Genomic DNA, 115,343 nt, shown 5'->3' with positions numbered 1-115,343 from the left:
GAAAGGAAAATTAAATATGCCAGAAAAAGATAAGAATACGTTATTTAAACGTATTATTTTTAGAAAATATAAAGATGAAATTAATTGAGTAAAAATGATTAATTATTTGTTTAAAGAAAGAAAAATTTTTGAAGAAGATGTAGCAATTTTAACCAAGTTATTTAATGAAAAAAATAATGATTGATTAAAAAAGTTTAATATTTCTGAGGAAGATGCAGTAATTTTAACTAAATTATTTAATCAAAAAATTAATAATTGATTAGAAAAAGAACAAATTTCTGAAGACAATGTATTGGATTTAACTGATTTGTTTAATGAAAAAATGAATATAAATGATGAAACTACTAAAGTTATTGAAATTGCTAAGTTACTTAAAAAGGCAGAAGATTTAAATAGGATACATGAAATATTAGATGAACTTCCTCCACGTTATTTTTCTGTTGATAACTGAGAAGATACTGATGAAGAAGATATTGAAAATGAAAGTAAAATAATGATTGCAGAAAATAGCAGTTTAAATAAAGAAGAAACTGTATCTATTTCTAATAGTCAAAAAGCATTTTCTAAACAAGATATTATCGATAGTGGTATATGCTTAGATGATAGTTTATCTACTTCTGAATTAGTGAGATCATTTACTGTTATTTAATTGTAATAGTATTAATATAAATAAATTAAAAAAACTAATTATACTAAAATTAGTAATTAAATTAAATATTAAAGATATTGAAATAGTTTTTAATTGTATTTTTTTTAAAAATATGTATAATCCTAAATATTAAAAGTTAATTTCTTTTAATATTATTTAATTTTAAAAGGTTATAACATACCACCTTGATTTTCAAATCAAGTTGGTATTTTTTGTTTTAAATATTTGAAATAACAATAATGAAATTATTATATTAATATTAAATTTAATAAAAAACAAAAAATAGGGAGGAAAATAATGCCAAACACATTTAATTTTAACAACATAACAAAAGGTCAACAATTAAAAATTTTTTTTAATAATAATAAAACATTAATTTTTAAGACAGAGAATGCTTCGCAAGGTACAAGATTTGTCGTATTTGGTGAAACATTGGAAGGAGAAAAAGTATTAATTCCTGCTTTTACTGCCGCAGAATTGGATACTAAATATAGTTATGTTGATGATAAATCACAACGGACTAACAATTTTATCGATTGAAAAAGTGAAACTAGATTTGGAAGAGTCATTTCTCGTTTTCTAGATGTAGAAGAAATTTATTTATTAAATGCTAAAGGTCAGTTAAGAAAATATAATGATACTTTTCATGATACTGTTTGTTTTCAAAGAAGTAATTTTTATGTGTCTAATGAAACCACTTACAATTTTGAAGATTTAAATTTGTTTTCTTTAAAAAAGAAAGTTTCCAATATTTTATTAGAACATAATAGAGGAACATTACCAATGACCGAAAATGTTTCTCTTATTAAACAAGCAGCAGAAAAAATTGGCGTTTCTTCAACAGCGAGTTCTGTTAAATTATTAACAATGGTAGGAAAATTAAAGTTATTTATACAAAAAATTAATCAATTGCATGAAGTAATAAACGTTTCTGCTTATTCGCAAGAGACAAATATTAATGTTGATGATATCACCTCATTAATTTCCCAAACAGAATTATTAAATAATTTAAATAATAAAACTGGCTCAATTTTTACTAAAGAAGAGTTAGCAAAATTTAAAATTAAATTAGAAGATGTTAAAATTGGTGACCAAACAAATATTTTTGACATAAAATTAAATTTTATGTATAAAATTGATGATAATAATTGAAGTAAATCTTTTACTTCTGCTACATTCCAAATTGAAACGAAATGAATAACAAAGTTAGAATTATTAGTAAACATTTATGATGGTGTATTTTCAATGCATTTTATTTTAAAACTGTTAAATTTAGAATCAGAAAAAACAACAAATGGTTTTAAGATGTTAGATCAAGAAATTGCAAAATTAGATCAAGAAATTGTAAGTTTTGTTAATTTAATTGCTGAAGATAACAAAGCGGTTGCTGATCTAGTCAATTTACAAAAAAAATGTAGAAAAAAAAATGCTTTTTTAAAAACAGAAAATAAATTAAAAAATGCAATTGCAGAAATGCAAAAAATTTTACATAAAAATGAAAAGATTAAACAAGAACGATTAAATTATTTGCTAACAAGGATAAAATTGGTTAATAATGTTCAAATGCTAAGTTATTTACAGAAAAGGTTATTGACAAAAAGTAAAGAATATTTAATAATAAGTAATGTTTTTAATGAGGTGCATAATTTATCTTTATATAGTAGAGAAGCTGTTAAAGGATATATTATTAGAAGCACTAAAAATAATAATTTATTAGCTACTGATTTTGATTATAAAATTGATAATTTATTTAATGAAAATTTTCCTGGATTTGTTGAAATTCATAAAAATTTACCTCTTGAACTTCAACATAAACCAGAAGCTGTTATTGGAAGTTTATTACAATTTTTAGAAGAACTTAAAGAAATAGAAAAAAATAAACTTTTAGCAAAGACAAGTCCTATTTATACATCAAAAAGGATGGGAGAATCTTATTTTTCGTTATTATCATATGCAAATTATGAAGGAATTTTTTCTGAAACCATAAACAATATTAAAGATATCAAATTAAAAATATTAAACTCTAAAAACAATGAAGAAATTAGAAAATATCAACAACAGTTAGAAGAAATATCTATTAAATTTTGAGAATCACAAAAAGATTTTACTAAGTTAGTTAATGAGTTAATGAATGTTTATTTTCCTAATGAGAAGCAAGAAATTTGGCTTAAGTTTGCGTTAGAAGAACATTTTTTATCAGAAAATCAAATATTAAAAAATAATGTTATTAAAAATTATAAAGACAAAGCAGAAGAAAAATTTACTAAGATAAGTAGTGTATTAAAAATAAATCAGCAATTAGTACAAGGTTTTCAAGAAGAATTATCTGATACATTCAAAGTCTCAAGACAAAGAATTAAACAAAAATTAAATCAACAAAGATTGGCAACTGGTAATTGAAAAGTTGATGATATTATTTCAATTAATAGTATAATCGATATTACTGGTATTAATGAAAAACAAGCAGTTTCATTTAAAGTTTTAACAAAAAATAAAGATAATTTTACTGTTATTATTCAATATTTAAATTCAAAAAAACAATTAGAATATAAAATAAGAGACATTACAATTAATAATTGTGGGACATTCAATTTTACTTTAAATAAAGAAGAAGTTACATTTCCAAATTGACAAGAAATTTTGAAGTTACAATCGTTAATAAATGATTATATAATTTGAAAAGATAAAGAATTAGTAGAACATGTAGAATTGTTATCGAACAAACTTAAAAAAATTAGTAATTCAGTTTTAAGTTTTGTTAAAGTTAATAATCAAAATTTTTTCAATAATTGAGAATGAGAAATTAATTTGCAAAAAATTAAAGAAAAATTATTAGTAACTATTGAACAAGAAATAGAAGAATATAAACAATTAATTGAAAAAGGTCAAATGCAATATGAAAAAAATTTAAAAATTAGTCAAGAATTAAAAGAAAATCTTACTAATGGTAATTTAAATTTTGTCTTTAGTGAAAACAGTAAAGAAAATATTAAAAATTTAAATCAAAATAAAAACAACACCAATGTAACATTTGATATTTTTTATTATAATAAAAAATATTTTTTAGGTAGTTATAAAACTGAAACATCTGCCATTAATTTTAAAATTCTTAGAGATAGTTTAATTGCAAAAAACAGGCTACTAGAAATAAAAGAAAAAGTTGCCGCCATAAGAAAATCAGTTTTAATAGTTGATAGTAAAATAAGAACGGCAGTTAATGATTTAACTAAGTTACATGATAGCATTATTGAACTTTTACAAATTAAGAAACAGGAATGAGAAACGTTAACTAATCATACAATTGTAAATGTTCAACTACAAAATCAAAAGATATTAGCACAATTAAAGTTAGATATCGAACAACTTGTTAAAAAAATCAGTTTTATTAAAAATAAAATTTCTGAATTAAGTAACCAAAAAATAGCAAATTCATGATTTTATAATGACTATCTAACTTTTATCAGATATTATGAGAAAGCGAATGAAGTTGCACCTTGAAGTATTGAAAAATATTTATGTTGAGATAAAAACTATAATATTATTAAAAACAATTTAAAAATATATACTGGTTATGATGATTTTGATGATTATAAAACAATATTTTTAAGTAAACTTTACAATATTAAAACTATTGATATTGAACACTGTCAAAAATCTTTAGTAGAAATATCAAAAACAAAATTTAAAAAACTTAGTTGATGACAAAAAATAATAAATAAATTATCGTGAACATGAAAAAAAACAAAAAGAAATATCAAAGTGATTAAAGAAAATAATATAAAAAATTTTGGAACTTTAATTGCAAATTTAAATGAAAATAAAACATCAATAGATAAAATAAGCGTACCTTATCAAAGACAAAGTATACCAGAACTATTACCAACATCTGAGCCTTGAGATGAATGAATAATTGAAAAAAAACCTAAATTATCACGTTCAAATAGTACTGATAGTGCGATAAGTTCACTTTCTTCTGAATTTGAAGAAAATGATTATTCTATTATTGATATCGATAAAATATTAAGAGAACTTAATAGTTATAGTTTTCCACAGTATAGTGATTTAGAAAGCAGTATTGAATCATCTCGTCAAGAATTTAATCATTGTCTTACTAGAACAGCATCTAGTGATAGTGGCATTTGTTCTGGTCAGATTACTCCTAAACCAGTTAGTACAAATCCTTTTGATGATGAAAGCGATAATGAAGAACTTGCTGGTAATACTATTAATGAATCTAATAATTTAGTAAATACTGTACCATTACCATCCAAATCAACTCCAAAATTAAATTTTTCTTAATTGATAATTAATTTTATATTTTTCTTTATAATTTATATGATACGATGTAATCATATAAGTAAAAGAAACAGGTGTATATTATATGTTAACTGCTGGTATCGTTGGTTTACCTAATGTAGGTAAATCAACATTATTTAAAGCCATAACCAATTCACAAGTATTAATTGAAAATTATCCTTTCGCTACTATAAAACCAAATATTGGTAGCGTTCCAGTCAATGATTCAAGAATTTTAAATTTAATAAAAATTTTTAATCCACAAAAAGTTGTACCAACAATTTTAGAATTACATGATATTGCTGGACTTGTCAAAGGCGCTAGTAAAGGTGAAGGATTAGGTAATCAATTTCTTGCCAATATTAGAACGGTTGATGCAATATGCGAAGTTATTCGTTGTTTTGATGATATTAATGTTACTCATGTTGAAAATAAAATTGATCCAATTAATGATTTTGAAATTATTGAATTGGAATTAATGTTAGCTGATCAAGAAGTAATAAGTAAACGAAAAGAAAAAGTTCGTAAAAAATCGCAAATAACTAGAGATAAACAAGGTATTGCTGAGGTAGCTTTATTAGAAAAAATTAATAATGAATTAAACAATGGTATTGCTATTCGCAATCAAAAGTTAAGTTCAGAAGAATTACTAATGATTAAACCTTATAATTTTTTAACTGCTAAACCAATAATTGTTATTGCTAATATTAATGAAAAAGATTTAATAACTAAAACTAATAAATATGTTGAACAATTACAACAATATATGAGCAAAAAAAATATTACTGTAATTGTTGTTTGTGCTAAGACAGAATGTGAACTTTCTGAATTAGAAGCAGAAGAAAAAAAAGAAATGTTTAAAGAGTTAAATATTTTTGAATCAGGAATTGATCAAATTGTATTAGCAACTTATAAACTATTAAATTTAGGTACTTATTTTACTGTTGGACCCAAAGAAGTTCATGCTTGAACTTTTATTAAAGGAATGAAAGCACCAGAGTGTGCTGGTATCATTCATACAGATTTCATGAAAGGTTTTATTAGACTTAAAGTTTATAATTATCAAGATATAGAATTATTGGGTAGTGAAAAAAATGTTCAGGAAAAGGGAAAAATGAGAGTTGAAGGTAAAAATTATATAGTTGAAGATGGTGATATTTGTCATTTCCTTTTTAATGTTTAGTTTTAAGATAATATTAATTATAAAAAGGTTATAGTTTTGCTATAATTAATTTGAAAATATACTAGCAAGAAAGGAAAAAATTATTATGTTAAAAAGTAATTTACAAAATCCTGATTCTGACATTCAAGAAAACAATTATGTTCCAAATAAAAAAACTAAAAAGTTTGATGTTCTTAATAAAATAAAAGTTTCAAGAGCTTTACTTTTTTGATCACCAATTGTGCAAATTATTGGTAGTATTGCTTTTTTAATACTATTAATAGTTAATGCATTTGTTGGGCAAAAAATGGGGTTTGAATTTAGTAAACTACAATTAGCTTTATCATTATCATATGTTGGAATTGCAATTTTAGTCAGTATTATTTGTTTTATGATACCAGCAAAGAAACTTAAAAAGAAATCTTCATTTAGAATTACTGCTATTTCAACATTAATATTATCAACATTAATGTTAAGCGGTAGTCTAGTTTTTTGATCAATACCAGTATTATTATTTTTTTCATTAATCTCATTAATTGTATGAATATGTGAAGTAATAGCAGCGATTATTTTAATTTTAGTAGTTGAAGAATTACCTAATGAAAAATAAAGTAGGTGAAAATAATGAAAATTAAAGATTTAGATAATCTTAAAAACAAAGAAACATGTTTTATTCCATATGAACAAAAAAATAAAAATGCATATTTTGTTTATTTGACAATATCAATAGTTCTTTTTTTATCAGTTTTTATTTTTTCATTATTTGCTGCTATTAATGTATCAAAATATAAATTATATAATGTACTTACTGATTTTAATTATCCTATTTTGAATTTATTTTATGCACCAATTGTTTGTTTAATTGCAATTACTGTAAGTATGATTTTATTAATATTTGCTCCTAGAGTAAGTATTGTCTCTTCAAAGTATAGCAGTAGAATGTTTTATACTGCTTTTTGATTATTAATTCTTAGTGTAATGTTAAGTTCAAAAGTACAATTAACTTATATTTCACAATCTGGAATATTATATAATGAAAATTATCATTGAATTAATCCAATTATTGCAAGAATATTTATTATTTTTAGTCTTTTTTTAATTTTGATTACACAACTATTTTTTTGAATTATGCGTAGAAAGTTTACATTTATGAACTCAGATTATGAAATTTATACTACTAGAAGTATGGAAAAAAAACAAAGACGAATTAGAAAACAAGAATTAAAAAAAATTAAAAAACAAGAAAAGGGATTTAGTAAAAAAACTTTGAATATTAAATAAGGGGGACAGATTTATGAGAATTCGTAATTGGTGGTTTATTAGTTTTTATTTATTATTAAGCACATTTATTATTTATGAATTATTTTTTTTAATTGCTTTGTCAAAAAATACAGTTTTAAAAGATTTATATTATTATGGTTTTCAAATTGCAGAACCTTCACCAAGTTTTAATCCTTCAAGTTATACTGCAGTTTATTATTTACCAGTAATAGGTTTGATTATAAGTAGTTTTGGGTTGATAAGTTGTATTTTTACGGCAAGAGTTTTTCTCGAAAAATCTCCTCGTTTTAAATTTGTATTTTTAGTTGTAAACTTTATAATTTTTGTTGTTGGATTTTTAATAAGTTTTTCTGGTCAATTGCTTTATTGTGAATGAAGTAATGATAGTGCACAAATAATACCTAATAGGGGTAGAACAATTGAAACACCAAGTTTTTATTATCGAAATTGAGTTTCTTCAACAATTGTTTGATCAATTTTTGGTTTTTATTTTGCATTACTTGTTGCAGCAGTTATTTTATTACTTAAATTAAATTTAATTAATGTTCAAACATATCACTTTTATCGTCAACGTATTGAACAAGCAATTGAATTTGAACCAGAATTAAAACAACCATTACCAAGTTCTAATGAATTTGATCCAAATGATACACAGACTATTACAATTTTTCTTGATGAAGAAGTAAATGAAAAATTACAATCTGAAACTAATCGTAAAAAAATAATGAAATCCTCTAAAAATAATAAAAAAAATTAAATTCTAAAAAAAAGACTAATAAAGTAGAAAAAAAGTTAGTAAGATTAAAAAATCTTAAATTTAATAAAGATGGTGAAAATATGAAAATTCGTGTACGATATGCACCTAGTCCTACTGGGTATTTACATATTGGTGGTGCTAGAACAGCATTATTTAATTATTTATTTGCAAAAAATAACAAAGGAGATTTTATAGTTAGAATTGAAGATACTGATTTAGAACGCAATATTGAAGATGGAATTAGTTCACAATTAGATAATTTACGTTGAATGGGAATAATTCCTGATGAAACTATTGATTTACCAGGTAAATATGGTCCTTATAAACAAACTGAACGTTTAAATATATATATTCAACATGCATTAATACTAATAAAAGAAAAAAAAGCATATTATTGTTTTTGTACACCTCAATATCTAGAAGAAATGCGTAAGAAACAAGCAGATAAAAATATTTTAGCTTTCCAGTATGATGGAACATGTTCAAAATTAGAGCAGTCTGTAATTGAAGAAAATTTACAAAATAAAATTTCATATGCTATTAGAGTTAAAATTCCCACTAATAAAAGTTATAAAATTAAAGATTTAGTTCGTGGTAATGTTGAATTTAATTCAGTAGATTTAGGAGATTACATTATTATTAAATCAAATGGAGTGGCCACTTATAATTTCGCTGTTGTTATTGATGATCATTTAATGGAAATAAGTCATGTTTTTCGTGGTGAAGAACATTTGTCAAATACACCAAAACAATTAGTTATTTATGAGTATTTTAATTGGAAAATGCCAATTTTTGCCCACTTAACATTAATTGTTAATAATAAACGTAAAAAATTATCAAAACGTGATGGTAGCATTATCCAATTTATTCATCAATATCGTAAAGAAGGATATTTACCAGAAGCAATTTTTAATTTTATTGCTTTATTAGGATGAAGTTCGCATGAAGAAAAAGAAATTTATACTAAAGAACAATTAATTAAATTATTTACCCCAAAATATTTAAGTAAAGCACCAAGCATGTTTGATCCAGAAAAATTAGTGTGAATGAATAATTATTATATTAAAAGATTAAATGTTGAACAATACTTAGCTTTAGTAACACCTTTTATTAAAGAAAAATATAATTGAAATAGCAAAACTATTGAATGATGAAAAGAAGTATTATTAATTTATCAATCACAGTTAGAATATGGTAGTCAAATTAATGAATTGGTAAGTTTATTTTTTAAAAATAATTTTAAGGTAGATATAGAAGCAAAGACTTTTTTGAATGATAATGAATGTAACTTAGTTTGTACAACATTTATTAAAAAGATTATTGATTGTAAAAATTGAACTAGTGATAATATTAAAAACATTATTAATGAAGTTAAAAAAGAAACTAATGTTAACGGCAAATTATTATTTATGCCAATTAGAATTATTACGACAGGACAAATGCATGGACCTGATTTAGTTAGCACCATTAAACTATTAGGTTATGATACCATTATTAATAATGTGAAATTAAATTTTAAATATTAAAGAAAAATAATTATTATTACTTATATAGAAAATATAATATTTACTTTTGTTATAAATAAAAATTATAAAATTGTTCTTTTTACTCAAAATAATTATTAAAATAGAAGAAAAATTTTATATTATGTTACTATTAAAATAAAAAATTAATAATACCTAAAATTTATAAGATATTAATGAGAGGTTAAAATTTATGTCAAGCAATAATTATAAAGTAACTTTTATTCGTGACGCTATACACAAAAATATTAATATCAGCGAACCCGTTATTCAGGCGTTAATATCTTGTAAAGAATTTCAAAGATTAAGATGAATTAATCAACTTGGTGGTGTCCAAATTGCTTTTCCTAATGCAACTCATACTAGATATGTTCATAGTATAGGTGTTTATCATATATTAAATCGTGTTCTTAGTGAAGTTGAAGGTTCTTCTTTATTAACTAAAGAGGAAAAAATAAACATTAAAATTGCTGGTTTATTACATGATTTAGGACACGGTCCTTTTTCACACACTTTTGAAAAAATCATAAACCTTAATGTTAATAAAAAAGAAAATTTTACTCATGAAGATTATACTTGTGCTATTATTAATGATAATAATACTGAAATTAACATGATTTTAAAACAATTTAATATTAATATTAATGCTATTATTGGTATCCTTAAGAAGGATTATAAAAATTATCCTAAATATCAAATTCAATTGGTATCATCACAATTAGATTGTGATCGTATTGATTATTTAATGCGTGATGGATATTTTACAGGAGTTGGTTATGGAAGTATTGATATTGATTGAATTATTACAAATATGATAATTGATATTAAAGAGGGTTTAGTTTTTTCATACAAGGCAATTTCTGCTATTGAAAATTATTTAATCACAAGGTTCCATATGTATTCTCAAGTTTATTATCATAAAAGTGGAATTCTTTTTGATCTTAATTTACAAAAATTATTTTCAAGAATAACTGAATTATATTTTGATAAAACTTATTCATTTAAAGTCAATATTCATGATTTTATTGCTATTTTTGAGGGAAAAAGCGTTGAAATACAAACATATTTAAATTGAACAGATGCTACTTTAATTAAGTTAATGCAAGATATTATTAATTTTGAAAACGATAATGAGTTAGTAAAAATATCAAAAGTAATTTTATTTTGTTTTAACTGAGAAAATGAATTGTTGTTATTAACAAGTCAAAATAACACTAATGTTATTGGGGTTAAACAAGATTTAAAAAATGTACTTTATTATTTTAAAAAAGATCCAATTATTATTAAAACAAAAAACGAAGAGTATATTACTTTAGAAAAAATCTCACAAATTTTGCAAGATCCAATTAAAGCACCAAATACAATTTATTTTTTAAAAAAGAAATAGAAATTTAAAACTGTTATAAAATGAGGTAATTATGAAAATTTTAAAATCAATTAATAAAGTTTTTGAGTATCCAAATATTTTAGATTTAACGCCAGGAGATTTTTACTTAAATTCACATGAGTATCACTTAGCAACGCAAGAAGTAATAGTGATATTGGGCGTATTAATTAATAAAGAAAAAATTGAAAATGCTATTAAAACTTTAAATTTTACTTGAATAAATTTTAAAGAAAAAGTAATAGTTTATTTTTCTATTTTTGCCTACCTTATAATAGGTAATGAATATAATGATTTAAAATCAGTTAAAATAAATCAAATTAAATTTAAAGATAATACGTTAAAAATTAAATTTAAAGAAACATTACTTACAATGATTAATAAGTTTCCAAGAACTTTGCATTTAACTAATATTTTGGGTAATGATAATGATCGCGCTAATATGTATGCAGTTAACGCTATTTTAAATATTAAAAAAGGGATTGGATATGATAATTTTCATATTACTCTTTTTTCAGTATATCAATCGTTAGAATTAAAACTAAAGCATTGTTTAAGAAAATATATTCAAGTTGAACCTTCAGCTAGTAAGAAAAAATTTAATTTTCATAATTTAATACGATTGATTAAATTAATTAGTACTACAAGAGTTGAAAGTGAGGAAATGAGTAAAATATTATTAAATTTAAGAGAACGTTTGCGTTATTTTGAACAAATTAATCCTGGTGGTCAAGCAGCAAGATATGAAGCTGAGATAAATCATAATTATTTTCATAATTTAAATTCGTATATAATTAATGAACAAGAATTACTAAGTAATTTTGTCAAGGCTTTAAGTTTATTACAAGAATTATATTTAAAATTAATAGAATTATATAAAGATGATAATACTAAAGTTAAAATGCAAAAAAAAATTGATTTAGAATTAGTTAAAGTTTCAGGAATTAAGATCGAAGATGATCCAAAAAAAATTAATGATAAATTAAGAAATGTACTGGATAATCAAATTTTTGGTAACTATCAAGAATTAATTGATTTAAATTACAATGATGTTGCTATTTTGGAATTTTTAATCAGAATTGGATTTATACAGTATGTTAATGATACAATTGAGCAACTTTTATAAAAAAGTATTTATTTTTATTTTTTTATATGATATAAATTAAATTTATGAGTATAATATTTTAGATATTGAAAGGGGTCTGAACTGTGGACAGTTATGTTATTAATGAACTCACTACTATTATTCTTGATGCAGTAGCATTTGCAAATTATGAAATAGAATTGAATCAAGTTATTATTGAAATTAATAAAAATAATGACTTAGGTGATTATTCTACATCAATAGCAATGATATTAGCAAAAAAATATAAACAAAAACCATTAGACATTGCTGAAATTATAGTTAAAAATATTCATCAGAAACACCCATTAATTAAAAAAATTGATTATATTACCCCTGGTTTTATTAATATTAATATTAATGTTGAAGTATTTAGTTTGTTATTAATGAAAATTATTAATGAGAAATCATTATATGGTCAATCTAATAAAAAAAATATTACTTATAATATTGAATTTATTAGTGCCAATCCAACCGGACTTTTACATTTAGGACATGCAAGAAATGCGGCTATTGGTGATAGTTTAGCTAATATATTAGAACATAGAGGATATAATATAGTTAGAGAATACTATATTAATGATGCTGGTAATCAAATTAATGTTTTGGCCAATTCAATTTTCATAAATTATCAAAATCTTTGTGGCAATGCTGTTGAATTACCAAAAGAAAGTTATCGTGGTTCTGAAATTTTAACTGCTGCACAATCATTTTTGAAATTAAATGGTAATAAATTTGCAAATAAACCTTTTGATAAAACCTCTTCTTTAATTTTTAAAGAATTTGGTATTAATTATATGCTTTCAGAAATTAAAAAAGATTTAAAAAAATTTAAAGTTAAAATTAATATTTGATTTTCTGAATCATTTTTATATAAAGAAAATATTATTTCTAATTTAATCAAACAATTTGAAATGCAAGGCAATACTTATCAACTTGATGGTGCTATTTTTTTAAAAACTACTTTATTTGAAGATGATAAAGATCGTGTAATTGTTAAGAAAGACAAAACTTATACATATATGCTTCCTGACTTAGCTTATCATCATATTAAATTTCAACGTAGTGATGTGTTAATTAATATTTGAGGAGCAGATCATTATGGCTATATTCCACGAATTAAAGCAGGATTATATATCATTAATAATGATGCCACTAAACTTGATATTTTATGTATGCAAATGGTAAAGGTTATTGATAATGGCAAAGAACAAAAAATGTCAAAAAGAGCAGGAACATCAATAACTTTAAGACATATGATAGATTTAATTGGAAAGGATGCTTTACGTTATTTTTTAGTATCAAGATCAGTTGAATCACATCTTGATATTGATTTAGCACTTGCTAAACAACAATCTAACGAAAATCCTGTTTATTATGCACAATATGTTCATGCACGTATAAATCAAATTATAGAGAATTATCCAAAATTTGAAATTGCAAATAGTATTAATTTATTAACAGAACAAAAGGAAAAAGAATTATTGATTACATTAGATGAATATATAATTATTTTGCAAAAAATTGAAAAACAGCATCAACCGCATTTACTTACAAATTATATTCAGAAATTAGCTAAGTTATTTCATTCTTATTATAATAAACATAAAGTTATTAGTGAAGATCAACAATTAACAATTCAACGATTAACATTAGTTTTAGCAATAAAACAAATAATGGCCAATGCTTTAAATTTAATTGGTGTGGATGCGCCTAAAAAGATGTAAAAAATATATTTTTTATTATTTATAATATACAATTTAGAAGGTGATTAAGAAATGCAAAACAAACAAACATTAGTAGAAGTAGCATATAGTTTTTTATGCAAAAAGAAAAAAAGCAGTTTTAATGAAATTTGAACACATGTTAAAAAACAATGTAATATTTCTAAAGAAGATGAAGAAAAAATTGCTGGTGAACTTTATACTGGAATTATTTTAAATACCAATTTTTTCTTAAAAAATGATAAACTTTGATATCCACGTAATGAAGTCTCATTAGAGGAAATTAAAGAACATATGACAAGAGTAGAAATTCCAAGTAATACAAAAGACGAAATTGATAGTACTGAAACAGTTACAGATAATGATGAAACTATAGATTTAAGTGAAGACGTAGAAGATGAAGATGATGATTTAGATACCATTAGTATTAAACCATTAGAAGATAGTTATGATGATGAATAATAATGATATTATTAATTAATATTTAGGAGAAAACTAATGAATTCAAAGTATATATTTATTACTGGTGGTGTTGTATCATCTTTAGGTAAAGGAATTACAGCAGCATCGCTTGGGCGTATATTAAAGCAAAAAAATATTAAGATTTTTATGCAAAAATTTGACCCTTATATTAATGTTGACCCAGGTACTATGAGTCCTTATCAACACGGTGAAGTATATGTAACTAGTGATGGTGCTGAAACTGATTTAGATTTAGGTCATTATGAACGTTTTATTGATGAAAATCTGACTAGAGATTCCAATATTACTGCCGGAAAAGTATACCAAACTGTTTTAAAAAAGGAACGTGATGGTTTTTATGAAGGGAAAACTGTACAAGTTGTACCTCATGTTACTGATGAAATTAAAAAACATATTTTTAATTCCGCAATTAATAGTAAGGCTGATGTTATTATTACCGAAATTGGTGGAACAGTTGGTGATATTGAATCATTAGCTTTTATTGAAGCCATTAGACAAGTTAAAAACGAAAAAGGTCATGAAAATGTTATTGTTATTCACACTACATTAATTCCTTATTTACATTCGGTTGGTGAATTTAAAACGAAACCCAGTCAACATTCAGTAAAAGAAATATTATCATTAGGTATTCAACCTAATATTTTGGTTTGTCGTAGTGAAACTATGCCACCTGATCATATTTTTGATAAATTATCTTTATTTTGTAATATTAAACGCAGTCATGTTTTAGCAATTCCTGATTGTGATAATATTTATAAAGTGCCATTATCTTTAGAACAACAAAAAATTGATGAAGTAGTTTCAGAATTATTAAAGTTAAATAAAACTAAACCAGATATGTCAGAATGACATGCAATTGTTAAAAAGTTAGATAATATTAATCAAGAAGTTACTGTTGGTATTGTGGCAAAGTATTCGAATTTAAGTGATGCTTACTTATCAGTAATTGAATCATTGAAAATTGCAGGTTATAGTCTTAATACTAAAGTTAATTATAAAATTATTAACGCCGAAAGTTTAGATAGTAAAAACATTAATTCTATGCTTTCCCCTTTCCAAGCAATAATTGTTCCTGGTGGCTTTGGTAATCGTGGTGTTGAAGGCAAAATCAATGCAATTAATTATACTCGAGTTAATAAAGTTCCTTTCTTGGGATTATGTTTAGGTATGCAGTTAGCTTGTATTGAATATGCTCGTAATGTATGTAATTTACAAGATGCTAATTCTACTGAATTTAATGAAAAAACTAAAAATCCTATTTTTGATTTATTACGTGGTAAAAATAAAAATGATCAAATTGGGGGAACTTTAAGATTGGGTAATTATCCAACCACTTTAATTAATGATTCATTAGCAAAATCTCTTTATAAACAAACTATTATTATTGAACGTCATCGTCATCGTTATGAATTTAATAATAGTTATAAAACATTACTTGCAAAAAATGGATTAATTTTTAGTGGTATATATAATAAAGAAGATTTGGTAGAAGTGATTGAGTTGCCAAAAGAAGTACATCCATTCTTTATTGCAAGTCAGTTTCATCCTGAATTCACATCAAGAATTAATAAACCAAATCCTTTATTTTTAGGATTAATTAAAAGTATTATTAAAAAATAATGATTAAGTAAGAAAATTTAATTTTAAAATTGTTATAATTTTTATGAATTGTATATTCTCAAAATATATATGCAACTAGATTTTTTATGAAAATATATAATATAAGGTTATAATATTTTAAGAAAGAAGGAAAAGAAATGAATAAATTTGTTAGTGCAAAAAATATGATTGATAAAGCAAAAGCAGGTAAATATGCCGTTGCTCACTTTAATATTAATAATTTAGAATGAACAAGATCTATTCTTGAAGTTGCACAAGAAACTAAATCATCTGTTATTTTAGGTGTTTCAGAAGGTGCTATTAAATACATGGGTGGATTTAACACAGTTGTTAGTATGACTTTAGCGTTATTGAATGATTTAAATATTACTATTCCAGTGGCATTACATTTAGATCATGGTCAATCAATAGATTCTTGTAAGAAAGCATTAGATGCTGGTTTTAGTTCAGTTATGTTTGATGGTTCTCATTTAGATTTTAATGAAAATATAAAAGGTACCAAAGAAGTAGTTACTTATGCTAAGAAAAAAAATGCATCTGTTGAAGCAGAAGCAGGTACTATTGGTGGTGAAGAAGATGGAGTTATTGGTAGTGGTGAGATTGCTAGTGAGGAAGATTGTAAATCATTAGCAGCTTTAGGAATTGACTTTTTAGCAGCCGGAATAAATAATATTCATGGAAAGTATCCTAAAAATTGAGATGGTTTAAATTTTGATGTGTTAAAAAATTTATCAGTAGCTTCAAATAAGCCAATGGTATTACATGGTGGTTCTGGAATTCCAAAAGGTCAGGTTAAAAAAGCTATTAATTTAGGAATTAGTAAAATTAATGTTAATACTGAATTACAAGAAGTATTCGCCGCAGCTATTGAAAAATATGTTACGGAAGGAAAACTTAATGAAGATAAAGGGTTTGATCCTAGAAAAATTTTTAAGCCAGGAATGGAAGCAATTAAACTTAAAGCTAAAGAATTATTAACAGAATTTGGTTCATTAGGAAAATCTTAAAAAAATGGTCATATTAGTAATAATATGACCATTTTTAAATAATTTTCCTTAAATTAAGATAAATTTCAAATATGAAAATTACTTTTATTATCAATAACTTGTGATATTTTTTCATTACTTAAAATATCAATTATTACTTCGGCCTTAATAGCAACTTTCGCGTCTAACATATGACCACCAATTACGTTAAAATTATCATCACCAAAAGTAGTATGACAATGAATAATTGGTTTATTTCTATCTTTTTCATCTCAAATGATTGTTCCAATTGTTGATAACAATTCATATTGTTCAAGAAAAGTTTTTTTTACATAATCAGTACTTTTTTTAGGAATGTAGCCTAAAGTGACATTAGTAATAGCACCAATCATTTGGAATTGTGCCATTCCTATGTTTTCTTTAATAGCAAATTGCTCTAAAGTTTTAATAATCATTTCATCTTTTTCAATAATTAATGCATACTTATTTCCGATCATTTTTTTAATTTTCATAATAAGAATCTCACCTTTCTTTTAGCAGTATTTTAACATATTTATTAATAGCAATAATGATTAAAATTGATTATTATAGGAAAAAAATATTTTTCTTTTTGTAATAAAAATTATTTTAAAAAGAAAATATATTAATTTTAAAATTAATAGGTATAATAAAACTAATATTTAAACTAAGGAAGTGATAAAGTTGAAAACTAATGGTTTAGTAATTGCTATTGGTAATGATCATACCGCTTATGAATTTAAACAACCAATTATTAAATTTTTATATACAGAAGGCTATCAAATTTTAGATTTAGGAACAAATAGCAGTGAACCTGTTGATTATCCTAATTTTGGTTTTAATGTTGCAAATGCTATTGTTAGTAAAAAAGCAGATTTTGGTATTGTAATTTGTGGTACTGGTATTGGTATTAGCATTGCTACCAATCGTATTAATGGTGTTCGTTGTGCTCTTTGCTATGAGGAAGAAACAGTAAGATTGGCAAGACTTCATAATGACGCTAATGTTTTAGCACTAGGTGCTAGAATTATTTCTGATTATAAAGCAGTAGAACTTGTGAAATTATTTTTAAATACTAAAACAAGTGATGAAAAAAGACATCAATTAAGAGTTGCAAAACTAAAATAATTTTACTATTAAATTATTAAAGAGAGGATGTTTAAAAATGGATAAATCTTTTAATAAAGGTCTTGACCCAGAATTAAAAAAAATTGTGAAAGATGAATGACAACGTCAACAAAATCATATTGAATTAATAGCTTCAGAAAACTATGTATCACCAGCTGTACTTACACTCGCTGGAACAATATTAACTAATAAGTATGCAGAAGGTTATCCGGGCAGAAGATATTATAATGGTTGCGAAAATGTTGATAAAATTGAAAATTTGGCAATAGAGCGTTTTAAACAATTATTTAATTGTAGTCATAAACCAGGTCAATGTAAAAAAGGTAATTTTCATGCTAATGTACAACCTCATTCTGGTAGTCAAGCTAATGCTGAAGCATATGCTGCTATATTACGTCCAGGTGATACTATTCTTGGTATGGAACTTGATGCCGGTGGTCATTTAACTCATGGTTATAAAATTAATTTTTCTGGTAAAATTTATCACGGTGTTAATTATGGTGTAAGTAAAAAGGATGAATATTTAGATTATGATGAAATTTTAAAAATTGCTAAAGAATGTAAACCAAAAATTATTGTAGCAGGAGCTAGTGCTTATTCAAGACTTATTGATTGATCAAAGTTTCGTAAAATTGCTGATACTGTTGGAGCATATTTAATGGTTGATATGGCGCATATTGCTGGATTAATTGCTGCTGGATTACATCAAAATCCTATTTGTTATGCTGATATTACAACAACAACAACTCATAAAACATTAAGAGGACCACGTGGTGGTGCTATTCTTTGCACTGAAGAATTAAAAAAGAAAATTGATAGTGCGGTATTTCCTGGTAATCAAGGTGGACCATTGGAACATATTATTGCAGCAAAAGCACAAGCTTTTTATGAAGCATTAACACCAGAATTTAAAACTTATCAAATGCAAGTAATTAAAAATGCGCAAGCATTAGCAAAAACTTTTCTTGATGCAAAATTTCATGTAGTGGCGGGTGGAACTGATAATCATTTATTAACTGTTAATGTTACTAATATTAACGGTTTAAATGGTAAAGAAGCTGTTGATATTTTAGAAAAGATTAATATTGTTGCTAATAAGAATGGTGTTCCCTTTGATCCTTTACCAGCTGTTATTACTAGTGGTGTTCGTTTTGGTAGTCCAGCAATGACAACGAGAGGTTTTAAAGAAGAGCAGTTTATTGAATTAGGAAAGATTATTATTAGTGCTTGAAAATTACCTAAGGGTATTAATGATGATGGTTTACATGAATTAAGAAAAAAAGTTGATATACTTTTAAATAAATTTCCCATTTATGAAGATATAAAATTACCTCAATAATAAAATAATTATTTTACATTTGGAATATGAAAATAAGTTTTCTGTTAATTAACAGAAAACTTATTTTATTTTTTTGAATCTTTAATTTCTTTTATTTTTTCAATAAAATTATTATCATATTTAACCGAAGATTGTTCTTTAATAAACTTTATTAATTCCGAAACATCTTCATCACTAATTCATGGTGCTTGTAAGCGATTGATATTATTTTGTCCTGGAGCTAAAAATAACATATCGCCTTTACCTAATAATTTTTCTGCTCCAGCAGTATCAAGGATTGTTTTTGAATCAATTCAAGATGCAACTTTAAAAGCAATTCTTGCTGGAATATTATTTTTAATTACGCCAGTAATTACATCTACTGATGGTCTTTGTGTTGCTATTACTAAATGAATTCCTGCCGCTCGACCCATTTGTGTAATTCGCATGATTCCTTCTTCAACTTGCTTGCTTGCTTGTACCATTAAATCTGCTAATTCATCAATAACAATAATATAATAAGGTAATTTATCAATTTCTTGACTTATTTTTTTATTATAACTTTCAATATCACGATTTCCATTTTTTGCAAATAGTTGGTATCGACGCATCATTTCTAAAATTACTACTTGTAATGCTGCTGGTGTTTTGTTTGCTTCATTAATTACTGGAATAATTAAATGTGGGATATCATTATAAATTGCTAATTCTAGTCATTTAGGATCAATTAATATTAGTTTTATTTCATGAGGTTTGTATTGTAAGAGCAAAGAAATTAGTAAATCATTAATAAAAACGGATTTTCCTGAACCAGTATTACCAGCAATTAATAAGTGGGGCATTTCTTTTAATGAATGAAAGATGTAATCACCAGTAGTATTTCTACCAATACTAATTAATAATTTTTTATTTTTATATTTTTCGCTTATATTTTCAAATTGTTCTTGCATATTAATTGGAACAATATTTTTATTACTAACTTCAATTCCAATCATTGATTTACCAGCTATTGGTGCTTCGATTCTAATATTATTATTTGCTAAAACTAGTTTTAGTTCTTCTTCTAAGTTAGTAATTTTGTTAATTTTCATTCCTGAAGTGATTGAAACCTCGTATTTTGTTACTGTTGTACCAATAGTAAAATCATTTACTTTTCCTTGAACAGAAAATTCTTTAAATAACTGATTAATTTTTTCTTTATTTTCTAAAGCATATTTTTCATTTTCTTCTTGCTTTTTTATTAGATTATCTGATTTTTTAGTTAATTTTAATGTTGGTAAAATATATTTTTGATTAATTATAGTTTGTTCAGGAAGAAAAAATTTTGTTTTTACTTGATTATTATTTTGTTTTTCATTTTGATTAATAATTTTGTTTTGCTCTTTAATTTTTGTTTCATTATTTTCTAATTTTTGATTATTAATTTTGTTATTTTCTTGTAATAATTCCTTATTGGTTTCTATATCAAAGTTTATTTTTTCGTTTTTTACTTTATTGTTTGCTAAATTTTCTTTTGTAAATTGTTTAGTTTCTAATTTAGATTGCTTATTATTGTTTTTTGCTTGTTGTTTATTTATTTTTAGTTCTTTTTTTAGATTATTGATTTTGATAGTATTATTTTGTGCCAAAGTAAGTTTTTTTTGTTTTTCTTTTGCTTTTTCTAATTTATTAATTTTTTGCTCTTTTCGCTTAACTTTAAAATCTAAAATTGTTTCTTTGATATGATTTGAAATAGTGATAAATAAAATTAAGGGACGGTTAAAAAATAATCAACTAAAACAAATAATAATCATTAATATATTTAATATAAAATTAACAAAAAAAGTTGTGTAACCTAAAAATTCTAGTATAGTATTACCAATTAATCCACCAACAAGATAAGAAGGAAAGAAACTATCAATAGTTCAATTATTAAAGGAAATAGGTGATTTGAAAAATCCGTGATAGTTATTAAAAATAGTTGAATTTCATCAAGATTGATAATAATCATTAATTAAATTAATATGAAATTTATTATTAAATCAAATATTATCATAACGACTAATAATAGTAATAGTTTCAATTGTTCAAACGCAGCATATAATAGTAGTAATTATTGCTCAAACAAATGAAGCTTTAAATTTAAAATAATAATTAAAACAAAGTGGAATTAAAGATATATATAATAATATATAAATTAAATATTTACTTCATCCAAATAAAAAAGAAAATATAAAGTCGTCTAAAAATTTACCAATTGGTAGTAGTCGTAATAAACTAAAAGTTATTAATAACAATAAAATTAGAGTACCTAATAAGATACCAATTTTATTATTATTACTATTTTTAATTTGTTTAATTTTAATATTTTTAAAATCTTTCATAATTTTAAACTCCTAACTTTTCTATTTTAAATTTATTGGTTGAGTGATTGTATAAAAATAATATCATATATAGGGGTGTTTGTTACTACTTACTAACCATTTTAATAAATATTATTATGATGTGAACTATTAGTAATTTTTAATTATTTTTTTAAAAAATATACAATATATATAAATTAAAATATTATTAATATAAGGAATAAAAAATGATATTTGAGTAATTTTATTTTGTATGTGTTTAGTAGTGATAATTATATTGACAATTTTTTAAATATTATTAGTACTTTAATTGATTATATGGTTATATATAATAAACAATATCCATAGTTTAAATCTTGAAAAAGAATAAAAAATAAATTAAAAGAGAAAAGTAAAAATTAAAGATTGAAAGTGAATTAAAAAATGTATAATACTGAAATGAATAATAATGATTTAATGTTTATGATTATAGGTTTGCCTATAATAGTTATTATTATAGGAGTTATTATAGTTTGTGTAGTTACTTCAATTGATAGTAGTTTTAGAGTAGATGCAGTTAATAATGCAATTGAAAAAGAAATAAAATATTTTTTATTGAATAAAAATGATATAAATTATGTTTTTAAAAATGGTAATTTATATCAACAAATGAAAAATGAGGTAAAGACTGCAATAATAGATTTGAGATATAATAAATATACGTTTAATAAATCATATATTAATAGATCTGAAAATAAGATTAAACAAATACAACGTATTATTAATAAATATTATAAATTAGATAAAAAAAATATTATTGAAATTGATAATGAAGAAGTTACTAATAATATTATTTTAATAGAAAACAAAGAAATTGATAATGAATAAAATAAAGTTACCTAAATAACTTTATTAATAATATTATTGGATTAAATAATGACTTTGTTGTATTCTTATCTTATAACTGAGTAAATAATAAAATATTTTATTATTGAATTCATTTTAATTATTATTGTGCTTGGATTTTATATAGCATATTTTATTATATAAGACATTTTAATATGACTATTTAATGAAAAATTATCTATTTAAATTAGCAGTTATATTAATTTTTATTCAGTGTCGACTTTAATAATTTCAATTTTTGTTTTTTGTTTAAATAGTGTATTATTAATTTTTATAAAATAGATTTTAATATTATTTCAGAAAGTAAAAATTAAAGTAAATAATAAAACAGTAATAGCTCCTAGCGTCAAGCCAATAGTTAGAAATATAAAAGGATTACTAATTATATTACTAATTAATTGATATAAAGCAAAGACCAAGTTAATTAAAATAATTGTTGGAATAAGGATTAAACATAAATATTTGAAACCTTTATTTCATTTAACTCATGAATATTGATTATTAAATTCTTTTAAACTATCATAACATTTTCAAATAAGGATAACACCAATTAATTCACAAATACCAATAATCATTTGTCAAATACCAGTAACTCATATTGCGAGCCCATCAATTAAAGGACTACTATTATTAAAGCAGAATATTAAACCAAGCATAAAACTACTAATAATCATTATTAATAATGCTTGATAACGTTTAATACCATAACAACTAATTAGAGGATTAACAACGGCTTCAGCTATTGCTATTAATGAAGATATACCAGCAAAAAATACTGATAAAAAGAAAAGGAAAGCTAAAGTGTGACTTAAAAATGGAAGATGTGTTTGCTCAGTAATGATTGCAAAAACTTGTGGAAAAACTTGAAAAATTAAAGTTGGACCCGAAATAAATACTTCATCAATAGTTTTATGCTGATTATATGCAATTGCACCAATTCCTCCAAAAACAGTACATGTTGTTAATAAAGCAACAATAACAGTACCAACCATAATAATTAAACCTTTATTAGTATTACTAGTACCAATTGGCGCATGACTTGAAAAAATAATAATAACACCTGTACAAGTTGAAAGCATAAAGAAGGCTTGTCCAAAAGCATCAGTTCAAATGCTACTAGTTAATATTTTTTCACTATTAAAACTAAACATTGTTTTTAAACCATCTAGAGCACCAGGCAAAGTTAAAACGTAAATCATCATCATTAAAATCATGATAAATAGACTAGGAATAAAAATTTTATTTGCTAAATCAATTCCTTTAACAACGCCATCCAACAAAATAACACCAGTAATAATTCAAACCATAATTAAACTAATTAAAACTCAAATACTAATATTACCCAATTGACTAAAACTTTGTGGTACATCGTTGGAAGTTTGACCAATTAATTTATTTAAGAAAAATCCTTGTTGATTTAAACCAGGAAGAAAAGACATAACTATTGCCAATAATGATCAAGCGACAAGAACACTATAAAATACACCCATTATTCAAACAACTGCAGTTTATAAAAATCCAAAGAAAGTCCCGGGAGTTTTTGCTAAATCTTTAAAAATTTCAACATGATTTTTACGATATTTATTACCTAAATTGATTTCAATTAATAAAATTGGTAAAGCACAGACAATTAGTGCAATAAAGAATGGAATTAAAAAGATACCACCATGTTTATTCATTTGATTTGGAAATCCCCAAATACTTCCTAATCCTACAGCAGCACCTAGTACTGACATAATAAATCCTAATGTAGTTATGTTTTTTTTTCTTTTTGCCTTTCATATAATCAGTCCCTTTATTTTTAGATAGTATTATGAATTTTACACAATAGTTATCAAAGTTACAATATATATTAGTAATATATTTTTAATCTTTAGTTAAAAGTTATATTTTTTTAAAACCATTAAAATTCAAATTTAAAAATATCAATGTATAATATTCTTAGTTATGTATATTTGATTTTTGTTTATTAGGAGGAAAATAGATGATAAAGATATTACTTACGTGTTCAGCTGGTATGAGTACTTTAAGACTAGAAGCAAATATGAAAGAGTATATTAAAGAGTTAAATTTAGATTATGAAGTGAAAGCATTAGGTGCTACTGAAGCAAAAGCATCTTTTGCTAAAGGTGAAAAATGGGATGTTGTTTTATTAGGACCACAAGTAAGTTATATGAAAAATGATTTTACTAATATTATTGGAAATGCTGCTCTTAATGTTATTCCAGCAGCAGTTTATGCGATGGTTCAAGGTAAAGAAACGTTAGAATTAGCAATGAGTTTATTAGAAATTAAAAAATAATACTATGAGCATTAAAGAAAAAGAGAAAAGTAGTAATATTGATTTTGAAAAAATTTCACTTGAAATAATTTCTTCTGCTGGAAAAGCAAAATCTTTAGCAATAGAAGCAATTACTCTCGCTAAGGAAGCACAATTTGAAACAGCATTAAAAATGATTGATGAAGCAAATGATAATATTACTAAAGCTTTGCAATCACATATGAGCGTCATTGTTGAAGAAGGTAAAGGTTATCAATTACCTTTTTCAGTATTGTTTATGCATTCTGAAGATCATTTGTTAACAACACAAATGATGATTGAAATTAGTAAAGAATTTATTAATTTATATCAATTTATAAACAGAAAAAAATAAAAATAGGCATTTGCCTATTTTTATTTAAAGTATAAAATTAATCTTTTGGTTTTTTTTCAAAATCTTCTCCATCTTTTTCTAATCCTTTGATTGGACAAAGTAGAGGATAATTTTCTTTACAATAATCACAATGTCATTTTTTCTTTTTGAAAATTTCTTTAAATTTTTTAAACATTATATTTTTTCTCTCTTTCTTTTCATTATTTTTTTGTAAGTATATTTTATTCTTGTTCAAGTTCTGTTCATGAGCCAGTAGTGTTAGTGACTACTTTTCATCCTGTATTACTATTTTCGAATTTAGTTTTTAATTGATTAAAATTCTCAATAGTTTTTTCAGATAAAGTATATAAATCTTCGTTTGAAATATAACCTTTTCAACCACTTGCATCTCATTCGGGAAATCTAGAAATAATATTAAAAATTTCAGTTTTATTTTTATTAGTATTTAAAATTTTTTGTCATTCATATCGACTTATTGCAATTTTTAAAGTATCATGTCATAAAAATTTATAATATTTTTCTATTATATTTTTATCGTGAGTATTTGGTGAAAATTGTGGTTTTTTATTAAACAAATTTCCAAAATAGTAACATAGTTCAACTCCGTATGTATTGTATCCACGTACACTAGTTAAATAATTAAGAACATTCATTAATATTTTTGATAATTTATATATATTAGGTTTTGGTCAATTATTTCCTTGATAAGGAAATTTTATGGTATCATAGTATATTTTTTCTCTTAATTTTTCAAGGTCATTTAAAGAAAAAAAGTTTAAATCAACTATCTAAAGTACTACTTTTTATATACACTAATGTTGTAGGACTTTTTCAATTTTCTTTTCAGACAATAGAAATTTTATCTTCACCATCATATTTTATTGGTTCATTATTTAAAATATTTGTAGTTTTAATTTCGGTGCTTAAAATAGAATTTAAGTTTCCTGTGGTTGTTGCAAATGTTAAAAGACTTACTGTTGTTAATAGTTTTTTCATAATCATCCCCCCTTATTTAGTTTCTTTACTTTATATAAAAATTATTTTAATTATCTGGCTAAAATTTTACTATATTTTAAGTAAAATAAAATATAAAAGATAATAACTCAATTTTAAACATTGGATTTATTTGATACTAAACTTTAAATTTTTTAAGAAATTTATTATAATTTTTTATACTTATAAAAATCAAAAAATAAGTATAGTATTTATATTGTTTTATAATAATTTTAATTATATAAAAGTTTTATTATTATTTTATTTAAAATAATATGGTATTGTATATAGAAGTTTTAAAGGAATATAAAGTTATGTTTAAATTAAAAGCACCTTATAAACCAACAGGTGATCAACCCGAAGCAATTAGTAAATTAGTAGTAGCTATTAAAAATAATATTAAATACCAAGTATTATTGGGAGCCACTGGCACGGGTAAAACTTTTACAATGGCCAATGTTATTGCGCAAGTGCAAAAACCAACTTTAATTTTAGTACATAATAAAACATTAGCTATGCAATTATATGGAGAATTGAAAACTTTTTTTCCTGAAAATCGCGTTGAATATTTTGTCTCATATTTTGATTTTTATCAACCTGAGGCATATTTACCAAAAACCGATACTTATATTGATAAAAATTCTAAACAAAATCAAGAAATTGAAATGTTAAGATTAAGTGCTTTAAATGGTTTATCTATTAGTAAAGATGTTATTGTTGTGGCATCGGTAGCAGCAATTTATGGTGAACAAGAACCAACAGCATATAAAGATAACTTTTTTGAATTGAGAAAAGGACAAAAAATTAATAGAAAAGATTTATTATTAAGACTAATTAAAAATGGATATGTACGTAATGATATTACATTAGAACCGGGTAGTTTTAGTGCAAAAGGTGATTTAATAAAGTTAGCTCCATCTTGAAATGATCAATTTTATTTAAGAATTAGTTTATTTGGTGATGAAATTGAAGAAATAGCACGTATTGATACATTAGGTGCTAATGTTTTAGAGCGTTTTCCCTTTATTACAATTTTTCCTGCGCAAAATTATATTACTAGTAAAAATCGTGTTGATCAGGCAATTATTAAAATTACTGAAGAGTTAAAAATAACATTAGCACAACTAAGAAAAAATAATATGTTAGTAGAAGCGCAAAGATTAGAACAAAGAACAGAACATGATCTAGAATCCTTAAAAGAATTTGGTATTTGTAGTGGTATTGAAAATTATTCTCGTCATTTAGAAAATAGAGAAGTGGGTTCAGCACCATATACTTTAATTGATTTTTTTCCAGATGATTTTTTAACAATTATTGATGAATCTCATATGACATTACCGCAAATTAGAGGAATGTATAATACTGATCGTAGCAGAAAAGAAACATTAGTAAAATATGGCTTTCGTTTACCTAGTGCTTTGGATAATCGTCCTTTAAATTTTAATGAATTTTCTAATAAGTTAAAGCAAGTTATTTATACTTCAGCAACTCCTGCTGATTATGAATTAGCATTAATTAAAAATGAAGTTGAGCCTTTTAATGTACCAGTTCAACAAATTATTCGTCCCACAGGTTTATTAGATCCAACAATTGAAATTAAACCAACTAAAAATCAAATGGAAGATATTATTAATCAAATAAAATTACGAACAAAAAATAATGAAAGAGTATTTATTACTACTTTAACAATTAGAATGGCAGAAGAATTATCAAATTTTTTACAAGAACAAAAAATTAAAGTTGCTTATATTCATAATAAATTAAAAACATTAGAACGTACTAAAGTTTTGTTAGATTTAAGAAAAGGTGTTTTTGATGTTATTGTTGGTATTAATTTATTACGTGAAGGATTAGACGTACCAGAAGTGTCATTAATCTGTATTTTGGATGCTGATAAATCTGGTTTTTTACGTAATACTAAATCATTAATCCAAACTATTGGTCGCGCAGCACGAAATGTTAATGGTCATGTTATACTATATGGAGATATTAAGACAGAGGCAATGACACAAGCAATTGAAGAAACGCAAAGAAGAAGAGAAATTCAACTTGCTTATAATAAAAAATATAATATAGTACCAGTTACTGTTAAAAAACCGTTGAGTGAAATCGTAAGTACTAGAGAATTAGATGTTGATTTAAAAATTTTAAATTCAAGTAAAGGTAAAACAAAAATAGCTGCTAAAACAAAGATAATTGCTGATTTAAGAGTTGAAATGTTACAAGCAGCTAAAGATTTAAATTTTGAAAAGGCAGCTTCACTTCGTGATTTAATTTTGAGTATTGAAAGTGAAAAATAAAGGAGTAAAATAAGTTGACCGATAAAGCACAAAAAGGTATTTTGATAAGTCCAAATACTAAAATTAATCCTCATATACCAATAATATTTTTAATAAAAAATTATATTACTAAACCTAAAATTTTTATTGGTGATTATACTTATTATCATGATTTTAATGGTGAGCAAGCAGCTATTGATTTTGAAAATAAAAATATAATTTATCATTTTCCAAATATGATAAATGATGAATTAATTATTGGTAAATTTTGTTCAATTGCACAAGGTGTTTTTATTTATAATGAATGGTGGCAATCATAATTATTGTGTAGTTTCAACATTTCCTTTACCATTATTTTATAAATCATTAAATTTATCAGAAGTTACAGAAAAAGATAAATTAGATAAATTTCCGATTAAATCACCAACAGCGATAGAAAATAATGTTTGAATTGGTCATGATGTGGCAATCTTAAGAGGGCTAACTATTGGTAATAGGGCAGTAATTGCAGCTAAAAGTGTAGTTACAAAAAATGTGCCTCCTTATGCTATTGTTGGTGGTAATCCTGCTAAAATTATAAAATATCGTTTTTCTAAAAAAATAGTTCAAAAATTACAAAATATAAAGTGATGAGATTGATCTATTGAAAAGATTATTGAAAATTCAGATTTGTTAAAACAAAATTTTGATAATAAAATATTACAAAAACTTGTAAAAGAAAGTAATAGTTTAAATAAAATAAAGGGGTAATAAAAAATATGAAAAAATATGGTTATTTAACTACTAAAATAGGTTTAATTGAAATCATAGTAGTTGCAGAACAAGTAGTAAAAGTTAGTTTCGTTAATACTCGTCAAGTTGCTAAGGATAGTAGTAATATAGTGGTAGTTAATTGTTTAAAACAACTAGCAATGTATTTTGATAAAAAATTAAGTGATTTTAACTTACCAATAGCTTTAAAAGGAACTCCTTTTCAAGAATTAGTATGGAGTAAAACTTGTACTATTCAATTTGGGACAACTTTAACTTATCAAGAATTAGCGCAAAAAATAGGTTATCCAAAAGCAAGTAGGGCAGTGGGTTCGGCTTTAAGTAAAAATCCATTAGCAATTATTGTTCCTTGTCATCGAGTTGTTAATAAAAATAAGAATATTGTTAATTATCTTTATGGTGCCCATATTAAAAATTTTTTATTAGCACAAGAAAGTAAATAAGGTATAAGATTATTTTTTTATGATTGATTATCTTTTTTTTGATTTTTAAAATTGTTAACAATTTTAACTACATAATTTTTAATATAGTAAACAGGATATCCTGCTAACATAACAGCAATTAAAATTAGTGAATTTCATAATGCTCAAATATTATTATTTTGTGTACCATAATAATACATTGCTAAAAATGATCCAACAATAGCAATTATTGCTCCTAAACAACCAATAATAATGAAAAAATAAAATCAAAAATTATTAAAAATCTTGGGCGATTGTCAAATTTACGAAATAATTAATTATCATATTAGTAACTTATTTCCAAAAATGAATTATTTGAAAAATAATGAAAATTAGACAAAATTACTCTCTTTAACCCTTAAATTTATATTCGACGTATTTTAAAAAAATATACATTTATAAGAAAAAATAAAAATTATTCTCAAAGGAAAAAGACAAGATTATTTCTTGTCTTTTTTTGTAATTGTAAAATTTTAAAATTTTTAATAACCGTCTTTAACGCTATTATCAACACGTGTTAGGGAATTAAAACAGTGAACTACAACACAGTTGTTAAAAATAGTAGCTAGAACATGTGGACTTGCATGAATAAATAAAAAGTGGAGTGATACCTAATAAAATATACTAACCATTTAATGGTAATTCTTGGGGTGGGAGCGAATTGGAAACTAGTATATATAGACCTGTTGTAGGGACCTATTGTATTAATTCTATTCTTTATTTAACCAACCTTGCCACTACCAAGTGAGCAAGTGTTGGTTTTATTTTTTATTTTTTTTGAAAATTTTTTTGGGCGAGAAAATAAATTTCAAACTTGTAAAAAAAATTGAGCGGTGCCGGTTCAATTAAAATATTAATTTGTTAAACACAAATTAAATAAATATTGAATCGAATGCCTCAATGTTTTTTAAAATTTCATAATTTATTTTTGAGCCCAGAATTGCTGAAATGAATAAAACTAATAATAGTATTATTAATAATTTAAAAATCAAAATATATGTCCTTTATGCTAGAAGCAACAGGACATATTAGGAAAGGATTATTATGCAAATAGAATTTAAAAAAGAACAAATTGTTAAAGATAAACGACAATCTATTCTTATTGATTATGTTGAATATAAATTATCACTTCCAAAATGAATGATTAAAAATAATTCTTTTATTGTTGATAATAATTACACATATTGGGTTTTTAATTCTGAAAATATTAAAAGAGAATTAAATGGTGATGAATTAACAAAATTATTAGAACCATATATTTCTGAACAGAAAATAACTGTTAATAAACTAGAAACACCCAAAGAATATTATCTTAATGATATAAAACTTGAACCATTAACATTTTATGAACAGCATAATAGTTGATTTATTGGTGAAATAACTGATAGTAAAACAAAGATTACTAATCCTTGTTTTAAATATAATGTTACATGAGAAGAAAACAGAAAAGGTTTTAAAATAAATAATCCATATAACCATAATGATTTGTCAATTAATTATATAGTCACTTCTTATAAACATATTTCAACTCATAATGAAAAGATATTTTATTTATAAAGAAAAAAACTATGAATAATAAAAATAAAAAATGTGAATTAAGAGTTTGTATGGATAAAGTTTGAAAAGAATGTATTAATAATTCTACTAAAACTATTAAATATAAAAATTGACCAATACCTTATTTAATATCTGACAGTTGTTATAACAAAATACCTAAATACCTTAAACAAACAGCAAAAATAATTGAAAAGGGATGATTTACATAATGGAAAAAAAGATTATTGAATATAAAGTAGGATTAATCAAACAAATTGATAGTTTACAAAAAAATAATTTAGTTTGTGGACATAAAGAGTTTATCGAAGAATGTAAATATTGCTGAAGTAATTGTGATTTAGAAATTATTAAAACAATTGTTAGAGGTTAATTTGATTAATGCAATATGACTTAATTATTGGAATTGACCCTGCTGGTATTGGTAGTAATGGAATTATTATATACTCAAATGAAACTAATAATATTGTTTTTAATGAAACATTTAAAACTAAAACAGTTTTAAAAAGCAAAAATCTATTTAAAGAATACTTTTTATTAATTAAAAAACATTTTGATAATAAAAAAATATTAGTTATTGTAGAAAATTTCTTTTTAAATTCAAAACAATTATTAACAAATCCATTAGCAACTCCTAAAATTATTGGTGCTTTAATAGTATTAGCAGAAGATGTTATGAATTGAGATTATTTAGAAAGTGAACCAAAAAATAAAAACAAAATAGAAAATTATAAAGGAAATATAAAATTAACAAAACATGAACAAGATGCATATAAGCATATTAAATATTATTTAAGGAATTATAAAAATGAAAGAGAAAGCCAATTATGTCAAATTAACAGTAAAACTGAGTAACACTATTGAAACAAAATATTACGAAAAAGGTAATAAAGAATTATATTATAGTGTTCGAGGTCAATGAAATGGATTAAACTATGTTACTTTAATTTTTAACAACCCAAAATTTTATAGACGCTGTATTTTATTAAACAAAAACGATGAAATTATTGTAACTGGTCAAATTTTTAACACTTTAAATATTCCTAAAAATCGTGCATTTTGTTCAATAAATGTTAAATGATTTAAAAAATGAAAAGAGTAAAAAATGATATTATGAAAAATTTTATTAATAGTACCAATATTAATAACAAGCATAACACTAATAATATTTTTAATATTTATTAGTAAAGAATTAAAAAATGAATATAAAGTATTAAAAATATTAAGTGAAATTGCTAATCAAATTGAAAATAAGGAGAATAAATAATGAATAGATGTACATGAACTGAAACAATAACATTTGAAAAATTTATTCATGAACCACATTATGATGAAATTAAAAATGAACAAAGACAAAGACAATGTGAAAATATGACAGAAGAGCAATTTGATGAATATTGTAGAGCATATTGTAAAGAACATAGAATTAAAGTTGATGAAATTAATAAATCAAGACATAAAAATTGTATTAATAAAGAAAAATTAGTATCTTTTTTATCTGAATTTTATAATAATTTTAATCAAGTTGAAGACAAATGATTTCAATCAAAAGCAGATACTTAGAGGCTTTTTAATAATCTGTGTATCTTTGTTTTACAAAGTTACTAATTTAGATTAATTCTGTCTTCAAATTTTATCATAAAATGAGCAATTGCTGTATTTCAATTTTGAATAGGCAATGTTCATTTTTTTGTTATATTTTCAATTGCCAAGTAAAATATTTTGAAAACTGCCATATCATTAGGAAAAACTTTTTTATTTCTGATGATTTTTCGTAATTGACTATTAACAGATTCAATAGCATTTGTAGTATAAATTACTCTTTTGATTTCTACTGGATAACTAATAAAAACCATTAAATTATCTCAATTTTTATATCAAGATTTAGTAATTTGAGGATATTGTTTATTTCATTTACTTTCAAACGATTCTAAAGATTGCATTGCTTGTTCTTCACTACATGCACTATAAATTGGTTTTAAATCTGCAACTAGACCTTTTCGATGTTTGTATGAAACATATTTTAAACTATTTCTAATTTGATGAACAATGCATAATTGATGTTCTGTTTTAGGATAAACTGATTGTATTGCTTCTGACATGCCTGTTAAATTATCACTACAAGCAATAAGAATATCATTTAAGCCACGATTTTTCATTTCTGTGAAATTAGATAATCAAAACTTAGAACCTTCATTTTCACTAATTCATAATCCTAAAACATCTTTTTTGCCTTCTAAATCAACTCCTAATGCTATATAAACTGATTTGTTAATAATCCGTTTATCTTGTCGTACTTTAACTACTATACAATCAAAATAAACAATAGGATAAATACTTTCTAATGGTCGATTTTGTCATGCTTTAACATCATCAATAACATCATCAGTAATTTGACTAATAACACTTTCACTAATATCAGCACCATGATATAACTCTTGCAACTGCATTCTAATGTCAGATAATGTCATTCCTTTTGCATACAAGGAAAGAACTTGTTGATCAAAACCATCAAATCTTCTTTGCCTTTTAGGAACTATTACAGGAGTAAAATTACTATTGCGATCTCTTGGTACATCAATTTCAATTTTACCTTGTTGAGTTATTAATTTTTTTGAACTTGTACCATTACGAGCATTTTCAGTAGTACTATGTTGATTTTTTTCATATCCTAAATAATTTTGCATTTCAGAATTCAACATTTTTTCAACTAATCTTTTTGTTAATTCTTTATATAAACCGCCAGGTTTAAAAACTGTTGTTAAATCTTCAGTATTTTCTAGTAATAAATCTACTGCTTTTGATATTGGATCATTATTATTAAAGTTATCTTTTTTAGCCATCTGTAACTCACTCTTTCTAGTCATTTAATTATATTTACTAGAATTAATTAAACATAGTTATTTTTGTAAGTTACACAGATTACTAAACATTTCCTCATAATCTAAATAATAAGTTAAATCATTTGTTTTATGATGTGTTATTGCTCCAACTATTAATCCAGTTGTTGCTAAAAATAATGCTAAAATTGATGTTATTTTATAAAAATTTGTTTTTATTCATGTTTTCATATTAAATTACTCCTTTTTTCCTTGATTTTACTTATAAATTGTACTATTTTTGATTATTTTTACAAGTATGCTTTTAAATGCAAAATAACACCTAAATTAAAGGCGTTTATTTTATGATACCTATACTATTAATTATATTGAAATTGTTTATTATATGGCAAATATGAAAGTACTTTTTTTCGCAATACCATTATTTTAATAATAATTACGTTCTTATGTGGATTATTGTGAATAAAATAAAGAAAAATAGATTATTATTTTAATTTACTATATTTTAACACTTTAAATTTATGTAAATTCAAATTAATAATTGATGCAGAAACAGATTAGGAGAGTAAAAAATATGAGTTTTAATTATAAATGAAATTTTAGAGAACAATATGCTAAAATTGATAAATTAGTTTTAGAACATATAACAAAGAAATGAGAAAAACGAGATTGAAGAATATTTAAAACAAGAGATAAAAAGAAATATAAAATTGTTGATTATCAATATAGAACAAGAAAAACAATGTATGGATTAGTAACTTATAAAAGAAGAATTTATGAATATTTTGATGAAAAATTACAAAAATTAGTTTGTGTTTGTTTAGTTGATGAATGACTAGAATTACCTAAATATAAAAGAATTGGTGAAGATATTGAACAAACTATTATTGAATATTTTGCTGACGGAAAAAGATACCATGATATTTGTGCTATTTGTAAAAAAGCAGGTATTAGTGTTAGTACTGTTCATAGAGTTTTTAAGAATTTAGAAGTAATTGAAGCAAATCCAATAAAAGTAAAATTAGAAAAAAATCAACCTATTTTTGTAGCAATTGATCATGGTCACCGAAAATTTTGAAATTTTAAACGTAAGGGTATAAAACATTCTATGCGTTTAATAGTAACATATACAGATAATATTAATCACAAAGTACAAAATAAAAGAGTAAAAGCAATTATAAGACCAACAAAAACAGCAATTGGTGTTAAAAAAACTGCTAAATTTGTTAAAGAACACTGTCAAAAATTTTATGAAAATATTGAGCAAGCAAAAATTATTATTTGTGGTGATAGTGCAGGATGAATTAAAGATGTGGCAGATTATTTAGGGGCACAGTTTGTTTTAGATAAATTCCATTTAATTAGAACATTATATCTTGGAATAATGGCTGGAAATAAAGGAAAATATTTAAAAGAATATAATCACTGTAAAAATTTAATTAATAATGGTAAATATGATGAATTAATTGACTATTTATATAATCAATTAGATAATCATAAAAAATTAAAGAAAAAATATTTTAAAAATAATAAACAAGGTATTGAAAATCAAGGTGCAAAATGAAATATTGGTTGTTTTACTGAAACTAATATTTGACATGTTTTAAAAGAAATGCTTGGTAATAGAACATATAATATTTTGATTTATATTAAAATGGTTATTTTTAAATGTAATAAAATAAATTTAGAAACATAATTTAATGAATATAGTAATTATTGATTATTTCACAATTTGCAATAAAGTCTCAAAAATTTTTATTTTTAATTTTTATTTTTAAATAAATTATTCATAAAATTAATAATATAGTTATAAATATTAAAATTGGTACTAAAATCTCGCAAAAAATAATTCCAATTTTAAATTGTAATAAAGAATAATGATAATAATTATGAACAGTATAATAGTTTCCAAAATTTTTAAGAGAAATATTATTATTACTTAGAATATAATATAAACTATATTTACTTCATAATATAAAACCATTATATTTAAATATTTTTTTTAAAATTTTATGTAAAGAAATATTTTTCGAGATTACTACTTCTTTTCCATGAAATAAACCTATTATTCACAATCCTATAATTAAAGTTAAAATAGTTAAAATAAATAGTAATACAGTTATTAACTGTAAATTTTTAAGTGCTTTAATTTTCATTTTTAAATTCTCCTTAATTTTATTTCATAAGTTTAACATTTAACAAACTTAATTATAAGTATTTTTGTTGCAATTTATTTAAAAAAATTATATTATTTAAATACAATTTCATAAAAATCCAAATTATTTCTTGTCTAAAATATAATAAGACTATATAGATTTAATTTATTTCGGATTTTTGACAATCTCCTTTTAACTTATGTTCAAGTTAATGGTAAATGAAACTATATTTGTCTATTAATCGACCTATTTAACCGCGAAATTATTGGACATAGTGTTGGAGTTAAAAAAGATGCATCATTAGTATATCAAGCATTTATGCAATCAAATCACTGTTTAAAAGATATTGAAATATTTCATACTGATCGCGGTAATGAATTCAATAATAAAACTATTGATAAACTTTTATTAGCTTTCAACATAACTCGATCTTTAAGCAAAAAAGGATGTCCTTATGACAATGCTGTTGCTGAAGCAACTTTTAAAACTTTCAAAATTGAATTTATTAATGATAAAAATTTTACATCATTAATCCAATTAAAATTAGAATTATTTGATTACATCAATTGATATAACAACATAAGAATTCACAGTACTCTAAACTACCTAACTCCAATTAGTTATCAAAAACAAATGTCTACCAAAAAATAGTCCTAAAAAGGGTTGCCATTCCAGTAACCCATCCAATTATAGATAGTATTTTATATTTAATAATTAGGTAGTTTAGTTTTTCTTAATTATGTTTTTATATAGAAAAAACCATTATCAATATATAATATCTTTATCTTTAAGATTATTATTGTCTTGATATATTATATTAGGTATAATGTAAGAGACTATAAAAATTATAAGAGATTTTATTTTATATAAATTTAATTTATTATTAATATAATAGGGGTGATTATGTGGAAAAAGATAAAGATATTATGAACATTATTAAAAAAGCATTATCAGAAAGTATTTTATCTGTACCAGGTGTTGCCAATATTTATGAAAAAGATAATAATTATGGAATTAAAGTTAACAAGTCTGATTTAGGTTGAATTATTGATATTAATATAGTTTGTTTTTTTAATAATAATATTTGAAATATTATGAATCAAACTCAGAAAAATTTAAAATATATTGTTGAAAAGATTATTAAACATCAAGACTATATAGTACTTAACATTTTTGTTCATGATTTAATTGAAGAATAAAAGAAAATATAAGGTGAAATTAAATGAAAAAAATTGATATTAAAACCTTAAAAGTTATGCTTATTAGCGGTGCTAATAATCTTTATAATCATCATTTTGAAGTTGATAAATTAAATGTTTTCCCCGTACCTGATGGTGATACTGGAACAAATATGAATTTAACAATGATGAATGGTATAAAAGAATTAAATGGCAAAGAATATGATAGTTTAAAAACATTTGCTACTACTTTTTCTCGTGGTTTAATGATGGGTGCGCGTGGTAATTCTGGAGTTATTTTATCTCAAATTTTTCGTGGTTTTTTTCAAACTATAAAAACAAAAGATTTAAAAAATGATTTCATTAGTAATGAGGATTTATTAAAATCTTGAAAAAGTGCACAAGATTATGCATATCGTGCAGTTATGAAACCAGTAGAAGGTACTATTCTTACTATTATTAAAGATGGTGCTAGTTATATTAATGAATTAGAAATAACAGGCAAAGATTCGCTTTATATTTTTGAAAAATTACTAGAAGGAATGAATGAATCGTTAAAAAGAACACCTGATTTATTGCCAATTTTAAAAAAAGTAGGAGTTGTTGATTCGGGTGGTGCTGGTTTAGTTTATATTGTTGAAGGTATGGTGTATGGTTTAAAGCATGGTAAAGCTATTTCACCAAAGAAAAAATTAGAACAACAAGATACAGCAAAATTAGAAATGGTTTTAAATCAAGAAAACTTTGGTTATTGTTCAGAAGTTATTGTAAAACTAAATAAAGTTAGTAAGTTAGATTTTAATTTAAGCAAAACACGAACTGATTTAGAAACAATGGATGGTCAATCAATAGTTTTAGTAGATGATGAAGATTTAATTAAAGTTCATGTTCATACTTTAAAACCGGGTCAAATTTTAAATTATTTTCAGAAATTTGGTGAAATTTTAAAAGTAAAAATTGAAAATATGACGGAACAGGCAAAAGCACATACACAAACTATTAAACCAATTCGTAAATTAAATAATAAATTTGCTTTAATTGCTGCTGTTCCCGGTAGAGGAATTGAAACCTTTTTTAGAGATGAATTAAAGGTTAATAATATTATTATGTATTCAAAAAGAATTAATCCATCAACAGATGACTTTTTAAAGGCAATTGAAATTGTCGATGCAAAAAATGTTTTTATTTTACCAAATGATAGTAATTTATTTTTAGCAGCAGAACAAGCAAGAAAATTAGAAAAAAAATCAAAAGTTTTTGTATTACCTGCTAAAAATATTGCTCAAGGTATGCGTGCTGCTTTAAATTTTAATCCTGAATTAAGTGCAAAAGAAAATAATAAAAATATGTGAAGTGAAATTAAATATGCTGCTTTTGGTTATATAACAGTTGCTGATCGTGATGTTGAAATAGATGGTATTAAAATTGGAAAAAAACACTTTTTTTCTGCTGTTAGTTTTCGTAATAAAGATGGTAAAGAAAAAATTATTGCTTCAAATGAAAATTTATTTAATGTAATTAAAGTATTGTTTACTAAATTAATTTGAGATGGTGCAGAAATAATTACTATTTTTAAAGGTAAAGGTTATTCAAAAGATCAAATTAATTTTATGAAAAAAATTTTAGATGAAGATTATGATATTGAATATGAAATTGTTGATGGTGATCAAGAAGTTTATAACTTTCTTTTCGTGGTTGAATAATACTATGTTATAATATTGTAGACTCTATTCAAATAGTTAGAAAGGAGAAGATTATGACTAATTTATTATTATCCTCAGTTAATCCAAATGATCCAAAGACTTGATCAACTAGTTTAATTGTTTTAGCAAGCTTAGTGGCTATTGTTGGTATAATTTTGTTTGTTGTTACTATGATTTGATTTTTCACTTGAATTAAGTATTCTTGATTCCATCGTGAAAATAGTGCTAATTTAACTGGTGGCGAGTTATCTCAAAAATATTTAAAAACATACGGTATTAATGCAAAAAGAATAAAATTTAAGGGATTTGGTAATATTAATAGTATTACTGTTGAACCTAGGTTTTTTTATTTAAGGCCATATTTATTTAATAATGGTAATTTTACTTTAAGATTATTACCATGAACTTATCACCGTCGTTCTATTTATACTTTAGCAATGGCAATGGAAAGTACTTGGGCAGTAAGTAGTTCAAATAGTAGTCGTTTTAATACTTTTTGATGAGATTTTTCTCGTAAAATAACATTATTTTTTGTTTTAATTCCTTTTGCACTTGCTATTCTATTTGCTCTTTCACCTGCTAATTCTTGAATTACTTTATCAGCAGCGAGCGCCAATATACTTTCAATTGTTTTATCAATTTTAGGTAGTATTTTATTAATTCTTTTTTCTTCAATGCAAATGATTTTTTATGCTAAATCAAGAAAAGAAATTTGTCAAAATCTTGTTGGTATTTTAAATGAAAAAGAAATACGTGCTATTAGTTGAATTTTCCAAATTAAGTTTATTTATTACTTGATTCGTATGATTTATGAAATATTACAACTTATTTTACGTATTGTGATGTATACACAGCAAAATGAGAAATAATAAAAATTTGTACCTATAATTTAGGTACAAATTTTAAATTTAAAATTATATTAAGTTTTATTGATAAAACATTATTTTCAAAACTTTTATAAAATATTCTATTTTAGTAAGTTTTAAAGTTTTGTTTTTTTAATTTTACATTTAATTACTAAACCAATATTTTTCATTTTCATTTATTATTGTATATTTAAAATTTTATTTTGATAGTTTTAAATTTTAAATATACAATAAAATACACTTATTAATTTAATATATATATATATATATATATATTCATTAGTAATTTTTTGTATATGTATTGCAAAAATATAAAAAAAGGTTTTAAATATTAACTATGAGAGAGAAAAAAGAATATTTTAAGTTAAGGAGAATACTGAATGCAAAGTAAGTCTGCTATTAATATATATTCAAAAATTAATAAATTAAAAATAGTTTTATTACTTGCTAAAATTTTTATCAGAAATGGTATTGGAGTATTTTATATTAAAAAGTTTGTTGTAACGAGTATTATCCAAGATAAAAAAATATGTTCTTACTTAATCAATCAAATTTTGAAAGAATGGAATTCTAAAAAAGAATATATTATTTCACTAGAAAAATATTTAAAACAACTTTCAGTTCAACAATTTATTAACAAAATAATTACTTGCTATTAATAAATTTGAGTTAAAAATTAAATATAATAATACATATCCATGTTTATGAAATTACTAATTCTGAATTGTCATGTGGCCAGAGTGTTGCCCATATTGTATATCAATGTTAAATTAAATAAAGATATTAGGAACTGAAAGGAAGAAAACATATCATGGCTATTAATTTAAAAGGCAGAAATTTTATTTGTTTATTAGATTTTACTTCAGAAGAAATTTATTACTTATTAGAATTAGCTGCTACTTTAAAAATTGCAAAACAAAAAGGAATAGAAAAACAGCCGTTAAAAGGCTATAGTGTTGCTTTATTATATCGAAAAGATTCATTACGAACAAGAAGCGCGTTTGAAGTTGCTGCTTGTGATTTAGGAATGCATTCAACATATTTTGATCCAACTAGTAGTAAATTAGGAATTAAAGAATCAATTGTTGATACCGCTAAATTTCTTGGTAGAATTTATAATGGTATTCAATTTCGTGGATATAAACAAACTGATGTTGAAGAATTAGCTGAAAATGCCGGTGTTCCAATATGAAATGGCTTAACTGATTTATATCATCCAACACAAATGCTAGCCGATATTATGACAATTCAAGAGTGTAAAAAAAATAAAGATGTTAAAGGTATTAAATTTGTTTATTTTGGAGATGCTCGTTTTAATATGGCTAATAGTTATATGATTATTAGTGCAAAATTAGGAATGAATTTAGTAATCTGTGCTAATAAAAATTTATGACCATATCCTCAACTATTAAAACAATGTCAAGAAATTGCTCAAGAAACGGGTGGCTCTATTATTTTAACAGAAGATTATAAAACAGCAAGTAAAGATGCTGACGTAGTTGCTACTGATGTTTGAACATCTGTATCTGAAGATAAAGTTTTATTAAAACAACGAATTAAAGAATTAATGCCATATCAAGTTAATAATGAAAAAATGAAAATTGCAAAATCAGATGTTATATTTTTACATTCTTTACCAAGTTTTCATGATGGTAATACACAAATTACTCAAGATATTGTTAAACAATATGGTGGAACAGGTGAATTAGAAGTTACTGATGAAGTATTTCGATCTTCTGCATCAAAGGTATTTCAACAATCAGAAAATTGTTTACATACTATTAAAGCTGTAATGTTAGCAACTTTGAAAGGATAATATATGAGATTATATTAAAAATGAAAAGAAGTTTTAATTATTTTATTATTTAATAAACTTATTTCCATTAATTAGTTTTTATTATTTTTATTTTAGAATATTAAATATATTAATTAATTGTTTATTAAAATATTAATGTTAGTTTTTATGTTAAGATATTAGTAATTAATTTTATTAACTCAAATTAAAAAATAGGAGTAAATTATGATAAGACAAGAAGGAATATCAGAAGATAGTAGACAACAATTAATATATAATTATCAAGGATTAAATATATGAAAAAAAGTGAGTATTATTGGTAGTGGGTTTTTGCTTAGTACAATACCAGGAATTGGTATAACATATTTATGTAATGAAAAAATTGTTAAAGCACTTGGTAGTAATGAAAATTTATTTTCATTACCAATTCGAATGCTAATGGGTGCTGTTACTAGTTCATTATTAGTATTATTTACTATGGGACCATTTGTACACAAAAAATTATTTCCTGAATGATATGAGAAGAGAGCAGAAGCAAGGTATATAAATAAAACTATTAGTGAAATTGAAAATTTAAGAAATGATTTTGTAAATATAAATAATAACTGAAATGAAAATAGTACAGTTAGCTTAATAGAAATATTAACAAAATTGAATAATAAAAAAGAAGAATTACAAAATAAAGAAAAACCATTAATGTTTCAATGAGAATTGGAAAGAATGGTAGATAACTTAATTATTGATGTTAATAATCAATTAATTAGATTTGATCCTATTTCAATTAGAGCAATTAATGATATGTTGGATAATTGAGATAATAATTCAGAATTGAATGATAGTAGTCAATCTTTAATTTATTATTAAAAATGTTATTCTTTTCTTAATTTAAAAGAATAACATTAGTTAATTTATTTAAAAGTTTTTATATGTTATATACTACTTTTTGTGTTAGTTTATTTTTTACTATTTGTGAGTTTTCAGAATTAAGAAACTCATATTTTTTTTCATCTTTTATTTCTTCAGGACTTTGTTCTTTAGTGTTTGTACTAGTATCAATAATAAAAGAACTTAAATTTTGTTGTGATTGGGTTGGTGTGCTATCATAGTAAATATCAGAAAGTAGCGTGAACGTGTCTGCTTGTTGATCTTCAAATTCTAAAAGACTTGTAGTATCACTTTTTTGATTATTTATTATGAAAAGACTTGTATATATATTTTCGATTTGTTCAGTTAATTTAATTTTTATTAAAACATTATTGTTATTTTTTAATGATACTGTGCTTATTAAGTCTGTTCCTTTTAATAGTGCTTGTTCTTGATTAAGTTGCAAACCATTTAATAATGGTATTGATTTTCCATATTTTTCTTTAGTTTTTGTTATTCGTTGCTCATAGATTTTCTTATATTTTTTCAAAAATATTATTGTTTCATTTTTTGTTTTAAAATAATATTTATTAGAATTATTTTCAAGATTATGTTGTGAGAGATAGTAAGAAGTTAAGTCTATATCTTGTGCATATATTGTAATTTCAATAAAATTAATTTTAAAATTTTCAATTTTTTCTATAAGTAAATTTATTCTATCAATAAAAACTAAATTTTCTGGAATGGCAACCCTTTTTAGGACTATTTTTTGGTAGACATTTGTTTTTGATAACTAATTGGAGTTAGGTAGTTTAGAGTACTGTGAATTCTTATGTTGTTATATCAATTGATGTAATCAAATAATTCTAATTTTAATTGGATTAATGATGTAAAATTTTTATCATTAATAAATTCAATTTTGAAAGTTTTAAAAGTTGCTTCAGCAACAGCATTGTCATAAGGACATCCTTTTTTGCTTAAAGATCGAGTTATGTTGAAAGCTAATAAAAGTTTATCAATAGTTTTATTATTGAATTCATTACCGCGATCAGTATGAAATATTTCAATATCTTTTAAACAGTGATTTGATTGCATAAATGCTTGATATACTAATGATGCATCTTTTTTAACTCCAACACTATGTCCAATAATTTCGCGGTTAAATAGGTTGATTAATAGGCAAATATAGTTTCATTTACCATTAACTTGAACATAAGTTAAATCACTAACAATAACTTCATTTTTAATTCTATTATTAAAGTTTCTATTAACAAGATTGGTTATTTGACTATCATTGACTTTATTATGATAATTTTTGAATGATAATTTAGTGTATTTTGATATTAAATTATGCTTATTCATAATTTCTTTAATTTTTCTGCGTGATAAATAAATTTCTTGGTTTGCTAGTATGACTTTTAATCTTCTAGTACCATAAACTTCTTTATTTTCTTTAAAAGCACTAATAACAGCTTGTTCATAAATATTATTTTGAATTTTATTTTTTTTCTTTAAATTAAAATAATATGTTGATTTAGAGAGTTTTAAAAAATGACACATTGTGCGAATTTTATATTTAGATTTATTATTTGCAATAATCTCTACTTTCTGCCTATTATTAGTGCTGCTTGCTTTAAAATATCAATTTCCATTCGTAACTGTTTTAATTCTTTATTTGCTTGAATTAATTGTTTTTCTAAATCTGAAAGATTATCTTTAGTTTTAAAACTACCTGAATTAGTAAATTGCTTAATTCAATTGTAAGTAGCTGCTCTTGTAACATTGTATTCTTTAACAAGGCAAGATACTGATTTGCCACTTTGATATAAAGCTACTATTTGTTTTTTAAATTCATCTGAATATGAGTTAATAGTGACCATAATTATAATTCCTTTCTTTTAACTAATTTGTTCACTTGTCTATGTAATTAGTGTCCAATAAAGTGTAACCCATCCAATTCATTATCTTTTAAAACATAAGGTAATATAGCAACTCCTTTATTATTAGTTCAAGGCTCTTCAACACCATAGTAAAAGTCTTCTTTAATTAATTTTACGAAAGTAGTTCCTTCATTTGTACATGTACCATTAAAAAATGTTGAATTTTTTAAGTTACTATTAATATTTCTTTTTTTATGACGATGTTTATGATTAAAAATTTCGGCTTGTTTTAAATTAATTGGTAGTTGTTGTAAATTGGTTAATGATTCTTGTAAGGTTGTTGGGTTATTTAATGATTTTATTGGTATAGATTGTACTTTTTGTTTTTCATTATGAAATAATGGAATAATTAATATTCATAATTTAAATAAAAAACTTGGATTAAAATATTTCATTTTAACACCCCTTTCAAAATAATAATTAATAAAAATATATCTAAAATTATGTATTTATTTTAACATTTTTTTATTTTTCTTAAGATATTTACTTTTATAATAATAAATATGGTATATAATTTAAAGCAAGATTACTATACTTTTATAAATGAGATTTAAATATATATTATAGTTTTATCGCTATAACTAGGTATTAACCACTAAGTTTATTTTTAATTTGTATTTTAGATAATAGAAATTTATTTAATCATCAATTATTAATAAATTTTAAGTTTAAATTTAATTAAAAATAATAAAAAAAGTATCAAATTTACACTTGTGGTAAAAATTGATACTTAAATAAAATAATTTTATTTTATTTAAAACATTAAATCAGAAAATGGAAAACAAGATTTAAATAGGGTAATATATTTAATAGTTTTTTGTTCATTATAATTTAATTCTGTATTTAATGTCATTAATTGCTTACGAAATTTTTCATAAAACATTGTTCAAAATAATCAACTTATAGTAATAATAAGTAAACTAAGGAAACTAAAAATTGCTAATATTTCCTTGTTAATATTATTATTTTGAGTTGGAATATAATACAATAAAGCACAAATAATAGTAATAATAACACCATTTATAAAAAATAAATTAATAATTGGTAGAGCTAAATTACTTCATTTTTGAGAATTATTTTTTCACTTAATAACAAGTACACTACTTAAAGTTTGATATTTATTTCAAGTAGTGGTTTCATTAAAATCACGACTTTTTAATTTTAAAATATTTTTTTTAAAATTATAGTTAAGATATTTAAAAGTAAATTTACTTTTAACTATTTGACAATTAATATTTTCATTGGATAATGCTTGTTGATAGCTAGGTTTTAATTTAGTATCATTTTTTTTACTTTTTAAAATAATAATTAATCAAAAAATAAATTGGAATAATTGAAATATTAAAACCATCGCAATTAAAAATAAACTAATAAGAATAAAAACACTTGTTGTTTGATCTTGAGTAATCATATATTTTCACTATTTATTTTCTATAGCATTAATACTAGGTAAATCCTTACCTTCTAGATATTCTAATGAAGCACCTCCACCAGTTGAAATGTGGCTAAATTTATTTTCATATCCAAATTTAACTGCTGCTGCTGCACTATCACCACCGCCAATTAGTGTAAATGCACCTTTTAATTGTGAAATAGTTTTACAAATATTTTTTGTTCCATTAACAAAGTTACTCATTTCAAAAACTCCTAATGGTCCATTTCAAAAAACAGTTTTAGCATTAATTAAAGTATTTTCAAATAATTTAATTGTTTTTGGACCAATATCCATTCCTTCATATCCATCATGAATATTTTCATTAGTAGTAATTTTACCTTTGATGTCCTTAAATTCCGGAGCAATTACAAAGTCAATAGGTAGTATTAATTTTTCTTTTCCTAATTCAATAATTTCTTTAGCAATATCAATTTTATCTTTTTCTAATAATGAATCACCAATTTTATAATTCAATGCTTTCATAAAAGTATAAGCCATACCACCACCAACAAGAACTTTATCAGCTTTTGTTAATAATTGTTTGATAACATCAATTTTATCTGATACTTTAGCACCACCAAGTACTGCTATAAAAGGATGTTCTGGATTAACGGTGATTTTATTAAGCATTGTTAATTCTTTTTCAATTAATAAACCAACACAACTATTTTTGATATTAGTAGCAATACCAACATTAGATGCATGAGCACGGTGTGCAGTACCAAAAGCATCATTAACAAATACATCACCTAAATGTGCTCAATATTTACCTAATTCGGGATTATTAGTAGATTCTTTATTACCATTTAAATCTTCAAAACGAGTATTTTCTATTAAAAGTAATTCTTTGTTTTTAAGATTATTAATAGCTGTTTCAAGATTTGTACCACGAGTTTCATTAATGAATATTACATTTTCTTTTAAGATTTCACTTAGTCTTTTTGCAACAGGCGCTAAAGTATTCTTCGCTTTATCAGCTTCAGATTTAATTCTTCCAAGATGTGATAACATGATTATTTTTGCATCTTGATTTTGTAAATACTTAATAGTTTCGATGCTTGCTTTTATTCTTGTATCATCGGTAATTTTATTATTTTCTAATGGTACATTGAAGTCAAAACGAACAATAACTTTTTTATTTTTAAAATCAAGATCCTTTAATGTTTTTTTATTCATATAATTTTCATCTCCTTTTTTCATATTATAATTTTAATATATTTTTAAAACGATTAATAAAAATGCATCTTGTAATTGGTAAGATGCATTTTTGTAGTTTAATATTTTAATTAAACTATTTAAAAATTATTTTAGCTTTGCTAAGTGTATTACTGTTCTTACTAATTGTGATACATATGACATTTCATTATCATATCAAGCAAAAACTTTAACAATTTGTTTGCCTTCAACTTCAATAACTTTTGTTAATGTTGCATCAAAACTTGAACCAAAACTTGAACCAATAATATCAGTTGAAACAATTGGATCTTCATTATAAGCAAATGATTCGCTACTATGTTTTTTCATTGCTGCATTAACTTGTTCAACAGTAACATTTTTCTTTAATTCAATTGTTAAATCAACAATTGAACTAGTAATGATTGGAACACGCATTGCTGAACCATCTAGTTTTCCTTTAACAGAAGGGATAACTAAACCAATAGCTGCAGCAGCACTTGTAGCTGCAGGAACAATATTAGACATAGCACTACGTCCTCTTCTGAAATCTGAATGTTCTAAGTCTAGTAAACGTTGGTCATTGGTTGCAGCATGAACTGTTGTCATTCATCCTTTAATAATTCCAAATTCTGATTCTAGAGCATGAACAACAGGAGCAAGACAATTAGTAGTACATGAAGCACCAGAAATAATATTATCAGTACTTTTTAGAATATCATGGTTAACATTATAAACAATAGTTTTTAAGTCTCCCTTAGCTGGTGCTGAAATCACAACTTTTTTAGCTCCAGCATCAATATGTGCTTGTGCTAATTCTTTTGTTGTAAAACGTCCAGTTGCTTCAATTACGATATCAACAGCATTGGCTTTTCATGGTAATGCTTTTGGGTCTTTTTCTTGACAAACTTTAATTATTTTACCATCAACATTAATAGTATTTTTTGATTTGTCTGCTTTGATTTTTCCGTGTTTTCAAGTTCTATGTGCTGAATCATATTGTAATAGATATGCTAGGGCTTCTACATTTCCTAAATCATTGATAGCAACAATATCAATTTCTTTTTTGTCAAATAATTGACGGAAGGCAAGGCGCCCAATGCGCCCAAATCCATTAATTGCAATTTTAATTGCCATTATTAAGTCACTCCTTTTGTGTGTTTGTTTTTTATATTGATTAATGACTAGGTATATTATAAACAAATATTGTTAATATTTGTCATAAAATATGGATTTATTTATAAAACATTTATTTTATTAGTAAATTATTTCCTTTATTTTAATTATAGTTTTCATTATTTTATTTTTTTATGAAAAATACTATATTTTATATTGGTATATATTCTATTTCATTATTAATATTGTCAATATTATTATTTTCAATTGTAGTTTGTGATTCTTCAACAGTTAATTCAATTGGTATAGTTAAAGTTTGAATACGTTCTAATAAGCGTTTAACTTTAATTTCTTCTGATTTACTATTTTTTAAATAATAATGTTGATATAGTTCACTAATGCTATAGTTAGAATTAATAAATGTAGTTTTTAATGGTAAAATTCGTGCATTAAGAATACTAAATAATAATTCATCACGCTCTCAAGCGCTAACGGTTTCACCGCCTAAATCATCAATAAATAATAAGTCACATGATTTTAATTGTTCAATTTGCTGATTAGTATCAGTATCATTTTTAAAACTTTTTTTAATGTCCATAACAAATTCAGGTCATACAATAAAACAAACAGTTTGATTTTTTTGAATTAATTTATTTGCAAATAAGATAAAAATAAAAGTTTTGCCACTACCTGTGTCACCATATAAGTATAAACCTTGATAACTTTTGTGTTTTAAAGATTGATGTAAATACTGGATGATTTCTTTTCTTGCATTAGTTGAGGCATTAAAATTTTTACTTCATGAAAGTGATAAAAGTTTATCATCATAGTATTTAATTAAAAAATTATTATGTACTTGTTGTTGGACAGATCTATTAATAGAATGAAGACAATCCGTTAGTACTAAACTTATTTTTTGATTAGGTAACATTACTAGTTTATAACGATATCCTTTAACATTTTGTAGACATTTGCTAAGATTTTCTCGTTTTTTACATAAATTGTAGCTATCAATATAAGTTTTTAATAATTCAACATATGGTTCTAGTTTGCTGTTAGTTAAGTTGTTTTTTTTAATAAAGTCATGAAGTTCAGCATTGTTAATGTTTTCTTTTAAGATAGTTGTCGCTTTAAGTTTCATGATAATCATTTCCTTACTTAATAATAGTGTCTTTTAATAATTAAATTAATGGGCATCAAATTCCTTTAAAATATTCTTTATTTCTTCTTGAGTTAATGTTATATCTTTTTTATTAATATTATCAACCTTATATTTTTTAATTAATTTTTTATTGAAATTATTTGTTGTTGATTGTTCTGTAGTAGATCATAATGATTCTTGTTGAAATTGTTGCTGTGGATTTTTTTTGCTACGAGCATAAGCAAGTTTTAAATGAGATAAAGCATCATCAATAGTATTAATTTGATTTTCTTGAAAGGTTTCAGCAATTTTAATAATATAGTTTGGTTCTAAACGTTTATTATTTTTAAATCAAACATATTCAATTAAGCAGTTAATTACAGCATTATTTAATTGAAAGTTATTAGTTAATATTTCTAATGTTGTTTTTAATTTATCAGTTGGTATTTTACCAGTTAAATTTTTTAAATATTCTTCAGGTAATTTTTGTTGCATTAAATTTAATGTGGTATTAATAACATTAGAATTATCTTTAGATATAATTGTATTACCATTAGAATTTAAATTAACTTTCATAGTGTTAATTTGATTTTTATTTTGAAATGAATAAATTGGTCTAGAGATTGATGTTTGTTCTTGTTTAGCATAAATATTATTAAGTGCTGTTTTTAATTTTAAAGATTGAGGGATAGTATTTTCCTGTTGAGTAATATTAACATAATTTTCTGTAATTTCAATATCATTTTTCAAAAAATAAAATTTTTGTCTTTCGTAATTTAAAGTTCCTAATTGTTTAAGTAGTTCTGAGTTTAAATGGGTATTAGCAAAAAAATCATCAGCAGATAAGGGAGAACACAATTGATAAATGTAAGTAGATTTTAAAGAATAGTAGTAAGTATTAATAAGGTTAACAGATTCAAGTTGTTGGAAAGCAACAAGTAATTGAGTGGAAGTTATTTTTAATAAAGATTTAATTCGTCCGTGATTGAAATCAAGATTAATACGTTTTGTTAATAACTTTTCTTGAACTAAAGTTAAATATAAATTTATTGCTTCAATACCAATTATTGGTTGATATAACATAAATAAAATTTGGTAATCTTCGTTACTAATATATTCTGATTGGTTCAACTTAAAAATATCAATATCATTTATTGTTCTGTTCATATTCATTCCCTAACTTTCTTTTTACTATCCATTTCTTTCATGGTATGATAATTATATGCACATAAAGAATATAAATAAAGTGAAATGATTAAAACACATACTTATCCACATTTATTCCACTTTTTTTTATTAAAAATATTCTTTATTAATATATACTTTTGAGTTTTCCACAGTTAATATTTAATTTGACAGTGATTACAAAAGTAAGTTCCGCGAAGGTTTATTTTTATTTTTTTGATAATAGTATGGCATTTAAAACAAGGCATTTTTGCTCTAGTATGAACTTGTAATTCTTGTTGATAGTAACCTGTTACACCAAGGCTTGAAGTATAACTACTAATTGTTGATCCGCCAAGTTTTATTGATTTATTAAGCACAAATTTTGCTTTATTAATGATTTCTTGTAATTGTTTAAGTGTTAAGTTTTTAGTAATACTTTGCGGATGGATACTAGCATAAAATAATACTTCATCTGCATAAATATTTCCTAAACCACTCATAACATTTTGTTCTAATAATGTTGCTTTAATACTTTGACTTTTATTTTTTCATTTATTTTTTAAATATTCAGCAGTAACATTTTTATTAAAAGGTTCTGGACCAATATTAATATAAGGTTTTATTTTTTGATATTCATTTTTAGTTTGTAAATGAAAGGTTCCAAACTGTCTTGTGTCATGATATCTTAATTCGTATTTATTGTCTAATTCTAATATTAATAAGACATGTTTTCAATTTATTGATTGATTATTTTGTTGAAAATAATATTTTCCTTCCATTCGTAAATGACTTAATAATACATAATCATCTAATATAAATATTAATAATTTACCAACTCTTTGAACATCATTTATTGTTTGTCCAATAATTTGTTTTGTGAATTGTTCAATACTTGGTGTTTTGATAATTTTATTTAAAAGAATTCTAACACCAATAATTTTATGATTAGTTAAAAGTGGTTGTAAAGTTTTGCGAACAGTTTCAACTTCGGGTAATTCTGGCATTTTTATTTTCCTTCCAATAAAATATAATAAACTAATTTATTTTAAATATTAATAAATTTTTAAAAATTTATTTTAATTCAAATCAGTTATCACCAATACTAGTATTAATTAATAAGGGAACTTTTAATTTAGTAACATTAGACATAATTTTAGTAATTTTAGTAATAACATCATTAACTTTATTATCTTCAACTTCAAAAATTAATTCATCATGAATTTGTGCAATTAATATTGCATCAATATTTTGTTTTTTTATTTCTTTATAAATTTTATTCATTGCTAATTTTAAAATATCAGCAGCACTACCTTGAATTGGCATGTTCATTGCTATTCGTTTACCAAAATTTTGAATCACCTTATTTTTATTTGTAATTTCCATTACTTCTCTTCTACGATTAAAAATTGTTTGAACGTATCCATTTTTTTCACAAAAATCAATTATATTATTAATATAACTTTTAATTTTTGGAAAAACCGAAAAATATTTATTAATAAATATTTTAGCATCTTCAACTTTAATTCCTATTTGTTGTGATAAACCAAAACTAGAAATGCCATAAACAATTCCAAAATTAATAGCTTTTGCATTTTGTCTTTGTTCGTTAGTAACTTCTGCTAAAGGTATATTTAATATTTTACTTGCAGTTTCGCGATGAATATCATGCTTTTGCTGAAAAGCTTTAATTAAATTTTCATCTTCACTAATATGAGCTAATATTCTTAATTCAATTTGCGAATAATCACAGGATAGTATTTTAGTATGTGGTTTGCTTGGAATAAAGATTTTGCGAACTTCTCTTTGCTCTTTATCGCGAATACTAATATTTTGCATATTAGGATCTAATGAAGATAACCTGCCAGTACTGGTTTGCACTTGATTATAAATGCTATGAATTTTACCATCATCAAAAATATATTTTTGTAAACCAAGTAAGTAAGTGGAATATAATTTTTGTAATTTACGATATTCTAAAAGAATATCGATGATTGGATGTTGATTTTTTAAACTAATTAAAACTTCAAAAGCAGTACTACCTTTTTTATAATTAGGTAATTTTAATTCTTTAAATAAGTATTCACTAATTTGTTTTGGTGAATTTGGATTTAAATTACTATTACTTTCTTTTTTAATTTGTAATTCTAAATCTTGGATTTTTAGTAAAGTTTTATCAGTTAGTAGTTTTAATTTTTTTTGATCAATGTTAACACCATTACACTCCATATTTACTAATACAAAAGCAGCAGGTAGTTCAATCTCTTGATATAAATTTCAGTTATTAGTATCTTTTAATTTTTTTATAAGAATGAGATGAGAATCTGTTAAAAAATTTAATTTTTTTTCTAAAAAAATAGCTATTTCTTTTTCATCATTGGGAATATTTTTTTTAATACCTTTGCCATAGAAATCATCAGCGCTTAAATTATCTTTAACATTGACATTGAGTATAACAGCAATGTTTTCTGGTAATATTTTTTCATTAGCATAAAGAAGGTAAGCAGCTAACATATGGTCAAAAATAATATTATTTATTATTAATTTTAAACGTAGTCCTGCGATAATAACCTTTTTTAAATCTCAAGTTATTTTTTGTAGTTTTTTATTTTGTAAGAAATGTTGAAAATTAGAACAATTAATTGCATTGATTTTATTAATATAAAATGTTCCTTTTTTATTTTTAATACCAAAACCAATAATATTATCACGATTATAATTATCACCAAAAATTTCTAATCATAAGTAATTTGAATCACAATTTCATTCTTGACTTCACTTATTTATAATTTGAACGTGAGATGTACTATTTTTATTAGTTTTAGGATTAGTGTCTTGTGTTAATAAAGAGTTCATATTATATTGTTTGTAAAAGTCTTGTAACTTTTCATTATTTAAATTTTCAACATTATAATTAAACGTTTCTAAATTACCAGTAATTGGTGTATTTAAATTAAGTTGTGCTAGTTGTTTACAAATAATACCATTATTAAAGTTAAGTTTAATTAGTTTACTAACATTTGGTTTTAATTGTTCTACATTTTCAATAATATTTTCTAATGTGTCATATTCTTTTAATAAACTAATAGCAGTTTTTTGACCAATTCCTTTAATGCCAGGTAAATTATCAGAACTATCACCCATTAATCCCTTTAAATCGGTAACTTGATAAGGTAATAATTCATATTCTGATTGAAATGTAGAAATAGTAATAACCTTTAAATCACTCATCCCTTTTTGTGGATTAAGAATTTTAATATTGTTATCTAATAGTTGTAATAAATCTTTATCACTACTCATAATATCAATTTGATAATTACTAGCAACTTTATTTTTAACAATGCTGCCAATAATATCATCAGCTTCATAATTATTTATTTGTCCCCAAGGAATTTGTGCTAAGTCTAAAAATATTTTAACTAAATTAAATTGTTCAATTAACTCAACCGGAGTTTCACTTCTTTTTCCTTTATATGTTGCTAAAGTTTCATGGCGAAATGTTTTACGACCAGCATCAAATGCAACAAAAACACTAGCATAGTTGTTAGATTTTAAGTACTTAGTCAGCATTCTAATAAAAGCATAGACGGCATTAGTTGGAATACCCTGTAGCGAATGTAGATTAACTCCTTGGTATGCAGTAGCATAATATGCTTTAAATAATAAATTGTTACCATCAATAATTAATGCTTTTTTCATTTATTCACCTAATTTCATAAAATTATTATAACAATAAGTAAGTATAACTTCATATAAAATTAAAAAATTAGCATATAAAAAAAACAAGATTTTTTTCTTGCTATCGAACAATAATTAAGTTACAGATTTAATTGTGTAGAAAACATTATAAATATAAGGTTTTAGGGTTAATTTTAAGAGAATTATTATATTTATAGTGATTAGAGTTCTGTAACTTAATTATTTAAATATTAAGGATATTTATAAATAGATCCTTAAGTTTTATTATAACATTCAATTTTTAATTTTTAAATTCATTTTTTCTTTTTTATATATAAAAAACAAGAGCTTTTCAGCTCTTGTCTACACAAGAATTATTGCTAAGGTAATATGTCATTTATAAAAAAAAGGGGGGGTTATTTATAAATAAAACTTAAGGTTATTGGGGTTATAGAGTTTAAATTAGGGGTTTTAGATTAATTTTAAATTTTTATATTTAAAAATATTATAATTGAATAATGTTTTGACATATTACTTTAATTTTAAAGGACCTAGGCTATCTAAATCCTTATAAGAATAATAACAAATAATATTTAAATTGCAAGGAAATTTGTTATTATTTTTAGAAATAATTTATATTTTCAGTTTTTTTTCAAAAATATATTCATACTCTATATAAGTTTTTGATTTTTTTGATAAATATTTTTGGAAAAATTGCAATAATTTTACCCTACTTATCTTAATTTTATAAAAAATCTTAGTGCATTAATGGAGTGTTTATTTTTAGTAAAAATTTTTACATATTATGAAATTTTTAAACACTAATAAAAGTAATAAAATAAAAATATGTGGTTAAACTTATAGTTTTAATTTTAGTTATAAAAATTTGTAAAAAATTATTTAAAAAAAATAAAAAAGATATATAATGATGTCAGATATTTAATATTTAAAATGGAGAAAAAATATTCAAATTGAAGTAAGGAGAAAATTAAAAAATGCCAAACCCATGAAAAACAGAACCTAATGGCCCAACAGATTTAAGCAAAGTTGCTAAATGGGAAATTAATGATGTGAATGAAACTAGAGAAAGATGAAAGAGAGAAAAAGAAGAAGAAGAAAAAAAACAACAAAAACAAAACAAAGCGGGATCTAGTTTGAAAAAATAAATTTGTTTTAAAAATTATATAAAATATAACAAGATGTTTGGTGTGTATATGAGTTTTTATTTAAACCTATTACTTTATTATTTTAAAGTAAATGGGTTTTTTATTTTTTAATCAAATAAGGAGAAAAAAATGAAACCGATATTATCAAAAGCTATAAGTAATATTGTAAAAAAAGGTCCATGAATTACTAGAGATGAACCTTTACATCAAAATAAAGAGAAAATACAGAGAGAATTAATAACATATAAAATAAAATCAGAAAATGATTTTGTATATAAAACAGAAATTAATAAGGATATTATAATTTTTGAATATTTTTTTGAGAAAATAAAAGATAAAGATAATGGTCCTTGCATTGTGACGAGAATTTATTTTAGTAATGATGAGATATGAGAAAAGATAGTATATATTAATAATAAAGAAACTGATGTTGAACAAAAAATAATAGAACAATATAGAGTTTATTTTTGTAAAAAAGAACTTTTAGAAGAAAGTCAATTCATAAAAAATGAAAATGATAATCAAGTAGTTATTAGAAAAAAATCTATTTTGGATTTTAAAAATAAAGAAAATATTAATGGTATCATTAATAATGATGAAAAGATTAAAGAAAGTAAAAATATTTTAGGTAAATTAGGTAGGTGAGTTTTGGAAAATTTTTTATTTTTGCCCTTGAAACTTATCTTTTTGGTGTTGTTTCAGGAATTATTTCTGTTCTTGCTCTTAAAATTCCCCTTGTAATGGCGCTTTGTTGATGAACTCCTGCAGCTTTGGGAATAGCAACATTTACTGCTCTGCCTATAGGTTGATGTATAGTTTTAGCAATTGTAGCAGTATTAGGTGTTCAGTTATTAAAAGAATGTGCAATTAAACCTTTATTAAAAAAAATGTGAAATCTAGTAGAATCAAAAAAAGCAAAAAAACTAGAAATGGAAGACTTAAAAGAAATAGATTTTCATAATATCAATTCTAGAGTTTTAAAAAACTATTTAAGTTCTCAAAAAAACATACCTTTTGATGAAATTAGACCAAGTTTTGAACAAAATATTAATATAATTAAAAATAGAAAATTGTCTCATCAAACTCAAGAAAAATTTGATGCAAAGAGTATTAATAATATTCCAATTTCAACTAATACTTGAAATAAAGTAAAATGTTTATTTCAATATACTTAATAAGTTAACAATTTTGTCGAAAATAATAAAATTTTAATCTATAAAATTAATACTATTTTCTCTTTTCTCTTATTTTATGGTTAATATTCATGTTATTATTACTAAGTAATTAAAAAATATTAATGAGGTATAAGATGAGTATTGTCACAATTGAGAATTTAACACATGCTAATGGTGGAAAAGTTTTATATAAAAACGCCACTTTACAAATTAATAAAGGTGAACATGTGGCATTAATTGGTATGAATGGTGTTGGTAAAACAACATTATTAAATATTATTAATGGAACAGTATCTGCAGATCATATTAATTTAAATATTCATCCTAAAATTAAAATTGGGTATTTGGATCAACATCAAGAGGTTAATTTAGAATTAACAGTTTTACAATATTTGCGTGAAAGTTATCAAAAACTTTTTGAACGCGAACAACAAATGGAAAACTTATATGCAGAAATGGCTAATAATTATAGTGAAGAGTTATTAACGAAAGCAATCAAAATTCAAGATGAATTGACACACCAAGGATTTGATACTTTTAGTAAAAAAATTGGTCGTTTAGTTGATGGATTGGGTATTAATTTACAACTTTTAGAACAAACTTTAGGTAGTTTAAGTGGTGGTCAAAGAGCAAAAGTGTTATTAGCAAAATTATTATTAAATGAAGATGATTTTTTATTACTTGATGAACCAACTAATTTTTTGGATATTGAACAAATTAATTGATTAGCTAAGTTTTTACAAAATTACCCTAGTGCATTTTTATTGGTGTCACATGATCGTAATTTTATTAATACAACATGTAATATTATTTTTGATATTGATAATTATATGATTACTCGTTATGTTGGTAATTTTGAAAGTTTTTTAGAACAAAAAAGTTTACATCATCGTCAATATGAATCAGCATATTCAAATCAAAAGAAATTAATTGAAAAATTAGAAACTTATATTAGTAAAAATGCAGCACGTGCTTCGACTGCTAAAAGTGCTGAATCAAGAAGAAAACAATTATCCAAAATTAATGTTTTAGAAAAACAGCAAATCCAGTCTCCTCCAAAGTTTTATTTTAAGTATTATAAAACAACAAGTTCAATTGCTGTCCAAGCTAAAAACCTTGAAATAGGTTATCATAAACCATTAATTAAGCCGCTTACTTTTGTTATTAAGACTGGTAGTAAGTGAGTTGTTAAAGGGTATAATGGAATTGGTAAAACTACTTTCTTGCAAACGTTAGCTGGTAATATTCCAGCATTTGTTGGAAATATTAATTTAGATGATCGAATGCAAGTAGCGTATTTTCATCAAACTGAAGTAATGACTAGTACTACTCCATTTAATTATTTAAAAGAGTTAGATATTAAATTAAATGATGTTGAGATTAGAAGAATTTTAGCAAGTTTTGGTTTGCGTAGTAATTTAGTAATGAAACCAATGAACTTACTTTCTGGTGGTGAACAAACTAAGGTTAGATTAGCAGCATTGGCATTAAAACCTTATAACTTATTAATTTTAGATGAGCCAACTAATCATATTGATGTTTTAGCTAAAGAGTCTTTATTAAAAGCATTGCAAGAATTTGAAGGCACTGTATTATTGACAACTCATGATACTAATTTTAATAATAGTTGAGTTGATGGGGTTTTAGATTTTGAAAAATTAACAAATTAGTGAAATTAAAATAGTTATTTTTAATATTTAATTTATACATTTAAACAAATAAAAAAAACTTATAACTAAATCTTAGTTATAAGTTTTTTTTATTTGTTTAAATTATCCTTTACGATTACGGTCGTCACGGTCTCGTCTGCTAAATCCACCACTGTTTCCTCAACTAGAATCACCACGGTCAGAACGTGGTCTAAAGTTTCCACGATCAGAAGAATTTCTATCCCCTTGTGTTCTTGCTCCACGTTCAGCAAAACGTTTTTCACGTTCTTCTGTGATTTTTACAAGTGTTGTTAAACTTGCATTAATAGTAATTACTGTTTCTTTTAAAACTTTAATTTCTTCTAATAATGCTTCTATTGTTTGATTGTTTTCCATTAACAATGCCTCTTCTTTCTGGCGCCTAATTGATAAATCTGATAATAATATCTGATATAATGAGATTAATAAGCACTTAATTAAGTATAGCATTAAAATTAAAATTGTATAGTATATAGTAATATATTTTATAGTTAAAAATAATTATTATTATGATAACTATTATTTTTTTATTAAATATCTAGTAAATAATACATTAAAATTAGTTTTTTATTTTACTAAAGTAATACTTTTAAATTTAAAAGTACGTATACCTTGAAAATCAATTAAATTTTCAATATCAATAGCAGTGATAATAAAATGATATGTAGTGTTTTTAATTTTATATGTAAAATCATATTTTAAATTAATTGTTTCGATATTATTGATGGTAGTTTTAGTCATAGTAATATCAGAAGTATTACCTATTTTTTTATTAATGCCGGTTGTGTTATCAGCATCAAAATAAACTTCATAGTTATCTTTAATTCATTGATTATTATTAGCAGTAATAATATTTTTAATTCCTAATTTATGACTTTCATAAGTAGTACCAAGTAATAAATTTAAGATATTATTTAGTTGACTGTTTGGTTCAAGCATAGTTTTTTGTAAAATATCAAGTATTGAACCTTGAGTAAAAGTTGGATATTCTGGATCATCTTTATTAATGTGTCCACCTAATGATTTATATAATTCTTCGACATCGGTTGCTGTTACATCACTTTTATTAATTATGTTTTTTAGAGTAACAATAGTATCATTTTTAAGAATTATTAAGAGACCAGTAGTATTATTAAATAAAAAATTCTCTAAATCTTGTAGATCAATATTAATACCTTCATTACCTGGGTATTGTTCTGAAATTTTGGTAATTAGATCAGTAATACTAGTAATAATGTTTTTAACACTATCTGTATTAATTGCTTTGATAATGGTATCAATTAATGCACTAGGATCATATGCACTATCACCAATAAGCCCGCCTAAGGTTAAATTTGCTGATATAGGTAAAGGACCAATTTTAACTTTTAAATTAAGTTTAACATCATAAAGAAATGTATCGAAACCACGAGTTTCTTCTGTAGTTTTACCAAATACGGTTAGAAGTATTTGTTTTAATTTTTCTGGTTGGCTAATTAAAGATTTTATAGTATTGATAATATCAAGTAAATTATAGCTACCAGCACTTGGCTTTGATGGATAACCATTACCAATTGTTAAATTTTTAACACCTTCAGTAATATCGGGCATATCTAATATTCATTTTTTAATAACCGGAATAATTGCTTCAATAATTGTTAAGATATAAAGTGGGTTAGTTAAAAGATAGGGAAAGTATTTTTCAATATCAGCAAAAAATCCTTTATCATCAAATTGAACATCCGGTGGATTTATACCATTAACAGTTATATATTCTGAAAGAATATTACCTAAATACCTTGGAGTTTTACCATCTTTACCAAAAATTTTATTGTCTTCACTCATTTTTCAAAACAAGTAATTAATTAAAGTTCCACCATGATATAAATCATAATCTTGTTTTGATTTTCAATTTTCAACTTTATGACCAGGAAATTGACCAAAACTTGGACTTATTTTTCATTTTCCATCATCATTTCAAGCGCTATAAGGTTGACCACTATCATCTTTTCAATTATTCATAAACTTAGTTAATGTTTCTTCATCAGTGGGTGTAGAAGTTTGTTGATCAGATCAACTGCCATTGACTAAATTACCAAATATTCTAGTTAGCGGATTTAAAAAATTAGGACCATAGTTATTAATTAAATTAGCAACTAATTGTAATCCAGCTGGTAAACTGCTTAAGTCACCTTGTAATGATTTTAAAAAACTAGAAATGGGGTCCATACCAGCACCTACAACTATATTTTTTAATTGTGGATTAGCCATAATTGATATAGTTCTAATATAATCAAGTGATGAAAAAACATCATTAACTTGCTTTTTACTATTGATGGTTTTAGTTAATTCACCTGTTCCAGAAGCTTTAAAAAAATTATCAGGATCAAAGTTATTTACATCAATTTTTCCATTTTCCCCTCAACGTGTTTGTAAATCACCTCAATTATTTAAACTAGTATTTTTAGTTAAATTATTAATACTATTATTTTTAATTTTTCCCATAATATCATCATTAGTACTACTAGTATCAGCACCTAACTCTTTTGACATAACCATACTTTTAATTAAAGCAGAAGTTTGGTCAGCAAAACTTTTAGCGATACTATTAGTTACACGGTTAACATAAAAATTAAAGGTACAAGCCGATAGAGGTAAAATAGTGGCACTTGCTATTAAGATAATTCCTAACTTGGTAAATACTTTTTTCATAGCAGTTCTCCTTAAATAAAGTGTTATTTTTGTCAATTTTATTTTACTAAAATTTAATATATTTAACTCTGAAAATAATTAAATTTATTTCTTACAAATTGTATCATTAGTTATTTTAATTTTAAAATTTATTTAAATAAACAATTTAAATATGGTAATATATCAAACAGAGAAAAATTAAACATTATAAAAACTATTTATTATTTATTTTAAAATTATCCTATATATTAATTTTGTATAAGTGTGATATTATTAATCCATATGTGAACTTAATAATTAAAATTAAATGCAAAATTTTAATTTCAGGAATTAGGGAGAACTGTAATGGCAAGGTTAAATAAACGCGAAAAAGCCAATAATAAAAAAATGGTATCTACTAATAAGAAATCAAAAAAAAGTTTATTTAAGAATGCGTTACTATTAAAGCAGACTTTAGTTGCTACATGAAAAAGTAAATTACAATTAGTTATTTTACTATTACTTACTGCTTTTGCAACTTCGTTGGTTACTGGAAGTTGAATATCATACGTTAGAATGATTGAAGGAAGTAATCAATTAGGATTAAATGATCTTAAGTTTGATGCTGTTTTACCTTATTCACCAGTGTCGCAAGATATTAAACAAATTGCTAATCAAGCTTTTAGTTTAAAGTTAGGTCGATTTTATGTTCAAGATGGAACTAATAGTAAAAGTACTAAAGCGCTTTATTTTGATGATACAAAAATAGGTACAGATCAAGAAATACTACCAATCACTAAAGATAACTTAACTATTGATTATACTCGTGATAATACAGGCAATATTACTGGGTTTAATGATATAAGATGAACAAATCCGGATAATCCTTTACTTTTTAATTTGAATAATAATAATGTTAAAGCAAGCATCTATGGTCAATTTTTATTAAAATCAAAAAATGCTGCTAATGAAAATTTAAAAAACCATTTTAAAACAGCAGCAGATGATTTATATCGCGATGTTTTCTTAAAAAAAACAGCACCCAATATTCTTCAATCTATTAATACTTTTATTAAGGAATGGATTACAAAACATTCAACAGATCCGATATTAAAGGAAACTGATAATGATAAAGTTACCACTTGAATTTTAGAAAATAAAATAAATTTTAGATCTTCTTCTAATGATGCTACTATTCCTGATAGTGTTAATTTGCAAGATCCAACAGAAAGAAATGAACTTTTTATTAAAGTAGTTAAGGAAACTGAAACTGATCCAAAATTAGATAATGAGTATGGTATGAATGGTCAATGAATGAGAATTTATCGTAATTTTTCTGCAACAGAATCAGATAGTAACATTTATACTAATTTTACTAATACTTCTATTGGTTATCATTCACCTTTTAACTATAATGTGATTAGTGATGGCACTGAAAGAGATGCATTTTCTACATATTTAATTCGTGCGGTTGCAGCATTACAAATGCGTGATTTATATGTTCGTAATCAATTTACTGCCAGTGCTGGAGTAATTAATAATACTCAAATTAATACTAAAATTATTGATATTGGTTTACCTAATGCTTTAAATCATACTAATCTAAAAGTATTTGAAGGTGTTGCACCAACAAGTAAAAATGAAATAGTTATTACGCCACAATATGCAAGAAAAAATAAAAGTAATAAAGCGTATAAACCAGGCGATCATATTAATATTAATGGTACTGACTTTATTGTTAGTGGTATTGGTGGTGATGCTTATGATATTTATCCAACGATTAGTGACTTAGATCCAATTCCTAATACAAGAACTGAATTTATTGCTTATGTTACACCTTCAGCATGAAATGATGGAAATTGATATAAGACAGCAGATAAAACCGATAATACTTTAATGTATTTTACAAAATGAAATAATATTCCTAAAAATAGTATTCATGAATTTGATGTTGATTTATTTAATGATTTTTTTCAAAAAACAATATTTAGTGATAATGGTGTTAGTGATTTAAATCAATATGATTATAATAAGTATTTAGTTGAGAAATATGGTAATACTAACCCAACACCACAATCATCTTCTACATATCTTATTAATCCAAATCCTGTAGTTACAAGTAGCAATAGTCAGTTTTCGCTTTATAATAGTAAAGAAAAGATATTTAATTCAGCAATAATTGGGTTTTTATTTGCAGCAATAGCAGGCGTATTATTTTTACTAGCGGTTGTTATTTTTATCACCACTTTAATTGTTAAAAAGGCAATCCAACATGGACAAGTTTCAATGGGTATTTTAAAATCAATAGGTTATAAAACATGACAAATTACGATTTCTTATTTGGCATATCCATTATTAACGCTATTAATTGCAATTCCAATTGGCTGAATTGTTGGTCTTGTAATTCAGGTATATTTAACTGAGATTTTTAATACTTTATTTGTTTTACCATATAATGTTTTTAACTTTGATGTTGTTCCATTATTTATTTCAATTGTTTTAATTATTGGTTTTATTACAGTTGTTACTTTATTAACTGCCTTTCGTCTTTTAAAACGTGATCCTTTATTTTTAATTAAAAAAGATAGTGATTTAGCTTTAGGTGTTCCTAAAAGTAGAGCTAGCAAGTTTTTACAAAATAATTTTCGTCTTCGTTTTTTATTATCATTATCAAAAACTAGTTGAAAAAAAATTTTAGTTACTTCGGGAGTTATTACTTTAGCTTCACTTTCAATTGTAGCAACAACACTAGTTCCTGCCACTATTAATAGTTTAAAAGTTAATTATTTCAAAACTCAAAAATATAAAAATTATTATGAGTATCAAACACCAATGCCGAATATGCCGATGAGTAAATATGGATTATATTCATGAGATTTTTTTAATCGACCAAGTGGTGAGAAATATTATCCAACTTATGGTGCTATGCCTTGACCTGAAGATAAAATTGTTTATGATGAGAAAAAGGCACGTGTTGGATGATATAATCCATTATTGTTTAAAAAAGAAAAATTAACTAATAATTTTGCTGATATTTTTACTTTCGATTCATCTTTTCCTGAATCTGAAAGAGCAGAGTTTATAAAAAAAATGTCCTCTTATTATCAAGAACAATCAACAGGGACATTAGATCTTAATGATTTAGTTTGATCATATAGTTGATTAGGTGGCAAAGCTTTTAGTAATCAGTTAATAACTGATTTAAGTAAAGAAGATAATACACCATCAAAAATATTTTCATATAATATTGTTAATTTTGCAAGTGGCCAATTACCTAATATTTTGCAGGTTCCCAATCCTGGAGTGCCCCCTGGTCCAGAGGCAATTAAAGAAATTTTAAAGCAAGTATTACCGGGCTTTGTTCGTCAGAGTTTTGATAGTTTGCCAAGACCTAATATTAAAGAAGATCCTTATGATTATTTTAGTATTGGTCATAATACTATTGCTTTTAATCCAAAAACTACTAATAATGGTGATATTAATGGACCAGATGAAGAATTAGTAACACAGTTTAAAGTTGGTGTTGATGAAAGTACAAAAATTGCTAAAAAAGAACTAATGGATGTTATTGGGATTAATCCCAATACTGCAATGTTAGTATTAAAAAATGATGAAGTTAAAGCTTTAAAATATAATGCTAATGCTAATGCTATTCCAATGGTTATCAATCGTGCTTTTCAATCTAAATTTGGATTAGATGTTGGTTCACAATTTAGTGGTGTACCACAAGTTAATACTTTATGTTATAAAAATATTGATGGTAAAAGTATTCCTTTACCAAAAGAAAATTGATATTACGGTGAAACACCACCAACAGATTCTTATACTACAAATGGTGGCATCTGATCAAAAAGTGGAACAAAATGAAATTATCGTGGTGATCAAAAAATAAAATTATCTGATAATAGTAAAGAATATAGTGATATCCATGGTACTAGGTATAATGGTATGTATGATGAAAAAGGACAACCAATTATAAATAATGAACCTAATACTTGAAATAATGTTAATGATATTTGATTAAAATTGCCTTCTGATATTGATCATCATGCTATAGAGGGTACAATTCCAACAGCTGATGGGACTAAAATTATTGAATTTAATTTAGAAAATATTTCCGATTTAACAGGTAAATGAATTAGACCTTTTTCATATGATTTGGTAAAGTCATATAATGGATTTGATCCTAAAGATCCATTAAGTATTTTATTAAACCGCCCAGCAGAATGATTTATGGGAATGGTTAATAATAATATTTTAACTAAAGAAAATAATATTAATGCTGATAGTTTACAAGCAGATATTAAAAATAACATGCCAACATGATGAAAAAATATTACGGGTAATGATAATCCACTTCATACATATCAAGTTGTGGGAATTCAAGATTCTTATGATACTCCTAAAGCCTATGTTGATCAAAAATGAGCTAATGAAATTATGGGTTATAGTTATATTGATGATAATCCTTATTATTCAGGAACGGATGTATTTCAATGATTTAATGGTAAGTTAAGTGCTAATGCTAATGTTTTTGATTTAATTGGAAGAATGAGTTTTAAATCAAATTTAGATGATTATACTATTTATGCAACCACTAGTTTAAGTGGTAATCAAAATATACCAATGGTCAAAAAAAATTATTTATTATCAAAACAACAAGCAATGCTTACTAAAATGTCAGATATTGCTTTCAGTGCTAGTGCTTTATTTATTGTGACAACGATTATTTGTTCAATATTAATTGTTATTATGATTACTGATTTATTTACCGATCAATTTCGTCGTTTTATGGCTCATATGAAAGCAGAAGGATATACTAATTGAGAAATTAATTCTTTTACTTTAGGTATTTTTACACCTTGAGCATTACTTGGTTATATTGTAGGGTTTGCCCTAGGTTACCTTGCTATTTATGGTTTAATTAATATTCTTATTAGTTTTGTTGGTGTGGCTTTACCATTTACAATAACATGATGAATATTACCAGTAAGTTTTATCATAATTGGTGGTATATATATTTCAACATTTATTATTAATAATCATGAATTAAATAAAATGAATTTAATTGAATTATTAAAATCTGATGAATAAAATAAAGTTCACTAAAGAATGTTTGGTAAATTTAAATATTTAAATTTACCAAATTAATAGTCAAATATGTAGTATACTTTATTTGAAAACTAAATATTGTTTTTAACTCATTACTTTATTTTAAAGTAAATGGGTTTTTTATTTTGAAAGGAGAAAAAAAGAATTTTGAAAGATAAATCATTAATTTCTAATTATTATGATATATTAAATGTATTACCAACAGCATCAGTAGCAGAAATTAAAAAAAAATTCAAACAGACTGCTCTAAAAACTCACCCAGATAAAAATAATAATCCTCAATCAAAACTTAAAATGCAAGAATTGAATGAAGCAAAAAGAATATTAACAGATGAAAACTTAAGAAAAGTTTTTGATCAAAAACTTTTTATTTACTTTTTACAAAATGGTAATAATAAGGAAGTTATTTATTTTCTTACTAATAAAATAAATAATTTAAATATAAATGAAAAAGATAATTCTGGTAATACTCCTTTACATTATGCATGTTTTCATAATTTTTTAGAAACTGCAGATCTATTAATTAAATATGGCGCTAATATAAATGTCAAAAATAATAGAGATAATATTCCTTTACATTATGCTATAATGGGTAATGCTGATTTAAAATTTATTAATTTATTAATTGATAAGGGTGCTAATTTTATTGAAAAAGATAAAATGGGTAATGATAGTTTATCTTTTGCCAAAGATTTTTCAAAAGATAAGAAAATTTCTGAATTTTTTTTAAAAAAAATGAAAAAATTAAAAATAAAACAAAATCAAAAAAATTTATTAAATATAACTAAAAAAATTACCAATATTGAAAGAGAAATTACCAATATTGAAAGAGATATTGCATATTTTGAACAGAAAAAAATAAATTCAGTATTAAATTATATTATTATTATTTTTACTTTTGGTTGTGTTAATAAGAACAAAGATATAAATAAGGATATTTTAATTAAAACTGATCAACTTAAAAATTTATTATTAGAAAAAGAAATTGCTAATAATGAGAAACATGTATTTGAAGAAAAAATCAACCGATTAAGTTTTAATAAAACTAAAAAAATAAATGCAATGGATTTACAAAATCAACCTTCAACAAGTGGATATAAACCATCAAATTCATCATGTATTTAATAAAACAAGTTAAAAAGATTGCAAAAGCAATCTTTTATTTTTAGTTAAAATCAAGAAAAATTGATTGATATTTTTTGGATTTATTATTAAATTAAAATATAATAAATTACTTATTAAATAAAACTTTTAAATCGTACTATTAATATTTTAATAAAATTAAAGTATTAATGTCATAAATAACTAGTTATTTATTGGTATAATAAACAATGTAGGTGAAAATATGGCATTTTTTAAAAATTTAAAGACAAAATTATTTGGTCAAAAGACAACTAAATATGATCAGGGCCTTAAAAAGTCAAGAACATTATTTGCATCTAAAATTAAAGCATTAGCAGCGCGTTATCATCAACTTGATGAACAATATTTTGAAGAATTAACTGAAGTATTAATTTTAGCAGATGTTGGATACAAAATGGCAGAAACTATTACTGATGAAATTCGTCATGAAGCCAAAATCCAAAAATTAACAAAACCAAAAGATATTAATGATATTATTATTGATAAAATGTTTGTTATTTATACTGATGGTCAGTTGGTTTCTACAAGATTAAATTTTAGTAGTAATAATATTTCGTTATTTTTAGTTGTTGGTGTTAATGGTAATGGTAAGACAACATCAGCATCTAAATTAGCAGCTAAATTAAAGACACAAGGTAAAAAACCAATTCTAGTTGCTGCTGATACTTTTCGTGCTGGTGCAGTTGAACAATTACAAATTTGAGCAGAAAGAATTGGCATTCCTTGTTATTTAGGAACACCAAAGCAAGATCCAGCTAGTGTTGTTTATGCTGGAGTTGAAGCAGCTAAATCTGAAGGTTGTGATGTTATTATTGTTGATACGGCAGGAAGATTAGAAAATAAAGTTAATTTGATGCAGGAGTTAAAAAAGATTAATAAAATTATTACTCAGAAATTAGGACATGAAGCTAATGAAACATTGTTAGTAATTGATGGTACAACTGGACAAAACGGTATTAATCAAGCGCAAGAATTTATGAAAATTGTTTCTTTGACTGGCATTATTTTAACAAAAATGGATGGCACTGCTAAAGGTGGTATTATTCTTGCTATTAAGGAAGAATTAGATATTCCTGTTAAATTAATGGGTTTTGGTGAAGGTATTAATGACTTGGAAGAGTTTGATTTAGATAAGTATATTTTTAGTTTAACAAGTGATTTGTTTGTGGAGTATGAAAATGAATAGTTTAGAAAAACAAGTTTTATATTATAGTTTATTTGCTTTTTATAATACATTATTAACAGCAAAACAAAAACAATATTTTACAAATTACTTTATTGAGAATTTATCTTTACAAGAAATTGCTGATTTACAAAAAGTATCACGAACGGCTGTTCATGATAGTCTACAAAAAGTTATTATTTTATTAAATAAATATGAAAGTAAGTTGCATCTTTATGAAAAATATAAACAACGACAAGTAATATATGAAAAATATACGGAAAAGTATAATTTTATTAAAGTTTTACAAGAAATTGATAAAATAGAATAAAGCAGGTGGAAATTAATGAAAATTTTAATAATTGGTGATATTTACAGTATTGTTGGTAGACAAATGGTTAAATATTGAATTCCTAAAATAAAAAAGGAATATGAAAATCAATTTAAGATTGATTTAGTAGTTGCGAATGGTGAAAATACTACGCATGGTAAATCATTATGTAAAAAACACTATGATGAATTAAAAAATGCTGGTATTGATATTATTACTACCGGTAATCATATTTTTGGTCATCCTGATGTTGCTAAGTATATTAATACAACTCCCGATTTATTGCGTCCTTTAAATTATAATCCTTATCATCCAGGTAATGGTACAATTTTAGTTAAAGTTGGTAATAAAAAAGTGCGTGTAACAAACTTAATTGGTCGTAATTTCATGGATAAATCTGATAATCCTTATTTTGCTCTTGAACAACTTATTACGATTGATAAACAAAATAGTGAAGAAAAAAGTGACATTCATATTATTGATTTTCATGCTGAAGCAACAGCGGAAAAGTTATCTTTTGCTTGAAATTTTGATGGTCAAGTTACTTGTGTGGTAGGAACTCATACTCATGTTCAAACAGCAGATAATCGTTTATTACCAAAAGGTACCGCTTTTATTAGTGATGTTGGAATGACAGGTCCGTTTTATTCTATTATTGGTGCTAAAGCTGAAGAAGTTATTATTCGTGATAAAAAAAGTATGCCAGCAAAATTTAGTCCAGCAGATGGTGAAGGTCAATTTTCAGCTGTTTTATTAACTATTAATGATGAAACAAATAAAGCACAAAAAATTGAACGTATTTTTATTCATCCACAAGCACCTAATTTTAAAATTTACGAATAATTACAAATATAGGAAGGGACTAACTTTAACATGATATGAAACAATGCTAATTTTTTTACTGAGCAAAATGGTTTATATTCGATTTTAATTGGGATTAGTATATTAGTAATTTTAATAATTTTAAGAATTTTATTAATGGCAAAAATTAAAGACAATGTTCATGTACAACAAGCTGCTGAAATACGAGAAAAGGTAATTATTTTACGTGATGGTTATGAAGTAAAATTATTTAAGCAAATGGTTGATAAAAGTACAGTCATTATTATTGGTGCTCATGGCTTGCAAGGTCAAAAAGATGATTTTAAATTACTAAGTTCTTTTTGTAAAAAATCACAACTATCTTTGATTACTTATGATCGAAGAGGTAATGGTAAAAATGGACAAGATTGAAAATTTAAATCATTAGGTACTGATATTAATGATTTAAAAGATATAATAAGTGCAGTAAAATCTAAATATCCCAATCAAAAAATTATTGTTTTTGGTGAATCATTAGGCGCAGCTATTGCTAGTCATGCTGTTAAAAATAATTCACAAGTATCAGCATTAATTACTAGTAATTTAGTAACTAAAAAAAATCTTTATCAATTTTCATTAAGTTTTATTATTTGTTTTTGTTTTGCTTTTATTTTTAATTCTAATATTCAAATGCCAATCTATGTTGAAAATCAAGATATTTCTAGTAATAATGCTCATATTACTAATATAAATCAAAGATATAGTAATCGTCAAAATTGATCATTACGTTTTTTACTACAATTTAAAAAAATTAATAAAAAAAGTATAATGGAAATTAGTAATTCAAAACTTCCAACGTTAATCTTGCAAAGCGCTGATGATGTATTTAGTGATTTTCATCAACTTAAAATTAATAAAAAATATTGGAAGAAACATCATAGTTATGTTTTTATTTTTGATGGTAAACATGCTTTAATTAATGAACCTAATATTAAAGATATATTTGATAATGAAATTATGCCATGAATTACAAAAAATATTTTACTTGAGAAAGGTTAAAAAATATGAAATTAATACCTAATATTACCCATCCTCTTTTTACTAGTGAGTCTGTTGCTCCTGGTCATCCTGATAAGATTTGCGATCAAATTGCTGATGCAATTTTGGATGCTTTTTTAAAACAAGATCCACATGCCAAAGTAGCATGTGAGGTTTTTATTACTACAAATTTTGTTTTAATTGGTGGTGAAGTTCATAGTCACGCTCAAGTTGATTATCAAGCAATTGCGCGAAAAGTTATTACTGAAATTGGTTATATAAATGATGAAATTGGATTCAATGGCTTTACTTGTGAAATTAAAGTGTTAATTCATGAACAATCACCTGATATTTTACAAGGTGTTGAATTAAAAAATCATCAAATTGGTGCTGGTGATCAAGGAATAATGTTTGGTTATGCATGTCAGCAAATATCAGAATATATGCCATTAGCAATTGTTTTAGCACATGAATTAATTAAACGAGCTACAAAATTACGAAAGGAAAAAAAATTTAAGTATGCACTTCTTGATATGAAAGCGCAAGTTACTATTGATCAAGAAGACCCTAAAAATTTAAAAATACATACTATTTTAATGAGCATTCAACATCAAGCAAATTATGATGAAAAACAATTTAAAACATTTATTCATACAGAAATTATGCAATATATTGCTAATAAATATCATTTAAATCTTGATTTTAAATATTTAATTAATCCAACCGGTAAATTTGTAATTGGTGGACCTGCTGGTGATACTGGTTTAACAGGAAGAAAATTAATGGTTGATACTTATGGTGGAGCTGCTTGTCATGGTGGGGGAGCTTTTTCAGGAAAAGATCCCACTAAAGTTGATAGAACGGGTGCTTATTATGCTAGGTATATTGCTAAAAATATTGTTGCTGCTAACTTAGCAAAGATTTGTGAAGTACAATTAGCTTATGCAATTGGAACTCCTGAACCAATTGCAATATTTGTTAATACTCATCAAACTATTATTTCCGGTTTAACAGAGGCAAAATTAACAGAAATAATTTATCAAGTCTTTGATTGTTCTGCTAGTGCTATGATTGATAAATTAGAGTTATTGAAACAAAATTATCAACAATTATCAACTTATGGTCATTTTGGTAGAAATGATTTACAATTACCTTGAGAGAAATTAGATAAAGTTAGTTTATTGAAAACTTATTTACCAAAAAAATAAGATGGGGAGAAATATTTTATGTTTTTAGAAGTAATAGCTACATCTTTAAAAGATATAGAAAAAATTAATAATTCTTTAGCTGATCAAGTTGAACTTTGTACTGCTATGGAATTTGGTGGTTATACTCCAAGTTATGAATTGATTGCTGAAGCATGTAAAATTTCATTGAAACCAGTAATGGTTATGGTTAGAAATAATAATAATGGTTTTAATGTTACTGATAATGATTTTAAAATCTTTAAAAGAGATATTGAATTTATTAAAACAACTCATGCATCAGGTATTGTTTGTGGTATTTTAACTAAAGATAATAATATTGATGTTGAAAGAATGAGTGAAATTATTAAATTAGCAAAGCCTTTAAAAATAACTTTTCATCGTGCTTTTGATGAAATTTTTAATAAAAAACAAGCTTTAGAACAATTAGTAAAATTAGGTGTTACTACAGTTTTAACTTCTGGTGGTCAAGATAATATTGTGAATAATATTAATAAATTTAAAGAATTAAAGAAATTAAATTTACCAATAAAAATTTTTGCTGGTGGTGGAGTTAATTTAGAAAATGTTAATGTTTTATTAAAAAACGGTATTAATGATATTCATGTTGGAAAATGTGTGCACGAAGATAATAATTTTAATAATCCTATTAATTATAAATTAATTAATAATATTAAAAATATTGCATAAATAATAAAAAGTTTTATAATAGATAAGTTTAAACATTTAATAAAGGTTACTGTTCTTTTAGTACAAAAAAACAGTAACCTTTATTGATGGTTTATTATTATAATTAGTTGCATTGATTTCATTTTATTAGATTCTAAAGAACATTGTTTTGTTAAAATTTTTTCTACTTTTGTATGTTTTTGTTTTTGTGCTCTTATTAAAGCAGTATTGCCAAATTTTGTTTTATGATTAACGTTAGCGCCGTTTGTTATTAAAAGATTAACTATTTTTATGTGACCTTTTTTGGTAGCTAATAATAAAGGTGTATCATAATTTTTATTTATATAATTAACGTTAGCGCCGTTTGTTATTAAAAGATTAACTATTTCTGTGTGACCTTGTTCAGCAGCTAGTGTTAAAGCAGTATCTTTTGTACTATTTATATGATTGATATCAGTATTATTTTGGATTAAAAATCGAACTATTTCAATGTGACCATAATCAGCAGCAGTTATTAAGGCACCCTCCATATCGAACTTATTGTTATCAGAATCAAATAGTAAAGTTTTAACTGTTTGTAAGTCACCTTCTTCAATAGCTGTTAAAAATTTATTTTTAGGCATTTCTTTATCTTCCTTTTCTAAATTAAAACAAAAAACCTATTTATTTTGAAATAAAGTAAATAGGTTAAAAACTTATATTAAATTTTAATAATATAATATCATATTTTCTTTACTAGTAATAGAAAATTATCATTTTTAATTAAAAAATAATTTTAAAATATATAAAAAAGAAAAGAAATTTTTTAAAAAATTTCTTAATTTACAAGTATTTTTGCATATTAAAGTTATATTGTAAAATATTTGGTTTTCATATATTATTAATTCAAAATCTTTATTGGTTTTTAAATTAACTTATTATTTTTAAGCGAGGTAAAAAATGAAAAACTTAGTAAAATTATTATCGATCTTAACAATGTCAACACCAATATCATTATTAGTTGTTGCTTGTAATAATAACACAACACAAAAAACAGAATTAAAAGATAAAATTACTAAATTAACAACAAATATTACTATAGATGTTAATAAAAGTAATAAAAAATTAGATACATTAATAAATAATACAACAGAAGTTAAAAACTTAAATCCGAGGCTTTTTAATAATCTGTGTATCTTTGTTTTACAAAGTTACTAATTTAGATTAATTCTGTCTTCAAATTTTATCATAAAATGAGCAATTGCTGTATTTCAATTTTGAATAGGCAATGTTCATTTTTTTGTTATATTTTCAATTGCCAAGTAAAATATTTTGAAAACTGCCATATCATTAGGAAAAACTTTTTTATTTCTGATGATTTTTCGTAATTGACTATTAACAGATTACTAAACATTTCCTTAAATCCAAAGTTAGTTAACCCTGTAATTAAATATTTTAGTGATAAAGAAGCTAAAAATGATATAACTACTAAATTAGAAAAAGTTGGTGATTTATATATAGTTATTACTAGCAATAGTAATGATTTGAATTATCAAGGTTCAACAGCACCAATTAAAATAAATATAAAAGAACAATCTGATAAAACTGATTTAAGTACTATTACTCAATTAACTGGTTTAGACATTATTGCTAATCCAAGTAAAAGTTATAAAGAATTAATTAGTAATATAAATAGTTTTGATGAATTTAAGTCAACACCATTAGCTGCTGGTTATCAACTTCAATTTTATAACGAAAATAATCAAGAAATAACAAACAATAAACAAGAACTTGAAAAAGTATCTAAAATAGTTGTCAAAATAAGTAGTAATTCAAATGATCCGAATTATCAAGGTTCAACAATGATTGATATAACTAAGCAAACAATTATTTCAGATAGTGATATGCAAAATTATTTTTCAAAGACAACTTTGCCATTCGCTTCATTAGCACCACCAAGTTCAACTAAAGCAACCATAAATAAACAAGAAGCCGTAACAGATGTTATAAATAAATTAAAAAAATTACAAAAAGATTCAGAATTAGTTATTAAATTATTATTAAAAGGTATTTATAAAGAAAAAATTGATTTTAATAAGCTTAGAAATGAAAATGAAATTTATGATAAAAATAAAGAGCCAGTACCTAATGATTGATTTAAAGATAAAGAAACAGATAAAGAAGCAAATGTATTGATTTTTTATGGTAATACAGAAACTGGTTATTTTTACCCTATAAAAATAAATATAAATTAATTAATTTATTAAAATTTATGATAAATAATAAAAACTCTCTTTTAATTAAAAGAGAGTTTTTATTATTTAAACTTTTTTATTATTTTCCTTTAAATTTTGATGTTTATAAAACATTCTATTTTCAATACTTGCAATACGAGCAGTTGATTCACCAACATTAATATTAACCAACGCTTCATCAATTGCATAGATTTTTGCATCTAAGTTATCTAAATGATGTAAAATTTCAGCTTCTATTGTTTTTGGTAAGACAGGTGAACCATATTCATATTTACCATGACTAGCTAATATTAGATGCTGTAATAAAACTACGATTTCTTCCTCTAAGTTAATATTTAATTCCTTACAAGCAAGTGTAACTTGCATTGCACCTAATGAAATATGACCAATCATTTTACCTGATAGTGTATATGAACTAATAGGATTATTATTTAATTCAACCATTTTTCCATAATCATGCATAATGATTCCTGCATATAATAGTTCACTATTAATATTACGATCATTATAAAGTGCTACTACTTGTTTTGCCATTCTTAGCATTGTTACTGAGTGTCATAATAAACCGCTTTGAACAGCATGATGCATTTTAACTGCTGCTGGTCATTTTTTATAATCATCAATATTTTTTTTATTAAAACATTGGATTAATACTTTTTTTAAAATTGGATTTTTAAATTCCTTTATTGTTTGACTAATTTCAGTTCATGCTTCAATAATATTAATTGGTGCTTGTGTAAGTAATAAATCATAATATTCACTAGGATTAGTAATAATAGTTCAATTATTAATTTTTAGTTGTATTTCATTATTATAATTAATGCTATTTGCTTCAATTTTAATTACTTGTCCTATTGTTAATTGTTCAATAGTTTCTTTGCTTACGTCTCAAATTCTTGCTGAAATTGTCCCAGTTTTATCTTGTAATTGTAAGTTTAAATAATTAGTATTGTTAGAAGCAACACCTTGAATTACTCGATTAATAATTACTACTAAACTTAAAACATTATTAGGTTTAATATCTTTAATTACAGTCATTTTTTAGTTCCTTTCTATCATTTTATATCTTTGATATTTAGATGTTTGATAGCTAATTCTTCATACATTTTTCTCATTTTTAATTGTGCATCATTAATGGTTTTATCAACACAAACAAAATAGAATTTAATTTTTGGCTCAGTTCCACTAGGTCTAACAGCAAATCATGAACCATCACTGAAGTAAAATTTTAGTAAATTTTGCGATGGCATTCCATGTAAACCAGTTTGATAATCTTCAACTTTAATTGTTTTAATATTATTAAGCGTTGGTATTTTACTAGTTCTTAATGTTTCTAACATATTATTAATAGTATTTTGTCCTGTTTTTCCTTTTAAAATAAGATTAACAGTATAACAGTAATAATATCCAAATTTTTGATAAATATTTTCTAAAACATCAACTAATGTTTTTTGTGAATTTTGATAATATCAAGCCGCTTCTGCTGCTACTATTGCTGATTGAATACCATCTTTGTCACGAGTAATATCTTTAATAACATAACCATATGCTTCTTCAAAACCAAAAACAAAGTTAATGTTACGTGCTTTTTCTTTTAGCATTTCTGCACCAATTCATTTAAAGCCAGTTAACGTTTTAATGACTTGACATCCGTATGATTTAGCAATCATATCAGATAAATTGGAAGTAACAAATGTATTGTACATAACGGGATTTTTTGGCATTGTTTTATTAAGTTGATAATGGCTTAATAAATATTCTAATAAAATTGGTGCTGTTTCATTACCTGTTAATAATACATAATCATTATTATGTTTTACAGAAATACCAATGCGATCAGCATCAGGATCATTTAAAATAATTAATGGTGCATCATGTTTTTTAGCGTGTTTAATTGCTAAATCAAATGTTGGTTTTACTTCGGGATTGGGCGACACCACACCTTTAAAATCAGGATCATAGTTAGCTTGCTCTGTTACTAAAATAATTTCATAACCGCATTGTTCTAAAATTGGTTTAACTCATTCACGACTAGTACCGTGTAGATTAGAAAATACAATTTTAAAGTTACGATTTTTAACTTGTGGATAAAACTGTAAATTTTTAATATCATCACGATAATTATCTTCTACTGTTGAAGGCACTTCTTTAATTAGGTTAGTATCATAATCGAATGTTAATTGAAAATCATCAGGCAATTGTTCCATTTTATTGCTAATTATATTGGTAACATTAGGAAGAAATTGACAGCCATATTGATCATAAATTTTATAACCATTATATTCAGGAGGATTATGACTGGCCGTAATAACAATTCCAGCAAGAGCATTAACTTTTCTAATACTATATGAAAGTACTGGTGTTGGTCTTAAATCATTATTTTTAAATAAAAAAATAGGAATTTTATGTTTGGCTAAAGTTTTTGCTGTTAACATTGTAAATTCTGCTGAAAAGTGACGATTATCATGAGCAATAATAACACCACGAAGTAAGTCTTTTTCAGAAAAAGCAGATTTTAAATATTGAATAAATGCGACAGTTGCTTTCATAATAATAATTTCATTAATTCTGCCGGTACCAACTCCAGTAATACCACGCATGCCAGCTGTACCAAATTCTAAAGTTGTAGTAAAAGCATCTTCAATTTCACTTTTAGACATTGTAGTTAATTGTTTTTTTAAGTGTTGTGGTAAGTTTTGCTTTTTTCAAATCTCATATGTTTTTAGTACATTCATTATTATTTCTCCTTTATAATAAAAAAATAAGTTTATAGGTAAATCATACTATAAAATAAGAAGAAAATAAATTTTAGTAGTTAATCTAAACATAAACTTTTAATTAAATAATAAAAAATAAAATTATTAAAAATTTCAATTTCAATCTTTAATAATTTTATTTTATTTTTATATTGATTGTGAATTAGTTTTATTTAGAATTGTTATTGGTTGTTTGTCGTTTTTAATAGAATTTATTGCTTTAATGTTTATTTTTTTATTTGGTTCTGAAGTTTTAATTACTTTATATAATGGTACTTGTTTGTTATCTTTATTAAGATACTGATCACTAGTAATAGTACCAACAAGCTTTTCATTATTATTTAGTAATATTTCAGCAAGAGATGTTGTTATTGGTAATTGTGGTTTAATTTTTCTTGAATTTGTTGTTGTTTTTTCTTTAAAAACTTGTTTTTCTTTTTCTGTTATAAGATTTTCTGTTTTTTTACTATATAGCACTTCTAAATATCTCCTTTTTTAAATTAAAAACCTATTTACTTTAAAATAAAAGTAAATAGGTAAAAACTTATATTAATTTTAGAAAAATTATATCATAGTATCTATATTTAATATAGATATTTTTCATTTATTCTTGTATTAGATAACTATTGTTTAATTAGAAATAGTTATTTCCTTAGAAGTTTTATAATTTAATTATTTATAAAAAATACATGTATAGGAAATTAAATATTAATACTTATATAAGTGTTAATTATAATTTTCATCAAAAGTATTATTTTTTATGTTATTATATATTCATAATTTAATAACTATTCAGTCCTAATATAGATATATTTCTATGTTAGGATTTTTATTAAATTAAAGTTTTAAAGAAAAGGAAAAAAAAGATTAAAAGAAATTCCTAAAGATAAAACTAAAACAAATTAATTAAAGTAGCAGTAAGCAATAGAACAGTTCTTGCTTATGTTTGAGACGCCAGATTAGTCAATAAGAAACATTGTGAGGTTGAGTTACAAATTATGAAACAAATGATTATTTTTGTTTCTATTGTTACACCTGACTATGTAGAGATGAAAAACTTAGTTAAAAAATGACAAAAACAAGTGAGTGATTTAATAAATAAAACTGAAGTTCCAATCAGTGAATATAAAAAATTTTGTTTTAAAAACAATTTCAGGACAATTATAAATAAAGATTGCAAATGCAATCTTTATTTATCTCTTTATATTAATTTTAAGTTATTAATTTTTTTTATTGATTTTACTTGGAATTTCTTGTAAATGAGTTACAATTGTATTAAAGTTTTAAAGGAACTTTGGAACAAAATATTTTGGTTTTTTTATAGACCTCGTTTAAATTTTTGTATTTAAATTAGGTTTTTTGTTTTATTATATCGTTTAAAGGAGTGAGAAATATGAAATCACAATTTTATAGAGATGGAATAATTTATTATGCAATGAATTTAGAAAAGTGAGCAAATGTTGAAAATAAAACTTATTTTATAAAATATCATGATGTGATTTTAAAATTAACTGATATCATTAATTGTTATGATTTAAAAAATATTTCTGAAGTAAAAGTTTATAAGTTCTTAGCAGATGCTTTTAATAGTCGAATTTTAAAAGAAGTAGGGGATAACTAATGAAAATTAATTTAGAAGAATGCACAAATAATAAAATAAAATATTTAGAATCATTACCAGAAAGAACTAATGGAATGTCTTTAGTTATGTATCCAGTAAATTCATGAGCAGAAATAGTTAATAAATGTGCTTGCAGTAATTCTAGTGATGAAGAAACAGCAGTAGTACTACAAACTAAAAAAGGTCCTAAAATATAAACCATTATAAAAAAATAAAAGGCGTATTAATTACGGCTTTTATTTTTTTATAATGGAGCGGGTGATGGGAATCGAACCCACGTCTTCAGCTTGGAAGGCTGTAATAATACCATTATACGACACCCGCAGTTATGTTAACCACCATGTATTTATATCATATTACTAAAATTAAAGTCAACTACTTTTGATAAACAAGTTAAAAAAAATTATTTTTTAATCTTTTTTTTCAATATGTTTATTTTTTTTCTTTTTAAATAAAAGAAGTTTTTCTTTAAAGAAAAAAGAAAAAAATACAAAAATAATTGAAGCTATAGCAAAAAAATGAGCAATTAATCATATAATTCAGAATTTATTAATATTTAAACTGAAAAGAAAAGTTGAACACAATATTGTGATAATTAGTGACAATGTTAAAAATACTAATAAAATTTCTTTTTTATTAGTAACTCATATTGGCATAATAAAAATAAATAGAATTATACTAGTAATTGGTCAAATCATAATTTGAATTGAAGTATTCATAATTTTGGCAACAAATGAGTTTTGAGATTTAGGAAAAAAATTATTAGTCATAAACATTAGTTAAACTAAAAATAAAAATAAAGAAGCAATTGTTAAAGTTATTTTGCTAATTAATAAAATTTGTTTTAATTTATTTTTTTCCATTTCACTCACCATTTAATAATAAGTTTTATAATCTGGCATCAAAATGCCAGATTACAAAAAAACCTAATTATAATACTTTATCATAAGTATACTAAAATATTTTAAAAAATATTATTCTTTGTTATTTTCTTTTCTTTTTTGTTTTTTATGACTTTTAAAATCCATTATGACAAAGAAAATAAAAAGACCAATAATACTTACTAAAGAAATTACCATTAAAATAATTGCTCCAACATCCATGTTTTTTAACCTCTTTCAGTTTTTGTTTTTATTTTAAATAATTTATTAAAACCATTATGAATATTTTTATGATAAGTTAAGATAAAAGTTAAAAGTAAAACTAATCCAACACCAAGTGTTAGACCAACTGTACCATAGACAAAATTAGCATTGATAATATTAATAATAAAATCATAGATACCAGTAGCAATATTAATTAAAATTAAAATTGGTGCGATAATTAAAATTACTATTTTATATCCTTTTGTTCATTTCATTCATGAATTTTCATTATTATATAATTTTAATGTATCATATAATTTTCAGCCATATGGACTAATACCAATTAATAAAATAAACCCAATTATTAGTAATCAAATTTGTGCTACTCAGATTGCTAGCCCATTAAACAGCGCTGGTGAATTACTAAAGGTAAATAATACTGATACTGCCATTGCTCCTAATAATGATATTGCTAATGCTTGTTTGCGCTTTAAATGAATTTCATATTCTAGACCATTTACCATTGATTCAACTTGACCAATTAGTGAGGACATACCCGCAAAGAAAAGTGTAACAAAAAATAATATTGCTAAAATATTTCCTAAAATAGGAACTTGATTATTAATAATAGCAAATAATTGTGGTATTACTTGGAAAATCAAAGCAGGACCTGCTTGAAATACATCTTTAATATCAGTTTTACCTTGATTTTGAGCAATTGCACCTATTGAATTAAAAACAATAATTGTTGTTAATATACCAATAACGCTAGTACCAAAGGCTACTACAAAAGCTTGATTAGTACTATCTTGTTTTTCGGGAGCATGAGCTGCATAAATATAAATGGTTCCTGTACATGTTGATAACATAAAGAATGATTGACCAAAAGCATCTTTTCATAATCCAAGATTTAATAATTCTTTAGCATCTAAATCAAACATTACATTTAATCCAAGTTTAGCACCCGATAATGTACTAGTATAAATTGCTAAAATAATAATCATTAAAAATAAAAATGGAATCATAATTTTATTGGCTTTTTCAATTCCTTTTTCAACACCACCTAATAGAATGATACCCAAAATAATTCATACACCAATTGTTGCAAGTAAAATCATTCAATTTAAGTTACCTAGGCTATTTAAATTGCTAATATCTTGATCATTTGTTTGTTGTAAAATATTATGATAAAAATAAGAACCTTTATTTAAATTAGAAGTAAAACTAATAATAATATTAATTAAAGTTCATCCTACTAAAACACTATAATAAGTACTTAGTAAAATAACGGTTGTTGAATGCAATCAAGAGAAAAAAGCACCTTTTTTACCTCCAACCTCACTAAAAAATTCAATATGATTTTTGCGATATTTATTACCAATTGTCATTTCAATAAATAAAACTGGTATTGCACAAATTACCATACATATTAAAAAAGGGATTAGAAAAGCACCATGATGGTTATACATTTGAGTTGGAAATCCTCAAATACCACCTAATCCTACTGCCGAACCCATTACTGAAAGTAAGAATCCTAATTTTGAGATATTTAAGCGTTGTTTTTTCATATTAATAAATGACCTCCTTTATAACAGTTAATTATACAAAAAAAATATTTTATTAAAACCAATTTCAGTAAATAAAATTTTGCGATGTTATTTATTAATAATGTGTATTGAAAAATATATAGAAAATCAAAATTTTATTTTATTAAATAAAATGATATTATTAAAAATAAATAATAAGAAAAAAACAAGGGTTTTGAGTAAATTTTAAAAAAGATTAATAAAAAATAAAACTTTTCCTTATATAAGGAAATAATAAAAATTTATTTTTTAGTGTTATTAATTTAATTATTTAAGTTTTTAAAATTATTTTTCATAATTTTAATATTAATGATTATATTACTTTCATTTATTTAATATAGGGTTATAATACAAGAAGTAATAAATAAAGACTAGAGTTTAGCTCATATTTAAGGATTGTAATTCTTAATATGGGTGTTTTTATATTAATTTTATTACTTTAAATTATTTTTTAGAAAGGATGAAAAATATGCATTCATCACCAGCAAGAAGTTATTCTTCTACAGAACAATTATTACCAAATGATTTAATATCAACTAATAATAGAAATAGGGTAGCACCTACTATAAGAGATGTATTACTTACTATTGGTAATTCAATGGTAACTGGGGGTAACTATTTATTATATCAAGATGGAGTATTATCACTAGTACCAGCATTATGTTTTATGGTGGAAGGCGCAGTTAATTCAAAAATTTCGTTAACTAATTTAATATTAAGATATCGAAATATTAATAATGTAAGGATTAATAATTTATTAACAGGAGTAAGTTTTGCAACAGCACCATTATTACCACTAGCAGTAGCTTGACTTAACTGACCAACACCCAATCCAGATACATTACCTGTTACATATGCTTTTATTACAGCAGCAGCAGCTTCAAGTTTAAATCACATAGTGACAATCAGTAAAAAAATATCAGAATGTTGTGCACCTAATAATGAAGAAAATGTAATAAATCAACAACGTAATATATGACAAAAAATAGGTAATACAGCAGCAAGTTTATTAGCACCAATAACTATTGCTAGTGCAATTACTGGTGTTAGTCTTTTTGCATATCATGAATTAAGTAATCCAAATAATAATGATGATGATCAACCATTTTATAAAAAAAGATCAATTGCTTTTTGAGAAACAATAGCTGGTCTTGCAACAGTTGGTACTGGTTTATTAATAAATACTGGAATGGAATTATATGAAAATTGATGTGCGGATGTTAATAATTTTGATGAAGAAGATACTTATGAAAATGTTTCTAGCAGTACATCTTCGCCATCATCATCAAGTTCTGAAGATAGTGATGATAATACTTCATTATTAAATAAATCTTTTAATCCAGAAAAAATTAATAATGGAGAGGAAACACAATCAGTCATGTCAACTTCTCATGTTGTTGAAATACTTGATCCTAAACCACTTAATATAGCAACATTAAATTCTGAAGAACGTTTGCCTATTAAACAACCATCTTCAGAACGTCGATTATCAGTTTAATAATATTTAATGTTATAAAAATAAAAAGGTATTCTTAAAAGAATACCTTTTTATACTAATAATTTAATATTAGTGGTGCCCAGAGCGGGACTCGAACCCGTATGATTTCTCGGTAGATTTTGAGTCTACTGCGTCTGCCATTTCGCCATCTGGGCAAAATATAGTTTACTTATTTATAAAAAATGAGGAATACTTCCTCGTCATTAATAAATATATAAAATGGTGCCCAGAGCGAGACTCGAACTCGCACAACCTGTAAAAGTCATCGGATCTTAAGCCCGACGTGTCTGCCATTTCACCACCTGGGCATCAAATGGTGTCCCCGGCAAGGATCGAACTTGCGACACCTCGGTTAAAAGCCGAGTGCTCTACCGCTGAGCTACGAGGACAAATTAATAAAATATATGGCTGAGGTGGTTGGATTTGAACCAACGCATGACGGCGTCAAAGGCCGTTGCCTTACCGCTTGGCTACACCCCAATAAGTAATATGGTGGAGGGGGAGGGAGTCGAACCCCCGAACTCGAAGAGATCTGGTTTACAGCCAGGTGCAGTTGGCCACTTTGCTACCCCTCCATAAATAATAATGGTGCTGATGACAGGAATCGAACCTGCAACCTACGGTTTACAAAACCGTTGCTCTGCCGGATTGAGCCACATCAGCAGGTAAATGGTGGAGTATGACGGACTTGAACCGCCGACCTATTGCTTGTAAGGCAATTGCTCTCCCAGCTGAGCTAATACTCCTTATTTTTTGTTTTATTAGAATTATTTATTCTTAAAAAACCTTAATCATTATAATAGATATTTTTCACATTTACAATTATTTTTTAAAGATAATGTAAAATTATTTTATTTTTAATTATTTTTTAAAAGAAAACTTAAGAGAAAAAACCAAAAAAAGTAATTTTATGTTAAATATTACTATTTTATACCTATTTTCAGTTTTTATATATTTTAAATATAATATTTTTTTAGAGTTTGCTACAATTTTTTTGAGCCATATTTATATTAAAAGAAAGGGAAAATTTATGCAAAAAATTTGAAAAAAATTATCAAAGTTAGATAAAATTAGTTTTTACGTATTTATAACTATGTTAATAGTAATGATTTTAGGATTAATTTTAATTGGAACAGTATCTTGAACAGTTAAACCTCTAGGAGCTAAAGTGGCCGAAAGTCATGATGGGTTTTGAATTTTAAGAAATTCTCATCCTTGAACTATTGGAGATTTTATTAAGGGTAGTATAACTAATTTTGGTGTTACTATGTCATTAACTGATTATTTTGATAAATTAAAAATTGCAGTTGCTGCATTAGGTGGAACTGCAACTTTAACAGGTACAGCAGCACAGTTACAAATAGGATTAATCTTATCGGTTATTGCTACTCCAATCTTATTGTTTACAAGTATTATTATTTTTGGATACAGTTGTTATTTAAAAGTAGTAAAAAAGTAAAAATAGCAATTTATTAATTTTAAAAAATTCTTATTTTTCACATTAAAGTAAGAATTTTTTTATTTATTTTATAGTAGTAATATAACAATGATATAATTAAAAAAAATAGGTGATAATAATGATAACTAAAAATTGATGAAAAAAATTACCTCTTGATGAAAAAATAATTACTATTTTATTTTTTTCTGGTTTTATATTTTTATTATTAGGGTTAATTATGTTATTAAGTATTAAAATAGATATTTTTAATGGATTTAATTTTATTTATATAAATGGTGTAATTGATAGTTTAACCTATCAAAGTAGTCAAGGAATAACAGTAGATATTTTCTTTTTAAAAGTAGGAATTATTTTTACTATTTTCTTAATGCCAATTTGTTCTGGCTGTAGTATAATTTGATTTATTATTAAACGATTAATTTTTAAAAAATAGAGGTGAATAATGAAAAATAATGATTCATTTATTGAAATGATAAATAAAACTTTGGATAAAACAGTTAATTTAGATTTTAAAACTTTAAAAGGTCATAATATTATATTTATTGTTGATATGGTTAATGGCTTTGCTAAAAAAGGAAATTTATTTTCACCTAATATTAATTCAATTATTAAACCAATTAAAAATTTATTAGCAAAAGTAAATACTAATGAAACCAAAGTTATTGCTTTTAATGATGCTCATAATGAACATAGTCCCGAATTCCATACTTTTCCTAGTCATTGTTTGGAAAATACTATTGAATCAGAGTTAGTAGAAGAATTAAAATTTGACAATATTAAGATTATTAAAAAAAATAGTACTAATGGTTTTTTTGCTTTTGATTTTAAGCCAAATTTACAATGGGATAACATTATTATTGTTGGTTGTTGTACTGATATTTGTATTTATCAATTTGCTATTAGTTGTAAAACTTGATTTAATCAGCACAATAAAGAAGTAAATGTTATTGTTCCAATGACAATGACAAATACTTATGATCAACCAGAGCATCCAGCTCATATTTTAAATCAATATGCATGATATTCAATGCTTAAAAATGGCATTACTATTGTTAAGGATGTTATTTAATTAAAGTAGAGTTTTAAATAAAATAAATTTATATAAATAATAAATTTTATCCATATTATTTAATAATTTTTATATTTAGAATAGAAATTATGATAAAATAATAAAATAATTTAATAAATGTTTATACCTAATATAGAAATTAATCTATATTAGGTTTTATTAAATTAAAATATTAGAAAAGGAAGATTAAAAGATGGCTAGTAAAGTAATCCAATCAAAAAGTGAGTATCAAGAACTTGAAAATCAACAATTAATAATAAATATTTTTGAAAAATTTGAATTTAATTTAAATTTTATAAATATGAGTTATGAAGATTTATTAATATTAAATATAAAATTATTAAATAATGAATTTAATGATGTTTATCAAGAGATTATTAAAAATAATGAAATAAATGAAAAATTATCTTTCATTTTTATTGAATGTATTAATCAAGGTTTTTCTGAAGAAAAAGCACAATATTCTATTCAAGAACAAATAACTAAGCATATAGTAGAAAGTTTTTTAATTAAAGAACAAGAACAAAAAATGGTAAATGAAATAAATCAATTTGATTTTATAAATGCACCATCAACTAGTACTGGTATATATCATTTACCATCATTTAAAATACAACTTAACTTATAATTACATTTATTTAGATTATTATTTGCAAAAAAATGTCATAATATAATATTGTAAATTAATAAGTGAAAAACAACTAAGTAAATTATATAAAAACCATTCTTTTCAGAATGGTTTTTATATAACTATATTTTAATGTTTTATTAAATTTATTATTAGGAAATTATTTTTTACCTAATAATGTAAACATTTTCTTTTTGTATACTTCAACACCAGGTTGGTTAAATGGGTCAACACCTAATAATTTTGCACTAACAGCACAAGCCTTCATAAAGAAATAACTAGCATAACCAAACATTTTGCTATCCATTGTATCCCATTCTAATAAAATATTTGGAGTTTTTCCTACTATTTCATCACTATGAGCTTCAATAGTTCCTTGTAAGGCAATATTATTAATTTCATGTAAAGAATGTTTTGTTAAATAGTTTAATTGATCATTGTTTTCTTTATCAAGTGGAATTTTGATATCTTCATTAGGTTTTTTGATTTTTATTACTGTTTCAAAAAACATTTTTGAACCTTCTTGAATAAATTGGCCCATTGAATGTAAATCAGTTGAAAAAACAACACTAGCTGGTAATAATCCTTTGCCATCCTTACCTTCTGATTCACCAAATAATTGTTTTCATCATTCACATAACATTTGCATTTGTAATTCATAGCTTACTAAAATTTCAACTGCTTTATTATTAGTTTTATGTAAATGATAGCGAGAAACTGCATATAAATAAGCATTATTAACATCAATTTTATCACTTTTACATTCTTTTGCTGCTAATTGTGCACTAGCAATAATTTCTTCACAGTTAATTCCTGCTACCATCATCGGAAAAATACCAACAGGAGTTAAAACAGAGTATCTACCACCGATATTATCGGGGATAACAAAGCTTTCATATCCTTCTTCTTTTGCCAAATCATGGAGTACTCCTCTTGTTTTATCAGTAGTAGCGATAATTCTGTTATTAACAATATTCTTATTTTTCTTTTGTTTAATTAATAGTTCTTTTAACAAACGAAAGGCAATTGCTGGTTCAGTAGTAGTTCCTGATTTAGAAATAACATTAATGGCAAATTCTTTATCTTTTAAATATGATAAAACTTGGTGAACATAAGTTGAACTCATAGTATTACCCATATAAATTACTTTAACAGGAGCAGTATTATTAAATAAACCTTGCACCATATCAATTCCTGCTCTAGCACCTAAATATGATCCACCAATACCAATTACTACTAAAACTTGTATTTCTTTTTGTAGTTTCAATGCTAGAGTTTTCATTCGCTTTCAAGACTCTTGAAAAGTAATGTCTTTTTGGTATGCAAATGGAAAATCAATTCATCCTAATCAACCATCTTCATTTTTAGCATTACTTTCCAGTTCGGCGTTAATCGCCGTTACTTTTTCTTGATATAAAGTTGATAATTCTTTCATATCTAAATTAGTAAACTTTAAATTAGTTTTTATCACTATTCTATAACCTCCTTATAGTATTTAAAATTAAAATATTAATTCGTAATAATACTATTTAATATTTATAATAAAAATATAGTTGTAAAAATTTTAGATTGCAAGAAAAAAATAAAAAATATTGCCATTAAATAGCAATATTTTTTATTATTTGGAAGAAAAATAGTATTTTAATTATTTTCTTCTTTTTTAAATCAATTATCAACAGTTTCTCTTATTGGTGCAAATCCTTTACCATTTTCTTCAATTGAAGAATTATTCTTTGCCACTAATCCTTGTTCTTTTGTACTTAAACTTAATTGTTGTTTAGTATGATCAATACCTGTTATTTCTGCTTTAACTGATGTACCAATTGTAAAATAATCACTAACATTTTTAACAAATTTAGGGGTAATACGACTAATGTGAATTAAACCAGAAAATCCATTTGGACACTTACAAAAAACTCCAAATTCCTTTATTCCAGTTGGAGTTACGGTAATAATGTCACCAACTTGAAATTGTTGAACATTTGATTCATTTTCTTCATTTTTAATAATTGTACTCATAATAAGTTAATTCCTCTTTCTTTTGTATAATTTAATAATACATAAAAATATTATAACATTATATTTAATCTTGAAGTTAAAATTAATAATATTAATTTTATGAATTTCTAAACATTAGAATGAGAAATTATTAATTGATTTTAAATTTAAAGATTATTAGAATATTAAATTTGTTAGCAACTTGTTTGTTTTTAAAGAAATGAATGTTATTTGTAACAATATCACTAATTTTTTTTAATATTTTTCTTTATTTTATACTTAAAACGGTAATTTAAAATAAATATTTTTATTTTATAAATATTATTAAAAATATTGGAATTTATTATAGTAATCCAGATTTTTCAAGTAATTCTTCTAGAAAAGTTCCCTTGATTTTTTTTAATGCACCTCTACGGAAAATTTTTAAGATGAGAGGAACTTGTATATCATTAATTTTTTTCTTATCTCATAAAATATGAGTTGAATTCAATAGTACTCTAATATCATATGCTGAAGCAAAAACTTCTGGTATTCCTCTATCAACGTTTAATAATTTATAGACGGCTTCCATAGCAGTTCTCACTGAATATTCGGTTGTAAAAACTGTATCATCTTCAGTTTCACTAAAATTACCAATAAATGCTAAATTTTTTGAACCTTCTGGAACTACTAAAGGACGATCACCAATTTCTCTTGGCATAAAATATGAGGTAATAAATGGCATATAAACTGGTACCACATTACATGAGTTTTTAGCAAGTTCAAAGATTTCTTCTTCAGGAACACCAATATGATATAATCACTCTTGAGCTATTTCCATGCCAGAACATTCAGTAATACTTTTTTTAATATTGGAATGGCAACCCTTTTTAGGACTATTTTTTGGTAGACATTTGTTTTTGATAACTAATTGGAGTTAGGTAGTTTAGAGTACTGTGAATTCTTATGTTGTTATATCAATTGATGTAATCAAATAATTCTAATTTTAATTGGATTAATGATGTAAAATTTTTATCATTAAATAAAGGGAGAATGTCAAAAATCCGGAATAAATTAAATCGTTATAGTCTTATTATTATGTTAGACAAGAAATAATTTGGATTTTTATGAAATTGTATTTAAATAATATAATTTTTTTAACTTAAATGCAACTAAAATACTTATTTTTAAAAATTACTAAAAAATTAAAAAATAAATTTAATATTTATACACAACAAAAATTCTTATTAAAACACATTTAATAAGTTTTATTCTATTTTGATTTTTAAAAAAAAGTTAAATTTTAATTTATAATAATTGTATCTCTGTATTTATTTTATTACATTTAAAAATAACCATTTTAATATAAATTGAAATATTATAAGTTCTATTACCAAGCATTTCTTTTAAAACATGTCAAATATTAGTTTCAGTAAAGCAACCAATATTTCATTTTGCACCTTGATTTTCAATACCTTGTTTATTATTTTTAAAATATTTTTTCTTTAATTTTTTATGATTATCTAATTCTTTATATAAATAATCAATTAATTGTTCATATTGACCATTATTAATTAAATTTTTACAGTAATTATATTCTTTTAAATATTTTCCTTTATTTCCCGCCATTATACCAAGATATAATGTTCTAATTAAATGGAATTTATCTAAAACAAACTGTGCACCTAAATAATCAGCAACATCTTTAATTCATCCTGCACTATCACCACAAATAATAATTTTTGCTTGTTCAATGTTTTCATAAAATTTTTGACAATGTTCTTTAACAAATTCAGCAGTTTTTTTAACGCCAATTGCTGTTCTTGTTGGTCTAATAATTGCTTTTACTCTTTTATTTTGTACTTTATGATTAATATTATCTGTATATGTTACTATTAATCTCATAGAGTGTTTTGTACCTTTACGTTTAAAATCTCAAAACTTTCGATGTCCATCATCAATTGCTACAAAAATAGGTTGATTTTTTTCTAATTTTACTTTTACTGGATTTGCTTCAATTACTTCTAAATTTTTAAAAACTCTATGAACAGTACTAACACTAATACCTGCTTTTTTACAAATAGCACAAATATCATGATATCTTTTTCCATCAGCAAAATATTCAATAATAGTTTGTTCAACATCTTCACCAATTCTTTTATATTTAGGTAATTCTAGTCATTCATCAACTAAACAAACACGAACTCATTTTTGTAATTTTTCATCAAAATATTCATAAATTCTTCTTTTATAAGTTACTAATCCATACATTATTTTTCTTGTTCGATATTGATAATCAACAATTTTATATTTCTTTTTATCTCTTGTATTTTTTATTCTTCAATCTCATTTTTCTCATTTTTTTCTTATATGTTCTAAAACTAATTTATCAATTTTTGCACTTTGTTCTCTAAAATTTCATTTATAATTAAAATTCAAATTTACTTCTCCTAACTATTTTAAAAAAATCTAAATTTATTGTAAATATATTTAAAAAATTAATTTACTTAATTATTGTATACATATATAAGTGTAATTTAAAATTAAATAAAAAAAATACTTTCATATTTAAAATATAATAAACAATTTCAATATAATTAATAGTATAGGTATCATAAAATAAACGCCTTTAATTTAGGCGTTATTTTACGTTTAAAAGTATAATTGTAAAAATATCAAAAAATAAGTATAATTTAACAATAAAATGTTAAGAGATAAGGAGAAATTAAAATGGAAATAGGAAAAATAGAAATTTTAAAAAATAAAATTCAAGAAATTCAAGAAATGATTAATTATATAAATATTATAATAATTAAAGAGAAAGAAAAAAATAAACCCAATGAATATGATTTAAGAATTTATTCAAGGGAAATTGTTAGTTTTGAAAAAGAACTAGAAATTTCTAAAAGAAAGTTATCAAACGAACTAAGTAAAATTACAGAATTAACAGAACTAACACCATTGTTACAATTAAATGATATCAATATTATTAATTCATATAAATCTATTAATAATCAAGAAAAAAGTAGTAAAGTTTTTATTAAAAATAATAATTGTGTAATATCTTAAATTTCATTTAAAAATAGGAGTAAATTATCATGAACAAAGAAAAGTTATTAAAAGTTGTAAGTAACTTAAAATCTTTCAAAAAGATTTTGAAAAATGAATGTTATCTGTCAAAATAAAAATTGTAGTAACAAATGAAGTAATATTGTTTTATTAGAATTAAAATCAACAACATTTAGTCTTTTTCTTTGTGAAAATCATGCAATTAATTTAGAACATGAATTATTACCAAAATGATTAAAAACTTGTGAAGAGTTAAGAAAAAATAATAAAATAAAAAAGGAGCAATTTAATATGAAAACATGAATAAAAACAAATTTAAGTAAAATAACATTAGCATTAGCACTAACTGGTGCAACAACTGGAACAATTGGTTTAATCATGGGGGGTGCTTAGCCATAATGTAGGTACTAATGTTAAACATTATTTAACACGAAATGGAGAAATGGTATATGGAACAACTACTATTTGAGTTAATACATATACAAGTGAAAATATTTTTCAATTATATTTTTCTAAAAAACCAAAACATGAAGATGATATAAAATGAGATGGTAACTATCCTGATTGATATTTTGATAATTAAATTTCTAAATTTATATAAGAAATATTTTCATTATATTTATCAAATAAATTAATATTATTTAAACTTATTTCTTGTTTATCAGTTATTAAAATTAAGTCATAATTACCAGCTCCAAATATTCCACTAATTTCAATCCTATTTAAGTTATTAATAGGATTTTCTATTTGTAATTCAAATTCACTATTATTATCAACTTTTAAAATTTCTTTATAAAATTCCAGTTTAGAAAATAATTGTGATTTATTAGAACCATATAAATTTAAAGCATTTTTAATTTTAATTTTATCAATAATTACTCTTGTAAAATATTTTCCATATTCACCATTAGCTAATGTTCAATCAGCAGGAATTAATGAAGGTATGTTATTACTTTCTAATTCATTTGTAATAGATAATCAGTTAAATTGATTATCATCTAACTTAAATAATTCATTTTGACTAATATCATTGTTTTTCAATTTAATGTTATTAATATCGGTAAAATCAAAATATGGAGATTTTAATATTACCTTTACATCTTTAAATTGTCAAATATCTATTTTACTAGGTTTAATTGGAGTTGATTTTAATTCAAAATAATAAGGCAATAATATTTTATTATCATCATTTAATCCTTTATTAATTGATAATGATGAATAAATATATTTTGATAACATAATAAATACTTGTTTAAATATTTGTATTTGTGGTAAAGTTATATAATTTGGATATTCAAACTCTCATTGTTTAAATAAGTTAGTAATTATTTCATCGGGTTTTTGTCCTGAAAATGTATCATGTAATTCTGCCATTTTATTTGTTGGCTTACCTTTATCATCATATTCTGCACCATTAAAATTTCTATTATAGTTATATGTATAACTTAGCATATCTAATAATAACTGTTGTAAACTATCAATAGTTGGCGCATCTTGTATTTCAATTGCTATACTTTTAAATCTATTATTGGTTGCAAGATAAACATATCATCCTTCATTACTATAAGATAAAACTTTTTTATCTTCTAAATGTATTTCGTGTTTTAATGGTCAATTACCATCTCAAACAGCACCCATTTCTCAACCTAATCAAGTATCAGTTACTCTTGCATTATTAATAACTTCTTTTCTTGTTATAGTACCAGTACTAATTTTAATTAAGTCTAAAACTGATTTTTCTTGTCCAATAAATTGTTTTGCTAAATTTCATGGTAATATTTGTTCACTAAATCATTGTTGTAATATTCTAACTTTTGGTTGAGTTTCAATAGGCATTGATAATAGCGGAAATGCTATCTTATCTTTGACAAATAACTTTGGGTATACTTCCATATTGTCAACTTCACCAAGTACCTTTATATTGCCAAAAATCATGCTTCTAGGGGCTTTAATTTTTAAACCAATTATTTTTGTATCTTTATCTAATGGTTTTTGTAATTTAATAATTATTGGATAACCATCTCTTGTTTTAAAATCTTTAATTTTAATAATAGTAATACTTTTAGTACTTCTTGTTTTTGGATTTTGATAAGGTTGAGAATAATTATTAATGATATATAAATTATCAATATTATTTTCAGTTAAGGGTTCATTAATAGATACAGCATATAACTTAAATTGATTTAGTAAATTTATTTCTTGAAAAATTAAATTTTTAATATCAGTCATACTATATTCAATTGTATTATCATTAATATTTGTGCTTGCTCTTTGATTTAATTGCATAGTAAAATCAGATGTTTCAACTGCAATAGTTTTTAATACTTTATTAATATCAATAAAACCAATTTTAATAGTATTTGCTGAAAATTTTAAAGTATTATTTTCATTATTTTTAAATAAACGTTCAATTTCATAAATATAAATTGTTCTTTTTTTAAATTCATCGTATGCTCTATTAATATCGGGGTCACTAGTAGCACCCATCATATTAGTAAAGTCATAAGGAATATTATCAATTAAATAATCATTTTCTACTTCTGCTTGATTAAGTTTAGTTTGTTTCTGTGGAAACTTCGTTTGTGGTTTGTTGTTGTTTTCCATTGTTCTCTCCTATTAATTGGTTATTTTCGGGATTAAATAATTTTAATTTAACTTTTAAATTATTAATTTCTTGTTCATCATTAATATTAAATGTTTTACTATTTAATAAATCTTTATCTAAACGTACTAATATTTGAATAAATTTAAGAATATCAATATTAAATTGCCATAATTTTTGTTCAATATAATTAATGGTTGAAATATTTACAGCTGTACTTTCGGGAACTGATTGTTGTGCAGATTTCTTTTGACTTGGTATATGAATACCACAACGTTTAAATATTTCATTAACATTTCAATCATATATATCAGTTAAATTTTTACCTTTAAAATTACTATTTGTCATATTGATATTTTCGTTTTGTTCATTATTATCTCCACCACTTTTAAATATGTAGTTTTTAGTAACTAATGTTCTTACTGCTTCTTCTAATGTTGATTGAACATTACCATAAGTTTGACTAAATATAAATTTAGGTGAATTTAAAATAGTATCTAGAACAATTTGTTCATAAATAACATCTAATGCTTTAATTTTATCCATTACTTTATTACAATCTGCTAACTCATTTGCTTTATTTCGCATAATTGCTATTGGTATATAATTAATATTTAGTATTTGTTCTTGTTCTAAATTTGGATTATTAATGAATGATTTAAAATCTAATGGAAATTGTTTTTTATTATCATTAATACTATAAATTGCACGATTAATAGTTACTTGTTCATTATTTAATGTATAAATTTCAAATAATCTTACAATTTGTGCATTTTGTTGATAACTATCATAAAAAATAGTACATTGAATTAATTTACCAGTAATATCATAAACTCTTTGTTGTATGTCAACTACTTGAAAATATAAGTCATCATTTGCAATATAAATTAAATAACCACTAATTCCTAATTTACTTAATTTAAAAATAGAATTTCAATTTTTTCTATAAAATTCTTGTTGAATTAGATACTGTTTAATAGTTTCATTATTTATTTCTAATGGAGCATTATATAAATTAGCATTATTTTCTGCTACAAAATCAGTAAAATAAGTTTCATGATTAAAATCATTAAAACCAAAATAATTTAAAATTGAAGCATGAGTACTTTTATTTTTATTAGTTAAAAATTTTACTTTTTCATTTTGATTATCACTAATATTACTTTTATCTTTTCTAAAAAATCTACCTAACATAATATTCACCACCTTTTTAAAAGATTTGATTAATTTTTAATACAATTTTTACAATAATGAATATAATTAAACCAGCAACCGCAGAAGATAATAAAACTCCTATTAAACCTAAAATAATTTTTATAATTTTAAAAAACATAATATTATTCCTGTAATTCTTCTAATTTTCATACATTACCTTTTAAATTACCTTTTCCAGTATAAATAGTAATCCATTTTGCATGTTGAACTGATAAAATTACTATATTAGCACTATCATTAAAAGTTTGTATTTGTACACCAGCAATTTTTTTATCAGTTATAATAAATTCTTGAATAGTATAAACTGGATTATATATACTTCAAGAATAATAAACTCTATAATGTTTATTCTCTTGAAAATCATAAGTAATTTGTCAATTATCTCATTTATTTTTTTCTCTTGTTCCTACTTCTTTTCAATTTGAACCACTTGGACTTGGTGTTGGAGGAATATCTTTTAATTCAATATCTCAAATATTTTCTTCAATTTCATTAGTTTCTAAACTTCTTGAATTAATTTTTAATTTTGGTTGAATATCTATTTTAATAGTATCTTGTAATTCTTCTAATGAAAATATATTTCCATATTGTTTATTTCCTCCAATAATAATTAATTGACTTTTATTACCATCAACAGTTCCTAATTTAATAATTAATGAAGAATCTTCATTATCAATTTTACCTTTAATAAGCATATAATCTCCACCTATATGAGTAGAACTAGATTTAAATTCTATTTTTAGTTTTACACTTGTTTGATTAAAAAGTGGTTTATCTCATGTTATAAATACTCTATAATATTTATTAAAACTAAGAGCAAAATCTTCTGATGTACGATTATCAAGACTTTTACCTATTATTTTTCAATTTTCTTTTTCTTGTTTTTTATCAATATTACTTTTATTTTCATTAATAGCACCAGCAACAGTTTTATTAGTAGTTTCTAAATTAGGAATTTCTTGACCAACAGCATTTATTTGAAATGCAATCGGAAATTGTGCTTTTGTATCTTCTAATTTTTTATCTACTTCTTCTTTTTTATAATAATCTGATAAATCTACTTTACCACCAGTAGCACTAATTTTATTATTTTCATCAATAGTTATATTAGTACCAGCAATTAATTTATCTTGTTTTTTATCTAATAAATTATTAGTTTCTATTTTTGTATAGTAATCACGTTCAGTATTTTCTTCTGCTATAAATTCAGTTGGTGTCCCAGTTCCTTGATATTGATATATATTATGAATTATTGGTGTATACTTTTTTGTGCTATTAGTAATAATAAACTTTATTAAATCAACATCATATAATAATGTTACTTTGTCAATATTAACATCAATATTTTCAATTATTATTTGTTTTTGTTCTATTTGACCATTAGTAATTCTTATATTAGATTTAGTTAATTTATTATTACTTATAATAAGTTGTTTACTATCAATAAAATAATATGTTCAATCAATAATATATCATGTATCTATTTTAATATTTTCATTTTTAACTTTCTTTCATAAAGGACTAGTTTCAATATTAAATCAATTATTTTTAACATCATTAATATTTTCATTTGCTTTAATTAATTCAGTATTTAATTTGGTAATTTCATTTTCATTAGTAGTAATTCGTTTTTGTTGTTTAGCAGAAAAATCACAAGTTGGTGCATGTGTATAATCACCTTTGTGGAAATGTTTAGTAATTTGAGGATATTGTTTATTTCATTTACTTTCAAACGATTCTAAAGCTTGCATTGCTTGTTCTTCACTACATGCACTATAAATTGGTTTTAAATCTGCAACTAGACCTTTTCGATGTTTGTATGAAACATATTTTAAACTATTTCTAATTTGATGAACAATGCATAATTGATGTTCTGTTTTAGGATAAACTGATTGTATTGCTTCTGACATGCCTGTTAAATTATCACTACAAGCAATAAGAATATCATTTAAGCCACGATTTTTCATTTCTGTGAAATTAGATAATCAAAACTTAGAACCTTCATTTTCACTAATTCATAATCCTAAAACATCTTTTTTGCCTTCTAAATCAACTCCTAATGCTATATAAACTGATTTGTTAATAATCCGTTTATCTTGACGTACTTTAACTACTATACAATCAAAATAAACAATAGGATAAATACTTTCTAATGGTCGATTTTGTCATGCTTTAACATCATCAATAACATCATCAGTAATTTGACTAATAACACTTTCACTAATATCAGCACCATGATATAACTCTTGCAACTGCATTCTAATGTCAGATAATGTCATTCCTTTTGCATACAAGGAAAGAACTTGTTGATCAAAACCATCAAATCTTCTTTGCCTTTTAGGAACTATTACAGGAGTAAAATTACTATTGCGATCTCTTGGTACATCAATTTCAATTTTACCTTGTTGAGTTATTAATTTTTTTGAACTTGTACCATTACGAGCATTTTCAGTAGTACTATGTTGATTTTTTTCATATCCTAAATAATTTTGCATTTCAGAATTCAACATTTTTTCAACTAATCTTTTTGTTAATTCTTTATATAAACCGCCAGGTTTAAAAACTGTTGTTAAATCTTCAGTATTTTCTAGTAATAAATCTACTGCTTTTGATATTGGATCATTATTATTAAAGTTATCTTTTTTAGCCATCTGTAACTCACTCTTTCTAGTCATTTAATTATATTTACTAGAATTAATTAAACATAGTTATTTTTGTAAGTTACACAGATTACTAAACATTTCCAAAAACAATTTAAAAATGCATCTTAAAGATGCATTTTATTGTTATTTTAAAAATTAAAGCTTAAAGCAATTATTTAATAATTGCTTTAATTTTAGTAGCAATAATATCAATAGCTACAGTATTATGAAAATCAAAAGGAATAATAATATCAGCATAACGTTTAGTTGGCTCAACAAAAGCATCATGCATAGGTTTAACAGTTAATGCATATTGTTGTAAAACACTGTCAAGAGTACGATTTCTAAAACTAACATCTCGTTTAATTCTTCTTAGTAGTCTAGTATCACTATCAGTATCAACAAAAATTTTGATAGTAGATAATTCACGAATAATAGGATTTTCTAAAGCAAAAATACCATCCAGAATGATAACGTCACCCGGACCAATAATCTCAGTGTTTTTACTGCGACTATTGATTTTAAAATCATAAATAGGCTCTTCAATAGCATTGCCGAGTAATAATTGTTCTAAATCATGAATTAATAATTTCATATCAATAGCATTAGGGTGATCAAAATTAGTTTTTTTTCTTTCTTCAACTTTTAAATTACTAAGGTCATGATAATAATTATCCATTTGTACAAAAATGACATTTTTTTTATTACAAGCTTCAGCAATTTTTTCTGCTACTGTTGTTTTTCCTGAAGCACTGCCGCCAGCGATAGCGATTAAATTAATTTTTTTATATTTCACATTTATCTCCTAAAATTTAAGATTGAGTTATTTTATCAAAGTATGATTGTAAAATAATAGCAGCAGCCAATTGATCTTTAACTTGTTTTCTTTTATTTGAAGAAACATTAGATTTAATTAATATTTGCTGCGAAGAATAGGTAGTTCTTCTTTCATCTTGTAAAACAATATTTAGTTTATCATTATTTTGTGTTAATTTAAATTTATCAATAAAATTTAAAACAATTTTTGCGCTGGGGCCGACTGTGCTATCCATGTTTAAAGGGTAACCAAAAACAAGAATATCAGCATCATATTCTTTAATAACATTTTGGAGTTGGATAATAGTATTATTAAAATCATGCTCTGGGAAACGAATAGTTTTTCAAGAAAAAGCAATTTTTCCTTCACCACGAGCAAGTCCTAATGTTTTACTACCTAAATCAATGCCTAAATATTTCATAAATTTATTATACTTAATATTTTTTTTAATTTTAATAATATATTAATTTTATGATAAAATTTGAAGACAGAATTAATCTAAATTAGTAACTTTGTAAAACAAAGATACACAGATTATTAAAAAGCCTCCAATTTTTATATCAAGATTTAGTAATTTGAGTATATTGTTTATTTCATTTACTTTCAAACGATTCTAAAGCTTGCATTGCTTGTTCTTCACTACATGCACTATAAATTGGTTTTAAATCTGCAACTAGACCTTTTCGATGTTTGTATGAAACATATTTTAAACTATTTCTAATTTGATGAACAATGCATAATTGATGTTCTGTTTTAGGATAAACTGATTGTATTGCTTCTGACATGCCTGTTAAATTATCACTACAAGCAATAAGAATATCATTTAAGCCACGATTTTTCATTTCTGTGAAATTAGATAATCAAAACTTAGAACCTTCATTTTCACTAATTCATAATCCTAAAACATCTTTTTTGCCTTCTAAATCAACTCCTAATGCTATATAAACTGATTTGTTAATAATCCGTTTATCTTGTCGTACTTTAACTACTATACAATCAAAATAAACAATAGGATAAATACTTTCTAATGGTCGATTTTGTCATGCTTTAACATCATCAATAACATCATCAGTAATTTGACTAATAACACTTTCACTAATATCAGCACCATGATATAACTCTTGCAACTGCATTCTAATGTCAGATAATGTCATTCCTTTTGCATACAAGGAAAGAACTTGTTGATCAAAACCATCAAATCTTCTTTGCCTTTTAGGAACTATTACAGGAGTAAAATTACTATTGCGATCTCTTGGTACATCAATTTCAATTTTACCTTGTTGAGTTATTAATTTTTTTGAACTTGTACCATTACGAGCATTTTCAGTAGTACTATGTTGATTTTTTTCATATCCTAAATAATTTTGCATTTCAGAATTCAACATTTTTTCAACTAATCTTTTTGTTAATTCTTTATATAAACCGCCAGGTTTAAAAACTGTTGTTAAATCTTCAGTATTTTCTAGTAATAAATCTACTGCTTTTGATATTGGATCATTATTATTAAAGTTATCTTTTTTAGCCATCTGTAACTCACTCTTTCTAGTCATTTAATTATATTTACTAGAATTAATTAAACATAGTTATTTTTGTAAGTTACACAGATTACTAAACATTTCCATTTGATCGTGTTTTTAGTTCAAAACAAAATTTTGAATTGAGTAGTTTTAATTATAATAATGTGTATGATGAACAAGTTATAAAAGATGTATTAAATAATTTAGAATTAGATCAATTAAATTTATTAGATAAATGAATGGCAACCCTTTTTAGGACTATTTTTTGGTAGACATTTGTTTTTGATAACTAATTGGAGTTAGGTAGTTTAGAGTACTGTGAATTCTTATGTTGTTATATCAATTGATGTAATCAAATAATTCTAATTTTAATTGGATTAATGATGTAAAATTTTTATCATTAATAAATTCAATTTTGAAAGTTTTAAAAGTTGCTTCAGCAACAGCATTGTCATAAGGACATCCTTTTTTGCTTAAAGATCGAGTTATGTTGAAAGCTAATAAAAGTTTATCAATAGTTTTATTATTGAATTCATTACCGCGATCAGTATGAAATATTTCAATATCTTTTAAACAGTGATTTGATTGCATAAATGCTTGATATACTAATGATGCATCTTTTTTAACTCCAACACTATGTCCAATAATTTCGCGGTTAAATAGGTCGATTAATAGGCAAATATAGTTTCATTTACCATTAACTTGAACATAAGTTAAATCACTAACAATAACTTCATTTTTAATTCTATTATTAAAGTTTCTATTAACAAGATTGGTTATTTGACTATCATTGACTTTATTATGATAATTTTTGAATGATAATTTAGTGTATTTTGATATTAAATTATGCTTATTCATAATTTCTTTAATTTTTCTGCGTGATAAATAAATTTCTTGGTTTGCTAGTATGACTTTTAATCTTCTAGTACCATAAACTTCTTTATTTTCTTTAAAAGCACTAATAACAGCTTGTTCATAAATATTATTTTGAATTTTATTTTTTTTCTTTAAATTAAAATAATATGTTGATTTAGAGAGTTTTAAAAAATGACACATTGTGCGAATTTTATATTTAGATTTATTATTTGCAATAATCTCTACTTTCTGCCTATTATTAGTGCTGCTTGCTTTAAAATATCAATTTCCATTCGTAACTGTTTTAATTCTTTATTTGCTTGAATTAATTGTTTTTCTAAATCTGAAAGATTATCTTTAGTTTTAAAACTACCTGAATTAGTAAATTGCTTAATTCAATTGTAAGTAGCTGCTCTTGTAACATTGTATTCTTTAACAAGGCAAGATACTGATTTGCCACTTTGATATAAAGCTACTATTTGTTTTTTAAATTCATCTGAATATGAGTTAATAGTGACCATAATTATAATTCCTTTCTTTTAACTAATTTGTTCACTTGTCTATGTAATTAGTGTCCAATAAAGTGTAACCCATCCATATTTTCAATTTGATTAGCAATTTCACTTAATATTTTTAATACTTTATATTCATTTTTTAATTCTTTACTAATAAATATTAAAAATATTATTAGTGTTATGCTTGTTATTAATATTGGTACTATTAATAAAATTTTTCATAATATCATTTTTTACTCTTTTCATTTTTTAAATCATTTAACATTTATTGAACAAAATGCACGATTTTTAGGAATATTTAAAGTGTTAAAAATTTGACCAGTTACAATAATTTCATCGTTTTTGTTTAATAAAATACAGCGTCTATAAAATTTTGGGTTGTTAAAAATTAAAGTAACATAGTTTAATCCATTTCATTGACCTCGAACACTATAATATAATTCTTTATTACCTTTTTCGTAATATTTTGTTTCAATAGTGTTACTCAGTTTTACTGTTAATTTGACATAATTGGCTTTCTCTTTCATTTTTATAATTCCTTAAATAATATTTAATATGCTTATATGCATCTTGTTCATGTTTTGTTAATTTTATATTTCCTTTATAATTTTCTATTTTGTTTTTATTTTTTGGTTCACTTTCTAAATAATCTCAATTCATAACATCTTCTGCTAATACTATTAAAGCACCAATAATTTTAGGAGTTGCTAATGGATTTGTTAATAATTGTTTTGAATTTAAAAAGAAATTTTCTACAATAACTAATATTTTTTTATTATCAAAATGTTTTTTAATTAATAAAAAGTATTCTTTAAATAGATTTTTGCTTTTTAAAACTGTTTTAGTTTTAAATGTTTCATTAAAAACAATATTATTAGTTTCATTTGAGTATATAATAATTCCATTACTACCAATACCAGCAGGGTCAATTCCAATAATTAAGTCATATTGCATTAATCAAATTAACCTCTAACAATTGTTTTAATAATTTCTAAATCACAATTACTTCAGCAATATTTACATTCTTCGATAAACTCTTTATGTCCACAAACTAAATTATTTTTTTGTAAACTATCAATTTGTTTGATTAATCCTACTTTATATTCAATAATCTTTTTTTCCATTATGTAAATCATCCCTTTTCAATTATTTTTGCTGTTTGTTTAAGGTATTTAGGTATTTTGTTATAACAACTGTCACATATTAAATAAGGTATTGGTCAATTTTTATATTTAATAGTTTTAGTAGAATTATTAATACATTCTTTTCAAACTTTATCCATACAAACTCTTAATTCACATTTTTTATTTTTATTATTCATAGTTTTTTTCTTTATAAATAAAATATCTTTTCATTATGAGTTGAAATATGTTTATAAGAAGTGACTATATAATTAATTGACAAATCATTATGGTTATATGGATTATTTAGTTTAAAACCTTTTCTGTTTTCTTCTCATGTAACATTATATTTAAAACAAGGATTAGTAATCTTTGTTTTACTATCAGTTATTTCACCAATAAATCAACTATTATGCTGTTCATAAAATGTTAATGGTTCAAGTTTTATATCATTAAGATAATATTCTTTGGGTGTTTCTTGTTTATTAACAGTTATTTTCTGTTCAGAAATATATGGTTCTAATAATTTTGTTAATTCATCACCATTTAATTCTCTTTTAATATTTTCAGAATTAAAAACCCAATATGTGTAATTATTATCAACAATAAAAGAATTATTTTTAATCATTCATTTTGGAAGTGATAATTTATATTCAACATAATCAATAAGAATAGATTGTGGTTTATCTTTAACAATTTGTTCTTTTTTAAATTCTATTTGCATAATAATCCTTTCCTAATATGTCCTATTGCTTCTAGCATAAAGGACATATATTTTGATTTTTAAATTATTAATAATACTATTATTAGTTTTATTCATTCCAGAAATTCTGGGCTCAAAAATAAATTGTGAAATTTTAAAAAACATTGAGGCATTCGATTCAATATTTATTTAATTTGTGTTAAACAAATTAATATTTTAATTGAACCGGCACCGCTCAATTTTTTTTACAAGTTTGAAATTTATTTTCTCGCCCAAAAAAATTTTTCAAAAAAAATAAAAAATAAAACCAACACTTGCTCACTGGGGAGTGGCAAGGTTGGTTAAATAAAGAATAGAATTAATATAGTAGGTTCCCTAGTAGGTCTATATATACTAGTTTCCAATTCGCTCCCACCCCAAGAATTACCATTAAATGGTTAGTATATTTTATTAGGTATCACTCCACTTTTTATTTATTCATGCAAGTCCACATGTTCTAGCTACTATTTTTAACAACTGTGTTGTAGTTCACTTTTTTAGTTCCCTAACACGTGTTGATAATAGCGTTAAAGACGGTTATTAAAAATTTTAAAATTTTACAATTACAAAAAAAGACAAGATTATTTCTTGTCTTTTTCCTTGTTAATAATTTTTATTTTATCTTATAAAATCTATATTTTTTAAAATACGTCGAATATAAATTTAAGGGTAAAAGAGAATTTAATTTGTCTATCATCATTTTTAAATGGTAATTTCGGAAATAAGTTACTAATATGATAATTAATTATTTCGTAACTTTGACAACCGCCCGATGAAAGAAGTTATGCTAGAACAGAAATTAAAAAAAAGTCAAATATTATATCAAAAAAATAAAGAAAAAAAACGAGAGTATGCTCAAAGACCAGAAGTAAAGGCGAGAAGAAGGGAATATGATCAAAGGTCTGAAGTGAAGGCAAGAAAGCGAGAATGTGAGAAAAAAAGATATCAACGCAATAAAGAAAAAATACAAGAATATAGAAAAATGTTATATAAACTTAATAAAGAAAAAAACGAGAGTATACTCAAAGACCTGAAGTCAAAGTAAGAAGAAAAAAATATGAGCAAAGACCTGAAATGAAAGAAAAAAAACGAGAATATGATCAAAGACCTGAAGTGAAAGCAAGGAGGAAAGAACATGAGGAAAAAAGATATCAACGTAATAAAGAAAAAATTAAAGAATATGCTCAAAGGCCCGAGGTGAAAGCAAGAAAGCAAAAATATGAACAAAAACCCGAAGTAAAAATAAGAAGGAAAGAATATAATCAAAGATCTGAAGTAAAAGCAAAAAAGAAAAAATATTTTCAAAGACCCGAAGTAAAAGCAAGAAGGAAAGAATATGAGAAAAAAAGATATCAACGTAATAAAGAAAAAATTAAAGAATATTTTCAAAAATCTGAAGTGAAGGCAAGAAAGCGAGAATATAATAAAAAATGATGTCATCAAAATAAAGAAAAAAAACGAGAGTATAACTCAAAGGCCTGAGATAAAGGCAAAAATGAAAGAATATAATAAAAAATGATATCAACGTCATAAAGAAAAAAAACAAAAACAAAAAGAATTGCAATCTGGTCGTGTTTCTACTTTAAAACAAAATTTTGATTTAAGCAGTTTTAATTGTGATGATATGTGTAGTGAACAAATAAAAAATATTGCATGAGATGTTTTAGAATTACAACTTTATTCAGAAACACAAGAAACAGAATTAGATAAGTTGTTAGAGGAAGCAGAATTTGAATATATGGTTAATGAAGAACAAAGTTCAGTAATGAGTAGTGAAAATTTGTCATCTAATTTAATTTTTGATGATGTGTATAGTGAAGAAATTGTAAAAGATATATCAAATAATTTAGAATTAGAACAATTAAATTTATTAGATAAAACTATTGAACAATTGTTAGTTAATGAAAAAATAGCAAAACAAAATGTTGAATGAAATAATAGTATTGTAGTTACAAGTAATTTAGATAATGATATTTATGATTATAATTTATCAACTAGACTTATTCCTTAATTAAATATTAATTTTAATTGTTAATTTTTACTTAAACTTAAAAAAATAAAATTTTATAGTTGAATTTTTGGGAAACACAAAGTACTTTTTTAATTACAAAACAAGTCTAGTGTAAAATAATTAGGTATAGGAATATTGGGGGTGTTTATTTTATGGCATTATTAGTGGCACATCGTGGATTTCGTTCTACAGAAGGTGAAAATCGAATCATTGATTTCCAAAATGCTTTGAAAATTTGCCAAGCAGTAGAGTTTGATATTCGATTAACAAAAGATAATAAAGTAATTATTTTTCATGATGATACATTTGAAAGAATTGCCAATAATAAAAGTGAGGTTAGTAGTTTATTATATGAAGAAATTATTAATTTGGAATTTTTTAAAAATAATAAAGAATGAATTCCACCATTATTTAATGATTTTATTGAAAAATTAAGTAAAAATTATCAAATGATTAATGTTGAAATTAAAGAAGAAATTAATCGTAAATATACTTCAAATCAATTAATGGTTATTTTTTCAGAAATTAAAAAATTAGAAAAAAAAAGTAAAGCCGAAATTATTGTTTCTTCATTTAATCACCAGTTATTAAACGAAATTGTTAAAAGAATTAAATATCCTATGAAAAAAGGTTATTTATTTGAAAATAAAAATGATTTTAGTGAGAGGTATATTAAAAACTTTGATTATTTGCATCCTTCAATTTCCGTAGTTTTAGATTTTGAAATGATTAGTAAGTTAAAAAAATTAAAAAAACCGTTAAATATATGAACATTTAAGAGTGATGAAGAAGCCGTGAAGATAAATGAAATATATGGTAATCAAGTAACTGGCTATATTAGTGATAATCCTAAATTATTATGAAAGCAGAAAAATAAATAATGAAGATATTTTTAAGTAAATGTTGAAAAAGTTTTACACATGACTTGGATAGTAAAACTATTTTGATTATTAGCATTTTAGCTTTATCTGATTTATTTGTTTTTAGTGGAGTGCTTTATTTACGATATATTATTCCCAACTTTAATCAGTATATTAATTTAAATCAAGATGAGTTTGATTTTGTTGTTGCTATTTATGGTTTTGTTGCTCTTATTTCTAGAATTCCAGGTGGTTGACTTACTGATCGTTTTAGTGCAAAAAAAATAATGATAGTATCACTTATAATAACTGGATTATGTGGTTTATGATGAACGTTAATAATTCAACTTAATATGGATAAAAATATACGAATGATTCAATTGTATATTATTTATACAATATGGGGTATTTCGATTGCGGGACTTTTTTGAGCACCACTTTGAAAATTAGTATCACAGAATGTAACAAAAGAACAACAAGGTGTTGCTTATGGTCTTGAAGGCACAGTTTTGGAATTATTTGGTTTAATTTTTATTGCTGGAATTGCAACAGGAATAACAATTTTAACTAAAAATTTACAAAATCAATATGGTCAAAATGATTTTATTACAAAAATACCATTTTTAGTTTTTGCTTATTTTATTTGTGGTATGGTATTTATAATGGCATTATTAGTTTGAATATTTATTCCTAATAAAAAACGTGAAGAAACAGAAATTATTTGAAAAGAAAAAATAATTTCACTATTTCAACCAATGAAATTTTTGCGAGTTTGACTTTGTGGTATTTTTGTTTTTGGGATGTACATGTTCCAGTCTACTTTTGCATATTATATGAAGGACGCTTTAACAGAAGTTGGTGTTACTGTTGGTGTAGTAACTATTCTTGGTCGAATTCGGTCATATGGTTTAAGATTTTTAGTTGCTAGTCCAATTGGTCGTTGAGCTGATAAGTGAAAGTCTTACGTTTTGGGTTTAATATTTTTATTATTAGTTGGAATGATTGCATGTTCTTTATATGTAGTTATCCCTGGTTGAGGTAATGCTTGATTTTTACAGTCATCAAAAGCAGTTCAAGTTTTATTTCAAGTTATAATGTGTTTACTTTTTATGTTTATTGGCTGTGTAGGTTGAGCATTATTGACGTTAAGATTTGTTCAAGTTGGAGAATTACCAATGGAAAAGAACAGTTATGCTAGTACAATATCATTAATTTCTTGAATTGCTTTTACTCCAGATGCTTGATTTAATTATGTTGCTTCAGCCATTGGAAAATTGCCAAATAATTCTTATGTGGTTGATGGTCATCGAAATTATTCATTGCAGGGAATTCAAATTTTATTAATTATTGCTATCGTTTGTGTTTTAGTTGGTTTAATTGCCGGAATAATTATTTATATTTTAAATAAACGAGAGTTAAAGAAATTAAATAAAACTTCATTTCGTTTTCGTGAGTTAGGAAACGTTTAATTATTTAATTTAATTAAATGATAATGTTTTATAAAACTTGAAAATAAGTATATTAAAGATTCGCTTATAAAAGAGAAACATATCATTATTTATATTTTCCCCTTTTTCGTTTATAATAATTTCATGAATTAATTTAGTTTGGAGGAAATATGAATATAATTCAATTAAAAAATTTAACTAAAGAATATTCTCCAAATATTGGTTGTTTTGATATTAATTTTTCAATCAACAAAGGTGAAGTTTATGGTTTTATTGGTCCTAATGGTGCTGGAAAAACTACTGTTATTAGACAAATGATAGGTTTTATTAAATCTGATACTGGCTTTGCAAAGATTTTAGATTATGATTGTTGAAAAGAATCGGCAAAAATTATGGAATCTCTTGGCTATTTAGCTGGTGAAGTAACATTGCCTGATTATATGTCAGGAATTTCTTATTTAAAGACAGTAGCTACTATTAGAAAAAATATTTCTTGGGCATATGTTGAAAAATTAATTAATTATTTTGAACTTGATGCAAAAAGAAAAATTAAAAAAATGTCTAAGGGTATGAAACAAAAAGTAGCGATTATCTCAGCTTTTATGCATAAACCAAAAGTTTTAGTTTTAGATGAACCAACTTCAGGTTTAGATCCTTTAATGCAAGAAAGGTTAATTGGGAGCGTGTCGAAGATGTCGATAACTAAAAAGTTTTAAAAATAGCTCCTTTCTTTTTTAAATCCTTAAATTAAAAATAAATGACAAAAGATGAGAATAAAAATCTTGTCTTTTTTTTGTAATTGTAAAATTTTAAAATTTTTAATAAACCTCTTTAACGCTATTATCAACACGTGTTAGGGAACTAAAAAAGTGAACTACAACACAGTTGTTAAAAATAGTAGCTAGCATGTGGACTTGCATGAATAAATAAAAAGTGGAGTGATACCTAATAAAATATACTAACCATTAATGGTAATTCTTGGGGTGGGAGCGAATTGGAAACTAGTATATATAGACCTGTTGTAGGGACCTATTGTATTAATTCTATTCTTTATTTAACCAACCTTGCCACTCCCCAGTGAGCAAGTGTTGGTTTTATTTTTTATTTTTTTTGAAAAATTTTTTTGGGCGAGAAAATAAATTTCAAACTTGTAAAAAAAATTGAGCGGTGCCGGTTCAATTAAAATATTAATTTATTAAACATAAATTAAATAAATATTGAATCGAATGCCTCGATTTATTTTTAAAATTTCATAATTTATTTTTGAGCCCAGTTTTCATGGAATGAAAAAAACGAATAGTGTGATTATTAATAATTAAAAAATCAAAATATATGTTCTTTATGCTAGAAGCAACAGAACATATTAGGAAAGGATTATTATGCAAATAGAATTTAAAAAAGAACAAATTGTAAAAGATAAACCACAATCTATTCTTATTGATTATGGTGAATATAAATTACAATGTCCAAAATGAATGGTTAAAAATAATAGTTTTATTGCTGATGATAAATATACATATTGAGTTTTTAATTTAGAAAATATTAAAAGAGAATTAAGTGGTAATGAATTAATAAAATTATTAGAACCCTATATTAAAGACCAAAAAATAACTGTTAATCAACCAATTACTCCAAAAGAATATTATCTTAATGATATCAAACTTGAACCATTAACATTTTATGAACAGCATAATAGTTGATTTATTGGTGAAATAACAGATAACAAAACTAAAATTACTAATCCTTGTTTTAAATATAACATTACGTGAGAAGAGAACAGAAAAGATTTTAAAATAAATAATCCATATAAACATGATGATTTACCAATTAATTATATAGTTACTTCCTATAAAGAAAAATCAACTCATAATGAAAAAGTATTTTTGTTGAACATGTAAACAAAATAAATTAGATTATTTATTCTTTAATACTAAGGATATAAAAAACAAGAAAATATTTTTAAGAGATAAAAATAATAAAGCAATTTGTTATGACTGTATTTTAAATATTAGGTTAAGTAGGAGGTATAAATATGAATAAAGAAAAAATAATTAATTATCTTGAAAATGAATTTATGGAATTACTTAAAGATGATATTAGTAGTGAAATTAAAATTAATATTAGTAATTGAAAACTTAAATTAATAATGAAATTACAAGAAAAAATTAAAAATGGTGAATTTGATTAATTATGCAATATGACTTAATTATTGGAATTGACCCCGCTGGAATTGGCAACAATGGAATTGTTATTTATTCAAATGAAACTAATAATATTATTTTTAATGAAACGTTTAATACATTAACTGTTTTATGAACTAAAAATATGTATAAAGAAAAATTTCAATTAATTAAAGAAAAATTTATTAATAAAAAAATATTAGTTATTGTAGAAAATTTCTTTTTAAGTTCAAAACAATTATTAACTAATCCATTAGCAACTCCTAAAATTATTGGTGCATTAATGGTATTAGTACAAGATGTTTTCAACTGAGATTATTTCGAAAATCACCCAAAAAATAAAAATAAAATAACAGAATATAAAGGAAATATAAAATTAACAAAACATGAACAAGATGCTTATAAGCATATTCAATATTATTTAAAAAATCATAAAAAAATATTAATTTTTGATAATTATTTAAGGAAATTATAAAGATGAAAGAGAAAGTAAATTATGTCAAATTAACAGTAAAACTAAGTAACACTATTGAAGCAAAATATTATGAAAAAGGTAATAAAGAATTATATTATAGTGTTCGAGGTCAGTGAAATGGATTAAACTATGTTACTTTAATTTTTAACAACCCAAAATTTTATAGACGCTGTATTTTATTAAACAAAAATGATGAAATTATAGTAACTGGTCAAATCTTTAATACTTTAAACATTCCTAAAAATCGTGCATTTTGTTCAATTAATGTTAAATGATTTAAAAAATGAAAAGAGTAAAAAAATGATATTATGAAAAATTTTATTAATAGTACCAATATTAATAACAAGCATAACACTAATAATATTTTTAATATTTATTATTAAAGAATTAAAAAATGAATATAAAGTATTAAAAATATTAAATGAAATTGCTAATCAAATTAAAAATAAGGAGAAATAATTAATGATAATATTACCTACTTTGTTTGAAAATAAAGATGAAATTGAAATATTATCACCATTTCCAAAAGCAATTCATACAAGTAATGATATTAGAGCAATTATTTTAAGACAATATCCAAATGTTAAATCAAAACACATAATTGTTTCTGAACCAGAAAGTAATGTTGCATTAATAGTTGGTGATAATGATGTTTATCAAGGTTGAATTAAAGTAACAATTAAAAAATTAGAAAATTAAAGGAGATTAAAATGCCAAGTATAGAAAATACACAATCAAATTATACTTTAACTAAATTAATTAGAACTGGTATAAGTCCAATTTGTGCAATGATTGGTACAAGTGCTTATTATGGTCAAGTGATTGTAAATCCAGTATTAGGTTCAATTAATAGTTTATTATTTGGTAAAAAATTAGGTTTAGATATTTGAAATTTAAATCAAAGACCAAATACTAAAACTAAATTAATTAATAGTTCTAAAAAAATATTATTAGGTTTAGGAACAATTGGATTAGCAAATTATAGTAAATGAACAAAGAATAATATTACTCCAATTATTCCACCAACACCAATGCCAATAATTACTACAACTACAACTGAGGGTCCTCCATGATTACTATTAAATAAACAAGAAAATCAGTCATTAATGGATTGAGATACATATATTAGTTTAAATGCTTATGGTATATCAAATCTTATTAGTGGATTAACTGAGTTAATACCTAATAAATTTGAAACAATAAGAAAGATTTGTAATATGGCTACTGGTGGATGTTTAATATCAAGTGGTGTTGCAATGGGTATAAATAATGATTTTAATAATGCTTATGCTATACCTACAATAGTTGCTGGTGCAAATGAAATTATCCATAATTTACTACCTATGGAAACTACAAATCATATTGAAGAAATGCAAGAAACACCATTTAATGATGAAACATCAAGATTAGTAAATGATAATAGATTTACTATTAATAGTGAAACAACTAGTCAATATGGTAGTGATAATATGAGCGAAGTACCATTAAATCATGATAATGCTTCACTAAATTGAGATTATAATCACATGAGTTTATAAAGGAGGTGAATAATTTATGAATAAAGAAAAATTACTTGAATATTATAATAATGAAATTCAGACATATAAAGAGAGAATGGAACAATTAAATAAAGAAATTGCCTTATTAGTAAGCATTATAAGTAATTCAAAATCGATGATTGAAAGAATTAATGGTGGTCAATTTGATGAATAATTAAAAAATAAATAATTGAAAGGAAAATATTGAAATGAAAGAATTTTTACATGAATTAATAATTATTGGAACAAGTGTTGGAACATTAATTTGCAGAGAAATTATTGTTTTATTAAAAAGATTTATCACAACTCCAAAACATGTTAGAGCAAATAACAAAATTATAAAACATCAAAAAAAATTAGCAAAATTAAATGAAAAGATTAATAAAGGAGAAAAATAATATGACAAAAATTGAATTTAATGAAAAATATAGAAAACAAGATATTAGTATTGATAGAGATTTTGATTTACATATTGATAATTGTTTTAAATTTTCTGATATTGATACATTAGAAAATGCAGTTAATGATTATAAAAAATTAATAAGTGAAATGCCACAATTAGTTAAAGATTGATTATTGGGATAAGATTAGGAGAATGTTAAATGTTAGAAAATGAAGATAATGTTCAACAAACAACTGAACCTTTAACTGAAAATAATGCTCAACAAGAAATAGAAAATAAAGTTAATGAAGCAGAAAATAAGTTAAATAAACTTAATCAAGAAATTAAAGAAAAAGAAATAATTAATATATTTAAAAAATATCAAGTTAAAACTGAATTTTATGATTTTTTAAAATTTAAAACTAATAATTTAGAAAATTCAAAAATTGAAGAAACTATTAAAAAAATTATTAAAGAACAACCAGTATTTAAAGAAATAATTAATACAGGTGGTAAACAACAAACAATAATAACAAATCAACAAAATTCAATAAAAAGTACATTATTGGATTATAAAAAAAATAATAATTTATAACAGAAAGGAAATCAAAAAATGGCAATACAATTCAATAAAAATTTAGATAATACCGAAAAATTAGTAGAAGCACCAGAGTTTATAGAATTTTATAAACAATCAAATTCACCATGATCAAGTTTTTTTCCTATCGAAATGGTTAATTCAACAAAAATTGAATTTATAGTTAAAAAACCAAAAAATTCAGAAATTAAAGTATTAAAATGAAATGATAAAAGCAAAGGATTAGATGTTAGTTATGCTGAAACTGTTAAAATTTTAAAAGAAATTAAAGAAGAAGCGGTTGCGGGTGAAATAATTGCTAATGTTGATTTAAATGCTGAAAATGGACAAAATTTATTAAATACAATGCAATATGAAGTTGCTAATGACTTAGCAGATTATTTAGCAAATAATGATACAAATGTAATTGCAAAATATGCAACTAAAATAGACATTACTGATAAAACACCATTAGGATATTTAAAATCAATGTTAGATGCTTGAAATACTTTATTTCAACTAAGAAATAGTAATAATTGTCGTTTTTTTATTACTAATAATCTTTATGATACTATTGTTTATTTAGCCAATAATAAAGGTCTAATTACTGATAATCAAATTGCTCAACAATTAAGATTAAATGGAAATAATTTATACATCAAAGGTGTACTATGTCAAATTGTAATGGATGATTATATGACATTTACTGATAATAATGAAACTAAAATTATGTCTTTTGTTTTAGCAACACCAAGAGCAATGAAAAGATATATGTTACAAAATACAGTTGTATATGTTCAAGATATTGCTGATGGTAAAGTTGGAAGAAGATATTTAGTTGGTGGAGAAGTAACTGGTGAATCAATACCCTATATAACAGATGAAGAAACAACTTCACGCTGAATGTTATGTGCAATTGTTAATAATGATAAAAATGATTTAAAAACTAAAATTACAAGTTTAACAACTGATATTACTGCAAATGTTAATAACAATAATAGTGAATTAAATACACAAATAAAAAGTACTAATGAACTTAAATCATTAAATCCTAATTTAACAAATCCAACTATTAAATATTTTAGTGATGCACAAGGAAAAACTAATGTAAGTAATCAAAAACAAAAAGCAGGTGACTTATATATAACCATTACTGCTAATGTTAATGACTTAAATTATAAAGGAACAACAAATCCAATTAAAATAACTCTTAAATAAAGGAAATTAATATTATGCCAATCGGTACAACTAGTACAGCAATACTTTTAAACATAAATAAACCAAAACATACTAGAACAAGTAACCAACAAGAAAACAAAAGTTTTTGATGAGAAATTTTAGAAATGATTGGTGTACAAGTTATAGCAGTAGCACTTGCTCCTTTTACTGGTGGATTAAGTGAAAGTGTAGCCCTTGGATTAGGTGCAAGTGATTTAATTGCTAGTATTAGTGCTGTTGGTGTAGAATTTTTAACTGATTTTACTATTAATCAAGTTTATGATTATTTAAAAGGAAATGTAACACCATTAAATACTTTTTTTAATATATTACCAGCATTTGCTGGACTTAATAAAATTAGTCGTGGTTATCGTACAAGTAAATTTATTAAACTAGCACAAAAAACTAAAACATTAGAACAAGTGGGAATTAAAGAAGCAAAAAATTTACAAGAAATTATTAGTCAAGTAAGTGGAAAAGAAATTTTAACAGATAAAATTATTGGTAATAAACGTTATTTAATGAATTATAGTTTTACTCCTAATCGTGAAACAGTATTACGAGATTTAGGTTATGTTGCTGAAAGACAATATAAAAATAATTTTCAAAAACTAGAAACAGAAAAATTAATGGAACACTTATTATTACAAAATACATTAATAAAACTAAGTCCACAATTAACTCCTAAATTTAAAATTAAAGATATTGAAAAAGCAAATAACTTTTTAAAAAAATTTAATACTGATTTAAAAGAAGTATTAAAAATGAATCAACATGATTGATTAAATTTAGTTCATACAATACATACAGAAAATAGATATGGAAAAACTTTAATTTTAGATTTACAAAAAATTCGTGCTAATGCTATTAAATTTAATTTTAAAAATAATATTATTCATCAACTTGTTTTAAAAGCAAATCAAACTTTTAAATATTTTGATATTAGATTTTATTTAAAAAAAGGTTTAAATAAATTTTGAAAAGATACACCATATTTTGAAAAAATAAGAGAAAGTATATATAAATTACAAGAAAAATTTGAAAAGTTAGAAAAACAAGCATTTGAA

General features: G+C 23.8%; 120 protein-coding genes, 8 tRNA genes and 6 pseudogenes. 79 read left to right on the top strand and 55 right to left on the bottom strand.

Annotation, left to right across the window (positions count from 1 at the left end):
• Positions 1-16 precede the first annotated feature (16 nt).
• From AAHM95_RS01045 to fba, 13 genes are all read left to right on the top strand, one after another.
• A complete protein-coding gene (locus tag AAHM95_RS01045) occupies positions 17-649 on the top strand; it encodes a hypothetical protein (protein ID WP_339040747.1) in 633 nt (210 codons plus the stop codon).
• A 297-nt stretch (positions 650-946) separates the two neighbouring features.
• Positions 947-4,948, top strand: a complete 4,002-nt coding sequence (locus tag AAHM95_RS01040) for a hypothetical protein (protein WP_342273854.1) — start codon at positions 947-949, stop codon at positions 4,946-4,948.
• 82 nt (positions 4,949-5,030) lie between these two features.
• Positions 5,031-6,128, top strand: a complete 1,098-nt coding sequence (gene ychF / locus AAHM95_RS01035) for a redox-regulated ATPase YchF (protein ID WP_338974522.1) — start codon at positions 5,031-5,033, stop codon at positions 6,126-6,128.
• Between the two features lie 85 nt (positions 6,129-6,213).
• The gene (locus AAHM95_RS01030) at positions 6,214-6,717 is read left to right on the top strand and encodes a hypothetical protein (protein ID WP_252319777.1); all 504 of its coding nucleotides are present in this window, start codon (positions 6,214-6,216) and stop codon (positions 6,715-6,717) included.
• A 14-nt stretch (positions 6,718-6,731) separates the two neighbouring features.
• Complete coding sequence (locus AAHM95_RS01025) at positions 6,732-7,388, top strand: hypothetical protein (RefSeq protein WP_342273853.1); 657 nt, start codon at positions 6,732-6,734, stop codon at positions 7,386-7,388.
• Positions 7,389-7,401: 13 nt separating this feature from the next.
• Positions 7,402-8,145 carry a hypothetical protein gene (locus AAHM95_RS01020; RefSeq protein ID WP_342273852.1) on the top strand — a complete coding sequence of 248 codons (744 nt, stop codon included), beginning with the start codon at positions 7,402-7,404 and terminating at the stop codon, positions 8,143-8,145.
• Positions 8,146-8,225: 80 nt separating this feature from the next.
• On the top strand, positions 8,226-9,671 hold the full coding sequence (gltX, locus tag AAHM95_RS01015) for a glutamate--tRNA ligase (protein ID WP_338977989.1): 1,446 nt from the start codon (positions 8,226-8,228) through the stop codon (positions 9,669-9,671).
• 190 nt (positions 9,672-9,861) lie between these two features.
• A complete protein-coding gene (locus tag AAHM95_RS01010; RefSeq protein WP_342273851.1) occupies positions 9,862-11,055 on the top strand; it encodes an HD domain-containing protein in 1,194 nt (397 codons plus the stop codon).
• 31 nt (positions 11,056-11,086) lie between these two features.
• Positions 11,087-12,178 (top strand): HEPN domain-containing protein, encoded by a 1,092-nt coding sequence (locus tag AAHM95_RS01005; RefSeq protein ID WP_342273850.1) that lies wholly within the window; start codon positions 11,087-11,089, stop codon positions 12,176-12,178.
• A gap of 83 nt (positions 12,179-12,261) precedes the next feature.
• On the top strand, positions 12,262-13,902 hold the full coding sequence (gene argS / locus AAHM95_RS01000; RefSeq protein WP_342273849.1) for an arginine--tRNA ligase: 1,641 nt from the start codon (positions 12,262-12,264) through the stop codon (positions 13,900-13,902).
• A gap of 51 nt (positions 13,903-13,953) precedes the next feature.
• Positions 13,954-14,361, top strand: a complete 408-nt coding sequence (gene rpoE / locus AAHM95_RS00995; RefSeq protein WP_338961844.1) for a DNA-directed RNA polymerase subunit delta — start codon at positions 13,954-13,956, stop codon at positions 14,359-14,361.
• Positions 14,362-14,397: 36 nt separating this feature from the next.
• Entirely contained in the window at positions 14,398-16,002 is a 1,605-nt protein-coding gene (locus AAHM95_RS00990; protein ID WP_342273848.1) for a CTP synthase, read from the top strand.
• Positions 16,003-16,139: 137 nt separating this feature from the next.
• Positions 16,140-17,009 carry a class II fructose-1,6-bisphosphate aldolase gene (gene fba, locus AAHM95_RS00985; RefSeq protein ID WP_342273847.1) on the top strand — a complete coding sequence of 290 codons (870 nt, stop codon included), beginning with the start codon at positions 16,140-16,142 and terminating at the stop codon, positions 17,007-17,009.
• A gap of 53 nt (positions 17,010-17,062) precedes the next feature.
• On the opposite strand, the gene AAHM95_RS00980 is transcribed toward fba, so the two are convergent.
• Positions 17,063-17,500, bottom strand: a complete 438-nt coding sequence (locus tag AAHM95_RS00980; protein ID WP_338977998.1) for a PPC domain-containing DNA-binding protein — start codon at positions 17,498-17,500, stop codon at positions 17,063-17,065.
• 205 nt (positions 17,501-17,705) lie between these two features.
• On the opposite strand from AAHM95_RS00980, the gene rpiB reads away from it, so the two are divergent.
• Both rpiB and AAHM95_RS00970 read left to right on the top strand, forming a co-directional pair.
• Positions 17,706-18,134: a ribose 5-phosphate isomerase B gene (gene rpiB, locus AAHM95_RS00975; protein WP_425289620.1), complete on the top strand. Its 429-nt coding sequence runs from the start codon at positions 17,706-17,708 to the stop codon at positions 18,132-18,134.
• A gap of 37 nt (positions 18,135-18,171) precedes the next feature.
• On the top strand, positions 18,172-19,473 hold the full coding sequence (locus AAHM95_RS00970) for a serine hydroxymethyltransferase (RefSeq protein ID WP_342273845.1): 1,302 nt from the start codon (positions 18,172-18,174) through the stop codon (positions 19,471-19,473).
• Between the two features lie 65 nt (positions 19,474-19,538).
• Here the strand turns inward: AAHM95_RS00970 and AAHM95_RS00965 are convergent, their stop codons facing one another.
• Positions 19,539-21,815 carry a DNA translocase FtsK gene (locus AAHM95_RS00965; protein ID WP_342273844.1) on the bottom strand — a complete coding sequence of 759 codons (2,277 nt, stop codon included), beginning with the start codon at positions 21,813-21,815 and terminating at the stop codon, positions 19,539-19,541.
• A 402-nt stretch (positions 21,816-22,217) separates the two neighbouring features.
• Here AAHM95_RS00965 and AAHM95_RS00960 point away from each other — a divergent pair, with 402 nt between their 5' ends.
• Positions 22,218-22,661 carry a hypothetical protein gene (locus tag AAHM95_RS00960; protein ID WP_342273843.1) on the top strand — a complete coding sequence of 148 codons (444 nt, stop codon included), beginning with the start codon at positions 22,218-22,220 and terminating at the stop codon, positions 22,659-22,661.
• Between the two features lie 224 nt (positions 22,662-22,885).
• Here AAHM95_RS00960 and AAHM95_RS00955 read toward each other — a convergent pair whose 3' ends face one another.
• Positions 22,886-24,118 carry a sodium-dependent transporter gene (locus AAHM95_RS00955; RefSeq protein ID WP_342273842.1) on the bottom strand — a complete coding sequence of 411 codons (1,233 nt, stop codon included), beginning with the start codon at positions 24,116-24,118 and terminating at the stop codon, positions 22,886-22,888.
• Positions 24,119-24,187: 69 nt separating this feature from the next.
• On the bottom strand, positions 24,188-24,427 hold the full coding sequence (locus AAHM95_RS00950) for a hypothetical protein (RefSeq protein WP_342273943.1): 240 nt from the start codon (positions 24,425-24,427) through the stop codon (positions 24,188-24,190).
• Between the two features lie 236 nt (positions 24,428-24,663).
• Here AAHM95_RS00950 and AAHM95_RS00945 point away from each other — a divergent pair, with 236 nt between their 5' ends.
• A complete protein-coding gene (locus tag AAHM95_RS00945; protein ID WP_252320477.1) occupies positions 24,664-24,981 on the top strand; it encodes a PTS sugar transporter subunit IIB in 318 nt (105 codons plus the stop codon).
• Between the two features lie 4 nt (positions 24,982-24,985).
• Positions 24,986-25,333 carry a PTS sugar transporter subunit IIA gene (locus AAHM95_RS00940; protein ID WP_281749073.1) on the top strand — a complete coding sequence of 116 codons (348 nt, stop codon included), beginning with the start codon at positions 24,986-24,988 and terminating at the stop codon, positions 25,331-25,333.
• 37 nt (positions 25,334-25,370) lie between these two features.
• Here AAHM95_RS00940 and AAHM95_RS00935 read toward each other — a convergent pair whose 3' ends face one another.
• Genes AAHM95_RS00935 through AAHM95_RS00925 form a run of 3 tightly spaced genes read right to left on the bottom strand, consistent with a single transcriptional unit; the run spans position 25,371 to position 26,329 of the window.
• Entirely contained in the window at positions 25,371-25,508 is a 138-nt protein-coding gene (locus tag AAHM95_RS00935; protein ID WP_252320481.1) for a hypothetical protein, read from the bottom strand.
• A gap of 46 nt (positions 25,509-25,554) precedes the next feature.
• Positions 25,555-25,986: a hypothetical protein gene (locus tag AAHM95_RS00930; RefSeq protein ID WP_342273841.1), complete on the bottom strand. Its 432-nt coding sequence runs from the start codon at positions 25,984-25,986 to the stop codon at positions 25,555-25,557.
• Between the two features lie 40 nt (positions 25,987-26,026).
• Positions 26,027-26,329 (bottom strand): hypothetical protein, encoded by a 303-nt coding sequence (locus tag AAHM95_RS00925; protein ID WP_342273840.1) that lies wholly within the window; start codon positions 26,327-26,329, stop codon positions 26,027-26,029.
• A 311-nt stretch (positions 26,330-26,640) separates the two neighbouring features.
• On the opposite strand from AAHM95_RS00925, the gene uvrB reads away from it, so the two are divergent.
• The 3 genes and pseudogenes from uvrB (at position 26,641) to AAHM95_RS00905 (ending at position 29,819) form a co-directional block, all read left to right on the top strand.
• Positions 26,641-28,626, top strand: coding sequence for an excinuclease ABC subunit UvrB (gene uvrB, locus AAHM95_RS00920; protein WP_342273839.1), 1,986 nt, complete (start codon positions 26,641-26,643; stop codon positions 28,624-28,626).
• Positions 28,627-28,640: 14 nt separating this feature from the next.
• Positions 28,641-29,355: pseudogene (locus AAHM95_RS09630) on the top strand (CatB-related O-acetyltransferase).
• A gap of 8 nt (positions 29,356-29,363) precedes the next feature.
• Complete coding sequence (locus AAHM95_RS00905) at positions 29,364-29,819, top strand: methylated-DNA--[protein]-cysteine S-methyltransferase (protein ID WP_174481403.1); 456 nt, start codon at positions 29,364-29,366, stop codon at positions 29,817-29,819.
• Between the two features lie 17 nt (positions 29,820-29,836).
• On the opposite strand, the gene AAHM95_RS00900 is transcribed toward AAHM95_RS00905, so the two are convergent.
• Positions 29,837-29,998 carry a hypothetical protein gene (locus AAHM95_RS00900; protein ID WP_338978014.1) on the bottom strand — a complete coding sequence of 54 codons (162 nt, stop codon included), beginning with the start codon at positions 29,996-29,998 and terminating at the stop codon, positions 29,837-29,839.
• Positions 29,999-30,881: 883 nt separating this feature from the next.
• Between AAHM95_RS00900 and AAHM95_RS00895 the strand changes: the two genes are divergently transcribed.
• From AAHM95_RS00895 to AAHM95_RS00870, 6 genes are all read left to right on the top strand, one after another.
• Positions 30,882-31,394 (top strand): hypothetical protein, encoded by a 513-nt coding sequence (locus tag AAHM95_RS00895; RefSeq protein ID WP_342273836.1) that lies wholly within the window; start codon positions 30,882-30,884, stop codon positions 31,392-31,394.
• Positions 31,395-31,602: 208 nt separating this feature from the next.
• Positions 31,603-31,764 (top strand): hypothetical protein, encoded by a 162-nt coding sequence (locus AAHM95_RS00890; RefSeq protein WP_338975224.1) that lies wholly within the window; start codon positions 31,603-31,605, stop codon positions 31,762-31,764.
• Between the two features lie 8 nt (positions 31,765-31,772).
• The gene (locus tag AAHM95_RS00885) at positions 31,773-32,246 is read left to right on the top strand and encodes a hypothetical protein (protein WP_338975223.1); all 474 of its coding nucleotides are present in this window, start codon (positions 31,773-31,775) and stop codon (positions 32,244-32,246) included.
• The gene (locus AAHM95_RS00880; RefSeq protein WP_338975222.1) at positions 32,200-32,493 is read left to right on the top strand and encodes a hypothetical protein; all 294 of its coding nucleotides are present in this window, start codon (positions 32,200-32,202) and stop codon (positions 32,491-32,493) included. Before AAHM95_RS00885 ends, AAHM95_RS00880 begins: the two co-directional genes overlap by 47 nt.
• 3 nt (positions 32,494-32,496) lie before the next feature.
• Positions 32,497-32,658, top strand: coding sequence for a hypothetical protein (locus AAHM95_RS00875; RefSeq protein ID WP_338976082.1), 162 nt, complete (start codon positions 32,497-32,499; stop codon positions 32,656-32,658).
• The gene (locus AAHM95_RS00870; protein WP_342273835.1) at positions 32,658-32,954 is read left to right on the top strand and encodes a hypothetical protein; all 297 of its coding nucleotides are present in this window, start codon (positions 32,658-32,660) and stop codon (positions 32,952-32,954) included. Before AAHM95_RS00875 ends, AAHM95_RS00870 begins: the two co-directional genes overlap by 1 nt.
• Positions 32,955-32,995: 41 nt before the next feature.
• Here AAHM95_RS00870 and AAHM95_RS00865 read toward each other — a convergent pair whose 3' ends face one another.
• A complete protein-coding gene (locus AAHM95_RS00865; RefSeq protein WP_342273942.1) occupies positions 32,996-34,234 on the bottom strand; it encodes an IS256 family transposase in 1,239 nt (412 codons plus the stop codon).
• Positions 34,235-34,291: 57 nt separating this feature from the next.
• Positions 34,292-34,462, bottom strand: coding sequence for a hypothetical protein (locus tag AAHM95_RS00860; RefSeq protein WP_342273834.1), 171 nt, complete (start codon positions 34,460-34,462; stop codon positions 34,292-34,294).
• Positions 34,463-34,805: 343 nt separating this feature from the next.
• On the opposite strand from AAHM95_RS00860, the gene AAHM95_RS00855 reads away from it, so the two are divergent.
• The 8 genes and pseudogenes from AAHM95_RS00855 (at position 34,806) to AAHM95_RS00820 (ending at position 42,793) form a co-directional block, all read left to right on the top strand.
• Entirely contained in the window at positions 34,806-35,927 is a 1,122-nt protein-coding gene (locus AAHM95_RS00855; RefSeq protein ID WP_342273833.1) for an Mbov_0401 family ICE element transposase-like protein, read from the top strand.
• Positions 35,928-36,579: 652 nt separating this feature from the next.
• Positions 36,580-37,038: pseudogene (locus tag AAHM95_RS00850) on the top strand (transposase); the annotation flags it as partial.
• Between the two features lie 254 nt (positions 37,039-37,292).
• Positions 37,293-37,586, top strand: a complete 294-nt coding sequence (locus AAHM95_RS00845; RefSeq protein WP_174481144.1) for a hypothetical protein — start codon at positions 37,293-37,295, stop codon at positions 37,584-37,586.
• Positions 37,587-37,609: 23 nt separating this feature from the next.
• The gene (locus tag AAHM95_RS00840; protein ID WP_338986132.1) at positions 37,610-39,268 is read left to right on the top strand and encodes a DAK2 domain-containing protein; all 1,659 of its coding nucleotides are present in this window, start codon (positions 37,610-37,612) and stop codon (positions 39,266-39,268) included.
• A 53-nt stretch (positions 39,269-39,321) separates the two neighbouring features.
• The gene (locus tag AAHM95_RS00835; RefSeq protein ID WP_342273832.1) at positions 39,322-40,137 is read left to right on the top strand and encodes a hypothetical protein; all 816 of its coding nucleotides are present in this window, start codon (positions 39,322-39,324) and stop codon (positions 40,135-40,137) included.
• A gap of 377 nt (positions 40,138-40,514) precedes the next feature.
• Positions 40,515-40,793 (top strand): hypothetical protein, encoded by a 279-nt coding sequence (locus AAHM95_RS00830; RefSeq protein ID WP_342273831.1) that lies wholly within the window; start codon positions 40,515-40,517, stop codon positions 40,791-40,793.
• Between the two features lie 152 nt (positions 40,794-40,945).
• On the top strand, positions 40,946-41,950 hold the full coding sequence (argF, locus tag AAHM95_RS00825; RefSeq protein ID WP_338974627.1) for an ornithine carbamoyltransferase: 1,005 nt from the start codon (positions 40,946-40,948) through the stop codon (positions 41,948-41,950).
• A 204-nt stretch (positions 41,951-42,154) separates the two neighbouring features.
• The gene (locus AAHM95_RS00820; protein WP_338974630.1) at positions 42,155-42,793 is read left to right on the top strand and encodes a hypothetical protein; all 639 of its coding nucleotides are present in this window, start codon (positions 42,155-42,157) and stop codon (positions 42,791-42,793) included.
• Positions 42,794-42,851: 58 nt separating this feature from the next.
• Here the strand turns inward: AAHM95_RS00820 and AAHM95_RS00815 are convergent, their stop codons facing one another.
• From AAHM95_RS00815 to polA, 10 genes are all read right to left on the bottom strand, one after another.
• Entirely contained in the window at positions 42,852-43,343 is a 492-nt protein-coding gene (locus AAHM95_RS00815; RefSeq protein WP_342273830.1) for a hypothetical protein, read from the bottom strand.
• 212 nt (positions 43,344-43,555) lie between these two features.
• A protein-coding gene (locus AAHM95_RS00810) for an IS3 family transposase (RefSeq protein ID WP_342273829.1) occupies positions 43,556-44,673 on the bottom strand; the annotation gives its coding sequence in 2 pieces (ribosomal slippage) (positions 43,556-44,403 and positions 44,403-44,673; 1,119 coding nt in all).
• Between the two features lie 47 nt (positions 44,674-44,720).
• Positions 44,721-45,128: a hypothetical protein gene (locus AAHM95_RS00805; RefSeq protein ID WP_342273828.1), complete on the bottom strand. Its 408-nt coding sequence runs from the start codon at positions 45,126-45,128 to the stop codon at positions 44,721-44,723.
• 359 nt (positions 45,129-45,487) lie between these two features.
• A complete protein-coding gene (locus AAHM95_RS00800) occupies positions 45,488-46,144 on the bottom strand; it encodes a hypothetical protein (RefSeq protein WP_338974634.1) in 657 nt (218 codons plus the stop codon).
• A 9-nt stretch (positions 46,145-46,153) separates the two neighbouring features.
• Positions 46,154-47,344 carry a phosphoglycerate kinase gene (locus AAHM95_RS00795; RefSeq protein ID WP_342273827.1) on the bottom strand — a complete coding sequence of 397 codons (1,191 nt, stop codon included), beginning with the start codon at positions 47,342-47,344 and terminating at the stop codon, positions 46,154-46,156.
• A gap of 126 nt (positions 47,345-47,470) precedes the next feature.
• A complete protein-coding gene (gene gap, locus AAHM95_RS00790) occupies positions 47,471-48,478 on the bottom strand; it encodes a type I glyceraldehyde-3-phosphate dehydrogenase (RefSeq protein ID WP_342273826.1) in 1,008 nt (335 codons plus the stop codon).
• 190 nt (positions 48,479-48,668) lie between these two features.
• Positions 48,669-49,598, bottom strand: a complete 930-nt coding sequence (locus AAHM95_RS00785; RefSeq protein WP_281748610.1) for an ATP-binding protein — start codon at positions 49,596-49,598, stop codon at positions 48,669-48,671.
• A 45-nt stretch (positions 49,599-49,643) separates the two neighbouring features.
• Positions 49,644-50,765: a DnaD domain protein gene (locus AAHM95_RS00780; protein WP_342273408.1), complete on the bottom strand. Its 1,122-nt coding sequence runs from the start codon at positions 50,763-50,765 to the stop codon at positions 49,644-49,646.
• Positions 50,766-50,938: 173 nt separating this feature from the next.
• Entirely contained in the window at positions 50,939-51,769 is an 831-nt protein-coding gene (gene mutM, locus AAHM95_RS00775) for a DNA-formamidopyrimidine glycosylase (RefSeq protein ID WP_338962004.1), read from the bottom strand.
• Positions 51,770-51,836: 67 nt separating this feature from the next.
• Complete coding sequence (polA, locus tag AAHM95_RS00770; protein ID WP_342273825.1) at positions 51,837-54,461, bottom strand: DNA polymerase I; 2,625 nt, start codon at positions 54,459-54,461, stop codon at positions 51,837-51,839.
• 974 nt (positions 54,462-55,435) lie between these two features.
• On the opposite strand from polA, the gene AAHM95_RS00765 reads away from it, so the two are divergent.
• The 4 genes from AAHM95_RS00765 (at position 55,436) to AAHM95_RS00750 (ending at position 58,451) form a co-directional block, all read left to right on the top strand.
• Positions 55,436-55,606: a hypothetical protein gene (locus AAHM95_RS00765; protein WP_338974642.1), complete on the top strand. Its 171-nt coding sequence runs from the start codon at positions 55,436-55,438 to the stop codon at positions 55,604-55,606.
• A 129-nt stretch (positions 55,607-55,735) separates the two neighbouring features.
• Positions 55,736-56,347 (top strand): hypothetical protein, encoded by a 612-nt coding sequence (locus AAHM95_RS00760; RefSeq protein ID WP_342273824.1) that lies wholly within the window; start codon positions 55,736-55,738, stop codon positions 56,345-56,347.
• On the top strand, positions 56,347-56,781 hold the full coding sequence (locus AAHM95_RS00755) for a hypothetical protein (RefSeq protein ID WP_342273823.1): 435 nt from the start codon (positions 56,347-56,349) through the stop codon (positions 56,779-56,781). Before AAHM95_RS00760 ends, AAHM95_RS00755 begins: the two co-directional genes overlap by 1 nt.
• 134 nt (positions 56,782-56,915) lie before the next feature.
• A complete protein-coding gene (locus AAHM95_RS00750) occupies positions 56,916-58,451 on the top strand; it encodes an ABC-F family ATP-binding cassette domain-containing protein (RefSeq protein ID WP_425289619.1) in 1,536 nt (511 codons plus the stop codon).
• A 102-nt stretch (positions 58,452-58,553) separates the two neighbouring features.
• Here the strand turns inward: AAHM95_RS00750 and AAHM95_RS00745 are convergent, their stop codons facing one another.
• Positions 58,554-58,826 carry a hypothetical protein gene (locus AAHM95_RS00745; protein ID WP_174480642.1) on the bottom strand — a complete coding sequence of 91 codons (273 nt, stop codon included), beginning with the start codon at positions 58,824-58,826 and terminating at the stop codon, positions 58,554-58,556.
• 210 nt (positions 58,827-59,036) lie between these two features.
• Positions 59,037-61,160, bottom strand: a complete 2,124-nt coding sequence (locus AAHM95_RS00740) for a hypothetical protein (RefSeq protein ID WP_342273821.1) — start codon at positions 61,158-61,160, stop codon at positions 59,037-59,039.
• A gap of 324 nt (positions 61,161-61,484) precedes the next feature.
• On the opposite strand from AAHM95_RS00740, the gene AAHM95_RS00735 reads away from it, so the two are divergent.
• The 8 genes from AAHM95_RS00735 to AAHM95_RS00700 all read left to right on the top strand — a co-directional run bounded on the left by AAHM95_RS00735 (position 61,485) and on the right by AAHM95_RS00700 (position 72,600).
• Positions 61,485-66,212: an ABC transporter permease gene (locus AAHM95_RS00735; RefSeq protein ID WP_342273820.1), complete on the top strand. Its 4,728-nt coding sequence runs from the start codon at positions 61,485-61,487 to the stop codon at positions 66,210-66,212.
• A 165-nt stretch (positions 66,213-66,377) separates the two neighbouring features.
• Positions 66,378-67,355, top strand: a complete 978-nt coding sequence (locus AAHM95_RS00730; RefSeq protein ID WP_342273819.1) for a DnaJ domain-containing protein — start codon at positions 66,378-66,380, stop codon at positions 67,353-67,355.
• 220 nt (positions 67,356-67,575) lie between these two features.
• Positions 67,576-68,559 carry a signal recognition particle-docking protein FtsY gene (ftsY, locus tag AAHM95_RS00725; RefSeq protein ID WP_338976012.1) on the top strand — a complete coding sequence of 328 codons (984 nt, stop codon included), beginning with the start codon at positions 67,576-67,578 and terminating at the stop codon, positions 68,557-68,559.
• Positions 68,552-68,866 (top strand): YlxM family DNA-binding protein, encoded by a 315-nt coding sequence (gene ylxM, locus AAHM95_RS00720; RefSeq protein WP_174481096.1) that lies wholly within the window; start codon positions 68,552-68,554, stop codon positions 68,864-68,866. The genes ftsY and ylxM overlap by 8 nt, the downstream gene beginning before the upstream one ends.
• Before the next feature lie 15 nt (positions 68,867-68,881).
• Positions 68,882-69,709: a TIGR00282 family metallophosphoesterase gene (locus tag AAHM95_RS00715; RefSeq protein ID WP_342273818.1), complete on the top strand. Its 828-nt coding sequence runs from the start codon at positions 68,882-68,884 to the stop codon at positions 69,707-69,709.
• A gap of 135 nt (positions 69,710-69,844) precedes the next feature.
• Complete coding sequence (locus tag AAHM95_RS00710; protein ID WP_342273425.1) at positions 69,845-70,726, top strand: alpha/beta fold hydrolase; 882 nt, start codon at positions 69,845-69,847, stop codon at positions 70,724-70,726.
• Positions 70,727-70,737: 11 nt separating this feature from the next.
• Positions 70,738-71,913 carry a methionine adenosyltransferase gene (gene metK / locus AAHM95_RS00705; protein ID WP_425289618.1) on the top strand — a complete coding sequence of 392 codons (1,176 nt, stop codon included), beginning with the start codon at positions 70,738-70,740 and terminating at the stop codon, positions 71,911-71,913.
• Between the two features lie 18 nt (positions 71,914-71,931).
• Complete coding sequence (locus AAHM95_RS00700; RefSeq protein WP_342273816.1) at positions 71,932-72,600, top strand: copper homeostasis protein CutC; 669 nt, start codon at positions 71,932-71,934, stop codon at positions 72,598-72,600.
• Positions 72,601-72,680: 80 nt separating this feature from the next.
• On the opposite strand, the gene AAHM95_RS00695 is transcribed toward AAHM95_RS00700, so the two are convergent.
• Positions 72,681-73,202, bottom strand: a complete 522-nt coding sequence (locus AAHM95_RS00695; protein WP_342273815.1) for an ankyrin repeat domain-containing protein — start codon at positions 73,200-73,202, stop codon at positions 72,681-72,683.
• A gap of 316 nt (positions 73,203-73,518) precedes the next feature.
• Between AAHM95_RS00695 and AAHM95_RS00690 the strand changes: the two genes are divergently transcribed.
• Positions 73,519-73,776, top strand: a complete 258-nt coding sequence (locus tag AAHM95_RS00690) for a hypothetical protein (protein ID WP_342273814.1) — start codon at positions 73,519-73,521, stop codon at positions 73,774-73,776.
• Here AAHM95_RS00690 and AAHM95_RS00685 read toward each other — a convergent pair.
• A pseudogene (locus AAHM95_RS00685) lies at positions 73,773-73,961 on the bottom strand (IS256 family transposase); the annotation flags it as partial. The gene AAHM95_RS00690 and the pseudogene AAHM95_RS00685 overlap by 4 nt on opposite strands.
• Between AAHM95_RS00685 and AAHM95_RS00680 the strand changes: the two are divergent.
• On the top strand, positions 73,947-74,813 hold the full coding sequence (locus AAHM95_RS00680; protein ID WP_342273813.1) for a hypothetical protein: 867 nt from the start codon (positions 73,947-73,949) through the stop codon (positions 74,811-74,813). The pseudogene AAHM95_RS00685 and the gene AAHM95_RS00680 overlap by 15 nt on opposite strands.
• Before the next feature lie 66 nt (positions 74,814-74,879).
• On the opposite strand, the gene AAHM95_RS00675 is transcribed toward AAHM95_RS00680, so the two are convergent.
• The 3 genes from AAHM95_RS00675 to AAHM95_RS00665 all read right to left on the bottom strand — a co-directional run bounded on the left by AAHM95_RS00675 (position 74,880) and on the right by AAHM95_RS00665 (position 78,046).
• Positions 74,880-75,851: a 3'-5' exoribonuclease YhaM family protein gene (locus tag AAHM95_RS00675; RefSeq protein WP_338978790.1), complete on the bottom strand. Its 972-nt coding sequence runs from the start codon at positions 75,849-75,851 to the stop codon at positions 74,880-74,882.
• Between the two features lie 14 nt (positions 75,852-75,865).
• A complete protein-coding gene (locus AAHM95_RS00670) occupies positions 75,866-77,548 on the bottom strand; it encodes a phospho-sugar mutase (RefSeq protein WP_342273812.1) in 1,683 nt (560 codons plus the stop codon).
• A 168-nt stretch (positions 77,549-77,716) separates the two neighbouring features.
• Entirely contained in the window at positions 77,717-78,046 is a 330-nt protein-coding gene (locus AAHM95_RS00665) for a hypothetical protein (protein WP_338962042.1), read from the bottom strand.
• Between the two features lie 916 nt (positions 78,047-78,962).
• On the opposite strand from AAHM95_RS00665, the gene AAHM95_RS00660 reads away from it, so the two are divergent.
• Together AAHM95_RS00660 and AAHM95_RS00655 are read left to right on the top strand one after the other, a co-directional pair.
• Positions 78,963-79,190, top strand: coding sequence for a hypothetical protein (locus AAHM95_RS00660; protein ID WP_174481002.1), 228 nt, complete (start codon positions 78,963-78,965; stop codon positions 79,188-79,190).
• Positions 79,190-79,387 (top strand): hypothetical protein, encoded by a 198-nt coding sequence (locus AAHM95_RS00655; protein WP_281749520.1) that lies wholly within the window; start codon positions 79,190-79,192, stop codon positions 79,385-79,387. The genes AAHM95_RS00660 and AAHM95_RS00655 overlap by 1 nt, the downstream gene beginning before the upstream one ends.
• 53 nt (positions 79,388-79,440) lie before the next feature.
• Here AAHM95_RS00655 and AAHM95_RS00650 read toward each other — a convergent pair.
• From AAHM95_RS00650 to AAHM95_RS00640, 3 genes are all read right to left on the bottom strand, one after another.
• Positions 79,441-79,514 (bottom strand) — tRNA-Gly (locus AAHM95_RS00650).
• A gap of 650 nt (positions 79,515-80,164) precedes the next feature.
• Complete coding sequence (locus AAHM95_RS00645; protein ID WP_281749467.1) at positions 80,165-80,293, bottom strand: hypothetical protein; 129 nt, start codon at positions 80,291-80,293, stop codon at positions 80,165-80,167.
• A gap of 5 nt (positions 80,294-80,298) precedes the next feature.
• Entirely contained in the window at positions 80,299-81,843 is a 1,545-nt protein-coding gene (locus tag AAHM95_RS00640; protein WP_342273811.1) for a sodium-dependent transporter, read from the bottom strand.
• 487 nt (positions 81,844-82,330) lie between these two features.
• Here AAHM95_RS00640 and AAHM95_RS00635 point away from each other — a divergent pair, with 487 nt between their 5' ends.
• On the top strand, positions 82,331-83,359 hold the full coding sequence (locus AAHM95_RS00635; RefSeq protein WP_342273810.1) for a hypothetical protein: 1,029 nt from the start codon (positions 82,331-82,333) through the stop codon (positions 83,357-83,359).
• Between the two features lie 73 nt (positions 83,360-83,432).
• On the opposite strand, the gene AAHM95_RS00630 is transcribed toward AAHM95_RS00635, so the two are convergent.
• The 7 genes from AAHM95_RS00630 to AAHM95_RS00600 form a co-directional block, all read right to left on the bottom strand.
• A tRNA-Leu gene (locus tag AAHM95_RS00630) sits at positions 83,433-83,514 on the bottom strand.
• 65 nt (positions 83,515-83,579) lie between these two features.
• Positions 83,580-83,667, bottom strand: a tRNA-Leu gene (locus tag AAHM95_RS00625).
• A 6-nt stretch (positions 83,668-83,673) separates the two neighbouring features.
• A tRNA-Lys gene (locus AAHM95_RS00620) sits at positions 83,674-83,748 on the bottom strand.
• Positions 83,749-83,764: 16 nt separating this feature from the next.
• Positions 83,765-83,839: transfer RNA gene (locus tag AAHM95_RS00615), tRNA-Gln, on the bottom strand.
• A 10-nt stretch (positions 83,840-83,849) separates the two neighbouring features.
• Positions 83,850-83,934 (bottom strand) — tRNA-Tyr (locus tag AAHM95_RS00610).
• 11 nt (positions 83,935-83,945) lie between these two features.
• Positions 83,946-84,022, bottom strand: a tRNA-Thr gene (locus AAHM95_RS00605).
• Between the two features lie 7 nt (positions 84,023-84,029).
• Positions 84,030-84,105 (bottom strand) — tRNA-Val (locus AAHM95_RS00600).
• 284 nt (positions 84,106-84,389) lie between these two features.
• On the opposite strand from AAHM95_RS00600, the gene AAHM95_RS00595 reads away from it, so the two are divergent.
• From AAHM95_RS00595 to AAHM95_RS00580, 4 genes are all read left to right on the top strand, one after another.
• Complete coding sequence (locus tag AAHM95_RS00595; RefSeq protein WP_338976000.1) at positions 84,390-84,818, top strand: hypothetical protein; 429 nt, start codon at positions 84,390-84,392, stop codon at positions 84,816-84,818.
• A 118-nt stretch (positions 84,819-84,936) separates the two neighbouring features.
• Positions 84,937-85,251 carry a hypothetical protein gene (locus tag AAHM95_RS00590; RefSeq protein WP_281748332.1) on the top strand — a complete coding sequence of 105 codons (315 nt, stop codon included), beginning with the start codon at positions 84,937-84,939 and terminating at the stop codon, positions 85,249-85,251.
• Between the two features lie 9 nt (positions 85,252-85,260).
• Complete coding sequence (locus AAHM95_RS00585; RefSeq protein ID WP_338962067.1) at positions 85,261-85,887, top strand: cysteine hydrolase family protein; 627 nt, start codon at positions 85,261-85,263, stop codon at positions 85,885-85,887.
• 193 nt (positions 85,888-86,080) lie between these two features.
• Positions 86,081-86,515, top strand: a complete 435-nt coding sequence (locus AAHM95_RS00580; RefSeq protein WP_342273809.1) for a hypothetical protein — start codon at positions 86,081-86,083, stop codon at positions 86,513-86,515.
• Between the two features lie 160 nt (positions 86,516-86,675).
• Here the strand turns inward: AAHM95_RS00580 and AAHM95_RS00575 are convergent, their stop codons facing one another.
• The 5 genes and pseudogenes from AAHM95_RS00575 to AAHM95_RS00555 form a co-directional block, all read right to left on the bottom strand.
• Positions 86,676-87,986 (bottom strand): glucose-6-phosphate isomerase, encoded by a 1,311-nt coding sequence (locus AAHM95_RS00575; RefSeq protein WP_338975999.1) that lies wholly within the window; start codon positions 87,984-87,986, stop codon positions 86,676-86,678.
• A 170-nt stretch (positions 87,987-88,156) separates the two neighbouring features.
• Complete coding sequence (locus tag AAHM95_RS00570) at positions 88,157-88,534, bottom strand: S1 RNA-binding domain-containing protein (RefSeq protein WP_252318945.1); 378 nt, start codon at positions 88,532-88,534, stop codon at positions 88,157-88,159.
• Positions 88,535-88,856: 322 nt separating this feature from the next.
• Positions 88,857-89,363, bottom strand: a pseudogene (locus tag AAHM95_RS00565) (oleate hydratase); the annotation flags it as partial.
• A 25-nt stretch (positions 89,364-89,388) separates the two neighbouring features.
• Positions 89,389-89,538, bottom strand: coding sequence for an IS3 family transposase (locus AAHM95_RS00560; RefSeq protein WP_425289617.1), 150 nt, complete (start codon positions 89,536-89,538; stop codon positions 89,389-89,391).
• A 262-nt stretch (positions 89,539-89,800) separates the two neighbouring features.
• A complete protein-coding gene (locus AAHM95_RS00555; RefSeq protein ID WP_342273808.1) occupies positions 89,801-90,931 on the bottom strand; it encodes an Mbov_0401 family ICE element transposase-like protein in 1,131 nt (376 codons plus the stop codon).
• Positions 90,932-91,222: 291 nt separating this feature from the next.
• On the opposite strand from AAHM95_RS00555, the gene AAHM95_RS00550 reads away from it, so the two are divergent.
• The 3 genes from AAHM95_RS00550 (at position 91,223) to AAHM95_RS00540 (ending at position 92,144) form a co-directional block, all read left to right on the top strand.
• Positions 91,223-91,561: a hypothetical protein gene (locus AAHM95_RS00550; protein WP_338978532.1), complete on the top strand. Its 339-nt coding sequence runs from the start codon at positions 91,223-91,225 to the stop codon at positions 91,559-91,561.
• Positions 91,562-91,654: 93 nt separating this feature from the next.
• Positions 91,655-91,954, top strand: a complete 300-nt coding sequence (locus tag AAHM95_RS00545) for a hypothetical protein (protein ID WP_338978534.1) — start codon at positions 91,655-91,657, stop codon at positions 91,952-91,954.
• Positions 91,947-92,144, top strand: coding sequence for a hypothetical protein (locus AAHM95_RS00540; protein WP_338978536.1), 198 nt, complete (start codon positions 91,947-91,949; stop codon positions 92,142-92,144). The genes AAHM95_RS00545 and AAHM95_RS00540 overlap by 8 nt, the downstream gene beginning before the upstream one ends.
• Here AAHM95_RS00540 and AAHM95_RS00535 read toward each other — a convergent pair.
• The 7 genes and pseudogenes from AAHM95_RS00535 to AAHM95_RS00505 all read right to left on the bottom strand — a co-directional run.
• A complete protein-coding gene (locus AAHM95_RS00535; RefSeq protein ID WP_342273807.1) occupies positions 92,141-94,165 on the bottom strand; it encodes a hypothetical protein in 2,025 nt (674 codons plus the stop codon). The two genes, AAHM95_RS00540 and AAHM95_RS00535, sit on opposite strands and share 4 nt — an antisense overlap.
• Entirely contained in the window at positions 94,116-95,357 is a 1,242-nt protein-coding gene (locus AAHM95_RS00530; protein WP_342273806.1) for a hypothetical protein, read from the bottom strand. The genes AAHM95_RS00535 and AAHM95_RS00530 overlap by 50 nt, the downstream gene beginning before the upstream one ends.
• A 16-nt stretch (positions 95,358-95,373) precedes the next feature.
• On the bottom strand, positions 95,374-95,496 hold the full coding sequence (locus AAHM95_RS00525) for a hypothetical protein (RefSeq protein ID WP_255495889.1): 123 nt from the start codon (positions 95,494-95,496) through the stop codon (positions 95,374-95,376).
• A 1,444-nt stretch (positions 95,497-96,940) separates the two neighbouring features.
• Positions 96,941-98,029 (bottom strand): annotated as a pseudogene (locus tag AAHM95_RS09625) (IS256 family transposase); the annotation flags it as partial.
• Between the two features lie 163 nt (positions 98,030-98,192).
• Positions 98,193-98,816 carry a uridine kinase gene (gene udk, locus AAHM95_RS00515; RefSeq protein ID WP_174481256.1) on the bottom strand — a complete coding sequence of 208 codons (624 nt, stop codon included), beginning with the start codon at positions 98,814-98,816 and terminating at the stop codon, positions 98,193-98,195.
• A gap of 16 nt (positions 98,817-98,832) precedes the next feature.
• Positions 98,833-99,258, bottom strand: a complete 426-nt coding sequence (gene ruvX, locus AAHM95_RS00510; protein WP_342273804.1) for a Holliday junction resolvase RuvX — start codon at positions 99,256-99,258, stop codon at positions 98,833-98,835.
• 97 nt (positions 99,259-99,355) lie between these two features.
• Positions 99,356-100,363: pseudogene (locus AAHM95_RS00505) on the bottom strand (IS256 family transposase); the annotation flags it as partial.
• A 131-nt stretch (positions 100,364-100,494) separates the two neighbouring features.
• Between AAHM95_RS00505 and AAHM95_RS00500 the strand changes: the two are divergent.
• The gene (locus tag AAHM95_RS00500; RefSeq protein ID WP_342273802.1) at positions 100,495-100,626 is read left to right on the top strand and encodes a hypothetical protein; all 132 of its coding nucleotides are present in this window, start codon (positions 100,495-100,497) and stop codon (positions 100,624-100,626) included.
• Here the strand turns inward: AAHM95_RS00500 and AAHM95_RS00495 are convergent.
• From AAHM95_RS00495 to AAHM95_RS00470, 6 genes are all read right to left on the bottom strand, one after another.
• A protein-coding gene (locus AAHM95_RS00495; protein ID WP_338975281.1) for an IS3 family transposase occupies positions 100,613-101,730 on the bottom strand; the annotation gives its coding sequence in 2 pieces (ribosomal slippage) (positions 100,613-101,460 and positions 101,460-101,730; 1,119 coding nt in all). The two genes, AAHM95_RS00500 and AAHM95_RS00495, sit on opposite strands and share 14 nt — an antisense overlap.
• 47 nt (positions 101,731-101,777) lie before the next feature.
• The gene (locus AAHM95_RS00490; RefSeq protein WP_342273801.1) at positions 101,778-101,954 is read right to left on the bottom strand and encodes a hypothetical protein; all 177 of its coding nucleotides are present in this window, start codon (positions 101,952-101,954) and stop codon (positions 101,778-101,780) included.
• A 3-nt stretch (positions 101,955-101,957) separates the two neighbouring features.
• On the bottom strand, positions 101,958-102,251 hold the full coding sequence (locus tag AAHM95_RS00485) for a hypothetical protein (RefSeq protein ID WP_338975222.1): 294 nt from the start codon (positions 102,249-102,251) through the stop codon (positions 101,958-101,960).
• Positions 102,205-102,678, bottom strand: coding sequence for a hypothetical protein (locus tag AAHM95_RS00480; protein ID WP_338975223.1), 474 nt, complete (start codon positions 102,676-102,678; stop codon positions 102,205-102,207). The genes AAHM95_RS00485 and AAHM95_RS00480 overlap by 47 nt, the downstream gene beginning before the upstream one ends.
• 8 nt (positions 102,679-102,686) lie before the next feature.
• The gene (locus tag AAHM95_RS00475; protein WP_338975224.1) at positions 102,687-102,848 is read right to left on the bottom strand and encodes a hypothetical protein; all 162 of its coding nucleotides are present in this window, start codon (positions 102,846-102,848) and stop codon (positions 102,687-102,689) included.
• Positions 102,849-103,056: 208 nt separating this feature from the next.
• A complete protein-coding gene (locus AAHM95_RS00470; protein WP_342273800.1) occupies positions 103,057-103,569 on the bottom strand; it encodes a hypothetical protein in 513 nt (170 codons plus the stop codon).
• A gap of 790 nt (positions 103,570-104,359) precedes the next feature.
• Between AAHM95_RS00470 and AAHM95_RS00465 the strand changes: the two genes are divergently transcribed.
• From AAHM95_RS00465 to AAHM95_RS00375, 19 genes are all read left to right on the top strand, one after another.
• On the top strand, positions 104,360-104,632 hold the full coding sequence (locus AAHM95_RS00465; protein ID WP_342273799.1) for a hypothetical protein: 273 nt from the start codon (positions 104,360-104,362) through the stop codon (positions 104,630-104,632).
• A 29-nt stretch (positions 104,633-104,661) separates the two neighbouring features.
• The gene (locus AAHM95_RS00460) at positions 104,662-105,096 is read left to right on the top strand and encodes a hypothetical protein (RefSeq protein WP_342273798.1); all 435 of its coding nucleotides are present in this window, start codon (positions 104,662-104,664) and stop codon (positions 105,094-105,096) included.
• Complete coding sequence (locus tag AAHM95_RS00455) at positions 105,083-105,598, top strand: hypothetical protein (protein WP_342273797.1); 516 nt, start codon at positions 105,083-105,085, stop codon at positions 105,596-105,598. The genes AAHM95_RS00460 and AAHM95_RS00455 overlap by 14 nt, the downstream gene beginning before the upstream one ends.
• A 152-nt stretch (positions 105,599-105,750) precedes the next feature.
• Entirely contained in the window at positions 105,751-106,479 is a 729-nt protein-coding gene (locus tag AAHM95_RS00450) for a glycerophosphodiester phosphodiesterase family protein (protein ID WP_281748966.1), read from the top strand.
• Complete coding sequence (locus tag AAHM95_RS00445) at positions 106,479-107,927, top strand: MFS transporter (RefSeq protein ID WP_342273796.1); 1,449 nt, start codon at positions 106,479-106,481, stop codon at positions 107,925-107,927. Before AAHM95_RS00450 ends, AAHM95_RS00445 begins: the two co-directional genes overlap by 1 nt.
• Before the next feature lie 149 nt (positions 107,928-108,076).
• A complete protein-coding gene (locus AAHM95_RS00440) occupies positions 108,077-108,622 on the top strand; it encodes an ABC transporter ATP-binding protein (protein WP_342273795.1) in 546 nt (181 codons plus the stop codon).
• A gap of 663 nt (positions 108,623-109,285) precedes the next feature.
• Positions 109,286-109,804, top strand: a complete 519-nt coding sequence (locus AAHM95_RS00435) for a hypothetical protein (protein ID WP_342273781.1) — start codon at positions 109,286-109,288, stop codon at positions 109,802-109,804.
• Positions 109,805-109,938: 134 nt separating this feature from the next.
• Positions 109,939-110,094 carry a hypothetical protein gene (locus AAHM95_RS00430; protein WP_342273782.1) on the top strand — a complete coding sequence of 52 codons (156 nt, stop codon included), beginning with the start codon at positions 109,939-109,941 and terminating at the stop codon, positions 110,092-110,094.
• Positions 110,095-110,096: 2 nt separating this feature from the next.
• The gene (locus tag AAHM95_RS00425; protein WP_342273783.1) at positions 110,097-110,561 is read left to right on the top strand and encodes a hypothetical protein; all 465 of its coding nucleotides are present in this window, start codon (positions 110,097-110,099) and stop codon (positions 110,559-110,561) included.
• Between the two features lie 2 nt (positions 110,562-110,563).
• Positions 110,564-110,857, top strand: a complete 294-nt coding sequence (locus tag AAHM95_RS00420) for a hypothetical protein (RefSeq protein WP_342273784.1) — start codon at positions 110,564-110,566, stop codon at positions 110,855-110,857.
• A 4-nt stretch (positions 110,858-110,861) separates the two neighbouring features.
• Positions 110,862-111,020 (top strand): hypothetical protein, encoded by a 159-nt coding sequence (locus AAHM95_RS00415; protein ID WP_342273785.1) that lies wholly within the window; start codon positions 110,862-110,864, stop codon positions 111,018-111,020.
• A gap of 3 nt (positions 111,021-111,023) precedes the next feature.
• Positions 111,024-111,260 carry a hypothetical protein gene (locus tag AAHM95_RS00410; protein ID WP_339041654.1) on the top strand — a complete coding sequence of 79 codons (237 nt, stop codon included), beginning with the start codon at positions 111,024-111,026 and terminating at the stop codon, positions 111,258-111,260.
• Positions 111,261-111,271: 11 nt separating this feature from the next.
• The gene (locus tag AAHM95_RS00405) at positions 111,272-112,099 is read left to right on the top strand and encodes a hypothetical protein (protein WP_342273794.1); all 828 of its coding nucleotides are present in this window, start codon (positions 111,272-111,274) and stop codon (positions 112,097-112,099) included.
• 16 nt (positions 112,100-112,115) lie between these two features.
• A complete protein-coding gene (locus AAHM95_RS00400; protein ID WP_281747961.1) occupies positions 112,116-112,274 on the top strand; it encodes a hypothetical protein in 159 nt (52 codons plus the stop codon).
• A gap of 34 nt (positions 112,275-112,308) precedes the next feature.
• Entirely contained in the window at positions 112,309-112,497 is a 189-nt protein-coding gene (locus AAHM95_RS00395; RefSeq protein ID WP_174481134.1) for a hypothetical protein, read from the top strand.
• Position 112,498: 1 nt separating this feature from the next.
• Complete coding sequence (locus tag AAHM95_RS00390) at positions 112,499-112,684, top strand: hypothetical protein (RefSeq protein WP_281748210.1); 186 nt, start codon at positions 112,499-112,501, stop codon at positions 112,682-112,684.
• A gap of 17 nt (positions 112,685-112,701) precedes the next feature.
• Positions 112,702-113,076 carry a hypothetical protein gene (locus AAHM95_RS00385; protein WP_338961095.1) on the top strand — a complete coding sequence of 125 codons (375 nt, stop codon included), beginning with the start codon at positions 112,702-112,704 and terminating at the stop codon, positions 113,074-113,076.
• 18 nt (positions 113,077-113,094) lie between these two features.
• Positions 113,095-114,276, top strand: coding sequence for a hypothetical protein (locus AAHM95_RS00380; protein ID WP_342273787.1), 1,182 nt, complete (start codon positions 113,095-113,097; stop codon positions 114,274-114,276).
• Positions 114,277-114,290: 14 nt separating this feature from the next.
• Positions 114,291-115,343: hypothetical protein (locus AAHM95_RS00375; RefSeq protein WP_342273793.1), on the top strand; the 1,053-nt coding region annotated here is incomplete at its 3' end.

The organism is Spiroplasma endosymbiont of Phycita roborella (genome assembly GCF_964031195.1).
Taxonomy (GTDB): Bacteria; Bacillota_I; Bacilli_A; order Mycoplasmatales; family VBWQ01; genus Spiroplasma_E; species Spiroplasma_E ixodetis_A.
This window is presented reverse-complemented; position numbering and strand designations above follow the sequence as displayed.